Origin of the sequence: Microbacterium sp. Au-Mic1 (assembly GCF_021341785.1) — a bacterium.
Lineage (GTDB): Bacteria > Actinomycetota > Actinomycetes > Actinomycetales > Microbacteriaceae > Microbacterium.
In genome coordinates this window covers 171955-284967 of the sequence record NZ_JAJTTF010000004.1, presented here as the reverse complement: position 1 = coordinate 284967, position 113013 = coordinate 171955, and the positions used below count along the sequence as shown (strand labels likewise).

Here is a 113013-nt window from a genome sequence, read left to right as displayed (position 1 = left end):
GACCAGCTGGCAGGACCTCAAGGCGCTCGGCGAGGCTGCGAAGGCGAAGGGCAAGTACCTGTTCGTCTGGGGCAAGGAGGCGGCGACGTACTACCAGACGCTCGTCGTGGACTCGGCGGTCATCCAGGGCGGCGACGACGTGCGCCTCCCGCTGGAGAACCTCAAGGCCGACGCCTGGTCGAACCCGATCATCCAGAACATCCTGACGATCTTCTACGACCTCATCCAGGCCGGCTACATGAAGCCGGGCGGCGCGGGCACGCAGTTCACCCAGGCGCAGTCGCAGTGGAGCCTCGACGAGGCCGCTCTGCTCTACCCCTCGGGCTCGTGGATCGAGAACGAGATGAAGAAGCAGACGGCGGACGGCTTCACCATGAAGGGCATCGGCGAGCTCCCGCTCGACGACAAGCAGACCACCCCCAAGGGCACGCTGCGCGCCGAGGCCGGCGAGCCGTTCATCGTCCCGTCGAAGGCGAAGAACCCCGCGGGCGGCAAGGAGCTGCTGCGCACGATGCTGTCGAAGGAATCCGCCACCGCGTTCGCCAAGAACAAGCTGGCGCCGACCATCGTCAAGGGCATCGTCCCCGACGACGGCTTCGGCTCCACCGCTCTGGTGTCGCAGAAGGAGCTCCTCGACAAGGCGGGCGACAACGTCTTCACGATCAAGGCGTTCGGCCTGTACGGCATGAACTCCGACCAGCTGCCGATCTGGAACTCGTTCCTCGACGGCAAGATGACGGTCGCCGAGATCACCAAGGCGCTGCAGGACCTCACCGACAAGATCCGCAACGACAGCTCCATCACCAAGATCGAGATCAAGTAATGACCATCAGCAGTCCGGATCTCGACGGTGGACTCGACACCGCCGCCGTGACTGCTGCTCGCGCGGGGGGCCGCAAGGCCCCCCGCCTCGGGCAGCGCCGGCTGACCTTCGACTACGTGTCGTTCCTGCTGGTCTTCCTCGTGCTGCCGGTGGCACTGTTCCTCGTGTTCGTGATCTCGCCGTTCATCCAGGCGCTCTACTACGCGATGACCAACTGGACCGGCTTCTCGCCGAACATGAGCTTCATCGGACTGAACAACTTCGTGAAGCTGTTCCAGGATCCGACGTTCCTGCAGGCCATGGCGAACAACGCCCTCCTTGCTATCGTCGTGCCGCTGATCACGATCACCGTCGCCCTCGTCTTCGCGAGCATGGTGACCGTCGGCGGGCCCTCCAGCGGTCAGGTGCGCGGACTCAGGGGATCCAGCTTCTACCGCGTGGTGTCGTTCTTCCCGTACGTCATCCCCGCGATCGTCATCGCGATCCTGTGGAGCATGATCTACCAGCCGTCCAACGGTCTTCTGAACGGCATCCTGCGCGGCCTCGGCATGACCGACATGATCTCGTGGCTCGGCGACGAGCGCACGGCCATGGGCTCGACCATCTTCGTGATCGTGTGGAGCATGGTCGGCTTCTACATGGTGCTGTTCATCGCCGCGATCAAGGGGATCCCCGCGGAGACCCTGGAAGCCGCGCGCATCGACGGCGCAGGCCGGTTCCGCACGGTGGTCTCGATCCTGCTGCCGCAGATGCGCGACAACGTGCAGACCGCCTACATCTACCTGGGGATCATGGCTCTGGACGCCTTCGTCTACATGGCCGGCCTGAACGCCTCCGGCGGCCCGAACAACAGCACCTTGGTGATGAGCCAGTATCTGTTCCGCACCGCGTTCGAGAAGGGCCAGTTCGGTCTGGCCACCGCCATGGGCGTCGTGCTCGCTGCGGTCACACTGATCTTCGCCGGTCTCGTGATCGGCGTGTTCCGTCTCATCGGCGGCAAGGATGAAGGGGGACGCGCATGAGCCTCGACACACGTGCGGCGGTGACCGTCGACAAGAAGGCGGCCAAGGCCATCCGGGGTCCCAAGTCGACCACGAGCGACAAGGTGGTGGGCGGCATCTCGCACGTGGTGCTCACGATCTGGGCGATCATCGTGGTCCTGCCGATGCTGTGGACGCTGCTCGGCTCGTTCAAGACGACGAAGGAGATCTTCAAGTCCCCCTTCGGACTCCCGGCGAACTGGAACTTCGACAACTACGTCAACGCGTGGGTGAAGAACAACTTCGGGCCGATGTTCCTGAACACGGTCATCGTGGTGGGCTGCGCGCTGATCCTGGTGATGCTGCTCGGCGCGATGTGCGCCTACGTCCTCGCCCGGTTCTCCATCCCGGGCAGCCGGGTGATCTACTACCTGATGCTGGCCGGACTCACCTTCCCGGTGTTCCTCGCCATCGTCCCCCTGTTCTTCATCCTGCAGGGCATGGGTCTGCTGAACACGCTGCCGGGTCTGATCATCACGTACGTCGCGTTCGCGCTGCCGTTCACGGTGTTCTTCCTGTTCTCGTTCTTCAAGTCGCTGCCCTATGAGATCCAGGAGGCCGCTTACGTGGACGGGGCGAGCGAATGGCGCACGTTCTTCCAGGTCATGCTGCCGATGGCGAAGCCGGGTCTGGCCGCGGTGGCGATCATGAACTTCCTCGGGCTGTGGAACCAGTTCCTGCTGCCGATCTCGCTGAACACGAACCGCGACAACTACGTGCTGTCGCAGGGTATGGCCGCGTTCGCGTCGTCGGCCGGCTATCAGGTCGACTTCGGCGCCCTGTTCGCCGCGGTGATCATCACGATCGTCCCGGTGCTGTTCGTGTACATCCTCTTCCAGCGCCAGCTGCAGGGATCCGTGTCGCAGGGCACCTCGAAGTAAGCACGTCCACGGGGCGGATGGGTCCTCAGGATCCATCCGCCCTCTCACGGCCCGGCGGCCAGGAGGACGCGTTCACCCGCGTCGCGCCGTTCCGGGCACACCTTCTGGAGCGCGATGTCGATCTCCGCGGAAACCTCTGCGCATCACCCGACTCCCCTGCAGCTGCGCTGGCAGCGGAGCGGCGTCGGGGTCTTCCTGCATTTCGGCCTTAACACGTTCGCCGGCGTCGAATGGAGTGACGGCACACTGCCCGCTGCGAGCTTCGATCCGCGCCTCCTCGATGCGCGGCATTGGGTGGCCGCAGCGAAGACCGCGGGCGCCGGGTACGTCGTGCTGACGGCCAAGCATCATGACGGCTTCTGCCTGTGGCCCACATCCACCACCGACTACTCCGTCGCTTCCAGCCCCTGGCGGGACGGCACCGGCGACGTCGTCCGCGAGCTCGCCGATGCCTGCACCGAAGCGGGAATGGGCCTCGGGATCTACCTCTCGCCCTGGGACCGTCACGAGCCGCGCTACTCGGATCCCGCCGCCTATGACGACTTCTACTGCGCTCAGCTCACCGAGCTGTGCACGCAGTACGGCGACCTGGTCGAAGTCTGGTTCGACGGTGCAGGATCGGCCGGCCGGAGTTACGACTGGGAGCGGATCGTCGAGATCGTCCGCACTCATCAGCCCGAAGCGGTGATCTTCAACATGGGCGACCCCGACATCCGCTGGATCGGCAACGAGGACGGCCTCGCCGCGGATCCCGTCGAATACGTCGTCGACGTGACGCGCAACGACGTGCACACGGACGAGGAGCTCGGCTTCGGTGATCGCTATCTGCCTCCCGAGTGCGACGTCTCGCTGCGACACGGCTGGTTCTGGCATCCCGACGACGCCCCGAAGAGCCTGGAGCACCTGCTGGCGATCCACTACCGCTCCGTCGGGCTGGGCGCCAACCTCCTGCTGAACGTCCCCCCGAATCGTGACGGCCTGATCGACGATGCCGACCTGGCCCGGCTGCGGGAGTACGCCGACGAGCGCCAACGCCGCTTCGGAGCGCCGCTGCCCGCTGCCCTCACGCCGCTGGCACCCGGTCGCTGGCGAGCCGATTTCGGCGCCGACGTCCGCATCGATCACCTCGAGCTCGTCGAAGAGCTCGAGAACGGTCAGCGCGTCGCCGCGCACCGCGTCGTGGCCTCCGGGGTGGAGGTCTGCGCAGGCCGGACCGTCGGCGCCGGCCGGCTGCACGCCTTCCCCGCTCGCACCCTCCGCACGGTCGAGATCGAGACGACCGGCCCCGATCCGGTGCTCTCGTCCGTGCGCGGATTTCGGACCGGGACCGAGAGCATCCCGGTCCCGCCTCCCGTCGAGGAGTATCGCGCGGCCGACGGCGACATGATCCTCATGTGACCGCCGACGCGCGCGGACTCGCATCCGGGGTCAGGGTCTCGACGGCTGATGGTCGGTGAAGTACTGCCGCACCTCGTCTGCGACGACCGGGATCTGCTGCGGCCGGGATCCGGATCGGATGGAGAGGGCGCCGGCGATCCCGGCCGCGACGGCGTCGCGGGCGGCGAGCGGGTTCGTGTCGGTCGGGGTGCCGTTGCGCACGAACTCGACGAACTCCCCCACGGTGAGCGGATCCGCCCCGCCGTGCCCGCCATCGCCCCCGTCCTCGATCGGGTAGCGGACATGCCCCTTCTCGAGATAGTCACTGCGCGCGTTCCACACCCGGATCTCGCCGCCGGTGCCGTCGTCGAAGTTCTCGATCCGCCCCTCCGTGCCGATCACCGTGTAGTTGCGCCAGTAGTCCGGGGTGAAGTGGCACTGCTGGTAGCTCATCAGCACCCCGGAGTCAGTGCGCATCATGATCATCGAGATGTCCTCGACATCGATCACCGGATTCAGATCCTGCTGCGCCAGCGGCGGCCAGTTCTCCGTCGAGAACCAGTCCCCCATCCTCCGGTCCGAGTTGTCCCGACGCGATTCCACCTGCCCGTACACGGCCAGGTCCCCGACGCCCACCACGGTGCGCGACGACGTGCCGGCGAGCCAGTGCATCACATCGATGTCGTGCGCGCCCTTCTGCAGCAGCAGGCTCATCGCCTTGTCGCGCTCGGCGTGCCAGTCCTTGAAGTAGTAGTCACCGCCGTGCCCGACGAAGTGCCGGCACCAGATCGCCTTGACCTCGCCGATCTCGCCCCGGTCGATGACGTCCTTCATCATCCGCACGACCCGCATGTGCCGCATGTTGTGCCCCACGTAGAGCTTCGACCCGGTGCGGTAGGCGGTCTCCAGGATCCGGTCCGCATCCTCGATCGAGATCGCGAGCGGCTTCTCCAGGTAGACGGGGACGCCGCCCTCGAGAAGCTCGACCGAGATGTCGGCATGGGTGAAGTCGGGCGTCGTGACGAAGGCGCCGTCGAGGGCGATGTCCGAGGCGAGCAGCTGCGCCACGGAGGCGAACACCGGGATGTCGCCGAACAGCCGGGCCGCGCGCGCATGGGTCTGCGGGGCCGGATCCACGGCGGCGACCACGCGACCGCCGGTCGCCTCGACGTGACGTGCGACGGATGCCCTGGCTCCGACGCCGATCACCGCGGCACGGAAACCACTGGTCTGCTGCGGGTTCTGGTCCTGCTGGTTCATGCTGTCCTTCCGAGATGGATCGTGACGAGGCCGGGCCGAGAGGATTCCCCCGGCCCGGCCGATGGGGCGCTATCGCACCGTGAGGGTGACGTACTGCGAGGCGTCGCCCGGTGCCTGCTGTTCGATCCGCATCCGGTCGTCCACGTACTGCAGGGCCAGACCGCTGTTGCGGTTGACGAGGCGGTACGTCGTGGAGCCGTCCAGCGAGGTGCCGCTCGTGGCGACGCGCTGCAGGTACCACTGGTCGCTGCCGCCCGGCGTTCCGAGGCTCGTCGGGCTCAGCGGTGCGGCGTCGGCCTCCTGCGCCGCGACCGTGACGACGGCGTCGACGGCGCGCTTCTCCGCGGGAGTGCTGCCGGACACCTGCAGCGTGTTGCCGGTGGACGGATCGACGAGGCGGTAGAAGCCGCTGTTGTCGCCGTCGGTCGAACGCGGGTCCTTCACCGGGACGAGTTTCCACGTCGAGGCGCTGGTCGCCTTGCCGCTGCCGCCGTCCAGGCCGGGGCCGTGGTTCGCGGTGACCGCTTTGCCGCCCACGCGCAGGACATAGGACGAATCCTGGCTGACCGCCGCGCCCGAGGTGTCCTGCGGGGTGTACTCGGCGCTGACCAGGGCCTCGCCGCTGCCCGGCTGCTGCGCGATGTCGACCACCTTTCCGTTCAGGTCGGAGATCGTCAGGAACGACCGGCCGGTGACGTTCTGGTTCGTCAGACTGCCGTTGTCGAGCGACGTCAGATACCCGCCGTTCGAGCCCGCAGGCATGAGTCCGACGACCCTCCACGAGTTCGGGTCGCCCAGATCGGCGGTCTCGTAGACGTTGCCGTCGTAGCCGACGATCCGGTACAGGCCGGAGAACGCGTTGTACGAGATGGCCGACTCGTTGTTCGCCGCCGGCTGGTAGATGAACTTCGAGATCGGGTCCTGGTAGAACGCGCTGTTCGTGATCAGGTCGACAGTCGCGGCGACGCCCGTCTTCGGATCCGTCTGGGTCACGTAGATGCCGCCGGTGACGACCTTGACGCCGTTCTCGTACTTGTCGTCGACGGCCTTGATGTCCACATTCATGCCGGTCGCGGGGTCGGTGTACGCGATCGCACGGTCGGGCGCGCTCTTGCCCGTCGCGTCATCGACGATCGTGTGCGCGAGGGTGTTGGCCGTGAACGTGGCGCCGGTGCCGTCGGCGAGGGCGATCAGGTGATCGGACTTGACGGTGTTGCCCTGGTAGGAGGCCGAGGCGTTCGCGCCGGATCCGTTCCAGGCGATCCGATCGGTGGCCGGGTCGTACGAGACGTTCAGTCCGCCGACGGAGTTGACGTTGCCGTCGATTCCGCCGACGCCCGGCTGCGACCAGGAGCCGTCGTACCACTTCTGCCACGTGCCGCTGGCCATCCCGTCGCTGATCGGCGAGCGGGCCATCTCGGTCCAGCTGGCGAGGGTCGACGAACCGGGCTTCTTGTAGATCTTCACGTTGTACGTGATGTAGAAGTAGCCGGTCGAGTAGTCGATGAACAGTCGACACCCGGAGTTCCCGAACGGGTAGGACTGACCGGGCGAGGCGGCGCTGTCGATGACCTGATCGTCATCCCACGCCGAAGTGAGCGCCGGCCCCTTGTACTGCCATGTGGAGCCCTTGTCCTCGGACGTCGCGATCAGGATCCGGTTGTTGTGGTGTGCGCTCGTGATCTTCTCCGCGACGGTCGCATTCGCCCCCTTGGTCTGCCACGGATCGAACTGGAACTCGTCGTTGAGCAGGGCGTGCCACACTCCCTGCGGATCCACCCAGACGCCGATGACGTCGCAATGGTCGTCCTGCTGCGGCGACGGGATCGGGAAGGCCGCATCCTTGTCGAGCTGATAGCAGATCGTGTTCGGATCCGCATAGTAGGCGGGCGCCTGGTTCAGCTGCGTCGACGATCCGATGCCGGCGGTGACGGCACCCATGTCGGTGTTCGTGAACGTGCGCGCCCAGTGGTGCGCCGGGTTCGAGTCGTAGGGGGCGTCGGCGTTCGTCCAGTGGAACTGGCCGTCCTTGTCGACGAACGCGGATCCGGCGATGTCGCTCAGCAGCGATCCGCTGATCTTCCCCGTCCCGGCCGCGGTGTACTGCGGCGGCGCGATCGCGGTGTCGGCCTGCGCGACGGCCGGCGCAGCGAGGGCCGCGACGGCCCCCATCGCGAGCGCGGGCGCCAGCCGTCGCCAACGCACTTTGCTTTGCGCGGTGCGGTGTTGTTTCATGGTCATGCCCTTTCCTATTCCTCTTCGAAGCGGAGGGTGTGGGTGTGTCCTTCCCGTTCCCGACGTCGCAAGCGCGGAACGGGGAGGCGCCCGCTCATGAATCACACGAGCGCGACGTCAGGGTTGGGCTCGCGCAGGCCGCTCTCCCGGTCTGCGGGCGCGGTCTCGAGGGCGAGCACGGTCGGCATCCCCGCGGCGGCGGGGGCCGGGATCTGGACGGTGTGCGGGTCCAACGGGGTGAACGGCAGGGCGCTGCCGTCTGCGAGCGCGCGCACGGCGCGCAGCGCGACGCCGGAGGGCAGCGCGACCGTGAGGATGCCGGAGACAGGTATGCGCGTGACGATGGCGTGCACGACACCGGCAGAGCCTTCCGGTGTCGTCGCCGTCAGCGGGGTCGTGTAGAAGCCCCAGCCGGGGTAGTCCCACTCCTCGGCGGGGCCGCTGTCGTGCAGTGCCTCCCCGTTCACCGCCATCCAGGCGCCGACCTCGTCGGCGAGAGCGACCTCGACGGGTGCGAGCGACCCGTCACCACGCGGCCCGAAGTTCAGCAGGAGGTTGCCGCCCAGGCTGACGGTCTGAGCGAGCTGCTCGACGATCTGCGCCGCGGTCTTGCGCCCCCGCTCGGCCCAGGCCGAGTCGTGGAAGCCCCAGCTCGCCTGGGTCAGAGTGGCGCAGGCCTCCCAGTCGTGCACGCTGACGGAACGGTCCCAGGGCGCGGGCAGCCGGCGCTCGTAGCCGCTCTCGTAGTCGCCCATGAGCGCGCCGTTGGAGTCGAAGTGCCGCGCGCCCCGATCGTCGGCGCGCAGGCGGCTGTTCACGATCGCACCGGGAATCCGCTCCTTGAGGAGTCGCTCGATGTCGTGCGTCCAGCGGCCGTTCGCCTTCACGGACTCGTCCCACGTGCCGTCGAACCAGAACCCGCGCACCTGGGGGTATCGCTCCGCCAGCTCGAGCAGCTGGTTCGTCGCGAAGTCCAGATAGCGGTCGAACGCCACGCGGTCGTCGTCGGACTCGATGGCGTACCGCCAGTCGGGGTGATGCCAGTCCAGCACCGAGTAGTAGAGATGCGTGGCGAGTCCCTCGGCCCGGTACGCGTCCAGGATCTCGCCGAGCACGTCGCGCCCCGACGGAGTGGCGGCGACGGTGAAGTCGGAGTACGCACTCGGCCACAGGCAGAAGCCGTCGTGGTGCTTGGTCGTGACCGTGACGTAGCGCGCCCCCATGCGCTTGGCCGTGCGGGCCCATGCCGCCGGGTCGAAGCCCTCGAGCGTGAAGTCCCCGGCGAGCGCGGCCCAGTCCTCCCGGCTCACGTTCGCCGACTGCATGAGGAACTCGGCGGCGAACTCGATCGTGCGCCCCTGCCATGTGCCGGCGGGGATCGCGTACAGCCCCCAGTGCACGAACTGCCCGAACCGGTCGGCGCGGAACGCCCGCATCGCCGGATCCTGCCGCCGTCCCGCCGGTCCCGCACCGTAGCGCAGCGCGATCATCGGGCCTCTCCCCTCGGTCCGGTGAGGCCGGGGTGTTCGTCCCACGGGACGAACGTGGCCAGGTCGAACTCCGAGGTCGTGCCGGACGCCCAGTCCAGGCGCACGCGTGTGCCGTCGACGTCGACCCGCACCCGGTCTCGCCAGCCCTGCGGGTCCACGGTGCCGCCGCGTTCGAGCACGTGCAGCGTGACGACGACCGTGCGGCCCGAGCCGGTGCGGCCCAGGAGCGCCGGGGTCGCGGAGTGGGCTCCCATCGCGTTCGCCTCGGAATAGCTGAACACGCGAGCGCGCGACAGGCCGGCGGCGACGTCCACGCCTCCGTCGGCATCGGCCGGTTCCTCCCAGCCGAGGAGCCCGACGACCGCGGCGAGCAGGCCGTCGCCGCCGCGCACCCAGGCGCCGTCCTCGACGACGCCGTACTCGAGCTCGGCGTCGTCCGCGATCGCCCAGCCGCCCTCGCGCATCGCCCATGGCCGGTCGGTCTGCACGAGGTGCGCACGCACTTCCGCCGTGCCGTCGCCCGCAGTCACCGTCGTCACCGCGGTACCGGGAAGCGCGCGCCGGTGCAGCTGGGGCACGTGCACGGATCCGGCCAGATCTCCCTCGACGCGAGTGGCGCGCAGGGAGCTGCGCCTGCTGCCGGCGCCCTCGTCGTCGAGCAGCGCGAGGTGCGAGTCGATCCCATCGACCCAGGCCGGCCCCGTGCCCGGCGCGGTGTGGGTCGAGTACGCGAACTTCGCATAGTGCGGGTCGTCCCGGTCCTCGTCCTCACCGACCGGAAGCGTCGCGTGGTCCGACCCGTGGTTCGCCATCCGCACGATCCCGTCCGAGGCTCCGCGGAGCACCCACCCCACCGGCTCGATCGGGCGGGTGAACGGCCCGTGATCGGAGGGCTGGGCCTCTTCGACAGCGGTCCAGACGGGCGCCGTCGCGGGCTGTGCGAGCCCGAGGAATCCGATTCCCGCCAGGTACGGGGAGCCGAACCCGCTGTAGTCCTGGCACATCGGCTCGAACTCTCCGTACCACCCGAGGGTGAGCGGGCCCTCGGCGCCGACGCCCTTCGCGGTGAAGCGCGAGAGCACTCCCGATGCGATGCGGCGGGTCTGGCCGGGGCTGAGCGCACTGGCCCCCGATGCGTCCGCGCACCACAGCGCCGCCAGTGCGGCCGTGCGGTAGGTCAGCGAGCGCCCCTGATGCAGGAGCGAGCCGTCCGCGGCGACCATGTGCGCCTGCGACGCGGTGAAGTCGTGGAGGCGCTCGAGATACCGCTGGCCTTCGGGCGTGTGCTCGGCGCCGGTCATGCGGTACCAGCCCCAGAGGTAGGGATGGATCGCCCACGCGTTGTAGTAGTCGATCGCGTGCTCGGGCCCGTCGGTGTACCAGCCGTCGCCGAGATACCAGCTCTCCACCCGCGCCACGTTGCGCGCCGCGTGCAGCCCGCGCACGTCCTCGTCGACGGCGCGCAGGAAGCCCTCCGCCATCGCGGGGAACAGCTGCCAGTTGTTCTGCCACACCTCGCAGCGGGCATGGTGGCGCAGCCAGTCCGCGATCTGGAGCTGCTCCGGCCGGGTCAGGCCCGACCAGAGCCGGTCACGGCTGATGTGCAGCGAGAACGCGATGTTCGCGGCCTCCACGATCGAGTTCGTGATCCCGGTCAGCGGCAGCCGGCAGCTGACGCCGCGGGGCCACTCCTCCTCGCCGCCCGGCCGTGTGCCGGCGAGCAGCGCGCGCGAGTAGTACTCGAGGTGTTCCTGGACCGCCGCTTCCCCGGCGTCCGCGGCTCCCGCGATCCTCGGCGCGGCGAGCAGGAACGACCGGCCCACGGCCTCCATCCCTTCGCGCCGGACGCCGTCACCGGTGATCCGTCCTGGCAGGCGCGGCAGGGCGCCCTCCGGGCTGGCGTGGCGGCGCACCTGGCCCAGCCAGTCGTCCGCCACCGCCTCCCACTGCGCCCTGCCCCAGCCCGTGAACGGGGAGAGGACCGGATCCATCGCGATTCTCGTCGAGATGTCTTCCCTCACGGTTCCCTCTCCCCCGCTGCCCTCTCCCGCGTCCACGGATCCGCTGCGACTCAGGCGCTCGGGGACGGGCTGGCCGTCGCGCCGCTCAGCGCCTTCTGGAACTCGGCGCGGATGGCGTCTCCGCCCGCGCTCTTCCACGTCGAGATCGCGCCCTTCACATCGTCCAGCGAACCACGCCCTGCGATGAAGTTGGTCACCGCATCCGAGACGGGCTTGGCGATCGTGAGCCCCTGCTTCGCGTTGGTCGGGCTGAACAGGCCCATCGTCGGATCCGCGACCCCGATGGGGACGAGCTTCGCGTACGCGTCGTGCAGCACCTTGATGGCGTCGGGGAACTGCGGCGAGTACAGCGTGTTGGGGCCCGCGGCCAGGTACTTCCACGGCACGGCCGTGTTCAGGGCCGCCGCCGGGGTCGGGATCGGGTTGCCCTTGCCGTCGCGGGCGTAGTCGGTGCCCTCGGCACCGTAGTTCATGAGGAGGTACTCCTCGCTGCCGAACGGCGCGGCGAGGAAGTTCGCGACCTGCAGCACCTGCTTGATGTGGTCCGCGCTGCCCTTCTTCACCATGGTCCAGGCGAAGTCGATGTTGTCCAGCCACACCGTGGCCTTCCCGCCCGTGGCGCTGAACGGGATGAACGGGGCGACCTTGTTGGCAGGGTTCGCGGCAGGGACGGTCTGCTGGTAGCCGCCCGGCTTGCCGAACGCCGGCAGTCCGTCGTAGATCTGCGCGACCTGGCCCGAGATGAACGCGTTCGACATCTGCGATTTGGTCCAGCCCTCGCTGCCGGGCGCGAAGCAACCTGCGGCGTAGAGCTTCTGCACGAAGCTGACCATCTCCAGGTACTCCGGCGTCTCGATGTCCTTCACGAGCTTGCCGCTCTTCATCGTCCAGTTGTACGGCACGTGGAAGATGTGCTCGAACGGGATCAGGCCGAATTTGGTGCTGCCCAGCGCCCATCGGTTCGCTCCGGTGAGCTGCTTGGCGAGCGCGAGATAGTCGTCGGCGTTCTTGATCGTCGAGGTGTCCGTGACACCGGCGGCCTCGAAGAACGTCTGGTTGATGAACCCGGATCCGCCGGTCATGCCGCGCGGGATCGGGATGCCGTAGAGCTTGCCGTTCTGCACGGTCGGCTTCCAGAACGCCTGCGGGATGTTCGCCAGGTTCGGGTAGTCCTTGGACTTGTCGCCCGCGAGGAACGGGGTGAGGTCCTGGCAGGCGGACTCCAGGAAGCCGATGATGTCGGCGATGGCCGCACCGTCGTTGAGCATCAGGTCGGGCATGTCACCGCCGGCGATCACGGTGTTGAGCTTGGTGTCGTAGTCGTCGCTCGAGACGGCGGTGATGTCCACTGTGCCGCCGAGGCGCTTGTTGATCTCCTGCCAGGCCGGGTTCGAGGCGGTCGGCGTGGGCGGCGGGCCGAAGATGTTCGTGATCGCGGTGATCTTCTGCCCCTTGAGGAACGGCGCCGGCACCGAGCGGAACGGCTTGGCCGGATAGTTGAAGAAGGCCGCGGGGACGCCCTCCGCGGTTCCCGCGAGATCCGGCGTGGCGCCGTTCAGGGGGATGTACTTCGGCAGCACCGAGGCCGAGGCGGCGGAGGCATTGAGCGCGCCCTTCGTGCCGCATCCGGCGAGCGAGCCCGCGGTGACGACGCCGAGGACGCTGAGGGCGGCGAAGGACAGGAAGGTCCGCCGGTTCGTTTCGAGAGCCACGATGGGCTCCTTTCTGTGCAGGGTGGATCGATCGGGTGGAGCGGGCTTCAGCCCTTGACGGCGCCGGTGAGGACGCCCTTGGTGAAGTACTTCTGCAGGAACGGGTAGACGAGCAGGATCGGGATGACACTGATCACGACGACGGCCATCTGGATCGCCTGGGACGGCGCGGAGATCTCGCCGACCGAGGCCGTGTCGAGCGGCGACCCCAGCAGCACGTACTGGCGCAGGATCATCGACAACGGCCACATGTCGCTGTTCAGGTAGAGCATCGCGTTGAAGAACGCGTTCCAGTAGGCCACCGCGTAGAACAGGCCGACTACGGCCAGCACGCCCTTGGACAGCGGCAGCACGATCTTGACGAGGATCCGGAAGTCGCCGGCGCCGTCGATCCGCGCCGCCTCGAAGAGCTCCTGCGGCAGCCCCATGAAGAACGAGCGGACGACCACGAGGTTGAACGCGGAGATCAGGGTGGGCAGCACCAGCGCCGCGTAGCTGCCGAGCAGACCGAGCTGCTTGACCATGAGGAAGCTCGGGATGATGCCGGGGGTGAACAGCATGGTGAACAGGGCCGTCAGCAGGATGAACTTGCCGAATGCGAGATCGCGACGGGAGAGCCCGTAGGCCATGCCGACGGTCGCGGCGAGCGAGCACAGCGTGCCGATCACGGTGATGAGCATGCTGCGCACGAGCGCGGAGGTCACGATGCCGCCGGAGAAGATCGTCTCGTAGGCGGCGAACGTCGGGTGCAGCGGGAAGAGCACCAGGCCGTTGGCGTTCGCGATGTCGGTGCTGTCCGAGAGGCTGGTCGAGATCACCGTGAGGAACGGATAGATCGTCGCCGCGCAGATCAGCGTGACCACCACGACCTTGCCCGTGATGCCGAGACGGCTGGGCTTCTCCATCCAGGCCGGCCGCGCCGAGTCCGCGCTGCGGCTCCTGCGTCGGGTACGGGGCATGACGACCGCCCTGGTCGTCAGCTGCACGTCACTTGCCACTGGAGTACACCCCTTCCTGGCCGAACAGATGAGCGACCTTGTTGGCGCCGAGCACGAGCGCGAGGCCCACGACGCCCTTCACGAGACCCACGGCCGCGGCCGGACCCCATTGCCCGTTCTGGATGCCGTGGTAGTAGACCCAGGTGTCGAGCACCTCACCGGCACCCGCGCCGACGTTGTCGCGCTGCAGCACGATCTGCTCGAAGCCGACCGAGAGGATGCTGCCCAGATTCAGGATCAGGAGCAGGATGATCACCGGCATGATCCCGGGGATGGTGATCGTCTTCATGCGCTGCCAGGGGCCGGCGCCGTCCACGGCCGCGGCCTCGTACAGCTCCTGGTCGATGTTCATGAGGGCCGCGAGGAAGATGATCGTTCCCCAGCCGGCGTCCTTCCATGCGGACTGGATGGAGACCAGGAATGGGAAGAACCACGGCGTGGTCATCGCCTCGAAGGGCTGCAGCCCCAGCGCCTGCATGAGATGCGGCACCACGCCGGTGGCGCCGAGCACCTGACCGAAGATCGACACGATGATCACCCAGCCGAGGAAGTGCGGCAGGTAGACGACGCTCTGCACGAACTTGCGGATCCGGTTGGACATGATGCTGTTCAGCAGCAGGGCCAGCACAATCGGGATCGGGAAGAACAGCACGAGCTGCAGGCCGGTGATCACCAGCGTGTTGCGCAATGCCTGCCAGAACGTCGGATCCGCGAAGATCTTCACGAAGTTGTCGAAGCCGACCCAGGCGCTGTCGATGAAGCCGAGGTACGGCTGGTAGTCCTCGAAGGCGACGATGTTGCCCGGCAGCGGCAGCCAGTGGAACACCACGAAGTACAGGAAGCCCGGCGCGATCAGCAGGAGCATCACCTTGTCGCGCTTGATGCGCTCCCAGAGACTGCGCTTGCGGTGCACCGGGACGCCGACGGCGGCGGCACGGCGACGCGCCTTCGAGGCCGACCTCGGGGACTGCCGGTCCGCTGCGCCATCGACCGGAGTCGTCGTGCTCTGCACGAGCGGCTCGCTGTAACTGCTCATCTTCGACCTCGACCTGCGACGGGGAAACTTCATCGGTTCTCCGCAAGAGCTAGAAAGCGCTTGCTGTGCTGCGAACGTACCCGACGGATCTACGAGTGTCAACGCTGCACCTCGATTTCACTGAAACATTGAATTTGAAGGGATTCACACGCTCCGGTTTCACATCAGGCTGGACGGAACGCATAGTATGCGCTTACTATCTGGATGCAGAACGAAAGGATCACCGTGGATCACAAGCCCTCGACCGCCCGCCCCGCCGCCGTGGTCGTCATGGCGGAGGACTCCTTCTTGGAGGTGTTCACCGCCGAGGCCCTGACCCGGTTGCGGGACACGGTGCAGATCGTGGGACCGCTTCCGATCACGGACTTCACCGCCCCCGCGGCCCTGGATGCACTGCAAGGGGCCCGCGTCATGCTGACGGGCTGGGGCGCGCCGCGTATCGATGCACGCGTGCTCGATCTCGCCCCCCGGCTCGAAGCGGTGGTGCACACCGCCGGCACCGTGAAGACGTTCCTCGACGCCGAGGCGTTCGCGCGGGGCATCCGGGTGAGCACGGCGGCGGCGGCCAATGCCACACCGGTGGCGGAGTTCACGCTCGCGGCGATCGTGTTCGGACTCAAGCGCGCGAGCCGCTTCGCACATCAGCTGCGCACCACTCGCCGGCATCGCACCGTCGACGGCATCCCCCCGATCGGGACGAACGGCGTCACGATCGGAATCCTCGGCGCGTCCAGGGTCGGGCGCGAGGTCATCGCACTGCTGTCCCGGCTGGATGCGCGGATCCTCGTCTGCGATCCCTATCTGTCCACCGAGGAGGCCGCGCGACTCGGCGTGGAAGCCGTCTCCCTCGCCGAGATGTGCCGCCGCAGCGACGTGCTCACGCTGCACGCCCCGAGCACGCCGGACACACGCAGGATCATCGGCGCGCAGGAGCTCTCGCTGCTGCACGACGGCGCCCTCATCGTGAACACGGCCCGTGGTGCCCTCATCGACACGGACGCGCTGTCCGCGGAGCTCGTGAGCGGACGCCTCGACGCGTATCTCGACGTGACGGATCCGGAGCCGCTGCCGGCGGATTCGCCGCTGTATGCCCTGCCGAACGTGGTGGTCACGCCGCACATCGCGGGCGCGCTGGGCAATGAGATCCACCGGCTGGGCGACTCGGCCGTGCGCGAGGTCGAGCAGTACGTTGGTCGAGGGATCCTCGCGCATGAGCTCCGCGCCGACGAGCTGGCGTACACCGCCTGATCCGAGAAGGACACGACGTGAGGAAGCGGGCCGCCGGCCCACGAACGGAGGATGGGATGACGACACAGGACGACCGCGCCACGGTGGGCACCGCGCACACCGTGACCATGTCCGATGTCGCCGAGCGGGCGGGTGTCTCCTCGGCCACCGTCTCCCGTGTGCTCAACGGCAACTACCCGGTCGCGCAGGCCACGCGGGACACCGTGAACCGGGCCATCGAAGACCTCGGCTACACGGCGAACGCGCACGCCAGGGCGTTGGCGAGCTCGGCGACGCACAGCGTCGGCATCATCGTGAACGACCTGGTCGACCCCTTCTTCTCTTACATCGTGCGCGGCGTCGAGCAGGAGGCCTCCATCACCGGCCGGCTCTGCATCGTCGCCGCCTCGCAGGGCGACGTCGACCGTGAGATCGAGCTCATCGATCGCATGATCAGTCAGCGCACGGACGCCGTGATCGTCGTCGGCGGGGGCTACGACGACCCCCGCGCTCGACGCCGGATGGCGGAGCGCGCGCGGACGCTGGCCGGCATCGGGTCGACGCTCGTGCTGTGCGGCCGCCCCTCGGTGGGAGAGCAGGCCCCCACCAAGATCGTCGGCTATGACAACGAGGGCGGGGCCTTCGCGGTGACCCAGCATCTGATCGCCCAGGGCCATCGCCGGATCCTCTACCTCGGCGGCCCGATCGGGCTCTCCACGAGCGTCGCACGGCTGGCGGGCTTCCGCCGGGCCATGCAGTCGCACGGCTACGACGTGCCCCCCGAGCTCGTGCACCAGGGGGCGTTCGGACGTCGATTCGGGCACGCGACCATGGGAGACATCCTCGATGCGAACCCGGGGATCACTGCGGTGTTCGCAGCGAACGACCTCGTCGCGGCCGGCGCGCTGGACGCGATGACCGCGCGCGGCGTGCGCGTGCCCGAGGACATCTCCCTCGTCGGCTACGACGACATCCCGCAGTCCAGCGAGCTCACCCCCAAGCTCACCACCGTGCACGTGCCGCTCGAGGACATGGGCCGCGAGAGCGTCCGCCTCGCCCTGAGCCGCACCGACGACGCCTTCGGCCGTCACGCCGACGGCGAGATCATCGTGGGAACGCGCCTCGTCGAGCGCGAGTCCGTCGCCCCGCCCCGCGCGACACCGTAGGCGCCCGGGCGCTGACGCCGGCGCACCCGATCGCATCGGCATCGCGACACGACGAAGGGCCACCCAGTCGGGCGGCCCTTCGTCGGAATACGTGCCCCCGACAGGAATCGAACCTGCGACCTACGGTACCGGAAACCGGCGCTCTATCCGCTGAGCTACGGAGGCGTACCGAACGAGCCTAGCACCGGATCCGCCTCCTCTCCGACCGCGCCGGATCCCGGTAGTGTCGCGAGAAACCGACCGATCGATGAGGACCAGATGAGCGCTTCCGTTCCCCCGTCCCCTTGGCCGCCCGTGGCCGTGGAACAGCCTCGCGTCCCCCGCGGAACGCCGGTCTACACCGCATGGGGATGGGTGAGCGCCTGGACCACGGTCGCGGCGGTCGCCGTCTCGGCCGTCACGATGTGGCTGATGACGGGGCCGATGCTCACCTATGTACGACACGTCGTCGAGCTGAGCAGCGTGGCCGCCACCGGGACGAGAGTGCCGCCGGGAGCGGTCTTCGGCATCATGTTCGACATGATGCCCGGGATCCTGACGGCGTCGATGGTCGGCACGATTCTGGGCTGGGCGCTCTACGCACTCGCCATCGTCGCCGGGTACCGCGACTATGTGCAGCTCGGCCGCCTGGGCTACCCGAAGCGCTTCCACTGGGCGTGGAGCTTCCTCTCGCCGGTGTATCCGATCGGCCGCGCGGTCGTGGTGCGCCGCCAGGCCGGATCGGGCTCGGCGACGATGTGGATCGCCCTCGGGGCGACCGCCGCGAGCCTCCTGCTCAGCTTCGGCTGGTCGTTCTGGCTGATGTTCGCGATGTTCGACGCCATGCGCGCCGGGCTGGGCACGATCGCCTGAGCGCGCTCAGATCAGCGCGACGACCAGCAGCACGACCGCGACCAGCGGGAACAGGCCCTGCACGGTCGCCGCGCGCGCCTTGGAGGAATCGGACAGGATCAGCACGAGTGCCGCGGCGAGCATCGACCCGGTGCCGGCGAGCATGAGGGCGATCCCGGCACCTGCGGATCCTGCGAGCGCGACGACGATGCCGGCCACCGCGATCACCGCGAGGAACAGGTTGTAGAAGCCCTGATTGAACGCGAGCGGCTTGGTGACCTGGGCGTCCTCGGCCGAGGTGCCGAAGATCCGTCGGGTCGAGGGATGCGTCCAGCGCACCGACTCGAGCACGAAGATGTAGACGTGGACGAGCGCGGCGAGTGCGGCGAACACGGATCCGAGGATGAGGAGCATGCGCCGATTCTGCCCCGCGTCGCACGCCGATGCGAGAGGCGCGCGCTACCGAAGACGTCCGTGCACCGGTGAGGCGGTCGCAGGAGGTTCTCCGACCTCGTCGACGGCATGCCCGGCGCACGGCGTCGTCGTCACGCTGGCCCGCTCGATGCGCGACACGGCGAACCATCGCATCGCGTCGCGCAGTCGGCACCACCCGACCAGGTACCACTGGCCGTTGGTCGACGCGAACAGGACGGGCTCGACGTCCCTTGCGGTCGTCGTCCCGTCGCCCGCCGTGTAGCGGAGGCGGACCACGCGCTGATCGGCCATCGCCTCCTCCAGCGCCGACCTGATCGCACGTGACGGCGCGGGCAGCGCATCCACCCAGACTCGATCGGCCAGCGCGTCGGCCCGTGCGCGGGTTCGAGGGTCGAGGACATCCATGATCTTCCGGATCCCGGCGGCCGCCAGATCCGCGAAAGGGGCGTCGGATGCCGCCGACACGGCCGCCATGAGCGCGACTGCCTGCGCGGGAGTCAGACTGACCGGCGGCAGGGATGCGCCGATGGCCATTCCATAGCCGCCGCCGGGCCCCGGACGCGACCAGATCGGAGCGCCGCTGCTCTCGAGCGCAGCGAGATCCCGTTTGACGGTCCGCACGGACACGCCGAACTCTCGGGCCAGCCGCTCGGCGGAGCAGCCGCGGGATCCGCTGCGGCGCAGCATCTCGGACAGGGCTTGGAGCCGCTCTGCGCGCTTCACAGCACCACTCCCGGAAATTTCATGACATAAATAGTGACACACTGATGCCCACAGCGCGGGTGAGGCTGGTGGCATGACACAGACGACGGTCCAACCCACCATCCTTCTCATCCCCGGCCACTGGCTGGGCGCCTGGGCCTGGGACGACGTGCGCGCGTCGCTGGAATCCGCCGGCGCGCGTGCCGTCGCGATGACGCTGCCCGGCCTCGACCCCGACGATCCGCAGCGAGCCGCGAGGACTCTCGACGACCAGGTCGTGGCGATCCTCGACGCCCTCGCCCGAAACGGCGTCTCGGCAGGCGAGCCCGCGATCGTCGTGGCGCACAGCGGAGCGAATCTCCCGGTCACCCTCGTCCTGGACCGGCATCCCGAGCTGGTTCGTCGCATGGTCTGGGTCGATTCCGGTCCGGTGGCCGCCGGGAGCGCATTCGCGCCCGACCTTCCCCAGGACGTGCGCGACCTTCCGCTCCCCCCGTTCGACGTCCTCGCGCAGCAGGCGAGCCTCGAGGGGCTGAGCTCGGAGGCACTCGACCGCTTCCGCGCGCGGGCCGTTCCCGAGCCGGGCCCCGTGCTCCGCCAGACCGTCGAACTCGGGGACGACGCCCGCACCAGGATCCCGACCTCCCTGGTGTGCTGCTCGATCCCGAGCGCGCAGGTTCTGGACCTGGCGCGAGAGGGCCATCCCATGTTCGCCGAGGTCGCGAACCTCGAGCATCTCGACGTCGTCGACCTGCCGACCGGCCACTGGCCGATGTGGAGCCGTGCCCGTGAGCTCGCCGAGGTCATCCGCTCCGCGGCGTCCCGCATGAGATGACCGGACGCACACCTTCCGAAGGGCCGCGCCCTCGCGGCGGGCCGGTCAGCCCCGCAGCACCCGCCGATAGGTCAGATCGCGGATGTCGCGGCCCTTCGCGATGCCCTTGCGCTCGAACGCGGTCATCACGCGTCCGTCGAAGCGCTCCGCCCACTCCCCCTCGAAGGCACGCTCGAACTCGGGCGCCTCGTCGAGGACCTCGCGCATCTGCAGGGCGTAGTCCTCCCAGTCCGTGGCGAGGCGCAGCAGCCCGCCGTCGCGCAGCGCCGCACCCGCCGTGGCGCCGAAGCCGGGTCGCACGAGGCGGCGCTTGGTGTGCCGCTTCTTGTGCCAGGGGTCGGGGAAGAAGATCCATGCCTCGTCGGCCGAGCCCGCGGGAAGGTAGGTGGCGAGAACCTCGGGCGCGTTCGCCTCGATCAGCCGCAGATTGCGCACGCCCTCGCGCTCGGCGTCGAGCATCGTGCGGGCCAGCCCCGCCCGGAACACCTCGACCGCGAGGAAGTCCCGCTCGGGGTGCGCCGCGGCAGCGGACACGATGGCGTGCCCCTGTCCCGAGCCGATCTCCACCGTGACTGGAGCCTGCCGTCCGTAAGCCGCGGCGGGGTCGAGCCGCGCCTCGGGGTGCACGGAGGTCCAGGCGACGTCACGGGGCACGTCGAGCACGTAGAATCCGGCGAGCTCGGCGAACGCCCGCTCCTGCGCCTCGGACATGCGGCCGCTGCGGCGGACGAACGAGACCGGCTCGTCACGGAAGGTGCGGGGTTCGGGCATCCCTCCAGGGTATCCGCCGTCCGGCGTCACGCCCGCCCGTCCTGCCCCGCGGGCAGAGCGCCCGCTCATCGTCCACCGCCCGAGGCCGGCCCCGTGACCGGCTCCGTCACGAAGTCGATGAGCTCCTCGACCCGGCCGAGCAGCGACGGCTCCAGATCCCGGTAGCTGCTCACGCGAGAAAGGATGCGCTTCCAGGCGTGCGCGATGTCGGCCTGCGAATCGGCCGGCCAGCCGAAGGCGCGGCAGATCCCGGCCTTCCATTCCGTGCCGCGCGGGATCCGAGGCCAGGCTCGGATGCCCATCGCGGTGGGCGTCACGCACTGCCAGACATCGATGTAGGGGTGCCCGACGATGCGCAGGTGCGCGCCGTGCGGGCCGCGCATGATCTGCTCCACGATGCGGGTCTCCTTCGAGCCGGGCACGAGGTGATCCACGAGCACGCCGTAGCGACGGTCGCGCCGCGGCGGTGCGGCGGCCAGCAGCTCCTCCAGCAGGTCGACTCCCTGCAGGTACTCCACGACGACGCCCTCGGCGCGCAGATCATCGCCCCAGACCTTCTCCACGAGCTCGGCGTCGTGCCGGCCCTCCACGAGGATCCGGCTCGGCAGCGCGGTGCGCGCACGGGGATCGTCGACCGCGAAGGATCCCGAAGCGGTGCGCTTCGCCGCGCCCCGCGCCGTCCCCGCCCGAGCAGGGTGCACGAGCCGCACGGGCTCGCCGTCGATCATGAAGCCCGCGCCCATCGGGAACAGCCTGCGACGCCCCCGGTAGTCCTCGAGCTCGACCTGGCCGCCCTCGATCCTGGTGACGGCACCGCAGAACCCGTCCACCGCGACCTCGACCACGAGATCCTTCTCCGCCGGGACGTCCACGGCGACCTTCGCGCCGCGTTCCCGCCAGCCCTGGGCGAGCACATCGGATCCGTACCTGTCATCCATCGCCCCCAGCCTACCGACGCGTCCGCTCTCCTCTCGGGCGGACGCACACGCGAGGGGAGAGCGTTCGAGCAGGAGAAACAAAAGGAGACACGCCCTAGACTCGCTCGTGGGGCCTGCCGGACCCTGGGAGGAGCGAAGATGCGCGCGCGCTGGGCTGTCGTCGTCGGTGTGGTCCTGGGCGTGCTCGGCATGTCGCTCGGATCCGCGCCGGCACTCGCGAGCACCGACACGACGGTGTCCGCCCCGGCCACGGCACCGGTGACGCTCGGTTCGGAGTTCATCACCGATGAGGTGGGCGCGCTGGGATCCTCCGAGACCAAGGCACTGAACGGCCGGCTCGAGGAGCTCAGCAAGTCGCAGAACATCCAGCTGTTCGTGGTGTTCGTCGACACCTTCTCCAACCCGGACAACAGCCAGGAGTGGACCAATCAGGTCGCCGTGGACAACGGTCTCGGCCAGCAGCAGTACCTCCTCGCGATCGCCACGCAGTCACGGCAGTACTACCTGTCCGCCGACAAGGCAGGGCCGATCCCGCTCTCCCGCGTGGACCAGATCTCCCGGTCGCTCGTGAACGATCTGCGCACGGAGGACTGGGCCGCCGCCGTCGGCACCGCGATCGACGGCTTCCAGGGATCCGGATCCTCGGGAGCCGATCTCGGCGGGATCCTGCTGATCGTCCTCTGCGTCCTCGCGATCGTCGCCGCGATCATCGTGCTCGTGGTGATGCGTCGCCGCGCTGCCGCCAGGGTGAAGTCGGCATCGACCGATCCGGTCGGCGACCCCCTCGACGCCATCAGCGACGAGGAGCTGGCCAAGCGCGCCGGACTCGCCCTCGTGCACACCGACGACGCGATCACGTCTTCCACCGAGGATCTCGGGTTCGCGACCGCGCAGTTCGGCGACACCGCGACGAGCGCGTTCACCGAGGTGGTCGCGAAGGCGAAGGCCAGGCTCGATGAGGCATTCTCCCTCAAGCAGCAGCTCGACGACGAGATTCCCGACTCCGACCAGCAGCGTCGCGACTGGCACCTGCAGATCATCCGGCTGTGCGAGTCGGCCGACAACGCCCTGGACGCGAATGTGGCGGCGTTCGATGAGCTCCGCAAGCTGGAGCAGAACGCGGAGCAGGCCCTCGCCCAGTTGAAGAGCCATCGCGAAGCGGCGGCCGCTGTCGTCGCCGCCGCCCCCGCTGCCCTGCAGACGCTCGCAGCGGTTTACGACCCACTGGCACTGCAGACGGTCTCCGGCAATCCGGCGGAGGCCGCGAGCCGCCTCGAACTCGCCGATGCGAACATCGCCCAGGCGGGCGAGCTCATCGCGCAGGGGAAGCGCGGTGAGGCCGCGTTCGCGATCCGCACCGGCGAGGAGGGTGTGCTGCAGGCCTCGCAGCTGGCAGCAGCGATCACGACGCTGCAGACCGACCTCGCCGCGACCGAATCGCAGTCGCAGGCGCTCATCGCGAATCTCGAGCAGGACCTTGCGGGTGCGGCAGCGCTTCCCGCGTCCCCGGAGCTGAACGCCGCCGTCGCGGCCACTCGCACCGCGCTGGATCAGGCCCGCACCGACGCCACCGGCACCGGACGACGCCCGCAGGCGGTACTGGAGTCGCTGACGGCGGCCAACACCCGCATCGACAGCACCGTGGACGCGATCCGCAACGCCCAGCAGCAGGCCGAGCGCGCCCAGCAGGTGCTGGAGCAGACGCTCACGCAGGCCCGCGCGGAGATCTCGACGGCGAACAGCTACATCACCACGCACCGCGGGGCGATCGGCCCCGATGCGCGCACCAGGGCGGCGCAGGCCTCCGCGGAGTACGACCAGGCCGAGGCCGCGCGCGTCGCGGATCCGAACGCCGCACTGCAGCACGCGCAGCGGGCGATCGCCCTCGCCCGCGAAGCCACCCAGCTGGCCGCGGGCTCCATCGACTCGTGGAGCGACGGCGGAGGCGGCTGGGGCGGCGGAGGCGGCGGAGGCCGCAGCGGTATGGGCGACGCAATCCTCGGCGGCATCATCGGCGGCATCCTGTCCGGTGGCGGAAGCGGCCGGAGCAGCGGAGGCTGGGGCGGCGGAGGCGGCGGCGGCTGGCGCTCCAGCGGCGGCGGAGGCGGCGGATTCAGCCCCTCCAGCTTCGGCGGCGGCAGCCGCGGCGGATCGGGCGGCCGCTTCTGACATGCCCGGACACTCGACTTCTCCTGACGTGTACGACCCCATCGACCGGAAATCTGGAAAGGACATCCCATGACCAAGCAGTCCATCTTCGGCCGCATCTCCACCCTGGTGAAGGCCAACGTCAACGCCCTCATCGATTCCGCGGAGGACCCGCAGAAGATGATCGACCAGCTCGTCCGCGACTACACCAACAACGTCGCGGACGCCGAGTCGGCCATCGCCGAGACCATCGGCAACCTGCGCCTGCTCGAGCGCGACCACCAGGAGGACGTGCAGTCCGCCGCGGAGTGGGGCAACAAGGCCCTCGCTGCCAGCCGCAAGGCCGACGAACTGCGCGGATCCGGCAACACCGCTGACGCTGACAAGTTCGACAACCTCGCCAAGGTCGCCCTGCAGCGTCAGATCAGCTCCGAGCAGGAGGCGAAGACGGCCGAGCCGCAGATCGCTGCCCAGACCGAGATCGTCGACAAGCTCAAGACCGGCCTGAACGGCATGAAGGACAAGCTCGTCGAGCTGAAGAACAAGCGCAGCGAGCTGCTCGCCCGCGCCAAGGTCGCCGAGGCGCAGACCAAGGTGCAGGACGCCGTCTCGTCGATCAACGTGCTCGACCCCACCAGCGAGCTGGGTCGGTTCGAGGACAAGGTCCGCCGCCAGGAGGCACTGGCCCAGGGCAAGGCGGAGCTCGCCGCGTCCAGCCTGGACGCCCAGTTCGAGAGCCTCGAGGACATCGGCCAGCTGACCGAGGTCGAGGCCCGTCTCGCGGAGCTGAAGGCCGGATCGACCAAGCCCCAGGAAGCGCTCGAGGGCTGAGATGACCCGCTTCCTCGTCGTCCCGCAGTGGCAGGGCTCCCCTGCCCCGCGGGCGATGCTGCTCACCGAGGGGGCGTCGGCGATCGCCGGCGACCTCCCCAGCGCACGCACGACGGTGCTGGAGATCCCGCTCGAGGCCGGAGACGCCGAGGGCACGGGCGTGCACAGACTCAGCAGCCTGCGCCGCACGAGGGAGCTCATCGAGGAAGCGATCACGGCGCATGCCGAGCCCACGCTCGTGGTGGGCGGTGACTGCGGCGTCAGCGTGGCCGCGGTCGCCGCCCTCCCGGGCGCACTGCACGACGTCGCGATCGTCTGGTTCGACGCGCACCCCGATCTGCACACCCCGGAGTCCTCGGTCTCCGGCGCCTACGCCGGCATGGCCCTGCGCGCACTGCTCGGCCACGAGTCGTTCCCGATCGACGGCCCCGCGGGCCTCACCCCTGAGCGCACCGTGCTCGTGGGCGCGCGGTCGGAGGACGACGCCGAAAGCGAGTACCTCGCAGGATCCGGGATCGTCCGCCTCGACGAGGTCGAGGACGCCCAGGCGCTCGCGGAGGCCGTGGCTGCCACAGGGGCGTCGCGCGTGTACGTGCACATCGACGTCGACGTGCTGGATCCGTCCGAGCTCGCCGGGGTCTCCTCCGCGGTGCCGTTCGGCCTGCGCACCACCGATGTCGTCAGCGCCGTGAAGGCGCTGCGCGAGCGGCTGCCGCTGGCGGGGGCGACCATCGCCGGCTTCGCCCCGCGCTCCCCCGGTGACGCCGTGCAGGACCTGGGCGCGATCCTGCGCCTGATCGGCGCCCTCGCGTGACGGCGGGCGACAGCGCCCGCATCGCCGCGATCAAGGCCGAGGCCACCGAGATCCTGGAGCGCTCCCGACGACGCGACCTGCGTCTGCCGTCCGTGCTGCTGCGCTCCCCGATCAGCCGCCTCGGCTATGCCTGGGGCATGGCCGTCGGCTGGATCTGGGGCGGACTGTGGAGCACGGGCGAGGTCGAGCGCCGCGAAGGGCTGTGGATCTTCCGAGGCATGCCGGAGTGGACCTTCGCACGCGGCGGCGTCTGCGTCGCGGGCTGTTACCTCACCGGCGACGCGGTGCCCGACGACCGCGTCCTCCGGCATGAAGCCGTGCACAAGCAGCAGTGGCTGCGTTACGGCCTTCTGATGCCGTTCCTGTACCTGTTCGCGGGACGGGATCCGCTGCGCAACCGCTTCGAGATCGAAGCCGGGCTCGAGGACGGGCACTACCTGCCGCGGGGGTGATCCGGGAGCGGCGTTTCGTCTCAGAGCAGCCCGAAGCGCTCCGGTGCCGTGATCCGCTCGGGATCCATGCCCAGCCGCTCCGTGAGGTGCTCCGCGATGTCCGCCGTGCCGAGGAAGCCGCCGAGCAGCGTCACCGTGGTGTGCTCCTCCGCGCCGTCGCACAGCATCTCGTCGGACCAGGCGATCGCGGCGCGCGCCGCGGCGGTGCCGTGCGCGCAGCGCCGGCCCGAGCCGGGAGCGCCCGACCGCGAGGCGCGCGGCAGCCAGGTGACGGTCATCCGCGGCGGGACCGTGACCGTGGAGATCGACTCCGCGTCGGGGACCTCGACGAACACGCGACCGGTCGCGCACAGCGGCAGCGTCGCCAGCGTCGCCTCCAGCTCGGCCAGGGACCCCTCGTCGGCGACGATCAGGTGCTGAGCCTTCGCGGAGCGGCGCGTGGCACGGCGCTCGGCGCGCGCGGTGGTGCGGATCGCAGTGGTCATGATGCCTCTACGATATCACCGGATGAAGGGTTGCCTAACCTACCTCCGGTTTCTCCACCGAGCACCGTTGCTCGTCAGCCGACCAGAGCGGCCCCCAGAGCGTCCAGCTCGGCCCGGCGCAGTCCTGCCCCGAGCAGGTAGTCCGCCGCCGAGCCGTGTCGCTCGTCGATGCTCTTCAGGAGGTCGCGCATCACCGGCGCCGGCGACTGGGTGGCCACCGCGATCGCATCGTGGGCGATCGGCAGTCGCTCCTCGAGCCACTTCGCGATCGCCCTGTTACGTGATTCCGGAAGCTGCGAGGCGGTCAGCGCATAGTCGTCCACGATCGCCTCGCGATCCGCGCCGACGGCGGCGAGCGCGAGCGCGACGCTGACGCCGGTGCGATCCTTGCCGAGGGTGCAGTGCACCAGCGTCGGCTCCCCCTCGGACAGGATCCGGATCACCTGGACGATGCGATCCGCGCCGTCCTCGACGATGTGCCGGTACAGACCGGTGAGGCTGACGTCTCCCATCAGGAACGAGGCGACGGAACCGGCGAAGAGCGGGACGCGGTCGATGCGCAGTCCGGGCAGCGCACACGGCTCGGCACTCGCCTCGCTGTCGTCGCGGAGATCGACGACGCGCGCGACCTGCTCGGTGAGGAACGAGTGCGCCTCGGGGCCGACGTGGGCGAGGTTCCCGGAGCGGAACAGCACCCCCTCGCGAATGCGGGAAGCGCCGGCCGGCATGCCGCCGACGTCGCGCAGATTCGTGATGCCCGGCACGTCGAGCAGGATCATGTGCGCCTCCTCACCGTTCGCGGTCACCGTCTCCTCCAGCCTAGGGTGTGTCCGCGGTGCCGGGTCCCGGAGCGCACGGCTCCGACACAGGCCGCGGAGCAGGTGGGGAGCGCGAGCGTCCGTAGGATGGAGCGATGCGTGACAGGCGGCGAAGGGGCTGACGATGAGCGGGGAGACCGGGCGGCGCGGCGTCCTCGACGACGTCCGCGTGGCGGACTTCTCCCGGGTGCTCGCGGGACCGTACGCGACCATGGCCCTCGCGGACTTCGGCGCCGACGTGCTGAAGATCGAATCGCCGAGCGGCGACGACACGCGGCACTGGCATCCGCCCATCGACGCCGATGGCACGGCCACCTACTTCGGCAGCGTCAATCGCAACAAGCGTTCCGTCGCGCTCGATCTGACCCGTGACTCCGATCGCGACCAGGCCCTGCGTCTCGCCGGCACCGCCGATGTCCTGATCGAGAACTTCCGTCCCGGCGTGATGGAGCGCTTCGGGCTCGGCTTCCACGCCGTCCGCGCCGTCAATCCCGGCATCGTGTACTGCTCCATCACGGGGTTCGGCACCGGCGCGGGCGCCTCGCTCGCGGGTTACGACCTGCTCGTGCAGGCCGTCGGCGGGCTGATGTCGATCACCGGGGATCCGGAGGGGTCCGCAGCGAAAGCCGGGGTCGCGCTCGTCGATGTCCTGTGCGGGCAGAACGCGGTGGCCGGCATCCTGCTGGCCCTGCGCGAACGCGACCGCACCGGCCTCGGACAGCGCGTCGAGATCAACCTGCTGCAGAGTCTGCTCTCGGCGCTGACGAACCAGGCGGCCTCGACGCTGGCCACCGGGATCCCGCCCCGACGCCTGGGCAACGAGCATCCGTCGATCGCCCCCTATGCCCTGTTCCGCGCCGCGGACCGGGAACTGGTGATCGCCGTCGGCAACGACAAGCAGTTCCGCGCACTGGCCGAGGCGCTGGGACAGAGCCCGCTCGCGACCGATCCGTGCTTCCTCCGCAACACCGACCGGGTCGCCCATCGCGACGAGCTCACCGCTCTGCTCGAGCACGAGCTCGCGCGCGCCGATGCGGCGGACTGGGTCGAGCGGTTCCGCGCAGCGGGGATCCCCGCCGGCCTCGTGCACGACGTGGCGGAGGCGATCGCGTTCGCCGACGGCCTGGGGCTCGACCCTGTGGTCGACCTCGGCGCCTCCCGCACGATCGCGAACCCGATCCGGCTCGGCGACGCCCCCGCCGCCTATCGCACTCCCCCGCCCGCCCTGAACGACTCCGCCTCCGCCGCCTGGCACACCGAAAGGCCCTGAGATGACGACCGCCCCCCGCATCGACGCCGTGTTCGACCTCGACGCCCTGCTCACACCGGTGGAGCGCGACTGGCAGCAGCGCGCGCGGGCGTTCGCCCAGGAACGGATCCTGCCGATCATCGAGGAGGATTTCGAGAACGCGCACTTCCGCCGCGAGCTCATCGCCGAGCTCGGCGCGGAGGGATTCCTCGGCATGCATCTGACCGGCTACGGTTGCGCGGGCGCGGGCGCCGTCTCCTACGGCCTGGCCTGCCTCGAACTCGAGGCGGCGGACAGCGGCTGGCGCACCTTCGTCTCGGTGCAGGGATCGCTGGCGATGAGCGCGATCGCGAAGTACGGCTCCGAGGAGCAGAAGCAGGCCTGGCTGCCGCGCATGGCCGCAGGCGAGGCCGTCGGCTGCTTCGCCCTCACCGAACCGCAGGGCGGCAGCGACCCCGCCGCCATGACGACCACGGCACGCCGCGAGGGCGACGGCTGGGTGATCGACGGGGCAAAGCGCTGGATCGGGCTCGCCTCGCTCGCCGACGTCGCCGTGGTCTGGGCGCGCGTGGACGATCCGGCGTTCGGCGAAGGCGGACGGGCGGTGCGGGGCTTCCTCGTGCCGACCACGACGTCGGGCTTCACGGCGACGCCGATCACGGGCAAGCTGTCGATGCGAGCGTCCGTGCAGTGCGACGTCGCGCTCGAAGCGGTCCGACTCCCCGCCGATGCGATCCTTCCCGGCGCCGAGGGACTCTCCGGCCCCTTCGGGTGCCTGAACGAGGCGCGCTACGGCATCATCTGGGGCGCGATGGGCGCGGCACGCAGCTGCCTCGAGGCAGCGCTGGAGCGCTCCACGAGCCGCGAGGTGTTCGGCAAGCCGATCGGCGCCAACCAGCTCACGCAGGCCAAGCTCGCCGACATGCTCGTCGAGGTCGAGAAGGGCGTGCTGCTCGCCCTGCACCTCGGGCGTCTCAAGGAGCGCGGCGCCCTCACTGCTGCGCAGATCTCCGTCGGCAAGCTGAACAGCGTGCGCGAGGCGCTCGAGATCGCGCATCAGGCGCGGACGATCCTGGCAGGCGACGGCATCACGAACGCCTATCCCGTGATGAGGCACGCCGCCAACCTGGAGTCGGTGCGCACCTACGAGGGAACCGACGAGATCCACCAGCTGGTGATCGGCCGGGCTCTCACGGGACTGAACGCGTTCTGAGGGGACGCGGAGGCCTTCTGCCGGTTCCGGACACCGGGTGCAGATCGATCTGCTACCCCTGACAAGGAGATGGCACTGACTATGCCAAGTCATCTTGCCATTCGAGTTCACACAACGATCTCTCATTTCGCACTGAGGCCCGCGCAGGAGCACAATGAGGGCGTGTCCCACCTCGCACCTGAAGAGACCACCGAGTTCTCCTTCCTCGCCGGGCAGGCACGCGCCCTCGGCACCTCCGTCCCGCTCGTCGAGCGCGTGAACCTGTCCCTCGACGACGGACGCACGCTGAGCGCGCTCCGCTACGGCGACGAACCGGTCGAGGTCACGCTGCTGCATGGCGCGGGTCTGAACGCGCACACGTGGGACACCACTGTGCTCACGCTGGGCCGGCCGGCCCTGGCGATCGATCTCGCGGGCCACGGCGACTCCTCGTGGCGCGACGATGCCGACTACACCGGCCGCACCCTCGCCGATGATGTGATCGCAGCGCTGCGCGCGTGGACGGATCGCCCGCAGGTGCTCGTCGGCCAGTCCCTGGGCGGACTCACCGCGGCGGCGGTCGCCGCCGGCGCCCCTGAACTCGTGCGCGAGCTCATCGTGGTCGACATCACCCCGGGCGTCGACCAGAGCGTCGGACCCGCCGCTCTGCGCGAGTTCTACCGCGTGGTCGACGCCGCCAGCCGCGACGAACTGGTGGACCGTGCGCAGCAGTTCGGGTTCGGCGGATCGCGCGAGGACACCGCTCGCGGCGTCTTCCTGAACACGCGCGTCCGCCCCGATGGCCGGGTGGAGTGGAAGCACCACTTCGCGCACATCGCGGCTCGGCTGCTGGACGCGTCGCCCGCCGGACCGGCTTCCGCCGGGCCCGCCGCGTCGGCACGAACGATCCTCGGCGAGCACGGCTGGGCGGATCTCGACGCCGTCGAGGCTCCGCTCACTCTTGTCCGCGCCACGCACGGGTTCGTCTCGGAGGACGCCGAACAGGAATTCGGCGCACGTGTCCCCGGCGCCCGCGTCCTTCGCCTCGACGGAAGCCACAACCTGCAGGAGACGGCTCCCGCGGCCCTCGCCGAGATCATCCGCACCGCCGTCGACACCCCGGACGGGACCGGATCCCCCGGAATGTGACGTCGCGTCTCACCGGCCACACCGCGCGGTGAGGCCCGCCCCTAGGCTCGACCGCACACCGCACGACCCGCACAGCACCCACAGCATCGCCCGAGAGGATCCCCCGCATGCACCGCACCCGCGCTGCCCTCGCCTCGCGCCGACACCGCGCACCGCGCCGCGCCGCCGTCGCCCTGCTCACCGGCCTGACGGCCGCCGCACTCATGCTGTCCGCCTGCAGCGGCTCCCCCGCACCCGCGGGCAGCAGCACGGCGGGAGCCGTCGACGCGAACGCGACCCTCACCGTGGGCCTCGTGCTCGAACCGTCGAGCCTCGACATCCGCCACACCAGCGGCGCCGCACTCGAGCAGGTACTCGTCGACAACATCTACGAGGGCCTGGTCAGCCGCACGCAGGACAACAAGATCATCGACCGGCTCGCGAAGAGCCACGACGTCTCGTCCGACGGCCTGACCTACACCTTCGTGCTGAACGACGGCATCACGTTCCACAACGGTGCGAAGCTCACCTCGGCCGACGTCGCCTGGTCGCTGCAGACCGCCAAGGACGACAAGACCGTCCAGGGCCACGCCGACCTCGCCGGCGTCGCGTCGATCGAGGCGAAGGACGACAAGACCGTCGTCATCACACTCACGCAGCCCAGTCAGAACTTCCTGTTCAGCCTCACCGGCTCCGCCGGGCTGGTGTTCCAGAAGGGCGACGCGACGGATCTGCAGGCCGCCGAGAACGGCACAGGGCCGTTCACGCTCACGCAGTGGAAGAAGGGCGACTCGCTCTCCTTCGCGCGCAACGACACCTACTGGGGCACGAAGGCGGGCGTGAAGAGCGTCGTCTTCGACTACATCCCCGATTTCACCGCCGGTGTGAACGCCGCGCAGAGCGGCACGCTGGACGTGCTCACGGCGGTCGACGCCAACCTCGCGCCGCAGCTGGACGGCAGGTTCGCCATCACCAAGGGCCGGACCACCGACAAGGGCACCCTCGCGTTCAACAACGCCAAGGCGCCGCTGAACGACCAGCGCGTCCGCGAGGCGCTGCGGCTGGCGATCGACCACAAGGCGCTCATCGAGGCGCGCGGCGTCGGAACGACCCTGTACGGTCCCATCCCCCAGCTCGACCCCGGCTACCAGGATCTGTCCAGCACGGCGCCCTACGACCCGGAGAAGGCCAAGGCCCTGCTCAAGGAAGCGGGGCAGGAGAACCTCGCGCTCACCCTCACGATCCCCTCCTTCTACGGCAGCACGGTTCCCCAGCTGCTCACGAGCGACTTCAAGAAGGTGGGCGTAACCCTGAAGGTGAACTCCGTCGAGTTCCCGGCATGGCTGGACACCGTCTTCACGAAGCACGACTACGACCTCAGCTTCGTGCTGCACGTCGAGCCTCGGGACTTCGGCAACTTCGCCAACCCGGACTACTACTTCGGGTACAACAACCCCGAGGTGCAGAAGCTCTACGCCCAGTCGCAGACCGAGCTGGACGCGAAGAAGTCCGCCGACCTGCTCTCCCAGGCCGCCGAGATCGTCGCCAAGGACGCCGCCGCTGACTGGCTGTACGAGGATCAGACGCTGACCGCGGTGCGTCCCGGGGTGAACGGCTTCCCGAAGGACTCGATCAACTCGCGGCTGGACCTGCGCGGCGTCACCGTCGCCAAGTAGCCTCAGCCCTGTGCTCAGATACGCGCTCACCCGGGGGGCCCTGCTCATCGCGGGGCTCCTCGTCGCGAGCGCGTTGATCTTCCTCGCCCTGCGGGTCTTCCCCGGTGACGTTGCACAGCTGCTCGCCGGGGACAAGGCGACGCCGGCGCAGGTCGACGCGATCCGCACCGCCCTGGGACTCGATCAGCCGCTCGTGCTGCAGTACCTCGGCTGGATCGGGGGCGTGCTGCACGGCGACCTCGGCACGTCGCAGCTGAACGGCGCCTCCGTCGCGGCCGAGCTCACTCAGAAAGCCCAGGTGACCGTGCCGCTCGCGACGCTGTCGCTGCTGGTCGCCCTCATCATCGCCGTGCCCCTCGGCATCGGATCGGCCCTGCTGCGCGGGCGGGCCGCCGGTACGGCGCTGAACACGGCCGCGCAGGCGGTGGCCGCCGTCCCCGTCGTCTGGGCGGGGATGATGCTCGTCGTGGTCTTCGCCGTGTGGCTGCGCTGGCTGCCGGCGCAGGGCTTCCCCCGCGGCGGCTGGGCGGATCCGGGCGCGGCGCTGCAGGCGCTCATCCTTCCCGCGCTCACGATCGGCGCCATCGAAGGGGCCCTGCTGCTGCGCTTCGTGCGCAGCGCGACCCTTCAGGCGGCGTCGCAGGACTTCGTGCGCACCGCCGCGGCGAAGGGCCTCACCCGCAATCGCGCACTGCTCCAGCACGGACTGCCCGCGGTCGGACTGTCCATCATCACCGTGCTCGGCATCCAGGTGGCGGGCATCATCGTCGGATCCGTCGTGGTCGAGCAGCTGTTCACGCTGCCGGGGATCGGCCGCATGCTCGTCGCCGACGTGGGCACACGCGACCTCGTGAAGGTGCAGGGCGAGCTGCTCGTGCTCACCGGGATGGTGCTCATCATCGGCTTCGTGGTCGACCTCGTGCACCGTGCGCTCGACCCCCGACAACGGGAGGCCGACGAATGATCGCCCTGCGCCGGCTCCGCTCCTCCGCTGCGGGCCTGTTCGGTCTCATCGTCGTCGGCGCGATCCTCGTCACCGCCGGTGTCTCGCTGCTCTGGACGCCGTTCGACCCGCGCGCCACCGATGTCGCCTCCCGCTGGCTGGCCCCGAGCTGGCCGCATCTGCTCGGCACGGATCTCACCGGCCGCGACATCCTGAGCCTGATCATGGCCGGATCCCGCACGACCGTGCTGGTGGCGATCGGCGCCGGGCTGATCGCCACCCTGATCGGTCTCGCGCTGGGTGCGCTCGGCGCGCTCACCGCGCGCTGGCTCCGCGAGACCGTGGCCGTGCTCGTCGATGTGCTCATCGCATTCCCCGTGCTGATCATTGCGATGCTGATCTCCACGGTGCACGGCGGATCGCTCTGGGTCGTGGTCTGGGCCGTCGGGATCGGTTTCGGCGTCAACGTCGCCCGGGTCACCCGCCCGGAGCTGCGACGCGTGCAGCACAGCGACTTCGTGGTGGCCGGTCGCGCCTCCGGTCTGACCCCGTTGCAGAACCTCGTGCAGCATCTGCTGCCCAACATCGCCCCCGTCTTCATCGTGCAGCTGAGTTGGGCCATGGCAACGGCGGTGCTCGCCGAGGCGGGATTGTCGTACCTCGGCTTCGGAGCCTCCGTGGTCGACCCGTCCTGGGGCGTCTTGCTGGCCGACCTGCAGCGCTACATCCAGATCCACCCGCTGACCGTGGTGTGGCCCGGACTCGCGATCACGATCACCGTGCTCGCGTTCAACCTGCTCGGCGACGCGCTGCGCGACGCGACGGACCCCACGCTGCGGACCGGCCGGCGCCCGTCGAATCGGGCCCGCGCCGGCCGACCGCGCCTGCCGGAGGTGACCGCATGAGCCTCGTGGTGACCGATCTCGTCGTCGAGATCGACGGCCGCAGGGTCGTGGACGGCGTGTCGTTCGCCGTGCCGGACGGCGGGCGCCTGGGGCTCATCGGCGAATCCGGATCCGGCAAGTCCCTCACGGCGCTCGCCATCATGGGTCTGCTGCCCGACGGCGCCGCCGCGTCCGGCAGCGTGCTCTGGAACGGCCGGGAGATCCTGAACCTGCCCGACCGCGAGCTCGCCGGGATCCGCGGGGACGAGATCGGCATGGTCTTCCAGGAGCCGCGCACGGCCCTCAACCCGATCCGCTCGATCGGCCGTCAGATCGCCGAGACGATCCGCATCCACGAGCGCATCGACCGGCGCACAGCCAGGATCCGCGCGATCGCAGAGGCAGCCCGCGTCGCGCTGCCGGATCCTGAGCGCATCGTGGACCGCTACCCGCATCAGCTGAGCGGCGGCCAGCGCCAGCGCGCGGCGATCGCGATCGCCCTCGCCGCTCGCCCGCGCCTGCTCATCGCGGACGAGCCGACGACCGCCCTGGACGTCACCATCCAGGCCGGTGTGCTGGCGCTGCTGCTGTCGCTCGTGGAGTCGGACGGGATGTCGCTCGTGTTCATCACGCACGACCTCGCCGTGCTCGCGCAGGTCGCCACGCACGCGGTCGTGCTGGCCGACGGCCGGGTCGTCGAGTCCGGACCGCTCGAGACCCTGCTGACCGCGCCGGCGTCGCCGATCACGCAGGGGCTGCTGCGCGACGCGACGGCGACGCTGTGGCGCGGAGAGGAGGACGGATGAGCGACGCGATCTCCGCGCCGGACGATGTGCCGGGCTCTCGACACGATGAGCCGCTGATCCGCGCACGCGGACTGCGACGCGAATACCTCGCCGCGCGGAAGGAGCCGTTCGTCCGCCGCGCGCGCAGCGTCGCCCTGGACGATGTGGACCTCGATGTCGCCCCGGGCAGCGCACTCGGCATCATCGGCGAATCCGGATCCGGCAAGTCCACGCTGATCCGGCTGCTGCTGGGGCTCGATCGCCCGACCTCCGGCACTGTGCACGTCGACGGACGGCCGGTGGACGCGTCGGCTTCGGCGCGAGCGCTGCACTGGCTGCGGCGCGAGACGGGACTGGTGTTCCAGGATCCGTACGCCTCGCTGGATCCGCGCCAGTCGGTCGGGCGGATCGTCTCGGAGCCGCTGCGCGCGCTCGACATCGACGGCGATCACCGTGCCATGGTCGCCGAGGTGCTCGACCGCGTCGGACTGGCTCCTGAGACGGCGGCGCGCCACCCGCACGAGTTCTCCGGGGGCCAGCGTCAGCGCGTGGCCCTGGCCCGGGCCATCGTGCACCGACCGCGGATCCTCATCGGCGATGAGCCGCTGTCGGCGCTGGACGTCACCGTGCGCGCGCAGATCCTCGATCTGCTCCGCGAGCTCAGCAGCGACGGCATGACCCTCGTGCTCGTCTCGCACGACATCGGCGTGGTGCAGAACCTGTGCGACGACGTCGCCGTGATGAAGAACGGCCGCATCGTCGAGCACGGCCGCACCACACACGTGCTGCACCACCCCGAACAGGACTACACCAGGCGGCTGCTCGCCGCGATCCCGGTCATCCCCGGGCGCTGAGCGTCAGAGCGACTTCTGCAGGAACAGCACGTCCAGGGTGCGGCCGAACTTCACACCGACGCCCTTCAGGTGTCCGGCGTCCACGAAGCCGTAGCGGCGGTGCAGGGCGATCGAGGCCCCCGCCGCCGTGGGCTCGATGACCGCGATGAGTTCGTGCAGTCCCGCCCGTGCCGACGCGTCCAGCAGGGCCTCCAGCAACGCCTTGCCGAGCCCGCGACCCGCGGCGTCGGGACTCAGGTAGATCGTGTTCTCGGCGCTGAACCGATAGGCCGACTTCGCGCGCCAGTGCTGGGCGTAGGCGAAGCCGAGCACTGTGCCGGCGACGTCCACCGCCACGAGGAAGGGCAGGCCCGTCTCCGCGAGGAGCGTGAGCTTGTGCTCCCAGACCGCCAGCTCCGTCTCCTCCTCGTCGAACGTCACGGTGCTCGTGCGCACGTAGTGATTGTAGATGTCGCGGATCGCGGCGAGGTCCTCCGCCTCGGTCGGGCGGATCCTCGCCCCGTGCCCGGGCAGGGCCGCCGCATCGGACCGCGGGACGGGCGGGGTGTCGCTCATGCGATCCTCCAGTCGACGGGGACGGCGCCCTGCTCCTCGAGCAGCGCGTTGACCCGGGAGAACGGCCGGGAGCCGAAGAACCCGCGGCTCGCCGACAGTGGCGACGGATGCGCGGAGGCGACGATCGGGGTCGTGCCGAGCATGGGCCGCAGTCCCTCGGCGTCCCGGCCCCAGAGCACCGCGACAAGGGGAAGGTCGCGGCCGACGAGGGCGCGGATGGCGAGCTCGGTGACCTTCTCCCAACCCCAGCCGCGATGCGAGGCGGGCGTTCCGGGGCGCACGGTGAGCACCCTGTTCAGCAACATGACGCCCTGATCGCTCCACGCCGAGAGATCGCCGTGTGCGGCGGGCGCGATGCCGAGGTCCGTCTCCAGCTCGCGGTAGATGTTGCCGAGGCTGCGGGGCAGCGGACGCACCTCGCGATCCACGGCGAACGACAGGCCGATCGGATGCCCCGGGGTGGGATACGGATCCTGGCCCACGATGAGGACCTTGACATCGGCCAGCGGGCGGGTGAAGGCGCGCAGCACGTTCTGCCCGGCCGGGAGATAGCCGCGGCCGGCGGCCGTCTCGGCACGCAGCCGATCGCCGAGCTCGGCGACGAGCGGCGCGACGGGTGCCAGCGCCTCGGCCCAGCCCGCATCGAGCCGGCCGCTCGCTGCGAGCTCGGCGAGCGTCTTCGGCATCAGAGCGCCGCCCGATCGCTGGAGACGGTCACGCCGTCGGATCCGGGGAACACCCGCCAGACGCTGCCGGCCCCCGCGATCCGCAGGCCCTCGGCGTCGGCGATGAGCACGGTGCTCTCGTCGATCCCGAGCCCGCCCTCGATGGCGCCCGCCTCGGTGGCGGCGATCAGGCGGCTGAGTGTGCCCCACTGCGCCACGTGCACGTCGATCGATACGTCGACCAGGCCGATTCCGGGGACGACGGTGATCTCGTCGAGGTCCTCCGCGGTCTCCTCCGGGGCGATCGCGACCTCACCGATCCGCCAGCCGCCGAGGATCGCGCGCTCGGCGGCGATCATCGCGCCGGCCGAGAAGCCGAGATACGGCGTGCCGCCCTGCACCGCGGTGCGGATGACGTCGTAGCCCGCTTCGAGGGCCGCGTGATAGGCCGGGGTCAGCCCGCCGCCGATGACGATCGCGTCGACGCCGTCGAAGACGCCCGGATCCACGAGGTCCGCCAGCCCGACGGTGACGACCGTCGCATCGATGGGCTTCGCCCCGTCGGCGGTGAGCGCGTCGAGAAGATCGCCCGCATGCTTCGTCGATGCGTCTTCCCGTACGGTCACGACTACGACGGATGGCCGCTCACGTCCCGCCGCGACGGCCATCGCCGTCGCCTCGGCGGTGAACGGTGCGAAAGCGGCACGACCGAAGCCGCCGCCGACCAGATGCACGCCCATGGTCAGTCCTCTCCGCGCGGGCGCAGCGGCCCGCGCGCGAGCAGGTGCGCGGCGGCCTGAGCCACCGGGCGGATCACCACGAGGTCGAGGTTCACGTGCCCTGGCGCGTTCAGGGCGTAGGCGATCAGGTCGGCCACGTCCGCCGCGACCAGCGGCGCCTCGACGCCCGAGTAGACGGCTTCCGCGGCGACCTCATCGCCGCCGAGACGCCGCAGGGCGAACTCCTCGGTGTGCACGAGACCCGGCGCGATCTCGGTGACCCGGATCGGCTCGCCGTTGAGTTCCTGGCGCAGCACCTGCGGGATCATCGACTCCGCCGCCTTCGCCGCGTTGTACCCGGAGCCGCCCGGATACGACTGGCGGGCCGCGGTCGAGGTGAGGAACAGCAGGTCGGCGTGTCCGCCGCCTGCGGCAGCGGCGCGGAGCTGCGGCAGCAGGGCCGCGGTGAGCTGCTGCACGGCGAGCACGTTCGCCTCGAACATCCAGCGCCACTTCTCCGCGGATCCGTCCTCGACCCGCTCCGTGCCGCGAGCGCCGCCCGCGACGTGCACGACCGCATGCAGCGGGCCCGTCTGGGACAGGTGCTCCGCGAGGCCCGCGATCTGGTCCGCATCCGTGAGGTCGGCCGCATACGCCGTGGATCCGGTCTCCGCGGCGAGCGCCTGCAGGCGGTCCTCGCGTCGTGCGACGCCGACGACATCCCAGCCGCTCGCCCGCAGCGCCCGTACCGTCGCCTCGCCGATCCCGGTGCTCGCCCCTGTCACCACCGCGCGTCTGCTGCTGTGGAGACCGTCGTTCATCGCGCTGTTCGCCATGCGTCAACGCTACGGGATCCCCGGACGCGCTTCGACGATCGTCCATGGTCGACGTCGCGCCCGGATCCGCGGGATCACGCGGCCCATCCCTGTTACGTCACATTTCCGCGGTCTTGTTGACAGGGGCGGCGGGTTCGTACTCTCGATGCAACGCCACCGGTCCTCGCACCCGTCGAGAGGCCGCGGCCACTGCCCTGCGACGCGGTTCGGTGTCGCTCATCCTGAAGGAGACACTCATGACCGCTGCGGAGAACTGGCGCTTCGAGACCAAGCAGATCCACTCCGGTGCCGCCCCGGATCCCGTCACCAAGGCGCGCGCCACGCCGATCTACCAGACCACCTCGTACGTGTTCGACAACGCCGACCACGCGGCGAACCTGTTCGCTCTGGCCGAGTTCGGCAACATCTACACCCGCATCCAGAACCCGACCCAGGATGTGCTCGAGCAGCGTCTCGCCGCTCTCGAGGGCGGCACCGGCGCGCTCGTGCTCTCCTCGGGCCAGGCCGCGTCCACCTTCGCGATTCTCAACATCGCCCAGGCCGGCGACCACTTCGTCTCGAGCTCCTCGATCTACGGCGGCACCTACAACCTCTTCAAGTACACGCTCGCCAAGCTCGGCATCGACGTCACCTTCGTCGAGAACCAGGACGACATCGAGGAGTGGCGCCGCGCGGTCCGCCCGAACACCAAGCTGTTCTTCGCGGAGACCATCGGCAACCCGCAGATCAACGTCCTCGACATCAAGGGCGTCGCCGACGCCGCGCACGAGGCGGGCGTGCCGCTCATCGTGGACAACACGATCGCGACCCCCTACCTGATCCGCCCGTTCGAGCACGGCGCCGACATCGTCATCCACTCGGTCACCAAGTTCCTCGGCGGCCATGGCACCACCATCGGCGGCGCGATCATCGACGGCGGCAAGTTCGCGTGGTCGCAGAACGTGGACAAGTTCCCCGGTCTCACCGAGCCCGACCCCTCCTACCACGGCGCCAGCTACACCGCGGCGGTCGGCGACGGCCTGGCCTACATCATCAAGGCCCGCGTGCAGCTGCTGCGCGACCTCGGATCCGCAATCGCACCGCAGAGCGCCTGGAACCTCATCCAGGGCATCGAGACGCTGTCGCTGCGCATCGAGCGCCACGTGCAGAACGCGCAGGAGATCGCGGAGTGGCTGGACGGCCGCGACGACGTCGCCAGCGTGAACTACTCGGGCCTGCCGACCTCGCCGTGGTACGCCGCCGCGAACACCTACGCCCCCAAGGGCGTCGGCGCGGTGCTCTCGTTCGAGCTGAAGGGCGGCGTGGACGCCGGCCGCGAGTTCGTGAACAGCCTCACCCTGTTCAGCCACCTCGCGAACATCGGCGACGTCCGCTCGCTGGTGATCCACCCGGCCTCCACCACGCACGCGCAGCTCACGCCCGAGCAGCAGCTCACCGCGGGTGTCACCCCGGGCCTGGTCCGCCTGTCCGTGGGCCTCGAGAACATCGAGGACCTCAAGGCCGACCTCGATGCGGCCCTCGCTGCCGCGCGCAAGGTCTCCGAGGCCGCCCGCGCCTGACGCCGGGCCCTGCTCCTATCGAAGGGCTCAAGAGACGAAACCGCCCCCGGATCACGCGATCCGGGGGCGGTTCCGTTCATCCGGGCACGTCCTCCTCGCTCCCCTCCGCCCATCTCCGCCGAAACCCCCATCTGCCGCCGATACCCCACGGGACGATGTATTCCCGGGGGGTCTGGATGGTGCGTGGGGGTATCGGCGTGGGAACGGGGCGCAGCGGTCCGGGTCCGCACAGGCATGTGACTCGCGAGAAAAGTGCACCGATCACGGCGGAGCGCCGCACGATGACAGCGATGCGGGCACGCTGGCGGGATGACATTCGACGTGCTCGGCGCTCGCGCGGCGCATCCGCTGCTGGGATCCGTGGATCGGCTCACGCCGGCCCGCGCGCGGGCACTGCTGCTCTCGCGCCACGAACTGATCGCGACCGGGCACACAGAACGCGACCTCCGCGCGCTCGAGGCCGCCAAGCGCCTGATCCGGGTGCGCCGCGGCCGCTATGTCCATGCTGACGACTGGGCTGTGCTGTGGAACGAGGAGCGGCATCTGCTCGACGTGATCGCCGCGCACCGGAACGCACCTTTGCCGGGGCTGGTGTTCTGGGGACCGTCGGCAGCGGTGTTGCATGGGCTGCCGTTGTACCGTTGGCGTCCCGAGCAGGTGCATGCCATCGTCCTCGGCGCACGGCACACGCGCGCTCGGGCGCGACTCATGCTGCACGATGTGGCGGTCGATCGGGCGGAGATCACGAACGTCGACGGCATCGGGTGCACGACGGTCGACCGCACCGTCCTTGATCTGCTCTGCGGCGCCTCGGCCGAAGTCGGGCTGTCCGCCGCTGACGCCGCCCTGCGCAGTGAGGCTGTGCAGCGGCACGAGCAGGATCCGGAACTCGCGGCCGCATGGCGAGCGCGAATGGGCGAACGCACCGGTCGGATCCATGTCCGCGGAATCCGCAAGGCGCGGGAGCTCATCCGGTTCGCCGATGGTCGTGCGCAGCTGCCCGGGGAGAGCGTCAGCAGACTTCATCTGCTTCGGCTCGGCTTCCGACGTGTGCCCCTGCAGACACCGGTGCGCGGCCCGGAGGGCGAGGAGTTCTGGCTCGACTTCGCTTTCCCCCGCTGTCACGCGTTCGGCGAGTTCGATGGCCAGGGCAAGTACCGGGATCCGCGGCTGCGAGGCGGTCGGGAGATCGAGGAGATCGTGCTCGCCGAGAAGGACAGGGAGGACATCGTCCGCGGCGTCACGGGATGGCGCACGGTGCGATGGGGTTCCCCGCACATCCGCACCTCCGACACTCTCGGCGCTCGGCTGCATACCTTCGGGGTCCACCCACCGACCTGACGCTCACGCCGCCCTGCACAGTGCAGGTGTCCACGCAGCACGGCCCCTTCAGTGTCGGCACGCCGGCAGCCTCGCCGCACGCACCTGCACCGAGACCCCCACGTAGCGTCGATACCCCCACGGGATGACACATCCTGGTGGGGGTCTCGGCGGCATGTGGGGGTCTCGGCGACAGGAGAGCGGCAACCCGCAACGGGCCCGCCGCCGCGCCCCGATCCGTAACCTTCGGCGCCCACCCGCCCGCACCCGGGAGAATGGACCCATGGACTGGCAGACGACCTCGGAGGACACGGTGCCCTCGGCGCGCGTGTCGGAGGCGGACGCCCGCCTGCTGCGCGCCCGCCCGCCGTCCACGGGCGCCTGGCGGGACGGGGATCCGGCCGGCGATCGCCGGTTCGAGGCGTTCGGGCCGTTCCGCACCGAGGGCGGTGGCGAGCTGCCGCTGATCCGGCTCGCGTACGAGTCCTGGGGGACGCTGAACGAGGCGCGCGACAACGCGATCCTCATCCTGCACGCGCTCACCGGAGACAGCCACGTCGTCGGCGAGGCGGGCCGCGGACACGCGACCAGCGGCTGGTGGGGCGAGATCGTCGGCCCGGGCTGCGCGATCGACACCGAGAAGTGGTTCGTGATCGCCCCGAACATGCTGGGTGGGTGCCAGGGATCCACCGGTCCCGCGAGCATCGCGCCGGACGGCTACGAGTGGGCCTCGCGCTTCCCGTACCTCACCATCCGCGACCAGGTCGCCGCCCAGGTGCTGCTCGCGGATGTGCTCGGCATCGCACGCTGGGGTGCGGTGATCGGCGGATCCATGGGCGGCATGCACGCCCTGGAATGGGCTGTCGGACACCCCGAGCGCGTCGAGCGGCTCGCGATCCTGTCCTCTCCCCCGGTGACCACCGCCGACCAGCTCGCGCTGAACTTCGTGCAGCTGGAGACGGTCCGGATGGATCCGCGCTTCGCGGGCGGCGAGTACTACGACGCACCCGTCGGTGAGGGTCCGCACCGCGGCCTCGCCCTCGCGCGGCGGATGGCTCTGCTGAACTACCGCAGCCCGATCGAGCTGAACCAGCGGTTCCAGCGCTCCTGGCAGTCCGACGTGTCTCCGCTCGGCCAGGGCGGTCGCTACGCGGTGGAGAGCTACCTCGACTTCCACGGCAACAAGTTCACCCGCCGCTTCGACGCGAACAGCTACCTGACGCTCGTGGAGGCGATGAACTCGCACGACATCGGCCGCGACCGCGGCGGCGTCGAGGACGCCCTGAAGCGGGTGACCGCCACCGCGCTCGTGCTCGGCATCGACACCGACCGGCTGTTCCCCGTGGACGGCCAGCACCGCATCGCCCGGGGCATCCCGCACACGCTGGATGGCAACGAGGCTGTCGTGCTCGCCAGCGACTTCGGCCACGACGGGTTCCTCATCGAGACCGACGATGTTGGCATGCATCTGGAGCGGCTGCTCCGCGCCTGAGCGACGAACGACGGCCCCTGCGGAATCAGCCCCGCTCGTACCGCCACACCGGCTTCTCGGCGACGAGCCGGTCGCGCGCGCCGGGCGCTCCCCCGGCGAGCTCGTCGCCGTCCCAGTAGAAGATCGTGCCGGTCTCGGTGGGCTCCATCCGCGTCCGGAACACCGCGGGATCGGGCAGGCGGGTGAGGGCGAACGCGTCTTCCACCGTGGTCGCGCCACGCAGCGCGTGCAGCGTGCGCCAGGTCGGCGGCATGAGCGCGATCTCCCCGGCGTCCCTCGCGGCGAGCGCGGCCTCCGGTGCGAACCAGCGCATGTCGGCCACTTCGTCCTGCGCGGCGATCTCCCCTGTTCCCGGATCCGCCGCGAGGAAGAACCAGGTCCGTACGCGCTTCGGGATCCCCGCCGGCGGCACCCAGCACGAGAGCAGCACGAGACGGTCGAGCACCAGACCGACCTCCTCGACGGTCTCGCGCAGCGCGGCGCGTCCGGCGTCCTCGCTCTCCTCCGCACCCGCGACGCGGTCGCCGGGCTCGAGCATGCCTCCGGGGAACACCCAGGCTCCTGCGAACGAGCCGCGGTCGGGTCGACGCATGAGCAGCACCTCGATCCCGTGCGTCGCGTCGCGCAGGATCACCGCGGTGCCCGCGACGGGCAGGTCGTCGTCCTCGGCCGAGCTCATCCGCCCATGCTAGGACGCACCGGGGCGCCTCACCCGCGGCGGCGCCGCGATCGAGGGCGAATCGGACTCAGACCAGGTCGTGCACCCGCACGGATCCGGTCTCGGTGTGGAAGCGGCGCTGCACGGCGTAGGAGACGATCGCGATCCCGAGACCGAGCACGGCGAGGCCGGCGCCTACCCAGGATGGCGCGGCGAACCCCCAGCCCCACGCGATCACGAGACCGCCCAGGAAGGCGCCGAGGCTGTTGCCGATGTTCAGCGCGGAGTGGTTCAGCGCCGCGGCGATGGACTGGTTGTCGCCCGCGACCTCCATGAGCCGGGTCTGGATCGCGGGGCTCAGGATCGACGAGAGCAGCGCCATCACGAACGAGAGCGGCACGAGCAGCCAGATCGAGAACGACAGGATCGCGAGCAGGACGAGAACCACGGCCATCGCGCCGAGGCCGACCAGCAGCGTGAGTCTGAGGTTGCAGTCGCCGAACACGCCGCCGAGCAGGTTGCCGATCGTCATGCCGAGTCCGAACACGACGAGCGTGATCGGCACCATCCATTCCGGGGCACCCGCCCGCTCGGTGACCACCGGGGCGATGTAGCTGTACACCGCGAAGAACCCGCCGAAGCCGATGGCGCCGGTCGCGAGTGCGAACCAGACCTGGGGGCGGCGGAACACGCGCAGCTCCGCGCGGAAAGTGCGCCCGGGATCGCCCTCGTGCTCCGGCACGAAGAACGCGATGCAGACCGTGGCGAGCGCGAACACGATCGTGACGACGAGGAAGGCGCTGCGCCAGCCGACGTGCTGGCCGAGGTAGGTCCCCGCAGGGACGCCGACCACGTTCGCGATGGTGAGACCGGTCAGGATGAAGGCCACGCCCTTGGCGCGCTTGCCCGGGCCGAGGACGTCGGAGGCGACGAGGGCGCCGATCCCGAAGTAGGCGCCGTGCGGCAGCCCCGCGATGAAGCGGGCGAGTCCCACGGTCTCGAAGGTGGGGAGCACCACGGCCAGCCCGTTGCCGAGGGTGAGCGCGATGGCGAGGCCGACCATGACCCGGTGGCGCGGGAAGCGCGCGACGAGTCCCGCGATCGTGGGTGCGCCGAGCACGACGCCCAGCGCATAGAGCGACACCAGGAGCCCGGCGCGGCCGATGGCCTCGTCGGGGTTCTGCGCCCACAGCTCGGGCAGCAGGTCCTGCGCGATGTTGGGGAGCAGACCCATCGCGACGAACTCGGTCATGCCGATGCCGAAGCTGCCGATGGCGAGGGAGAGGAGCGCCCGCATCGCCGCACCCCTCGAGAGGCTCGAGGGTTTCATCCGTCCAGCTTAGAGGCTGTCGGTGTCCTCGATGGCGCGCTCGAGGCGCTCGATCTTGCCGTCGATCTCGCCGGTGTAGCCGGGGCGGATGTCGGCCTTGAGCACGAGGGACACGCGGGATCCGAACGGCATGACCGCCTCGGTCGCGCGCTTGACGACGTCCATCACGGTGTCCCAGTCGGGACCCTCGATCTCGGTGAACATGCTCGTGGTGCGGTGCGCGAGCCCGGAGGCGCGGACCACCGCCACCGCGGCGGCGACCGCGTCGTGGACCGAGGCGCCGGCGCTCTCGGTGCGGTCGGGGGCGGATCCGCTGGGAGCGACGGAGAAGGCGACGAGCATCAGGACCTCCGGGTTTCGGGGAGTTCGGTGGCGAGGGATGGGGTGCGGTGCACCGGGGTGCGCACGATCGCGCGGATCGAGATCACGCAGATGACGACGACGAGGATGTTGCGGGCGCTCAGCAGCGCGATCGGAAGGGGCTGCGCCGCCAGCAGCTGGTCGTAGACGACAGGGTAGACCGCCTGGGTCAGGGCGTAGTCCAGGAGCACCAGGATCGCAGGGATCCGCACACGCGGCCCGTCGCACAGGCACCACAGCACGAGCGGCGCGAGCATCCACACCTGGAACTGCGGCGAACCCACCTTGTTGCACGCGATCAGCACCGCCACCAGTGCCAGCATGGTCGCCGGCAGCAGACGCCGCGCCGAGGCGCCGGCGCGCAGCTTCCACAGGGCGAGCCCCGCCACGGCGAGCACGCCCACCACCATCAGCGGGGTGAGCAGCGCGGCCACGACATCGACGCCGGGCCCGGTGAGCTGGAACGTGAGGATCTCGCGGCTGTATTCGATCCGCGTCACGCCGATCTGGGTGAGCCACAGCAGCGGAGTCGCCCCGACAGCCTCGATCTGCAGCCCGCGGCCGCTCATCTGGCTGAGGAAGCCGAGGAGATTGGCGGACCCGCCCAGCAGTACGAGCCCGAGCACGACGACGAACGTGACGATCGCGGCCGTGACGAGCATGCGGACCCGGCCGCGCAGCAGCGCGAGCGCCGCGACGAACAGCGCGCCGGGCCAGATCTTGATCCAGGCACCGATGGTGAACAGCGCGCTCGCGACCGCCGGGCGGGAGAACAGCCACAGCCCGCCGATGATCGCGAGCGGCACGGTGATCGCATCGATCCGGAACATCGCGATGGGCCCGAGCACGAGGAGGGCGCCCATCCAGAGCAGGGCGGCGCCACGGCGGATCCGGCTGCGTCGCGCCCTGGTTCCGCGCAGCAGGAACGCGAACCCGACCGCGTCGAGCGCCGTCACCAGGATCGACCAGGCGACGACGTAGCTCGCGGATCCGACGGCGTACGTCCCGGGGAGAAGCGGATGGATGAGCTGGGACAGACCCTGCGCGATCAGCATGGGCACGAGCGCGAGCTGCGGGTAGACCCAGCTCTCGGTGATGCCCACGATCGCGCCGCCCCCGAGCGCGTTGCGCGCCCACGGCTCGTACACGAAGACGGTGTCGCCCATCGGCAGGGCGGGCATGACCCACCCGATCGTCGCGACGTAGAGGTGCGCGACGACGAACGCCAGCCACAGCACCGTGAGCGGTACTCCGGCACGACGCACCGCGGACGCCCTCAGCGCGTCGCCGCGTCGGCTCGTTTCGGCGCGGATCGCGCCCGTCGGCTCGGCACCGGTCACGCGCGGTCCTCCTGGGTCTCTTCGTCGTGGTCGTCGTGGTCGTCGTCGGAGGGCGCCCCGGCGTAGCCGTTGCGCACGAGAGCGAAAGCGGCCGGCAGCGCGTCCGCCACCTCGAGCGCGACGATCGGGCGTCCCGATCCGCCTGCCGAGGTGCCGGATGCGATCCGCCCGGCGAGGCCGTGCAGCCATGCCGCCGCGGCGGCCAGCTCGGCGAGCGCGGTTCTCCCGTCCGCGGCACGGTCGGCCGCGACGAGAGCGCCGATCACGCCTGCCAGCACATCGCCGGTCCCGGCGGTGGCGAGCCAGGGCGAACCGGCCTCGACGGAGATGACGCCCGTGCCGTCCGCGACGAGCGTGGTGGCACCCTTGAGCAGCACCGCACCGCCGAGCGCCTCGGCGGTCTCGTGCACCGCCTCGGCGCGTGCGGCCGGATCCCGCAGGGCATCGGCGACCAGCCCCCCGAGCCCGAGCGACGCGCGCAGCCGGGCGAACTCTCCGGCGTGCGGCGTGGCGATCACCGGCGCGCCCGCCCCGGGAAGCAGATCCAGCGCACCCGCGTCGACGACGACAGGATCCGCGCCGGCCAGCAGCGCACGCAGCGCCGCCGTCTCCGGTGCCGTGCGGGCGGCGGCGTCGGTGCCGGATCCGATGACCCAGGCCTGAGCGCGCACGGCCTCGGAGCCGGGTTCGGTCGTGACGGTCTCGGGGCGTCGCGCGAGCACGAGGTCCGCGGCACGCCGCGGGCCGACGTAGCGCACGTAGCCGCAGCCGGCGCGCCAGGCGCCCTCCACGCCGAGCACCGCGGCGCCCGGGTACGCGTCGGATCCGGTGCGCAGCGCCACGACGCCGCGACTGCGCTTGTCGGACTCGGCGCTCGGCGCGCGCAGAAGTGCGCGGGTGCGGCCGTGCGACCAGGGGCGCACCGCTCCGGCGAAGAAAGGCATGCGTCAACGGTACTGGGCCGTGGCTGTGCGCACCGCCGGGCCGTCCCGGATCGGCGGATCCCCGGATGCGGCCCCGACCCGCCCGGCGACGGGTAGCGTCGGACCGTGAGCCTCCTGTTCTCCCCGCTGACCATCCGATCCGTCACCCTGCGCAATCGCCTGTGGGTGTCCCCCATGTGCATGTACAGCGCGATCGAGGGTGTGCCGCAGGAGTGGCACCACACGCATCTCGCCCAGTTCGCCTCCGGTGGCGCCGGCCTGATCGTGGCCGAGGCCACCGCCGTGGTGCCGGAGGGCAGGATCAGCCCGCGCGACACCGGCCTGTGGAACGACGCCCAGCGCGACGCCTGGACGCCGATCGTCGACGCCGTGCATGCGCGCGGTGCGCGGATCGGGGTGCAGCTCGCGCACGCCGGCCGCAAGGCGTCGACGTGGTGGCCGTGGGCCGAGGAGCGCGGATCCGTTCCTGCAGCCCGAGGCGGCTGGGGCACGGTCGCGCCCTCGGCGATCGCGTTCGAGGGTTTCGACGCACCCGAGGCGCTCGACGAAGCAGGCATCGCCGAGGTCGTCGAGGCGTTCGCGTCGGCCACCCGCCGAGCCCTGGACGCCGGCTTCGACGTGCTGGAGATCCACGGCGCGCACGGGTACCTGCTGCACGAGTTCCTCTCACCGCTCAGCAACCACCGCGACGACGAGTACGGCGGATCCCTGGAGAACCGCGCCCGCCTGCTGCTCGAGGTCACCGAAGCGGTGCGCCGGGTCGCGGGCGACGGGGTTCCGGTGTTCGTGCGGATCTCCGCCACCGACCACGCCCCGGGTGGCTTCACGCCGGACGAGGCCGCCGTGGTGGCGGAGTGGGCGGTCGCGCACGGCGCGGACCTCATCGACGTCTCCAGCGGCGGGCTCGTCGCCCACCAGCACATCGAGGTGCACCCCGGCTATCAGGTGCCGCTCGCCGATGCGGTGCGCCAGGGCGGCCGCATCCCCTCCTCCGCGGTGGGGCTGCTCACCGACGGCGCTCAGGCCGAGGCCGTGCTCGCCGAGGGCGCGGCGGACGCGATCTTCGCCGGACGGGAGTGGCTGCGCGACCCGCATTTCGGGCTGCGGGCCGCGCACGAGCTCGGCGACGAGGTCGCCTGGCCCGACCAGTACCTGCGCGCCCGCTGGCGCTGACGCCGCGCGGTCGCCAGCAGGGCTCGTCGGGGCCGTCAGCGGCCGAAGCCGCGACGGGTGATGTCGCGCACCTCGCCGACGAGCTCCTCGATGATGTCCTCCAGGAACAGGATCGCCGTCGTCTCGCCCGCGGCGTCGCGCACCTGCGCGAGGTGACGTCCGGCGCGCCGCATGATCGCGAGCGCGTCCTCGAGGTCGGTGTCCTCCTGCATCGGAACCATCTGGTGGATCCGCTTCGCGGGGATCGGCGCGGTGGCCCTCGCCGCCGCATCCGGCCCCTCAGCCGAACGGATCACGTCCTTGAGGTGCACGTACCCCACGGGCACACCCTGAGGATCGACCATGACGTAGCGCGAGAAGCCGTGCTTGGCGACGGCACGCTCCACATCGTCCGGCGTCGCGCCGAGCGGAAGCGTCACCAGCCCCGCGAGCGGCACCGCGACATCGCGCGCGTCCTTGTCGGTGAACTCCACCACCGCGCTCACGGTGCCCGCGGAGTCGGCGAGGACGCCCTCTCTGCGGGACTGGTCCACGATGGTGGCGACCTCGTCGAGGGTGAACGTCGATGCGGCCTCGTCCTTCGGCTCCACGCGGAACAGCCGCACCACGCCGTTCGCCGTCGCGTTCAGCGCGCGGATCACCGGGTAGAACACCTTCGAGATCCACACCAGCGGCGACGCGAGGATCAGCACGGCCCGGTCCGGCACCGAGAACGCCAGGTTCTTCGGCACCATCTCTCCGAAGACCACGTGCAGGAACGACACGATCACCAGCGTGATGATGAACGCGATCGCATCCACCGCCGCCTCGGCAAGTCCGAGCGCGCCCAGGGGCGCGGCGAGCAGGTGGTGCATCGCCGGCTCGGAGACGTTCAGGATCAGCAGCGAGCACACCGTGATGCCCAGCTGCGAGGTCGCCAGCATGAGCGTGGCGTGCTCCATCGCATACAGGGCGGTGCGTGCGGAACGGGATCCGCGCTCGGCGAGCGGCTCGATCTGCGAACGACGTGCGGAGATCACCGCGAACTCGGCCGCGACGAAGAACGCGTTGAAGACGAGCAGCACGAACAGCCATGCGATACCGGCCCAGTCGCTCATCGCTCGCCCCCTTCCTCGGTCGTCGTCTCAGGCGTGAAGCGGATCCGGTCCACCCGACGCCCCTGCATGCGCACGACGTGCAGAGCACCTCCCGGCACGGGCACTTCGTCCCCGGCCTTGGGCAGCCGCTCCAGCACGCTCATCACGTAGCCGCCGACCGTGTCGTACACGTCGCCCTCCGGCACCTCGATGCCGGTGCTCGCGCGCAGCTCGTCCGGACGCAGCTCCGCGGGGAACGTGATCCCGTCGCGGCCCTTCACGACGCCGGCCCGGCTGCGGTCGTGCTCGTCGGACACCTCGCCGACGATCTCCTCAACGAGGTCCTCGAGGGTCACGATCCCGGCGGTGCCGCCGTATTCGTCGACCACGATCGCGAGCTGGTAGCCCCCGCCGCGCAGCTCGGCCACGAGCGCATCCAGGTGCACGGTCTCCGGCACCCGCAGCGGCTCGGAGGCGAGCGCGCCCACCGGCACCTCCGTGCGCCTGTCGCGCGGCACCGACACGGCCGCCTTGAGGTGCACGACGCCGGTGATGTCGTCGAGGTCCTCGTCGAACACCGGGAAGCGGCTGTGTCCCGTGCGCCTGGCCAGGCCGATCACGTCGTCGGCGGAGTCCGCCGCGGCGATCGCGTGCATGCTGGGGCGCGGCGTCATCACGTCGCCCGCCGTGAGCCGCGCGAAGCCGAGGCTGCGATCCAGCAGCGTCGCCGTGTCCTCCTCGAGCACGCCGGCGCTCGCCGAGCGGCGCACGAGTGAGCTGAGCTCCTCGGCCGAACGCGCGCCGCTGAGTTCCTCCTTCGGCTCGATGCCCATCGCCCGCAGTACGGCGTTGGCACTGCCGTTGAGCAGCACGACGATCGGCCGGAACACCATCGTGAACACGGTCTGGAACGGGATGACGACCTTGGCGGTCGCGACCGGCAGCGCCATCGCGAAGTTCTTCGGAACCAGCTCGCCGAGGATCATCGACAGCATCGTGGCGACCGTCATCGCGACGATCACGGCGATCGTGACGGTGACGGGCTCGGGGATCCCCCACGCGGTCAGCACGGGACGGAGCAGGTTCGACAGCGCCGGCTCCATCGTGAAACCGGTCAGCAGCGTGGTCAGCGTGATGCCCAGCTGCGCCGACGAAAGATGCGTCGAGGTGATCCTGAGCGCCGCGATGGTCATGCCGAGGCGGCTCTCGCCGCGATCCTGTCGCGCCTCCAGATCCGCGCGATCGAGGTTGACGAGTGCGAACTCGCTGGCGACGAACAGGCCCGTCCCCACGATGAGCAGCAGCCCCACGCCCAACCAGATGTAATCCATCACGGTGTCACCTCCGTCGAAGCGGAGAGCGGGCAGTGGGGCGATGTACTACACGAGGGAGGGTCGTCCATGGTGCGCACGATTCTACTGTGACGTGCGGGGGGCGAAGCTGAACGGATGCCTGATCGCCGAAGCGCTCACCAGCTGACCGGCAGCGCCTTGCCCTCCTCGTAGCCGGCCGCGGACTGCAGGCCGACCAGCGCGCGCTCGTGGAACTCGGGTACCGAGGACGCCCCCGCATAGGTGAACGACGAGCGCACGCCCGAGGTGATCATGTCGAGCAGATCCTCGACACCGGGACGGAGCGGATCCAGGTAGATCTTCGACGAGGAGATGCCCTCGGCGAACAGCTCCTTGCGAGCGCGCTCGTAGGCGTCGAGACGGCCGAAGCGCGCCTGTACCGCCTTCGTCGAGGCCATGCCCCAGGACTCCTTGTAGATGCGCCCTCCGGCGTCGCTCTGCAGTTCGCCCGGCGCCTCGATGGTGCCGGCGAACCAGGATCCGACCATCACCGACGCGGCCCCGGCGGCGAGGGCGAGCGCGACGTCGCGCGGGTAGCGCACTCCTCCGTCCGCCCAGACGTGCGCGCCGAGCTCGGCGGCAGCCTGCGCCGTCTCCAGCACGGCGGAGAACTGCGGACGCCCGACCGCCGTCATCATGCGGGTGGTGCACATCGCGCCCGGCCCGACGCCGACCTTCAGGATCGACGCGCCGGCCTCCACGAGGTCGCGCACACCATCGGCCGTGACGATGTTGCCTGCCACGATCGGAATGCCGAGCTCGAGCGCCGCGACCGTGCGCAGCGCCCTCAGCATGCCGTCCTGGTGACCGTGCGCGGTGTCGACCACCAGAACATCCACGCCGGCGGCGGCGAGGGCCGTGGCCTTGGCGGCGACGTCGCCGTTGATCCCGACCGCGGCGGCCACGGCCAGGCGACCCGAGGCGTCGACCGCGGGGCGGTACAGCGTCGAGCGCAGCGCACCGCGCGCGGTCTGCGTGCCGACGAGGTGGCCGTGCTGCAGCACGCAGACCATCTCGGCCTCCACAGCGGTGATCGCATCGAACGCCGCGCGCGGGTCGGCGACGTCGTCGGCGTCGAGGGACGGGGAGTCCGCGCGGACCAGGTCGCCGAGCTGGGCGTCCCGCAGCGCGGTCGCGAGCCGGACCGCGGGCAGTATCCCGTGGATCGCGTCGACGTGCAGGCCGTCGGGACCGCCCGGCGCATCGGCGACCACGATGCCGTGACCGTCGGTGGCGGGCAGCAGCCGGAGCGCGTCCTCCACCGTCGCCCGCGGCGAGAGCACGAGCGGCGTGTCCCAGGACACCGGCTGGCGCTTGACCCAGCGGATCGCCTCGTCGAGCTCCTGCAGCGGCATGTCCTGCGGCAGCACGCCGATCCCGCCGCGGCGGGCGAGGGTCGCGGCGAGCCGCGGACCCGTCACCGAGTTCATGTTCGAGGACACCAGCGGGATGGTCGCGGGGGTGCCGTCCTGCGGCGCGAGATCGACCTGGAGTCTGCTCGTGACATCCGAGCGACGCGGCACCAGGAACACGTCGGAGTAGGTGAGGTCGACCATGGGGAGTTCGCCGGAGAACTGCATGCTCTCAGGGTAGCCGTCCCCGCGGGGAACGCCTCGGCTCCGCGTCGTTCGGAACAGGCGGCACCGGTCGACGGCGTCCCGCGTCCGGACGGTCCCGCCCCGCACCGCGTTCCAGACCCGCACAGGGGCTCCGACACGTTAGGCTTGACACCCGGATGAGTGGCCATACCCGGAGACCACCGGGGACGGATCCCACCAGATTCAGCGATGAAAGAGGGCGATCGAGCGTGTCGAGCCAGGTGACCGGCGTCGGGACTTCTGGAGATGGAGAGTTCGGGGCCAATTCCTGGCTCGTCGATGAGCTGTACGAGCAGTTCAAGATCGACCGCAACTCCGTCGACAAGGAGTGGTGGCCGGTCCTCGAGAACTACCACCCCTCTGAGCCTGCGGCGGCTCCCGCTGCACCCGCGACCACGCCGGCGGCGGCTCCGGACGCCCACCCCGTGACCGCACCGGTCCCGGTGATCGGCCAGCAGCCCGTCGCGCGCACGACGACCAAGCCCGCGCGCCAGGCTCCGATCCCCGCCCAGGCACAGGATCGCGCCACCGGGGAACCCGGCGCCGAGCAGCACGAGGACGTCGTCACCCCCCTGCGCGGCATGCCGAAGACCCTCGCCGCGAACATGGACGAGTCTCTCACCGTCCCCACCGCGACGAGTGTGCGCACCGTTCCGGCGAAGCTGATGATCGACAACCGCATCGTCATCAACAACCACATGTCCCGCACCCGCGGCGGCAAGGTGTCCTTCACGCACCTCATCGGCTGGGCGCTGATCCAGGCGATCAAGGAGTTCCCGAGCCAGAACGTGTTCTACGCCGAGGTCGACGGCAAGCCCAGCGTCGTCGCCCCCGCGCACGTGAACCTCGGCATCGCGATCGACATCCCCAAGCCCGACGGCACCCGCGCGCTGCTCGTGCCGAGCATCAAGCGCGCCGAATCCCTCACGTTCAGCGAGTACCTCTCCGCCTACGAGGATCTCATCGGCCGCGCGCGCGGGAACAAGCTGACCGCCGCGGACTTCCAGGGCACCACGCTGTCCCTGACGAACCCTGGCGGCATCGGCACCGTGCACTCCGTGCCGCGTCTGATGAAGGGCCAGGGCTGCATCATCGGCGCCGGCGCCCTCGAGTACCCGGCGGAGTTCCAGGGCTCCAGCCAGAAGACGCTCGACGTGCTCGGCATCGGCAAGACGATCACGCTCACCTCGACCTACGACCACCGGGTCATCCAGGGCGCGGGTTCGGGCGAGTTCCTGAAGAAGGTGCACGAGCTGCTGATCGGCGAGCGCGGCTTCTACGAGGGCATCTTCCGTGCACTGCGGATCCCGTACGCCCCGATCCACTGGAACAAGGACATCGCGGTCGACCTCGCCGAGCGCATCGACAAGACGGCGCGCGTGCAGGAGCTCATCAACTCCTACCGTGTGCGCGGCCACCTCATGGCCGACATCGACCCCCTCGAGTACGTGCAGCGCACGCACCCCGATCTCGAGATCGAGACCCACGGACTGACGTTCTGGGATCTGGATCGCGAGTTCGTCACGAACGGCTTCGGCGGTCATCGTCAGCTGAAGCTGCGCGAGATCCTCGGAGTTCTCCGCGACTCCTACTGCCGCACGATCGGCATCGAGTACATGCACATCCAGGATCCCGAGCAGCGCCGCTGGTTCCAGGACAAGGTCGAGGTCAAGTACGTCAAGCCCGGCCACGACGAGCAGCTGCGCGTGCTCAGCAAGCTCAACGAGGCCGAGGCCTTCGAGACCTTCCTGCAGACCAAGTACGTCGGCCAGAAGCGCTTCTCGCTCGAAGGCGCCGAGTCTCTCGTTCCCCTGCTGGACGAGATCCTGCAGGGCGCGGCCGGTGCGGGACTCGACGGCGCCGCGATCGGCATGGCGCACCGCGGACGCCTGAACGTCCTCGCGAACATCGCCGGCAAGACCTACGGCCAGGTGTTCCGCGAGTTCGAGGGATCCACCCTGCCGGGCAACCAGCGCGGATCCGGTGACGTCAAGTACCACCTGGGCAAGGAGGGCACGTTCGTCGCCGACGACGGCGCCGAGCTGCCGATCCTCCTCGCCGCGAACCCCTCGCACCTGGAGACGGTGGATGGCGTGCTCGAGGGCATCGCGCGCGCCAAGCAGGACCGCAAGCCCATCGGCACGTTCACCTGGCTGCCGATCCTGGTGCACGGCGACGCCGCCTTCGCGGGTCAGGGCGTCGTGGTGGAGACGCTGCAGATGTCGCAGCTGCGGGGCTACCGCACCGGCGGCACCGTGCACGTGGTCGTGAACAACCAGGTCGGCTTCACCACGCTGCCCAACGACTCGCGCACGTCGGTGTACGCGACCGACGTCGCGAAGACCATCCAGGCCCCGGTCCTGCACGTGAACGGCGACGACCCCGAGGCCGTGGTGCACGTGGCACAGCTCGCCTTCGAATACCGCGAGCGGTTCCACCGTGACATCGTGATCGACCTGGTCTGCTACCGCCGTCGCGGCCACAACGAGGGCGATGACCCGTCGATGACGCAGCCGCTGATGACCGACCTGATCCAGGCGAAGCGCTCGGTGCGGAGCCTGTACACCGACGCGCTCGTCGGTCGCGGCGACATCACCCAGGAGGAGTACGACCAGGCCAAAGCCGACTTCCAGAACCGCCTGGAGATCGCCTTCGCGGAGACGCACGCGGCGGAGACCGGCGCCACGCCGATCGCCCCCGATCTCCCGCCCGTCGACGAGCAGATCGGCACCCCCGAGGTCACCGGCGTCCCGCTCGAGGTCGTGCACCTCATCGGTGACGCGCACGCGAACAAGCCCGAGGGCTTCACCGTGCACCCGAAGCTGCAGCAGGCCATGGACAAGCGCGTCGACATGAGCCGCAACGGCGGGATCGACTGGGGCTTCGGAGAACTCCTCGCCTTCGGTTCGCTGCTGGTCGAGGGCACCCCCGTGCGCCTGGCCGGACAGGACTCGCGTCGCGGCACTTTCGTGCAGCGTCATGCGGCTCTGCACGACCGCGCGAACGGCCAGGAGTGGCTGCCGCTGGCCAACCTCTCCGACAACCAGGCGCGCTTCTTCGTCTACGACTCGCTGCTCAGCGAGTACGCCGCGCTCGGCTTCGAGTACGGCTATTCGGTGGAACGCCCCGAGGCGCTGGTGCTGTGGGAGGCGCAGTTCGGCGACTTCGTGAACGGCGCGCAGTCGGTCATCGACGAGTACATCTCGGCCGCCGAGCAGAAGTGGGGCCAGCAGTCGAGCGTCGTGCTGCTGCTCCCGCACGGCTACGAGGGTCAGGGACCGGATCACTCGTCCGCGCGCATGGAGCGCTTCCTGCAGCTGTGCGCGCAGGACAACATGACCGTGGCGCGCCCGTCCACCCCGGCGAGCTACTTCCACCTGCTGCGCCGCCAGGCGTACGCGAAGCCGCGCCGGCCGCTCATCGTCTTCACCCCGAAGGCGATGCTGCGCCTGCGTGGCGCGACCAGCCCGGTCGAGGACTTCACGCGCGGCAAGTTCGAGGCCGTGATCGACGACACCCGTGCGCTCGACCGGACCGCGGTCAAGCGCGTGATCTTCCACTCCGGCAAGGTGCACTGGGACCTGGTCGCCGAGCTCGAGAAGAACCCGAACCCGGAGATCGCGCTGGTGCGTGTCGAGCAGCTCTACCCCGTGCCGCTGCGCACGCTGAAGACCGTCGCCGACACCTACCCCAACGCCGAGATCGTCTGGATGCAGGAGGAGCCGGAGAACCAGGGCGCCTGGCCGTTCCTCGCCCTGCACTTCCAGACCGTGCCCGGTCCGCGCGTCGTGCGCCCGATCACCCGGCCCGCGTCGGCGGCGCCGTCGACCGGATCCTCGAAGGTGCACGCCGCGGAGCAGGCCGACCTGCTCTCGCGGGCGCTGACGCTCTGAGCGGTCCGCTCAGCCGATCGACGCGGTGTCCCGGTTCTCCGGGGCACCGCGTCGTCGTTCCCGCACGCTCCGCACCGCGGTCACGGCGAGTGCGATGACGGCGACGGCGGCCGGGACCACGAGCGCGACCCCGGCGAGCAGCAGCAGACCCACCGTGCAGACCGAGGCGATCACTGCCATCCACCAGCCGGGCGTGCGCCGTGGCAGGATCCGGATCGCGGCGATCATGCCGACCGTGTACACCGCGACCATGCTGGCGGTGTGGATGAGGATGAACGGCTGCAGGTCGAAGCCCGTCGCCCACGACACCGCGAAGTAGGCCAGCACGAGGGCCATCGACAGCAGCAGCGCACGCCGCGGCACGGCGCCGGACTCGGCTCCCTTCGCGAACCAGCCCGGCAGATCGCCGTTGGCCGCCAGAGATGCCCCGAGCTTGCCGAACGCGGCGAGGTAGACGTTGAGCACGCCGAGGGCGACCACGGCCGACACCAGGCCGATGAGCGTGGGCGCCGCGCGCACACCGCCCGCCTCGGCGAGATCGAGCAGGACGACGTCGCCGTGCCCCGCCCGCTCCCCCAGAGCGCCGACCGTCACGACCTGCAGTGCGAGATAGCAGCCGCCGGCCAGCACCAGAGTGATCGCGGTCGCCAGCGGGATCGTGCGTCGCGGACGCGCGAACTCGCCGGAGATGTGGGTGCCGACCTCCCAGCCGGCGAACGCCCACACGAACATCACGATCGCGGTGCCCACGCCGCCCCATCCGTGCGGAAGGAACGGCGTGAAGCTCTCCGGGTGCACGGCGGGCGCGGCGACCGCGACCACCACGACCACGATCGCGAGCAGCAGGCCGGTCAGCACCAGTTGCAGCCAGCCGGTGAGCCGCACCCCGAACAGGTTGGCGATGAACGGCACCACGAGGAAGCCCAGAGCGAGCCACGGGATGCCCGCGCTGTCGATCCCGACGGCGGTCGCGATGTAGCGGGCGCCGAGCACCGACACCACGGGACCACCGGCCGCGACCCCGAACAGGAACCAGTATCCGGTCGCGCGCGCGGCGGTCGGCCCGAGGGCGCGACGCGCATAGCTGGCGACCCCGCCCGGATCCGGATGACGCGCGGCGAGCGCGGCGAACGCGCCCGCGAGGGGCACGGCCAGGAGCGTGATCACCCCCACCGCGATGAGGCTGGCCGGACCGGCGGTCTTCGCCGCGAGCCCGGGGAGCACCAGCAGTCCCGTACCGAGCACGGAGGCGAGATACAGCGCGATGCCCTGCGCCAGCCCGAGCCCGGACGGCGCGACGGTGACGACGGCGGCGCCATCGGATCCCTCGGCGGGACGGAGTGCGGTCATGCCCTCACGGTAGCGAGGGCCTCGGACATTCAGTACCAGATCGTGAGCGCCGGCGCCTCGGCCGTCGCGAACGCGTTCTGCACAGCGGCCGCGGTCTCCGCCGAGGCCGAGATCCTCCCTGCCGCGCGCAGCGTGGTCGCGCTCACGCCGCCCAGGTAGAGCGATGACAGCGCATCGACGCCGAGCTCGAGGTCCGGCGTGTCAGAGGTGGCGTCCACCTCGGCCTTGCCGGCATCGTCGACCCGCAGACGCCAGGATCCGTCGGCGAGTCCGAGCGGGTCCGACACCCGCAGTACGACGTCGAGGGGTCCGCGGTAGGTGCGGGCCGTCAGAACGGCCCTGACGTCCAGGATCCGCAGCCAGCCGTGGTCGTGGACGGTGGTCTGCACCGCGCGCTGGTTGGCGACGAGCCACGGCAGCGGATCGTCGACGGGACGGAGATCCGCGTGCACGGTGCGGATCAGGTCGTGGTTCACCGCGAAGGCCCAGAGCGCGCGCAGTGCCTCCGGAGTCTCGGCATCGAGATGACGGATCGCGAAGTCGGCGCCGAACTCGTCGGGAAGCTCATCGAGCGTGTAGGCCAGCACACCCCGGGTGGAGCCTTCGGCGTCGACGGCCCTGACTCCTCGGACGGCGCGGGACCTCTCGTCGCCGGGCGTGAGCCCCGCCATCCGCCGCCAGCGCAGCGGCCACCCCGGAATGTCGCCCGGCCGGTGCAGACGGGCGCGCTCGTGCACCTCGCCGAGCGCCCCCAGCAGCGCTTCGGGCTCCAGGTACTCGACCGTCGTCGCGCCGTCCGCGGCCGGCAGCGCGACGCCGCCGGCACGGCGTGCGTCCACGCGCACGCGCGAAACGGGGACCGCGGGGCCGAAGCCGTAGCGTCCGTAGATCGTCGCCTCCGTGGCGGTCAGCCCCGCGATCGGGACGCCCGCGGAGGCCGCGGCGCGGAGCTCGCCCTCCAGGAGGTTGCGCGCGATCCCGCGCCGACGATGGGTCGCGGCGACGGTGACGATGCTGATCGCCCACATGTCGACGTGCGCTCCGTCGTCGCCGGGTACGGTCATCGGCGTCACCCAGGAGTCGACGGTCGCGACGGGGATCTCGATGCCCGGCGCGTACACGCCGATGTTCCGCCGCCCGGACATCATCTCGCCCATGACGCGGATCGTCTCGTCGTCGGGTTCCTTGTCCAGGAAGCCGCGTGCGTCGGCGCGGGCGAAACCGCGCAGCCGCGCCGGATCCGACAGGTCGACGATGCGGTACTCGAGACCAGAAGCGCTCAGGCGCTCCTGCGAGGTCGGATCGACGGGGACGTCACGGGCGTCGAGGTCTGCCATGCCCTCAGCCTAACCACGACCGCCGACAGTGCAGCGGCCGTGAGTCACGCGCGACGCGTCAGTGGACGGATGCCTGCACGGCGCGCAGCCGCGCCAGCACCTGGTCGCGCAGCTCCTCGGGCGCCGTCTCCTTGCACGCGCGTGAGACGACCTCGGTCAGCGTGGTCGCGACGAGGGCCTCCTCTGCGCAGGACGGGCAGTTCTCGAGATGCTCGCGGATGTCGGAGTGCTCCGTCTTGCACATCTCGTTGCGGAGGTATTCCTCCAGATCCTGCTGCGCCTTGGCGCATCCGCAGTCCGTCATTTCGTGCTCCTCGTGCCGGCCGTGGCGATCCCTCGCTCTGCGGCGTAGTCCGCCAGCAGCTCCCGCAGCATGCGACGCCCGCGGTGCAGGCGGCTCATGACGGTGCCGATGGGGGTCTTCATGATGTCGGCGATCTCCTGGTAGGCGAAGCCCTCGACGTCGGCGAGGTACACCGCCAGCCGGAAGTCCTCCGGGACCGCCTGCAGCGCCTCCTTGACCACCGACGCGGGCATCCGGTCGATCGCCTCGGCCTCGGCCGAGCGGCTGTGCGAGGCCGTGGTCGACTCGGCGCCGCCGAGCTGCCAGTCCTCCAGCTCGTCGATCGTGCCCTGGTAGGGCTCGCGCTGGCGCTTGCGGTAGATGTTGATGTAGGTGTTCGTCAGGATCCGGTACAGCCACGCCTTCAGGTTCGTGCCCTGCGTGAAGCTCGACCATGAGGCGAACGCCTTCACGAACGTCTCCTGGACCAGGTCCGCAGCGTCGGACGGGTTGCGCGTCATGCGCATGGCGGCGGCGTACAGCTGATCCATGAAGGGGATCGCCTGCTCCTCGAATTCCCGGCGCGCGGAGGATTCCGCGTCCGGCTGCGCGTCCAGCGGTGCGTGATCGTTCATCGCAAGCCAGTTTAGGCCGAGAACGTCGGCCTCCACCGGTTCGAGCGTCGCGAGCATGCGCACTGCCTTCCTTCTTCTCGCCCTCCGCTGCCGGAGGCCTTCAGTAGGGTAGGAACCGATGAGCGCCTCCTTGTATTCCCCCGCCCCGCGCGGACGCTGGTCCGCGCCGCTCGCCGCCGGCTCACTGCGTGCGCGACTGCGCGTACCGGGATCCAAGTCGCTCACCAACCGCGAACTCGTGCTCGCAGCGATCGCCGACGCGCCGGGTGTCGTCTCGGCCCCGCTGCATTCGGACGACTCCGCCCGCATGATCGACGCGCTGCGCGCACTCGGCGTCGGCATCGAGGAGCAGCTCGGCACCGGAGGGTTCGGCCCCGATCTGCGGATCACCCCCGCCCCGCTCACCGGCGGCACCACCGTCGACTGCGGCCAGGCCGGCACGGTGATGCGCTTCATCGCGCCGCTCGCGGGTCTCGCTCGCGGCGACGTGCTGCTCACCGCGCACGAGACGGCGCTGCACCGCCCGATGGGCGCCATGATCCACGCACTGCGCGACCTCGGCGTCGACATCGAGGACAACGGCAGCTGGTCTCTGCCGTTCACGATCCGCGGGCGCGGGCACATCCGCGGCGGCCGTGTGGAGATCGACGCGTCCGCATCGAGTCAGTTCGTCTCGGGGCTGCTCCTGGCGGCGCCACGCTTCGACGTGGGTCTGCATCTGGTGCACACCGGCGAGCGGCTGCCCAGCATGCCGCACATCGACATGACGGTGGAGGCGCTGACCCGCCGCGGGATCAAGGTCACCCGCCCTGGTCCCGGCGAATGGATGGTGGAGGGCGGTGTGCCCCGCTCCCGCGAGATCGCGATCGAGCCGGATCTGTCCAACGCCGCCCCGTTCCTCGCGGCGGCGCTCGTCGCCGGCGGCGAGGTCGCGATCGAGGGCTGGCCGACGCGCTCCACCCAGCCCGGCGCCCTGCTGCCCGACCTGCTGGAACGGATCGGCGCCGACGTGCACCGCGCGGACGGCGTGCTCACGGTGCGCGGCACCGGTCGCATCCGCGGCGGCGAGTTCGATCTGTCGGCCGCCGGCGAACTCGCGCCGACGTTCGTGGGTCTCGCCGCTCTGGCGGACGCACCGACCACGATCACCGGAATCGGCCACATCCGGCTGCACGAGACCGACCGGATCGCGGCACTCGCCGGCAACCTCCGTGCCCTCGGCGGCGAGGCCCTGGAGCTCGAGGACGGCATCCGCATCGCTCCTGCGGAACTGCGGGCCGGCACCTGGCCCGCCCACCACGACCACCGCATGGCGACCACGGGCGCCCTCATCGGCCTGCGCGTGCCGGGCGTCGAGGTCGACGAGATCGGGACCACGGCGAAGACCCTGCCCGAGTTCACACAGCTGTGGGAGCGCATGCTCTCCGTCGACGCCTCTGGGAGCACCCCCGCGTGAGCTGGCTGGACGACGACGGCGACGACGAGCTCGACGACTTCGACGAGTCCCAGATCCGGTCGCGCCCGAATCCCAAGGCCAACCGTCCGCGCACCAAACGCCGCCCCGCGCACACCGATGCCGAGATCGGGCGGGTGCTGGGCGTGGATCGCGGTCGGTACGCCGTGCTGATCGGCGAGGGCGGCGACGACGAGCACACGATCACCGCCGCGCGCGCCCGGGAGCTGCGCCGCACGCCCATCGTCACCGGCGACGCAGCCCGCGTCGTCGGCGACGTCACGGGCGAGGAGGGCACTCTGGGCCGGATCGTCGGCATCCTCGAGCGTTCGTCCCTGCTGCGCCGCAGTGCCGATGACACGGACCAGGTGGAGCGCGTCATCGTCGCCAACGCCGACCAGATGCTCATCGTGGTCGCTGCGGCCGACCCCGAACCCCGCGAGCGCCTGGTCGACCGCTATCTGGTGGCCGCGCTCGACGCCGGGATCCGCCCGCTGCTGGTGGTCACCAAGACGGATCTGGCGGATCCGTCCGCGTTCCTGAAGCACGTCGAGGGTCTGGATCTGACCGTCTTCACGAGCGCCCAGGGCGAGATGCCGGTCGACGAGATCGGCCGAGCGCTCATCGGGCACTCCACGGTGTTCGTCGGGCACTCCGGTGTCGGCAAGTCCACGCTCGTGAACGCCCTCGTGCCGGGGGCGGGCCGGGCCACCGGGCATGTGAACGAGGTCACCGGACGAGGCCGGCACACCTCTTCGTCGACGGTGTCGCTGCGCTACCTCGCCCCTGCTCTCGCCCCCGGATCGGACGGCGGCTCCGGCTGGGTCATCGACACCCCGGGCGTGCGCTCCTTCGGCCTGGGGCACGTGGATCCGCAGAACATCCTCGCCGCCTTCACCGAGCTCGCCGCGATCGCGGAGAACTGCCCCCGCGGCTGCACGCACCGCGTCGACGCGGAGGACTGCGCGCTCAACGAGGCCGCCGCGGACGGAGCCCTCGGCGAGGCCGGGCTGGCGCGGCTGGAATCGCTGCAGCGATTGCTGGCGACCTTCGCGGACAAGCTCTGAGCGGATCCGCTCCCGTGCGTGCGGGTAGCCTGGAGAGGTGACCGCACAGCGCCTCGAACCAGGATCCCCCGCCCCCGACTTCACCCTGCAGGACCAGGACGGCGCGTCCGTCTCGCTGCACGACCTGCGCGGCCGCAACGTCATCCTGTACTTCTACCCGGCGGCGATGACCCCGGGCTGCACGACCGAGGCGTGCGACTTCCGCGACAGCCTCGCCTCTCTGCAGGGCGCCGGATACACGGTGCTGGGGGTCTCGCGCGACGATGTGGCCAAGCTCAAGCAGTTCGCGGAGCGCGACGGGCTCTCCTTCCCGCTGCTGAGCGACGCCGACCTCGCCGTGCATCACGCGTACGGGGTGTGGGGCGAGAAGAAGAACTACGGCAAGGTCATCCAGGGCGTGATCCGCTCGACCTTCGTCATCGACGAGGACGGCGTGATCGCGCACGCGCTCTACAACGTCAAGGCCACCGGCCACGTCGCCCGCATCCGCAAGCTCGTGGGCCTCGCCGCGTAGGGCCTCAGTCGTCCTGCTGTTCGGCGTCGGCGCGGCGTGCGTCCAGCCCCGCGCGCCGCGTCAGCAGGAACAGCAGCACCGCGCCGATCGCGCCGGGGATCGTCAGCGCCAGCACGAAGACCACGGGGAACGGGCGCACGGTGAGCGCACTCAGTGCGACCGCGATGGCGAGGATCTGCACCACCATGCCGCCGCTGCGCCCGAACGACCGACCGCGGAGCACGGCGAAGGCCAGTGCCGCGAGCCCGACGGCTCCCACCGCGCTGAGCCCGATCAGTCCGAGAGCGGAGGGCAGGGACGTCGCAGCCCCCGAGCTCAGGCCGAACACCTCCATGAGCGTGACGACGAGCAGCGCCACCGCCTCCAGGGCGAGCACGGCCGCCGCCGCGATGGTGAGTCTCGACGTGCGCATGCGGGCTCCTGAGGGGGTGTCTGGGCGATGGCGTTCGCTCGCGGTTCGCCTCGCGTTCACACGGAGTGCAGAAAATCCTTGATCGTTCGCCTTTCATGTAAGAGAATAGATCACAGCCATGTGCTCCCACAGCGGCGTGGGGCGAGCATCCGCTCGCATCACCGATGGGCGTCGACCCCCCGAACGCCGCCTACGAATTCCGGGCACGCGAGACTCGCGCGCCCATGACATTTCCACACCGAGGAGCCCCCATGGATTGGCGCGACAAGGCCGCCTGCCTCACCGTCGACCCCGAACTGTTCTTCCCCGTCGGGAACACCGGTCCGGCCGTCGATCAGATCGAGAAGGCGAAGGCCGTGTGCGCCCGGTGCACCGTCACCGAGGTCTGCCTGCAGTACGCCCTCGAGTCCAGCCAGGACTCGGGCGTGTGGGGTGGACTCAGCGAGGACGAGCGCCGCGCTCTCAAGCGCCGCGCCGCTCGCGCCCGCCGCGCCGGCTGACCCGCGCCCAGCGGATCCGGCTCAGCCGTTCAGCCTGCAGGTCGAGCCGACTCGCGAGAGGCTGAGTCGGCTCAGCCGTTCACCCAGCGCATCGGAAGGTCGATCGTGACCACGGTGCCCTCGCCGTCCGAACCCTCCCAGACGATCGTGCCGCCGAGTTCGCCCTGGATGAGGGTTCGGATGATCTGCGTGCCCAGGCCCTGACCGATCCGCCCCTCGGGCAGGCCGTGTCCGGTGTCGCTGACGATCACCCGCAGGTTCTCATCGGTGCGCTGCGCCTCGATGGTGACGAGGCCCTCCTGGCCGGCGAGGCCGTGCTCCACGGCGTTGGTGACGACCTCGGTGAGCGCGAGCGCGAGCGGCGTCGCGTACTCGCTCGGCAGCACACCGAACCGTCCCGTCGACTGCGTGCGCGCCCGCGTGTTGGGCGCCGAAGCGACCTCTGCCACGAGCTTCAGCACCCGCGCGAAGACCTCGTCGAAGTCCACCTTCTGCGCGAGACCGCCGGCGAGCGTGTCGTGCACCACGGCGATCGACTCGACACGGCGCATCGCCTGCGTCAGAGCGTCGCGCGCCTCCTCGGAATGCGTGCGACGGGCCTGGATCCGCAGCAGGGACGCGACCGTCTGCAGGTTGTTCTTCACCCGGTGGTGGATCTCGCGGATCGTCGCATCCTTGGTGATGAGCTCCTGCTCCTGGTGACGCAGCTCCGACACGTCGCGGCACAGCACGATCGCGCCGATCCGGGTGCCGTGGTCCTTGAGCGGGATGGCCCGCAGGGAGACGGTGACGCCCCTGGCCTCCACGTCCGTGCGCCACGGGGCGCGCCCGGTGACCACGACCGGCAGCGACTCGTCGACCTGCCGAGAGGGCGGCACGATCCGCGTCGTCACCTCGACCAGCGACTCCCCCTCGAGCTCCTCGTCGAAGCCCATCCGATTGAAGGCGCTCAGTGCGTTCGGGCTGGCGAACGTGACGACGCCGTCGACGTCGATGCGGATGAGGCCGTCCGAGGCGCGCGGGGCCCCGCGACGCGGCGAGGTGGGCGCGGAGAGGTCGGGGAACTCTCCGCCCGAGATCATGCCGAACAGGTCGTCCGCCGCCTCGTTGAACGTGATCTGCTGCCGGGAGGGCGTTCGCGCCTCACCGAGGTTCGTGTGCCGGGTGAGCACGCCGATCGGCCGGGGGCGCTCGCCGTCGGCGGCGCTCTTGCGGCTGCGCACGATCGGCACGGCCCTGACCCTGGTCGGCGTCTCCTCGAACCAGTCGGGGTTCGCCGAGTCGACGATCTCCGCCGTGTCGAAGGCGCCCTGCACCTGGGTGCGCCACTGCGGCCGCACCCGCTCCCCCACGATGTCGCGGTAGAACAGGGTCGCCGCGCCACTCGGGCGGGTGTGCGCGACCGCGATGAAGGATCCGTCGGCCGTCGCGATCCAGATCACGATGTCCGCGGAGGCCAGATCCGCGAGCAACTGCCCGTCGCCGGCGAGACGATGCAGCCATTCGATGTCCTCGTCGGCGAGGCAGCCCTGGGCCTGAGCGAGATCACTGAGTGTCGACACCCTGACAGCCTAGGGCGTATCCCCTCCTCCCACGCGCGGGCGGAGGGCGGTCGAGCCGACCTCAGAGCACGGCCAGCGAGGTCGCCCTCCAGCGTCGGTCCAGCCCCTCCATCCGCACCGCCACGGCCCTGGTCCGCCCGGGGGTCTGCACGATCAGCGTGGCCTCGACGATGCCGTCCGCCGGCGAGGACACATGCGTGGAGAGGACGCGGAAGACCGGCCTGGCCGGTGCGACGCCGCGCGCGCTGCGGGCCCGCGCGGACAGGTTCGCACGGGCCGTCAGCACGAGGAACGCATCCTCGCTGAGCCAACGCGCGAGCTGGTCCGCCTCGCGCACCCCCGCCAGCACCTCGAGGACGCCCCGCGTGAGGCTCTGCAGCAGCGGAGCCGGATCCGGCAGCTCTGCGGTCGGCGTGGGCTGCGGCGCGAAGTCCTCGAGCGTCATCATCGTTGTTCTCCCCCTCGAGATTCGGATGGCGTGACTGGCATTCGAGCACATCTGCGCGCGCCGTGGGTCGTCTGGGCCGAGGAATGTGGATAACCCGTATATCGCCCCGGCCGCGTCCCGTACCCTCGAGCGCATGGAATGGGATCGGCTGTTCGAGGACCTCGAGGATCAGATCGCCTCGGGCTGGGAGGCGGAGCGCGCCGCCCTGGACGCCGAGACGGAGCGACTGCGCATCGCCCGGCTCGATCTGCGCACGCGGCTGGGCGTGCTCGTCGACGAGGGCGGAGCGGTCGCCGCCGTGCTCACCGATTCGACGAGGGTGCGCGGGCGGCTGCGGGCGGTCGGCGCCGATTGGGCGGCCGTGCAGCCGCAGGACGCTCCGGGCCTCGTGCTGCTGCCCGCCCACGCCGTGGAGCTGTGGGCGCTCGACCACGGCGCGCTGCTGAGCAGCGGCGCCACCGCCGAGCCGCTCTCGCCGTTGCGCGAGCGGATGACGTTCGGCTTCGTGGTGCGCGACCTCGCCCGACGCCGCAGCGGCGTGACGCTGCGCACCCGCTCCGGCACGGTGCTCGCGGGCACGATCGATCGGGCCGGCTCCGACCATCTGGACCTGGCGCTGCATGACGCGGGCTCCCCGCGACGCGCGAGAGCGGTCACCGGGTTCCGCATCGTGCCGTTCGCGTCCGTGCTCTCCATCGGCACGGATGCGCTCGCACCCGGGCTGGGCTGACGCGCGCACGACAATCGGGCCCGGGAGACGGGCTCAGACCCCCGGAGAGCGCCCGGTCACTCGCCGAGACGAACGGGAGGGCCCCAGAGCTCGGGAAAGCTCGCCGCGTTCGCCTGCCGCCACAGCGCTCTGCGCCGCGCATCCTCGGCCTGCTCCGCCAGGTAGTCCGTGATCGAGGCCTCCTCGACCCGCCAGGCCGGCGGAGCGCCGATCCGCGCGCCGCGCAGCCGGCCCTGCATGACGAGCTCGACGACCTCATCGACCTGCACGCCGAGAAGCTCGGCCACCTGGGCCGGGGCGAGATAGCGCACTGCAGGCGTGGATGCGTCGGGCATGCACCCATTGTGCTCTGCGCCGGGGTATCCGCGGTGACAGGCGGAGAGCTGTGGATAACTTTCCCGGCACGGATCCGGATTCTGTGACCATGAGCACATGAGCACCGCACGAGCAGCACGTCGGCCCTGGACCGATCTGCGCTTCTTCATCGGCCTCGCCCTGATCGTCGTCTCCGTCGCCGGAGTCTGGCTGATCGTGGGCGCGGCGAAGCAGACCAGTCCTGCCCTCCAGGCCGTGCGCACGATCGTTCCCGGCGAGCCGCTCACCTCCGCCGACGTGCGCGTCGTCGACGTCGTGCTCGGCACGGTGGGCTCCGGCTACCTCACCCCGGGCACCCTCGAGCCCGGTCTGATCGCGACCCGCACGATCGCGGAGGGCGAGCTCGTGCCCTCGACGGCCGCCGCCGACGCCGACCAGGGCCGCACCACCTCGGTGGTCGTGCGCAGCACGGTGCCGGTCCCCGCCTCGATCGTCACGGGCTCCGTGGTCGAGCTGTGGGCGGCCGAGCCGCTCGCCGACAGCAAGGGCTTCGGCGAACCGCGGGTGCTGCTGTCCGAGGCCACCGTCGCCTCGGTCGGCCGCGATGACGGCCCCCTCTCGGCGAAGGCCACCACGCTCGAGCTCGTCGTGAGCCGGGCGAAGGTCGGAGAGGTGCTCACCGCGCTGACCGACGGTTCCTCCCTGTCCGTGGTGCCCCTCGGAGCACGTTCATGACCGGCGTCGTCCTCGCCCTTCCCCCGGAACGCGCCGAGACGCTCGCCGAGGAGCTGGAGCTCGCCGGCGTCACCGTGATCGCACGCATGACCCCGGAGCAGGCGGCCCGACTGGTCGCTCATGCCGAAGAGCTCCGCGATGCCGAGGCGCTGCTGATCCCGGCCGAACGCGGCTGGCTGAGCGCGGCGCTGCGAGGCGCCTGCGACCGCGCGGGCGTGCGGATCCTGACTCTGGGCGACGGTCCGGCCGCCGCCCGGCTCGCCCAGCGGCACGGACTGGCCTCACCCCTCCCCGCGTCCTCGAGCGGGTGGGATGTCGCGGACGCGCTGCGGGCCGACACCGCCGGCACGAACACGGACGAGACCGGCGCGGACGCACTCGGCACCGGGGCGCCGTCGAATCGGCTGATCTGCGTGTGGGGTCCGCACGGCGCCCCCGGGCGCAGCACCCTGGCGGTGCAGCTCGCGGCGCTCCTCGCAGCCCCGGACCGCGGGGTCGCCCTCGTCGACGCCGACACGCACGCGCCGGCGATCGCCCTCATGCTGGGCCTCACCGATGACGGTCCGGGGATCGCCGCGGCCTGCCGCCGCGCCGAGCTCGGGCTGCTCGACGGGGCCGAGCTGAGCCGCCTGTCCAGCCCCGTGGAATCCTCCGGCGGCACCGTCGACGTGCTGGTGGGGATCAACCGTCCCGCGCGCTGGCCCGAACTGTCCGCGACGCGTCTGCAGGCGGCGCTCGACGCCTGCCACGGCTGGAGCGCGGTCACGCTGGTCGATGTCGCGGCCTCGCTCGAGGCCGACGAGGAGATCATCAGCGACCTGGACGGGCCGCGTCGCAATGCCGCGACGCTCACCGCTCTGCGCAGCGCCGACCGCATCGTGGCGGTCGCCGCGGCCGATCCGCTCGGGATCGCCCGGTTCGTGCGGGGCTATGCCGAGCTGCGGGCCGAGATCGGAGACGTGCCGGTCACCGTCGCCGTGAACAAGGTGCGCCCCGGGCCTCTCGGCATCGATGCGCGCGGGCAGATCCGCCGCGCCCTGGACCGCTTCTCGGGCATCCGCGACGTGCACTTCCTGCCGTACGACCAGCGGGCGCTGGACGCCGCGGCCCTGCACGCACGACCGGTGCCGGATGTGTCGGGGCGCTCCGCGTTCACGGCTGCCGCGCGCACCCTCGCGGCAACGCTGCTGCGCGATCCGCAGATTCCCGCGACGCGGCGAGCCCGGCGGCAGCGGACCCCCGCCGAGGTGTGATCAGCGATCGGCGGGGGTCGCCGCTCACTGCCGGTAGCTCGACAGGAAGTTGCCGAGGCGCTCGATCGCCTCGGTGATCACGCGCGGCTCCGGCAGCGTCACCACGCGCAGGTGATCGGGCGTCGTCCAGTTGAAGCCGGTGCCCTGCACGAGCAGGATCCGCTCCGCGACCAGCAGGTCGTAGATGAGCTTGGCGTCGTCATGGATCTCGTGCACGTTCGGATCCAGCTTCGGGAACGCGTACAGCGCCCCTGTGGGCTTGACGCAGCTCACGCCGGGGATCGCGGAGAGTCCCTCCCAGGCGGCGTCGCGCTGGAGGTGCAGGCGTCCGCTCGGCGCGATCAGCGACTCGATCGACTGCACCCCGCCGAGTGCCGCCTGCACCGCGTGCTGCGCCGGCACGTTCGGGCAGAGCCGGGTCGACGCGAGCAGCGTGATCCCCTCGATGAACCCCTTGGCGTGCTGCTGCGGGCCAGTGATGACGAGCCACCCCGACCGGTACCCGGCGACGCGGTAGGTCTTGGACAGTCCGTTGAAGGTCAGGCAGAGCAGATCGGGCGCGAGGGTCGCGGTCGGGATGTGCTGCGCGTCGTCGAAGAGGATCCGGTCGTAGATCTCGTCCGACAACAGCAGCAGGTCGTTCTCCCTCGCGACCTGCACGATGCCCTGCAGCACCTCGCGCGAGTACACCGCGCCCGTGGGGTTGTTCGGGTTGATGATGACGATGGCCTTGGTGCGCGGGGTGACCTTGGAGCGCAGATCCTCCAGATCCGGGTTCCAGCCGTTCTCCTCGTCGCACAGGTAGTGCACCGGGGTGCCGCCGGCGAGGCTGGTCATCGCCGTCCACAGCGGATAGTCCGGGGCGGGGATGAGCACCTCGTCGCCCTCGTCCAGCAGAGCCTGCATGGTCATCGTGATGAGCTCGGAGACGCCGTTGCCGAGGTAGACGTCCTCAGGGTCAACAAGGGGGAAGCCGTCGACCTGCTCGTAGCGGCTGACCACGGCGCGGCGCGCGGAGACGATGCCCTTGCTCTCGCTGTAGCCGTGCGCGGTGGGCAGCGTCGCGAGCATGTCGCGCACGATCTGCTGCGGCGCCTCGAAGCCGAAGACCGCAGGGTTGCCCGTGTTCAGCTTGAGCACCGAGTGGCCTGCCGCCTCCAGCCGAGCCGCCTCGACGAGCGCGTTGCCGCGGATCTCGTACAGGACATTCTTCAGCTTGGACGACTGGTCGAAGGTTCTCGGTGTCATCGGGCAAGATTACCGCCCGCGCGGGGCGGTTCCGTTCACGCGCGGTGCGACGCCTCCTGCGTGCGGATGGCTCCGGTGCGCTGCGCTTCGACGTGCGCGATGCGCTCGCGCCGACTGCTCTCCAGATGCGTGGCGGCGAGTTCCGCGGCTCGGTCGCCGTCGCGGCGCTGGATCGCCTCGAAGAGCTCGACGTGCTCCCCGCTGATGTACTGCAGGTCGTCGTACTGCGAGAGCGCCCAGCGCAGGCGGCTCCCGATCCCCCGCATCATCTCGCTGAGCAGACGGTTCTCCGCGAGCTCGGTGACGGTCTCGTGGAAATCGGCGGCCGCCCGGCGCGAGACGATCTCGTCGCCGACGCGGGCGCTGGACTCCTCCCGATCGAGGGCCTGACGCAGCCGGGCCAGACCCTCGCGTCGGTGGCGCTCGGCCGCCAGACGGAACGCCAGCGGCTCGAGCACAGCGCGGACCTCATCGAGATCCGCCAGGTCCGCGTCCGTGAACTCGCGCACGACCGCCCAGGTGTGCGGACGCAGCTCGACGAGCCCTTCGGCATCGAGCACCTTGAGCGCATCGCGCACCGGCACACGACTCACTCCGAACTCGGCCGCGAGGTCGCGTTCGATCAGGCGGCTGCCCGGGGCGCGTGCGCCGTCGAGGATCGCGTCGCGCAACCACGACGCGATCTTCGTCGACTCGAGCTGTCGTTCATCCTTGCTGGTCACGGCATCATTCTTCCATCGAGCGGTCCGCAACCTGCGATGGCGGCGCGCCGGTCAGACCTTCGCGGGCTCGACCCAGCGGATGCCCTCCTTGAGCGTCGGCACGATCTCGGTGCCGATCTTGCGCGCGAGCAGATCGTCGAGACGGTCGAGCGGACCGATCAGCGCGCGGCCTCCGGCGCGAGCGACGCGGATCGCGGCGTCGATCTTCGGCTGCATCGAGCCCTCGGCGAAGGCCATCGCGGCGACCGCGTCCGCGGAGGCGGTGTGGATGTCGCGCTGCTCCGGAGTGCCCCAGTTCTCGCTCACGTAGTCGCCGTCGGTGAGCATGATCAGGGTGTCGGCGCCGATGTCCGCGGCGAGCGCGGCGCTGGCGAGGTCCTTGTCGACGACCGCCTGCACACCGATGTGACGCCCCTTCGAGTCCTCACGGACCGGTACTCCGCCACCGCCGACGCAGACCGCGAGGCTGCCGGCCTCGAGCAGACGGCGGATCAGCGGCGCCTGCACGATGGACACCGGAACCGGGGAGGGCACCACACGACGGAACGCGTTGCCGTCCTTCGCGATGGTCCAGCGGTACTCGGCGGCGGCCTCGGCGGCGTCGTGCGCGGAGTACTGCGGGCCGATCAGCTTCGTAGGCCGCACGAACGCCGGGTCACTCTCGTCGACGACGGTCGTGGTGATGACTCCGGCCACCTCGCGCTCGCCGCCCAGGGCGTTGGAGAGCTCCTGCTGCACGACGTAGCCGATCATCCCCTGGGTCTCGGCTCCGAGGATGTCCAGCGGGTAGGCCGCGACGTCCTGGTAGGCGAGGTTCTGCAACGCGAGCAGGCCGACCTGAGGACCATTGCCGTGCGTGATGACGACCTCGTTGTCGCGCGCGAACGAGGCGAGCGCCTCGCACGCGGCCTTGACGTTGGCCCGCAGGTATTCGGCTGTCATCGGCTCGCCCCGGCGGGCGAGGGCGTTGCCCCCGAGTGCGACTACGACACGCATCTGGTTCTCCCTAGTGCTGAGGCCGCGGTCGCGACCGGTGGTGATTCAGGAATGGTACTCCATTTCAATCGATGGTATACATTTCCATGAACACTTGACCATCCTCCGCAGTCGTCGCCCTGGCCCCGCGGAGGTGTCGGAGAGAAGACGATGACCCCCGTCGCCACCCCCGTCGCCGTGCGCGCGATCACCTGGGATGCCGCGCTTGAGGAGACGCTCTCGCGCGCCGCCGACCCCGCGCAGACCCGTTCCGTGCTGGCCCGCGTTCGACCGGCGGCCCCCACCGGTTCCGAATCGCGCCATCATGTGCACTCGGTGCACCGTCGCGCGGTGAACCTTCGCATCGCGGACGAGCTCGTCGCCCTCGTCTCGCCGGACCTCGACGACGCCCCCGCCACCGTCCGCGTCCCCGTCGACGACTGGACCGCGCTCCAGGTGGAGCCGGGAGACGACGTGTCGATCGCCCCCGACGGCTTCCGGATCGAGACGAAGAACGGGCCGATCGCGGTGCTGACCGGCCCCGCCGCCCCCTGGACCCCCTCCGACGTCTGCCTGTGCGCGCTGTCCCCGTCGCAGCTGCTGCACGCCGAGGAGATCATCGCGCGCTCGCCCGCTCCCGCCGCGCAGACCGCGTTCGGTCGCGCGGCCTCCGCCCTACTGGCCCAGCTCGGAGAGGCACTCGAAGCGGCGCTGCTGCAGCGGGATCCGGCCGGGATCGCCGACGCCGCGAGCCGGCTGCTCGGGCTCGGCGAGGGCCTCACCCCCTCCGGTGACGATGTCCTCACGGGGCTCGCGTTCGTGAGCGCGCAGCGCGGCATGCGGCTGCGCAGCGCGCTCCCCTCGCTGACCGCCGCACTCGACGACGACGGCGCCGAGCGGACGACCCTGCTGAGCGCCGTCACCATCCGCCACGCGCTGCGCGCCCGCGCTCCGCAGAGCCTGCATGCGCTCGTCCGTGCCGTGCGCGACCGCGACGACGCACGCATCGAGGCCGCGGCCGTGCGTGTCGCGGCCATCGGGCACACCTCGGGCACGGACATGCTGCACGGCGTCCGCCTCGCCCTGCGCACCGAGGCGGCGCTGCGCACCGCCTCCGCACCCGTCCCCGCGACGCCGATGTCCGGGATCGTCCAGAAGGAGCACGTGTGATGACGAAGACCGCAACGGCGGAGAGCAGCACCTCGGAGTTCGAGCACGAACCCGTCCCGCTGAACCATCGAAAGTCGCTCTTCACCGTCTCCGCGGTGTGGTTCGGCTTCCCGATGATCCTCACGAATGCCGTGCCCGGCGGCCTCGTCGTCGCCATGCTCGGATTCTGGCCGGGTGTCGGCGCGATCCTCACCGCGAACGCGATCATGTTCGTCTACGTGAGCCTGCTCAGCTGGCGCGCTGGTCGCACCGGCAAGAGCTTCTCGCTGCAGGCCACGGAGACCTTCGGCACCGCCGGGTACGCGATCGCCTCGGGCTTCCTCGCCACCGTCGTGGTCGGCTGGTTCGCCTTCAACACGGGCGCCACCGGAGCCAGCCTCGGCACCGCATTCGGCTGGAACGAGACCCTGGTCGCGGGCCTCGCCGGACTGGTGTTCATCGCCATCACCTACCTCGGCATCCGCGCGCTCTCGGTGCTCGGATCGATCGCTGCGCCGCTGTTCATCGCGGCCGTCATCATCGCGATCACCATCGCCGCACAGAACCACGACTTCTCGGCCGTGTTCGGCTACAAGGGCGTCGGCGGCGGGGCGATGTCGTTCGGCGTCGCGGTCACCGCGATCATGGCGACATTCGCCGACTCCGGCACGATGACCGCCGACTTCACCCGCTGGGCCCGCAACGGCAAGGAGGCGGTCATGGCCACGGTCACCGCGTTCCCGGTCGCGAGCCTGGTCGCCCAGCTCAGCGGCGCACTGTTCGTCGCCGCGGGCGCGATCGTCGATCCCGCGACGAACGGCGGCAACTTCGCGCCCATCCTCACCAGCACGCACAATCCGCTGCTCGACGTGTTCCTGCTGGTTTTCGTCGTGATCAACCTCGGCTCGGTCTGCACGCACTGCCTCTACAACGGCGCGCTGGGGTGGTCGCACCTGACCCGCTCGAAGATGCGCGTGCTCACCCTGATCCTCGGCGTCATCGGCACCCTCGTCGCCGTGCTCGGCGCGTGGCACTACTTCGTGAACTGGCTCGTCCTGCTAGGCGTGCTGGTGCCCCCGCTCGGCGCCGTCCTCATCGCCGACCAGATCATCCTCGGCGCGCGCAACGCCGACCGTGCCCCGCAGCGCTTCCGCTGGACCGCCCTCGTCGCCTGGGCGATCGGCGCCGGGGCCGCGCTGCTCTCGCACTTCTTCGCCCCGGTGCTGAGCGACGCCGTCGTCGGTCTCGTCGTGGGGTGCCTCGCCTACCTCATCCTCGAGCGGTCCCCTCGCTCGCGGAACACCCTCGCAAAGGAGACGACCCGATGACCGCTTCGAACGGTGCCGACGAACGCTACCTCGCTGCCGCATCCGCCGGCGATCTGGACGGCGTCCGTGCCGCCCTCGCCGACGGCGCGGACAAGGACGCGCAGGACCGCGAGGAGGCGTCGGCGATCCTGCTGGCCGCCCGCGGCCGTCATCTGGATGTCGTGCGCGCGCTCATCGCGGAAGGCGTGGACCTGGATGCCCAGGACCAGACGCAGTCCAACCCGTTCCTGTTCGCGTGCATCAACGACGACCTCGAGCTGGTGACCGTCATGGTCGAGGCCGGTGCCGACCTCAAGCGGCTCACCCGGATGGGCGGCAACGGCCTCACGCCGTCGGCGGAGAAGGGACACCTGGAGGTCGTCCGCTATCTGCTGGAGAACACCCGCATCAACGTCAACCTCACCAACAACCTGGGCTGGACCGCGCTGATCGAGACGATCATCCTCGGCGACGGCGGGCCGGTGCGCCAGCAGATCGTCGAGCTGCTGCTCGCACACGGCGCCAAGCCCGGCATGCCCGACCCGTGGGGCACGTCCCCCGCCGACCTGGCCCGCGAGCGCGGATACGACGAGATCGTCGCCATCCTCGAGCGCCCCCAGGCCTGAGACTCCCGAAAGGAACACGATGACCAGGCACATCGAAATCAGGAAGAACACCTACCTCGACTCGGTCTCGCTCATGTCCATGAGCACCAAGGCGAACGCCGTCGACGGCGTGACCCAGGCACTGCTCGGCATGGCCACGCCGATGAACAAGGAGGTGCTGCTCAACGTCGGCGTCCAGGATCCGGCGATCGACGAGGCCAAGCCAAGCGATCTCATGATCGTCGTCGATGCCTCGGACGACACCATCGAGGCGGCGATCCAGGCGGTCGACGACATCCTCTCACGCAAGAACAAGGGTGCGGCAGGCGCGACCGAGGTGCGCTACCGCACCCTGGACGGTGCGTTCGCCGAGGTCCCCGACAGCAATCTCGTACTCATCTCGGTGAACGGCGCGTTCGCGGCCCGCGAGGCGCGCAAGGCCCTGAACGCCGGCAAGCACGTGATGATCTTCTCCGACAACGTGTCGGTCGAGGACGAGCTGGCCCTCAAGACGCTGGCGCACGAGAAGGGCCTGCTGGTCATGGGGCCGGACTGCGGCACCGCGATCATCAACGGCACCGGCCTCGCCTTCGCGAACGCGGTCCGCCGCGGCTCCATCGGCATCGTCGGCGCGTCGGGCACCGGCAGCCAGGAGCTGAGCGTGCGGATCCACGACTTCGGCGGCGGCGTCTCGCAGCTGATCGGCACGGGCGGACGCGACCTCAGCACCGAGATCGGCGGCATCTCCATGATCGACGGCATCACGGCCCTCGATGCGGATCCGGAGACAGCAGTGATCGTCGTCGTCTCCAAGCCCCCGGCCGAGGACGTCGCCGACAAGGTGCTCGCCGCGGCCGGCGCCGCGTCCAAGCCCGTCGTGGTCACCTTCCTGGGTTCCACGCGCACCGAGAGCGGCTACGACAACGTCACCCTCGTCGCCGGCACCAAGCCGACCGCGATCGCGGCGGTCGTCGCGAGCGGCATCGACGAGTCCACGCTCGACAAGCACCCGCTGAACCTCCCCCTGATCGAGGAGGTGCGCGCCAAGCTCGCCCCCGAGCAGACCTACGTGCGCGGTCTGTTCTGCGGCGGCACGCTGTGCGACGAGGCGATGTTCGCGGCCCTCGCGACCTACGACAACGTGTACTCCAACATCCAGAAGGATCCGGCGCGCGTCATCGGCGCGATGGACGCGTCCCGCGAGCACACCTTCCTCGACATGGGCGACGACGACTTCACCAACGGCCGTCCGCACCCGATGATCGACCCGACGCTGCGCCTGCAGCGCCTGGTCCAGGAGGCCGACGACCCCACCGTGGGCGTCATCGCGATGGACTTCATCCTCGGATTCGGCTCGCACGAGGACCCGGTGGGCGTGACCGTCCCCGCGATCCAGGAGGCCAAGGCCAAGGCCGCCGCGCGCGGGCAGCACCTCGAGATCCTCGGCTACGTGCTCGGCACCGACCTGGACACCCCGGCCATCGCCGACCAGGTCGCGAAGCTCGAGGCGGCCGGCGTGACCATCGCCTCCTCCTCCACCAACCTCGGGCTGCTGGCCCGCGAATTCGTCGCGAAGGGTGACAACTGATGAGCGTCAACGAACTTTTCGGATCCGCGCTGAAGCCGGTCAACCTCGGCCTCGACATGTTCGCTGAGGACCTCGCGGCGCAGGGCGTGAGTCCCGTGCTGATGGACTGGACCCCGCCCGGCGGCGGCGACCCCGAGGTCATCGCCGCGCTCAGCCGACTCGAGGACCCGACCGTCGCCGCGAAGATCGACGCCGCCAACCAGGAGGCGCTGAGCCGGATCCTGTCGGCCCAGCCGTTCCTGGAGGGCTTCGGCCAGGCGATCGACGTCGTCCCGGGGATGACCGCGAAGACGATCCTGCACGCCGGTCCGCCGATCGAGTTCACGCGTATGTCCGGCCCCATGAAGGGCGCCGTGACCGGTGCGCTGGTGTTCGAGGGACTCGCCGCGGATCTCGACGAGGCGTTCGAACTCGCCGCCTCCGGCGAGATCACGTTCTCGCCCTGCCACGAGCACCAGTCGGTCGGCTCGATGGCGGGCGTCACGAGCGCCAGCATGTGGGTGCACCAGGTGCGCAACCGCACGCACGGCAACCTCGCCTTCACGAACCTCTCGGAGCAGCTGTCCAAGATCCTCCGCTTCGGCGCCAACGACCAGTCGGTCATCGACCGCCTGAACTGGATGCGCGACGTGTTCGGCCCCGTACTCTCGGGCGCGATGAGGCTCAACACCGACGGGATCGACCTGCGCCTCATGCTCTCCCAGGCGCTGCACATGGGCGATGAGGCGCACAACCGCAACGTGGCGGGCACCACGCTGCTGATCCAGGCACTCGCGCCCTACATCCTCGAGACGGACTTCACCACCACCGAGAAGCGCGAGGTCTTCGACTTCGTCGCGTCGTCGGACTACTTCTCCGGTCCGACCTGGATGGTCACCGCGAAGGCGTCGCTGGACGCGGCGAACGGCATCGAGAACTCCACGGTGGTGACCACGATGGCGCGCAACGGCGTCGACTTCGGCATCCGCGTGTCCGGCACCGGCGGCCAGTGGTTCACCGGACCCGCGCAGCAGGTCATCGGCCCGATGTTCGCCGGCTACACCCCGGCCGACTCCGGGCTGGACATGGGCGACTCCGCGATCACCGAGACGTTCGGCATCGGCGGCTTCGCGATGGCTGCCGCCCCCGCGATCGTCGCCCTCGTCGGCGGCACGGTGGACGAGGCCATGGGCTACTCGCGCACGATGAACGCGATCACGACCGGCAATAACCCGAACGTGACGATCCCGGCGCTCGACTTCATGGGCGTGCCCACCGGCATCGATGTGCGCAAGGTCATGGAGACCGGCATCCTGCCGATCATCAACACCGCGATCGCGCACAAGGATCCGGGCATCGGCATGATCGGCGCGGGCATCACGCACCCGCCGGTCGAGGCGTTCCAGCAGGCGCTCGTCGCACTCGCCGACCGCATCGCCTGACCCCCGACAGCCGGTGCGGGCGCCCGATCCGCCCGCACCGGCCACCAACGCCGGCGTCCTCACGCCGGCGACGCTGATCCGCCTCCAGCGCCGCTTCTGCTCCTCCCGCACGGCGCCGCGCACCGTGCCGACAGAAATGGATGACGATGTCCACACCCCCCATCGACCCCACCCTGGTGGATCCCGGCGCCGACCGCATCGCGGAGTACTCGAGGCGCGGCTACGCCGATGACGTGCTGCCGATCCGCCCGCAGGATCGCACGTGGAAGACCGCGCAGTTCATCACCGTGTGGATGGGCCCGATCCACAACATCCTGTCGTACTTCACCGTCGTGGGCTTCTTCGCCCTCGGGCTGTCGGCGTGGCAGGTCGTCGCCGCGATCATGACCTCGGCGGTGATCGTCTCGATCGGCTACATCCTGAACGGCCAGGCGGCGGCGAAGTACGGCGTGCCGTTCGCGATGCAGCTCCGCGAGGCCTTCGGTCACAAGGGCGCGCTGCTGCCCACCTGGATCCGCGGGATCATCGCGGGCGTCGTGTTCTTCGGCCTCACCATGGTCTCGTCCGCGAAGGCCTTCGACGTGGTGTTCACGACGATCTTCCCCGGCTACATGGACATCGGCGGTGGGGCGGACCTCCTCGGCCTGCCCATTCCGACCGCGATCTCGTACCTGGTCACCTGGGCGATCACGGTGGCGCTGTTCCTCGGCGGGCAGAGGTTCCTGGGCCGGTTCAGCACCTGGGCCAACCCCGCGGTGTTCGTCCTCGTCGTCATCGCCGTCGTGCTGGCCGTGGTCAATGCGGGCGGCTTCGGCCAGGTCTTCGCCTTCCAGGCGGTGCACACCGCCGTGACGCCGCTGATCTTCATCAGCTGCGTCTCCGCCCTCGTGTCGAACTGGGCGGGACCGATCGTGAACACGGGCGACTACACCCGCAACGCCACCTCGATGAAGGCGCCGGCCGTCGGATTCCCGATCGGCGTGATCGGCTCGTACATCCTGTTCACGCTGGTGACCGTGTCGTTCATGGCCTCACTGCAGGTCGCGACCCGCGGCGCGTTCGACATCAACAGTCCGGGTGTGTTCGTGCAGGCGATCAACTCGATCGGCAATCCGTTCGTGGTCGTTCTGCTCATCCTCGCGATGAACATCGGCGCGATCGCGTTCTGCGTGTTCGGCAACATGCTGCCCGCGGGCCTGCAGCTCACCGCGCAGATGCCGAAGGTCTTCACGGTCAAGCGCGCCGCCGTGCTCTCCGCGATCCTCGGCACGCTCATCCTGCCGTGGGTGTTCCTGGAGAACACCGACGTGCTCTTCCTGTTCTACTCGTTCATCGGATCCATGTTCGGTCCGATCGCCGGCATCATGCTCGCCTCCTATTTCATCGAGAGCCGCAAGACGCTCGATCTCGACGGCATCTACGCCGATTACAAGGGCGGCCAGAAGGGTTCCCTGCCGGCCTACAACTGGCGCGCGGTGGGCCTGCTGATCGTGAGCTTCGTCATCACGATGTCGGGGACGGTCCTCACGAACGTGGACTTCCTGGTGCAGGTCAAGAACCTCGCGTTCTTCGCCGGCCTGTTCATCGGATTCGTCGGATACGCCGTGCTCACCCTGGCCGCACGCCGACGCGGCTGAACCGCAACGAAGGAGACATCATGACCCCCGCCACTCCCCCGGCCGACGTGCTGGACAGCTACTTCGCCCCTGCGGTCGAGGTCACTCTCGAAGGTCTGCGCGCGGGCGACGGCGGCCCCTTCGGCGCCACGCTCGTGGATCCCTCCGGCGAGATCGTCGTCGCGGTCGGAAACACCGTGCTGCGCGAGACGGACATCTCCGGGCACGCCGAGATGGTCGCCGTGCGCGAGGCGTGCCGGAAGCTGGACACCCTGGATCTGTCGGGCCACGTGATGTACGCGACGTGCGAGCCCTGCCCGATGTGCGTCGCCGTGATGATGTGGGCGGGGATCACGACCTGCTTCTACGCGTCGACCCACGAGGACGCCGGAGACAACGGCTTCAGCGATGTGCACCTGAGGCGCTACCTCGACGGGAGCGACACCTCGACGCTCGACATGATCCACCTCGACAGCGGCCGTGAGGACTGCGCTTCGATCTGGACCGAGTTCCAGCGGCGGAACGTCTGACCGTCACCGACGAAGGAGGCCGGCACCCCCTACGGGTGCCGGCCTCCTTCGTGTGCGCCGGTGTTCGGCGGGACTACTTCTTCTTGCCCTGGGCGCGACGCTCGGCGCGGTTCACCGGAGCCGCCTGAGCGCCCTCGACGCGCTGCCCGAAGGCGCCGCGTGCGGCGGGCTCGGCGGGTTCCTCGTTCTCGGACTGGGCGCGCGCGGCCGCCTGGCGCAGGCGATCAGTGGCCGCCTGCTGCACCTGACCGCGGTCGTTGCGGACCTCGACGTCGCCCGCATCATTGGGCGCGGAGTACTCCAGGCGCTGGTCGCCCGCCGACTCGGCGAGCCCCTTGGCCTCGACCTCGGTGATGCCCTCCTCGCCGGCCTGGCGCACCTCGACCTCGAGGTTGTAGAGGTAGCCGACCGACTCCTCCTTGATCTGGCCCATCATGGCCTGGAACATCGAGTAGCCCTCGCGCTGGTACTCGACCAGCGGATCGCGCTGCGCCATCGCGCGCAGGCCGATGCCGTCCTTCAGGTAGTCCATCTCGTAGAGGTGGTCACGCCAGCGGCGGTCCAGCACCTGCAGCACCACGCGACGCTCCAGCTCGCGGGTCGCCGCATCTCCGAGCGACGTCTCGCGCGTCTCGTACGCGACCATGGCGTCCGAGACGAGCTCGCGCTTGAGCCCGTCCGCCGTGATCCCGCCCTTGCGCCCGCCGGCCTCGGCGACGACCTCGTCGATCGTGACGTCGACCGGGTACAGCGTCTTCAGCTCGGTCCACAGGCTGTCGAAGTCCCAGCTCTCGGTGTGCCCCACGCCGGTGTGGTCGTCGACGATCGCGCCGATCGCGTCCTCCACGAAGTGCTTCACCCGGTCGGCGATGTCGTCGCCCTCGAGGATGTGCCGGCGGTCGGTGTAGATCGCCTCGCGCTGACGGTTGAGGACGTCGTCGTACTTGAGGACGTTCTTGCGCATCTCGGCGTTGCGCGCCTCGACCTGGCTCTGCGCGCTGCGGATCGCGCGGGTCACCAGGCCCGACTCGATCGGCATGTCCTCGGGGAAGTTGGTGCGGGCGAGGATCGCCTCGGCGGCGCCCTGCTGGAACAGCCGCATGAGGTCGTCGGTGAGGCTGAGGTAGAACCGGCTCTCGCCGGGGTCGCCCTGGCGACCGGAACGGCCGCGCAGCTGGTTGTCGATACGGCGCGACTCATGCCGCTCGGTCCCCAGCACGTACAGGCCGCCCGCGTCGACGACCTTCGAGCCCTCGACCTCGACCTTGGCCTTCATGGCCTCGTAGGTCTCGTCCCAGGCCTGCTCGTACTCCTCCGGCGTCTCGACCGGATCCAGACCGCGGGACTTCAGTTCCTGCACCGCGAGGAACTCCGCGTTGCCGCCGAGCATGATGTCGGTGCCACGGCCCGCCATGTTGGTGGCGACGGTGACGGCGCCGAGCCGGCCGGCGCGGGCGACGATCTCGGCCTCGCGGGCGTGGTTCTTCGCGTTCAGGACCTCGTGCTTGATGCCCTTCTTGCTGAGCAGCCGGGAGAGGTACTCGCTCTTCTCGACGCTGACGGTGCCGACCAGCACCGGCTGTCCGTTCTCGTGCCGCACCGCGATGTCCTCGACGACCTGCGCGAACTTGGCCGTCTCGTTCTTGTAGACGAGGTCGGCCTTGTCCTGGCGGATCATCGGCCGGTTGGTGGGGATCGGCACGACGCCGAGCTTGTACGTGGACATGAACTCGGCGGCCTCGGTGTCGGCCGTTCCGGTCATGCCCGCGAGCTTGTCGTACAGGCGGAAGTAGTTCTGCAGCGTGACGGTGGCGAGGGTCTGGTTCTCGGCCTTGACCGGAACCGCTTCCTTGGCCTCGATGGCCTGGTGGATGCCCTCGTTGTAGCGGCGTCCGACCAGGATGCGCCCGGTGTGCTCGTCGACGATCATGACCTCGTCGTTCATCACGACGTAGTCGGTGTCGCGCTTGAACAGCGCGAGCGCCTTGATCGAGTTGTTCAGGAACGAGATCAGCGGAGTGTTGGCCGACTCGTAGAGGTTGTCGATGCCGAGGTAGTCCTCGACCTTCTCGATACCGGGCTCGAGCACGCCCACGGTGCGCTTCTTCTCGTCGACCTCGTAGTCCTCACCAGGCTCGAGCGTGCGCGCGATCTTCGCGAACTCCGCGAACCAGCGGTTGGCCTCGCCCGACGACGGGCCGGAGATGATCAGCGGCGTGCGCGCCTCATCGATGAGGATCGAGTCGACCTCGTCGACGATGGCGAAGAAGTGGCCGCGCTGGACGAGGTCCTCCTTGCGCCAGGCCATGTTGTCGCGCAGGTAGTCGAAGCCGAACTCGTTGTTCGTGCCGTAGGTGATGTCGGCGTTGTACTGCTCGCGGCGCACCTCGGGGGTCTGCCCCGAGACGATCACGCCGGTGGTCATGCCGAGCGCGCGGTAGACGCGCCCCATGAGCTCGGACTGATACGACGCGAGGAAGTCGTTCACGGTGATGACGTGCACGCCCTGGCCGGCGATGGCGTTCAGGTAGGACGGGAAGGTCGCCACCAGCGTCTTGCCCTCACCGGTCTTCATCTCGGCGATGTTGCCCTCGTGCAGCGCGGCGCCGCCCATGATCTGGACGTCATAGGCGCGCATGCCGAGCGTGCGCTTGGCCGCCTCGCGGACAGCGGCGAAGGCCTCGGGCATGAGCTGGTCGAGCGTCTCGCCCTTCTCGAACCGCGCGCGCAGCTCCGCGGTCTCATTGCGGAGGTCCTCGTCGCTGAGCTTCGCGAAGTCGTCCTCGAGCGCGTTCACGGCCTTGACGACGCCGTTCAGGCGGCGCAGGATCCGTCCCTCGCCCGCGCGCAGCAGCTTCTCAAGAGGATTCGCCACGGATTCCATCTCCCTAGGGGTCTGTGCCCGATCTTCTCGGGCACCGCGCGCGTCGCGCGCACGGCATACGCACCCATGTTACCGGGCCGTGACTTGTCGATCCCCTGGGCGGGACCGGGACTCGTCGAAGCGGTTGCCGGACGCCCGCGCCGACCCCGGATCCGGCTGTCCGGCTGCCCGGCAGAAGGACGACGGGAACGACCGGGTCGGGATTCCGGACTCAGCGGATCCGATTCCCGCGCGGGATCGGAGCGGCGGGGTGGCCGATGCGATGCCCGCGCGAGGGCGGCGACGGTCCGGATCTGTCCGGTGGGTCAGAAGGGCGGGTCGGCGGCGGGTGGTGGATCCGGTTCGTCGATGGTGAAGGTCACGGGCGAGGGCGGCCGGTCGATGTAGGTCGCTCCGGCCGGGCTGGTCCACTCGAGGACCCCGGCGCCGCGTTGCTTCACCTTCCACGCCGTTTGATGCTTCAACACGTGGTGCCTTCGGCAGAGCCCGCCGAGGTTGCCTTCCTCAGTCGGGCCTCCGCATGCGGCGTCCACGGTGTGGTCGAGGTCGTGGGCTGTGGGCGGGAGCCCGCAGGTCGGGAACCGACACCGGGAATCTCTCGCATGCAGCAGCCGCCGCAGGTCGGTGTTGGGCCGGTAATGATCCACGGCGAGGACTGCCCCCGTGACCGGGTGGGTGAGCACCCGTTCCCAGGCGGTAGCTCCGCCGGCGAGGATCCGGGCCGTGTCGGTGTCGATGGGCTGCCCTCCGGCGAGTTCCCCGGGCTGCTCGGCACGGATGCCGAACCCGGGGCTGCCGGTGCTGGTCGCGGTGCTGGTGCGCGAGCCGTTTACGCCGTCGGCCGTGCCGGCGAATTCGCCTGGCTGCTCGGTGCCGATGCCGAACGCGGGGCTGTCGCCTGCCGGTGAACCGCTCGCGCCCGTCAGTGATCCGGTCGCGCCCGCCGCCGTTCCGGTCGCGTCGCCGTCAGTCTTCATCAGGGTGAGTACAGGAACCGTGATCTCGACCCGCGCCTGGATCGCCGACAGCAGTCCGTCCGCCGTGTCGTGCCCGGATGGGGTTCCGGTGAGCAGGGTGTCGGCGCACAGGTCCGCACGCAACTGATCGATCAGGCGGTCGTCGGCCGGATCGCCGAGCGCGTCCGCCTCGATGCCGCATCCCGCGTCATCTTTCCCCGCCTGAGTGTTGGCGACCTGCACCATCCGGGCCTGCTGGGTGAGCCGGTCGAAGATCCCGTCGATCACCGCGGTCGCGTGGATCAACCCGAGCATCTTCTGCCCGTCCTCGAGCTCCTCCCGCCACACCCGACGGTCTTCTTGCGCGTCCCGGTGCCGATCCGTCAACGACCGCGGAGAGAGCCGCTCGGCGACCCGTTCCACGACCCGCTTCGCCCGATGCGCAGTCTCCCCGACAGAGGCGGCGACCGCGACCTGCTCGAACTCCACCCTGGCCTCATCGTCGAGACGTGCCCCGGCGTCCTGGATCTGCCGCACATGCGCCGGGCCGATCCGCGCCTCCGTGAACGCCTGCATCGTCACCGGGAACCGGGCGACGAGTTCTGCGGCGCGGGCCATCCGGGCCTGCACGACCCGGTCCGACATGTGCAGCACCCCCGCCAACTCCGCCGCGACGGACCGGGATGCAAGCTCCACCGACTCGCCCCGTACACCCGACCCTGACTCTGACGCGAGGTGCTCGGCGAGGCGCTGCGCGACCGCGAGGTGTGTTTCCTTCAGCGCCTGCAACCGGATGATCGTCGCCTCTGTCGTCTCCAACCCGTCCACGAGCGCGGCGAGCAGGACGACCGGATCCACCGGGTCCACCCCGGGATCGGTCGCTGTGCCGGTCGAGCTCGTCATACCCCCATTCAACCCGGGACCACCGACATTCCAGACCCTGAAAGAACCAGATCAGGATCGGAAAAGTCACGAACAGATCACGAAATCCAGACCACGATCCAACACCCGCTTCTCGTGGATCGAAGAAGGCATCGACCACCCGACACGCCCGCATCATCGAACACCGATCAGCTTTCCCGGTATGCATATACTCGGAAACAGATTCCGGGAAAGGAAATACTCATGTCGGTGCGCCAGAGCCTCCTCGCCATTCTCGATCAGGGCCCGTGTTACGGGTATCAGTTGCGTGCCGAATTCGATCGGCGCACCGGCTCGACCTGGCCCCTCAACGTCGGTCAGATCTACAACACGCTCGAACGTCTGGAACGCGACGGGCTCGTCGAGCGCGGCGACGCCGACGACCAGGGGCATGTGTACTGGGCGATCACGGACGCCGGATCCGCGGAGGTCGCGGGCTGGCTCTCCTCCCCCGTCGAGCGCGCCACCGGCACCCGCGACGAACTCGCGATCAAACTCGCCGTCGCTGCGACGCTGCCCGGCATCGATGTCGCCGCCGTCTTCCGCGCGCAGCGAGCGGCCTCGCTCGCACGGCTGCAGGAGCTGCAGCGCTCGGCGCCGACCGCCGCGACATCAGACGGACCCGAACAGCTCGCCCGAGCGCTCGTGATCGACGCACTGATCTCCACGGCTGAGGCCGAGTTGCGCTGGCTCGACCAGGCCGAACAGCGCATCGCCGCGTATCCGCAGCACACCCTCGCGCTGGAGCTGTCGACAGAGCACCCCAAGCGCGGCCGCCCTGCGCGCGTCGTCGTCTGAGCACCCGAGGCGGCGGGCCGACGACGGCCTGATCGCCGAGGGCGTAGCGGATCCACAGCCCGCGCACGGTCCGGGACCATAGGATCGGCGCATGGCCGGTTTCTGGGGCAGACGCAAACGTGAACAGGAAGAACTGCAGGCGCAGGACGCGGATCTCGCGCGCCGCGCCGAGCAGGCGATCGTCGCCGCCGACGAGCGGATCCGCACGTCCTCCGACGAGCTGGCCTTCGCCACCGCCGAGCTCGGCGACGAGATGACGGCCGACTTCAACCAGGCTCTCGAAGCGGTGCGCACTCACATGGGCGAGGCGTTCCAGCTGCACCAGCTGAACCACGACGAGATCCCGGACACCGCGGAGGAGCTGCGCACCCGCAACGCCCGCATCGTGCAGCTGTGCCAGTGGGCCGAGGACCTGATCGACGAGAAGTCCGCCGCGATCGCCGACGCGGTCGCGCGCGTGCGCAACGCCCCGCAGGTGGTCGCCAAGGTACGGGCGGACGCGGCGGCGCTGGAAGGCCGCGTGCCTCAGGCGCAGGCGTCCGTGGAACGGCTGGCCACGCGATACTCCGATGCCGCCATGCAGCGCATCGCCAAGAGCGCCGAGGAGGCGGCTCAGCTCGTGGTCTTCGCGAACCACGGGGCCGACGTGTTCGAGCGGCGCCGCGACGCCGGCCGCAACCAGGAGGCCGTGCTCGCGCTCGAGACGGCGACCGAGGCCACACGTCGCGCCGCGGCTCTGCTGGACGCCGTGGACGACTTCGAGATCGAGGCGCTGCGGGCCGAGTCCACGCTCGCCGAGGTCGTCGCCGACTCCCGAGGCGATCTGGCCGCTCTGCCGATGGCTCCCGATGCACCGACCGTGGCCGCGGCGGCGACCGAGCTGCAGCGCGCGCTGAACTCGCTCGCCCCTGCGGGCAGCCGGACCGACCCGTTCGGCGAGCTCACCCGCCTGCGCGCGGCGAACACCGCGCTGGATGCGGCCATCGCGGCCGCCCGCTACCGCGCGGAGCACCCGCTGCCCACGATCGCCACGGTGCAGCATGCGCTCGATGACGCGGACCGGCAGCTCGGAGTCGCGCGCGGCCTGATCGAAGGTCACCGCGGCTGGATCGGCGCGGATGCCCGCACGCGCCTCGCCGAAGCCGAGCGACTGCGCGTGGATGCGCCGTCGCTGCTGCCCGCCGAGGAGACCCGCGAGGAGGCTCTCAGCACCGCACGACGTGTCGCGCAGCTCGCCGCGGAGGCGCTGCAGCTCGCCCAGCACGACATCGACCGGTCCCGCCCCGACCAGGGCTGGGGTGGAGGCGGCGGCTGGGGCGGAGGCGGCGGCAACGGCTGGGGCGGCGGACGCGGATCGGGCGGCGGAGACGTCGTGACCGGCGTGCTCGGCGGCCTCGTCATCGGCGGGCTCCTCGGCGACATCTTCGACTGACGGCGTCGGCTCATCGGGCCGCGCCGCAGCGGATCCGGCACGATCGCACCTCGCACACAGTGATGCACCCCGGCCTCGAAGGCCGGGGTGCATCGTCGTCTGACCGAGGGCCGTCAGCTCACGAGAGCCTCGACGGGAGCCGCCTGGGTGGTGAGCGAGATCACGCCGTAGTCCCAGCCCTTGCGGCGGTACACGACGCTCGGGTGGTCGCTGCGTGCGTCCACGAACAGGAAGAAGTCGTGCCCGACCAGCTCCATGCGGTCGACGGCCTCCTCGACGGTCATCCACTCCGCATCGAAGTTCTTCGTGCGGATGACGACCGGGGAGTACTCCTCCTCGACCTCGATGGTCGGGATCGCTCCCGTCGAGACCGCGTGCAGGGTGTCTGCGGAGACGGGGCTGACGTCGATGCCCGCGAGCTCGCCGGTGCCCTTCTCGAAGCGCGCGCCGCGCGGATGGTGACGGCCGTCGATGCGGCGCTCCTTGGCCCGCCGGACCTGCTCGATGAGCTTGTCCACGGCCAGATCCAGCGCCACGAACTTGTCCGCGTCGCGCGCCTCCGCGCGCACCAGCGGCCCCTTTCCGATGAGAGTGAGTTCGACGGTCTCGTCCTCCACATGACCGCCGCGATAGGAACGATGAGTGACCTTCACGTCGAGGCTCTGCGCCTTCGTCGCGATAGTCGCGATCCGTGCGGTCTTCTCTTCGACCACCGCTCGGAATCGATCGCTGATGCCGACTCCGACACCGACGATGTTCGTTTCCATCCTGACCTCCTTGTTCCGGTCCGCCCGGCCAAGGGCGGACCGTGGTCGCCTTTGTGAGTCCCCACCGTAGTCGTCGGATCCCGTGATGTCATCCACAATTCATCTGCGTGTCGTGAGGATCCGCATCACGGTCCGCCATGATGCGCATCCGCGCCGTTCGCGCACCGTTCGCGGCGGTGCGTGAACGGCAGCCGGGACGTCATCCCCGTCGCCGGGTGGCCGCGACCGCCACCGCGCCCACGACCAGGAACCCCGCCGAGCGGAGCGCTCTGGCGGCCTCCTCACAGGTCGCCCCAGTGGTGATCACGTCGTCGACGATCAGGGCGGCCCGACCGCCGCCCGCCCTCGTGGCGACGAGACCACCGGCGAGGTTGCTCCGGCGCTCCTGCACGCCGAGTCCGCGCTGATCCCGCACCCGGCGCGTGTAGGACAGCGCCCGCAGGATCGGGATACCCGTGCCGCGGGCCAGCAGCTCCGGCAGCCGGAATCCCCGCCGCCGGAACGCCGCCCGCGTCGTCGGCACGGGCACGACGACGTCGATGCGATGCGGCGGAGAAGGTCCGCCGCACAAGTCGTCCACGGCCGCATCGAGCGCCGGCCGCAGCGACCGGATCAGCGAGGTCTGGCCGTCCTCCTTGACCGCGCGCAGCACGGCCGCCGCGGCGCTGTCGAACACGAGCCCTGCGCGCAGCGCGACGACCTCGGAACGGGGCCGCACCACGCTCGGCGCGAGACCAACCGCACACGAGCCGCACAAGGCCGTGCCGGCCGCGCCGCAGCCGGCACAGACGGAGGCGAAGGCGAAGTCGGCGACCTCCCGCAGGAGCCGGCGCACGACCCCGTCGGCGGGCAGCAGGGCGGATGACATCTCGCGGGGCATGCACCCAAGAGTGCCCGCCCGGCATCATCACCCGAGGTCCGCGACCGCGATCGGTGCGGAACGGGCGCGATCCGGCGCCTGTGCAGGATGGTCGATACCGTCCGTCGACCCGATCTCCGCTCGGAGCCGGACCATCGAGGACCGCGGGCCTCAGCCGCCCAGCTGCACGGCGAGCACCTTGACGTTCGTGCTCACCTGCGTCGGAGTCGGTCCGCTGCGCACCCACAGCACGCCGTTGCCGAACAGCTGCACGCTCGTGGTCGGCGATGCCGGCGCGATCGACTGGGTCGCATCAGGCACGTCGACGGTCTTCGCAGGTCCGCCGACCTGCTGCGCGCGCAGAACCATGCTGGACCCGTCGGTCGTCAGCACGCCCACGGTCGCGTCATCCAGCCAGGCGATGTCCGTCGCCCCCGCCGGCCAGGCGATCACGTTCGGGTTCGCCACGCCGATCGCCGTGGGCGCACCGCGGTCGTCCCGGGTGATCGCGGCGACCTCGATGCGGACCTGGCCGTTCGCGCTCACCGCCATCGCGAGCCGGGCGCCGTCCCTGCTCACCGCCATCGCCGTGATCTGACCGGCATCCGCGGGTCCGGCGAGGGCCGGCTGGGACTTCCCCAGGCTGGACCAGGCCAGGATCGACGAGGGCGACGTCTGCGGCACGGTCCAGATGTAGCCGAACGGATCCAGCGTCGGCGGGATGAGCCCGGGGCGCGTGTCGATCTCGTCGGTCCTGCCGTCTGTGACGGCGTACACGATGCCGCTCGCACCCTGCACAGCCACGCGCTGGGCGCCGGTGGCCGCACGGATCGCGGTGATCGGCTCGGGGAAGCCCTCCAGCGGCGCCGAGACGCCGGCGATCGGCACGAGCTCGCCGCCCGCCAGATAGCCGAACCCCTTGTCGGTCAGCACGAGTGGGCGCGGGTCGACCGACGTCGACGACGCCGGGGCGGATCCCGCGCTCAGATCACGGCCCGCCACCGTGAGCTTCACCTGCAGCACGCCCAGCCCGCTCAGGCTGCGCTCGAGCTGGGTGCGCATACGCGCCAGCGTGACCGGATCCGCGTCCGCGGCCGCATTGGTGAGGGCGACCTCGGCGACCTGCGAATCCAGGGTGACGGTGTTGCGGCCCAGCGCGATGTCGCCGGTGAACGCCGTGCGCACCGCGCCGGTCAGCCAGGAGCTGGGCTTGCCGCTGACCAGCGACTGCACGATCCTGCTCGCGGTGTTCTCCCGCTTCGGGAACCACCGCACATCGGGAACCAGGTAGGTCCAGGTCGGATCGAAGTACTGCAGCTCGTAGGGGGCGAACACGTCCGCGGCCGCGAAGGAGTCCGCGTCCAGCACGATGCCGTCCGGCGCCGCCGAGATCCGCCACTGCCCGTCCTTGTTCTTCACCAGCTCGAACGGAAGGTCGGCCGCGCGGTTCACGGGCGTCCCGGAGTAGGCGCCCGTCTCGTCCACGATTCCTGTCTGCTGCAGGCCCAGGCGCACGGACGCCGAGGTGGCGTCCTTCGGCAGGTCGGGCAGGTCGAAGCGGCGCCCGGCCGATCCGGTGTCGATCGTGACCCCGGCATCCGGCTTCCATTTCTGGGCCTCGCCGGAGGTGAGGAACTGCCGCGCGATGCCCCAGCTCTCCTTCGGGCTGGAGGCCGCGTCGATGAACCCGCGCACGATCTCCTTGGGATCCATCCCGTCCGATGGCCCCTGCGGCACGAACGCGAGATCCGACCCGCCATCGTTCTGATCGGCGGCGAGCCCCGGCCGCACGTCACCGGTCACAGGCAGCGACGCGCAGGCGGTGAGCCCGAGGAGAGCAAGCGCGACCGCCGCCCCACGCAGGATCCGTCCGATTCTCATGACTCCTCCTGCCCTCCGGCGGTCGGCGTCATGCGCGCCTGATCGCCGAGCTGGACGATCGGCGCGGTGTTCACACCGATCTCCGCGATCGCTTCGACCGGCTCCAGAGGCACCGGCGACGCGCCGTCCAGCGGTTGCGCGCCGCGCGGCAGCGTCAACACGAAGTTGGTGCCCTCTCCGGGCTGCGACCAGACGGCGAGGGTGCCCCGATGCAGCCGCGCGTCGCCCAGAGCGATCGACAGTCCCAGTCCGGTGCCGCCGATGGTGCGCGTGCGCGAGGGGTCCGCCCGCCAGAACCGGTCGAACACGCGCTCCGCGTCCTCGGCGGTCATGCCCATGCCGCGATCGCGCACGCCGACCGCCACCGCATCCTGGCCGCTGTCCACTGTGATGACGATGGGCCGTCCCTCGCCGTGCTCGATCGCATTGCCGATGAGGTTGCGCAGGATGCGGCGCACGCGGCGCGGGTCGAGATCCACCGGGGTGTGCCCGCCGGGGGCGACGAAACGCAGCTCCGTGTCGTGCGTCGCGGCCAGCGGACGCATGTCGTCCACCATGTCCTCGGCAAGGTGCGCGAGGCTGATCGCCTCGGTCTCCAGCTGCACGGAGCCCGCGTCGTAGCGGCTGATCTCCAGCAGATCCGCGAGCAGCGTGTCGAATCGGTGCACCTGCGTCTGCAGCAGCTCCGCGGTGCGCGCGGTCGTCGGGTCGAACTCGTCCCGGCGATCGTTGAGCATCTCGGCCGCCAGCCGGATCGTGGTCAACGGCGTGCGCAGCTCATGCGACACGTCCGAGACGAATCGCTGCTGCACGAGCGACAGTTCGCCGAGCTCCTTGATCTGCGCCTCGATGCTGTCGGCCATCGCGTTGAACGAGCGCCCGAGCGTCGCGAGCTCGTCCTGACCGCGCACGGGCAGGCGGACGTCGAAGTCGCCGCCGGCAAAGCGCGCGCTCGTGTCGGCGGCCTCCGTGATCGGATGCACGACCGTGCGCAGCGCGAACCAGGCGATCAGCCCGATCAACGCGACGAGCACGATGCCCGCCACCCACAGGCTCCCCTGTACGAGCACGAGAGTCTGCTCGGTGTCGGTCAGGTCGTAGGCGATGTAGAGGGCATACGAGCCCAATCCCGAGGCTGTGAGCTGCTGCCCCACCAGGATGCCCGCGTGCGTGGAGCCGTCGGCGTCTCTGAGCGCGACCGGCTGCCACCACTGCTTGGCACTGTCCTTCGCGACGCGCTGCTGCAACTGATCGGTGACGAGCTCGTCCCGACTGAAGCCGCCGAGCGTGAATCCCGCCGACGACGGCCGGGAATCGAGCGGGAAGACGCCGAGCACCCTCGACGACGAGACGGTCTGGACCGTGTCGCTGACGTCGCGCATCAGCCCGAACACGGCCGTCTGCGTCCCCTGTGTGTTCGCGGAGGTCAGAACCGCCTGCGCCGACCTGGCCGCGCGGGACGCGTCGTTGAGCGCCTGGTCCTTGCGCGACTCCCAGAGGTTGTTCTGCACGGCGAGCGCCATCGCCACGCACGTCACCAGCACCGCGACGCTGGTGAGCGCGAGGGCGATCACCAGGGTGCGGAACCGCAGCGACTGCCGCCACAGCTGCGCGGCGCGATGCCTGCCGCGGCGCACACCCCGCACGGCCGCGCCGGCCAGCGCCACGGTGTTCGTCATCGGCGGACTTTCAGCATCGGCGGGGACCGCTTCTTCTCGGCCGGGGCGTCGGCATGACCCGGGTGCGGGTCAGACCACGCTCCCCGCGCGATATCCGACGCCGCGCACGGTGGTGACGATGCGCGGGTTGTCGGGATCGAGCTCGACCTTGGCGCGCAGGCGCTGCACGTGCACGTTCACGAGGCGGGTGTCGGCCTTGTAGTGGTAGCCCCACACCTGCTCCAGCAGCATCTCGCGGGAGAACACCTGCTGGGGCTTGGAGGCGAGCGCGACGAGCAGCTGGAACTCCAGCGGCGTCAGCGCGATCGGCGCACTGCCGCGGCGGACCTCGTGCGCGTCGACATCGATGGTGAGGTCTCCGATGCGCAGCACCTCACTGGTGGACTGCGGGGTGGGACGCAGACGGGTGCGGATGCGCGCGACGAGCTCCTTCGGATTGAAGGGCTTGACCATGTAGTCGTCGGCGCCGACCTCGAGGCCTCGTACGACGTCCGCCGTGTCGCTGCGGGCCGTGAGCATGATCACCGGCACCCCGGACTCGGCGCGGATGCGGGTGCAGATCTCGATGCCGTCCATGCCGGGCAGCATGAGATCCAGCAGCACGAGATCGGGACGCTGCGCGCGCCACTCGTCCACGGCCTTCGCGCCGTCCGCGCAGAACACGGGCTCGAAGCCCTCCGTGCGCAGCACGATGCCGATCATCTCGGCCAGGGCCGTGTCGTCATCGACCACGAGGATGCGTGAGGTCATGGGCGGGCAGTCGTCTTTCGGATCTCGCGTTGTTCGGATCTCTTGCGGGACGTGGGCGCGGGCGAGCGCCCCCACGTCGGTCCAGCGTACTTCACGACCCGCGGAAGTCGCCCGAAGGGTGCCCCGCGGGCGCGGTCGCGTCGCCGGACCCGGTGTCACGGCGGTGTGACACGATGGACCCACACGCGAACCGGAGGACTCGTGAGCCAGCAGAGTGTGAACGCGCAGGGCTGGACGCCCGCACCCAAGCCCGGCCTGATCCCGCTGCGCCCGCTCGGGTTCGGCACGATCCTCGGGAAGTCCTTCGCGGCGCTGCGGCACAACCCCAAGGTGCTGTTCGGCTTCGCCGTCGTGGTGCAGCTGGTCGTGATGATCGTGGTCCTGGCGGTCATCGGCGCAGTCTCGTTCGCGACCCTGAGCCGGCTGAGCACCGTGCAGCCGGGAAGCCAGGAGTGGATCACGCTCTACGTCGGCTCGATCGCGTTCATCGGACTCGCCGGCCTGCTGATGGGGCTGTTCTCCGTCGCGTTCAGCGCGATCGTTCAGGGCATCGTCGCCGCCGATGTGCGGGCGGCGGTGCTGCGTGAGACCGCGACGCTCGGCGCCCTGTGGAACCGAGTGCGCCCCGCCGCCTGGCGGCTCATCGGCTACACGCTGCTCTACGGCGTGGCGGGCATGGTGGCGGCCGTCCTCATCATCGGCGTTCCGTTCGTCGCCATCGCGGTGCCGACCGGTTTCGACGGCGCCGGCATCGCCTTCGCGATCATCGCCGTGCTGGCCGGGATCGCCGGAATCGTGGTGCTGTCGATCTGGGTCGGCACCAAGCTGATGCTGGTGCCGTCGCTGCTGGTGCTCGAGGGCGCCGGCGTGCGCGCCGCGATCGCGCGCTCCTGGCGGCTGACCCGCGGGCGGTTCTGGTTCGCCTTCGGGATCGTGTTCCTCATCGGTGCGATCGCGTACGTCGGCACGCAGGCGATCAGCACGGTCGGCAGCCTGGTCACCTCGCTGTTCGGCCCCGTGCTCAATCCCACGGGTGGCACCGACTTCTCCCTCACGGTGAGCACGATCGTCGGCCTCGTCATCACCGAGATCGTCGTCGTCGTGCTGCAGTCCATCAGCTCCGTCGTCCAGTCCACCGCGGGTGCGCTCGTCTACATCGACTGCCGGATGCGCTACGAAGGTCTGGATCAGGATCTGATGGCGACCGTGGAGCGCCGCGCGGCCGGTCTCGACGACGGCACGGATCCGTTCCGGGTGGATCAGGCCAGGGCCGTGCGAGCGGGCTTCCGGCCGGCTCCGGCCGCGATCCCGTATCCACTGCCGCCCGGGCCAGTTCCGGGATACCCGGCTCCTCAGGGATACGCCGGGGCACCGTTCCCCCAGGGCTACGCGGGACCACCCGCGCCACAGGGCTACCCGGCCGTGCCGCCCTACGCCGCTCCGGCCGTCCCGCCGTCCGCGCCCCAGGGCCAGCCCGCCGTACCGCCCTCCGCGGCTCCGGCCGCTCCCCCGGCACCCCCCGCGCCGCCCGCACCCCCGGCCCCGATCCCACCCGCGCAGCAGAGCCCGTGGGCCGCCCCGGATCCGGGCGAGGGATGGACCGCGCCCGGATCCGATCGGCCATGACGGGTCGCGCCCTCCGTGCCGTCCTGATCGCCCTCCCCACGGCGCTCGGCGCGAAGCTTGCCGCGATCCCCCTCATCCCCGACGGCGACGGCGCGCGCGAACTGGCGGAGAAGGAGCTGGCGAAGCCCGAGTACCAGGCCGCGAAGCCCACGCTCATCGACCAATGGGCGCGCGCCGTGATCGACTGGCTGGCCGACCTGTTCACGCCGCAGCACGCCGTCGACCTCGGCCCATGGGCCGCGATCGTGATCGGCGCCGTGCTCGTCGCCGCACTCATCGCGGTGCTGCTGATCTGGGGACGTCCGCGGCGCTCCCGATCCCGTTCTGCCGGATCCGTGCTCCTCGGATCCGCCGACGATCGCACCGCCGCCCAGCTGCGCGCCGACGCCGAGCGCGCGGCGCGAGACGAGGACTGGGCCGAGGCGATCGTGCTGCGCTACCGCGCCGTCGCGCGATCCCTCATCGAACGCGACCTCATCGCCCCCGCCCCCGGAGCGACCGCGCAGACGATCGCCCGCGAGGCCGTGGTGCCGTTCCCCGGCGAGGGCGAGGCGCTGCACACCGCCGCGGTGGCCTTCGACGACGTGCGCTACCTCGGCCATCCCGGCACCTCCGCCCAGTACCGTGCGCTCGCGGAGATCGACGATCGACTGCGCGCGCTGCGCCCGCAGGCGCTGCCCGAGGCGGTGTCCGCATGAGCAGCACCGCTCCCCCGCGCTCACCCGCGCCCACCCGCACCGACGGCCGATCCGGCACCCCGTCCTCCGCGGACGACGCCCGTCCCGCCAGCACGCTCGTGCGTGCTCCGCGCCGAGTGCGGCGGATCCTGGGCTGGGTCCTGGTTGTCGCGCTCGTCCTCGTCGTCGCCGCCGCGGGCCTGCTGCTGACGTCGTCCTCGCCCGCGCAGCGGGACGCGCTCGACCCGGAGCGACCGGGCCCGGGCGGCATGCAGGCACTCGCGCAGATCCTCCGCCAGCAGGGCGTCACGGTCGAGGTCGTGCGCTCGCACGCCGACGCCGCGGCCCGGCTGGACGACAAGACAACTCTCGTGATGAGCGACCCGAGTCCGCTGACCGACGCGGCCGTCTCGCAGCTCGTGGATGCCGCGCACGACGTGGTGCTGATCTCCCCGAGCTCGCGGATGCTGCGGATGCTGGATCTCGGCGCCTACGCCTTCACGTCCTCGCCGGCCCGCGTCCGCGCGGGCTGCGACGTCCCCGCCTTCGCACACGTCGGGACCATCGCCCCGGGCCAGCTGTTCCTTCCTGACCCCGGCGTCACGGCCTGCTTCGGCGACGCGGCCGAGGGCGCCGCGGTGCTGATCGCGGAGGGCGACGACGGCCGTCACGCGATCGTCGACGGTGCCGCGCTGTTCACGAACGAGCATCTGGCCGAGAACGGCAACGCCGCGCTCGGTCTCGCGCTGCTCGGCACACGGCCGCACGTCGTCTGGTACGTGCCCTCCTACGACGACTCCGATCGCACGGACATCGACGTGCCCAAGAGCCTGGCCGACCTCACTCCGGGGTGGGTGACGCCCGTGATCGTCCTGGGGATGATCACCGCCCTGCTCGCCGCCGTCTGGCGCGGACGCCGGTTCGGACCGCTCGTCTCCGAGACCCTGCCGGTCACGGTACGGGCCTCCGAGACGATGCTGGGCCGCGCCCGGCTCACCGCGAAGGCCGCCGACGCCGCGCACGCCGCTGATGCGCTTCGCGCCGGCACGCTCTCCCGCCTCGCCGCGCACCTGGGCCTGGCCGCCCGGGCGGATCCCTCAGCCGTGGCGGACGCCGCCGCAGACCGGATCCGCGTGGACCGGGCCGACTGCCGCGCCCTGCTCACCGGCCCGCTGCCCGGCAGCGACGCCGAACTCGTCCCCTACGCCCGCCGCCTCGCCGAGCTGGAGACCGCCGTCGAGAACGCCGTCCGCATCGAAAGGAGCACCCCGTGACCGATCGTCCCGGCACCGAATCCGCAGGATCCGCCTCGCCCGGATATCCGCCCGCGCCGCCCGCACCTCCCGCGGCACCGACCCAGACCTCGTCCGGCACAGCCCCGTACGGAGCGGCGCCCGTGCAGGCATCCCCGATGCTGTCCGGACAAGGAGCCCCGACCACCGGATCCGATGACGTCGCACTCCGCCAGGCGATGCAGCGCGTCCGCGCCGAGGTGGACAAGGCCGTGGTCGGCCAGGCCGGCACCGTCACCGGGCTGCTCGTCGCGCTGCTGGCGCGAGGCCATGTGCTGCTCGAGGGCGTGCCGGGGGTCGCGAAGACCCTGGTGGTGCGCGCGTTCTCCCGAGCGCTCGGGCTCGACACCAAGCGCGTGCAGTTCACCCCCGACCTCATGCCCGGCGACGTCACCGGTTCGCTCGTCTACGACGCGCGCACCGGAGAGTTCGAGTTCCGCCGCGGACCGGTGTTCACGAACATCCTGCTCGCGGACGAGATCAACCGCACCCCGCCGAAGACCCAGGCGGCACTGCTGGAGGCGATGGAGGAGCGCCAGGTCTCCTCGGACGGCGCGAGCCTGACGCTGCCGGATCCGTTCCTCGTCGCGGCGACCCAGAACCCGATCGAGCACGAGGGCACCTATTCCCTGCCGGAGGCGCAGCTGGACCGCTTCCTCATGAAGCTCGTGGTCGGCATGCCGGAGCGCGACGCGGAGGTGTCGGTGCTGCGTCGCCACGCCGACGGCTTCTCGCCGCGGGAACTCACGGATCTGCACCCCGTGGTCAGCGCCGACGAGATCCTCGCCGCGCAGCAGGCCGCCGGCCGCGTGCAGGTGACGGACGACGTGCTCGGCTATGTGGTCGACCTCGCCCGCGCGAGCCGGCAATCGCCGTCCGTGCAGCTGGGAGCCTCACCCCGCGCGTCGACGGCGCTGCTCGCCGCCGCGAAGGCCTGGGCCTGGCTGAACGGTTCGAGCGCCGTCACCCCCGACCATGTGCAGACCATGCTGATCCCGGTCTGGCGGCACCGTCTGCAACTGCGCCCCGACGCCGAGATGGAGGGCGTATCTGCCGACGCCGTGCTCAGCAGCGTGGTGCAGCAGACCCGCGTCCCGATCTGAGCCGCGGAGACCTCCCCCGTCATGTTCCTCACCGGTCGTCTCGTGATCGTCGCCGCCCTGGGCGTCGTCCCGCTGGTGCTGCTCGATGCCCTCGGAGTGCCGCCGTGGTTCGTCCTGCTCGGATGGCTCGCGCTGTGCGCGGTGCTGGTCGGCGTCGACCTGCTGGCCGCGGCCCCGCTCGGCGCACTCCGCGTCGCACGCGAGGTGCCGAACCGCGTGCGGCAGCACGAGCAGGTCACCGCCACCCTGATCGTGCAGAACCTCGGCGAGCGCCGGCTGCGCGGGCAGCTGCGAGACGCCTGGCAGCCGACCGCGGGCGCCGCGAACCGGGCCAGGGCGTCGCTGGATCTGCCCGCCGGCGAGCGCCGGCGCGTACCGATCACGCTGCTGCCGCGCCGCCGGGGCGAGCTCGCGAGCGAGTTCGTCGCCGTCCGCTCCGCAGGGCCTCTGGGACTCGCGGGACGCCAGGGGCGACACCGTGTCCGCGGCGCGATCCGCGTGCTGCCGCCGTTCACCTCCCGCCGGCACCTGCCCTCGCGGCTGGCACGGCTGCGCGAACTCGACGGCAACACCAGCGTGCAGGTGCGCGGACAGGGCACCGAGTTCGATTCGCTGCGCGAGTACGTGCGCGGCGACGACGTGCGCTCCATCGACTGGCGCGCCACCGCCCGCGCCGGCACCACGATGCTGCGCACCTGGCGTCCGGAGCGCGATCGGCACGTGGTGATCCTCATCGACACCGGGCGCACCGCGGCTGCGCGCGTCGGCGACGGCACGCGCCTGGACGCGGCCTACGAATCCGCACTGCTGCTGTCGGCGCTCGCCCAGCGCGCGGGGGACCACGTGCACCTGCTGCTCTTCGACCGTGCCGTGCGCGGCAGGGTGAGCGGTGTCGACGGTCCGGCTCTGCTGCCGGCCCTCTCCGACGCGATGGCCCCCGTGCACGCCCGTCTCGTCGACACCGACTGGGGCGCCGCGTTCGCGGCGATCCGCTCGGTCACCACCCGCCCGTCACTCATCGTCGTACTCACCGCACAGGATGCCGTGGAGAGCGCTCGGTCGTTCCTCGGCGCCTTCCCGAACGCGTCGCGCGCGACGACGATCCTGGTCGGATCCTCCACCGACCTCTCGATCGATGACCTGGCGCGCGCCAGGCACTCCCGTGAGGACGTCTATCTCGCGGCCGCCGCAGAAAGGACGCTCGCCGACGCCGCACGCGTGGCGGACGCGATCCGGCGCGCCGGAGGCGAACCGCTCTCCGCGGATCCGGACGACCTGCCGCCGCGCATCGCGGACCGCTACCTGGAGCTCAAGGCGGCGGGCCGGCTCTGAGCGCGGCGCCCTGGTACGGGCGCCCTGACCACGAGAGGGCAACGGCGTCGCGAAACAGCATGACAATCATGCAGTCTCGGAACGCGGATGCCGTCTCGCGGTCCCCGCCCGGGGCGATCCCGCTCTCTGGCGACGACCGACTGACGGCACCGAGGGTGCGACACGCCCAGACGACCGTAGCTTTTCCTGAATCATTCAGGAAAAGCTACGGTGGAGGAATGGACACCTCCGCGATCCTCCGCGACGCCGGCCTGCGCGTCACCGTGCAGCGCATCGCGGTGCTGCAGGCGCTCGCCCTCGCCCCGCACAGCTCCGCGGATCGCATCCACACCGCTGTCGAGGGCGCGGACATCGCCCTGCCGACCGTGCACGCGATCCTCGGCGACCTCGCCACAGCCGGAATCATCCGGCGGGTGAGCCTGCCCGACGCCGATCGTGCGCTCTTCGAGGTCGAGCCCGGTGACAACCACCACCACATGCAGTGCATCCGCTGCGGCCGTCTCGAGGTCGTCTCCTGCGCCGTCGGCGCCTCGCCGTGCCTGCACCCCGCCGAAGATCACGGCATGCGCCTGCTCGAGGCCTCCGTCACCTACCGCGCGGTGTGCCGCGCCTGCGACGAGGTGTCCCCGGCCGCCTGACCGAGACTCGCGCCGCCCGCCCGGGGATCCCCTCGGAGCGGTGATCGGCGTGCCAGAGACCCCACGAAAGAACAGGAAGGATCAGCCATGACTGAAGAACTCACCTGCCCGATCGACCACACCGGCAGCGCTCCTGCCCCGCGTCCCGCGGGCGGCCGCACCGGTAACACCGACTGGTGGCCGGAGCGCCTGAACCTGCGCCAGCTCGCGAAGAACCCCGCCGTCGGCGACCCGCACGGCGAGGACTTCGACTACCGCGCCGCGTTCGAGGCGCTCGACCTCGACGCCGTCAAGCGCGACATCGCCGCCCTGCTCACCGAGTCGCAGCCCTGGTGGCCGGCGGACTTCGGCAACTACGGTCCGCTCATGATCCGCATGGCCTGGCACTCCGCCGGCACGTACCGCGTGTTCGACGGCCGTGGTGGCGGAGGCAACGGTCAGCAGCGCTTCGCCCCGCTGAACAGCTGGCCCGACAACGTGGGTCTGGACAAGGCGCGCCGTCTGCTCTGGCCCGTGAAGAAGACCTACGGCAAGGCGCTGAGCTGGGGCGACCTGATGATCCTCGCGGGCAACGTCGCGCACGAGCAGATGGGCATGCCCACCTTCGGCTTCGCCGGCGGCCGAGCAGACGTGTGGGAGCCGGACGACGACGTGTACTGGGGCTCCGAGAAGATCTGGCTCGACTCCAGCGCCCGCATCTCCACCGACGAGCAGGGCGAGCGGTCGCTCGCGAAGCCTCTCGCGGCCACCATGATGGGCCTCATCTACGTCAACCCGGAGGGGCCCGAGGGCAACCCGGATCCGCTGCTCGCCGCGAAGGACATCCGCGAGACGTTCGGCCGCATGGCGATGAACGACAAGGAGACGGTCGCCCTGATCGCCGGCGGACACACCTTCGGCAAGACCCACGGCGCCGCCCCTGAGGCGGGCAACGTCGGCGAGTCGCCCGAGGGCGCCCCGATGGAGCAGATGGGCCTCGGCTGGAAGAGCAGCCACGGCGCCGGGCACGGCATCGACACCATCGGATCCGGCCTCGAGGTCACCTGGACCTATCACCCCACCCGCTGGGACAACGAGTTCTTCCACATCCTGTTCGCCTACGACTGGGAGCTCACCACGGGCCCCGGCGGCGGCAAGCACTGGAAGCCGAAGAACGGCGCAGGATCCGACCTGGTCCCCGAGGCGCAGGGCGACGGCCGCCGCGAGCCGCGCATGCTCACCACGGATCTGTCCCTGCGCGAGGACCCGATCTACCGCGAGATCTCGCTGCGCTTCAAGGACGACCAGGAGGCGTTCACCGAGGCGTACAGCCGCGCCTGGTTCAAGCTGACCCACCGCGACCTGGGCCCGAAGTCCCGCTACCTCGGCGCCGAGGTGCCCGCCGAGGATCTGCTCTGGCAGGACCCGGTTCCCTCGCACGCCGGAGCACTCGTCGGCGCCGCGGAGATCGCCGACCTCGAGCAGCGCATCGCCGCGACCGGTCTCAGCGTGTCCGACCTGGTGTCGACCGCGTGGGCCGCGAGCTCCTCGTTCCGCGGCAGCGACAAGCGCGGCGGGGCGAACGGCGGCCGGATCCGCCTCGAGCCGCAGCGCAGCTGGGAGGTCAACCGCCCCGCCGAGCTCGCCCGTGTGATCGCGGCGCTCGAGGGCGTGCAGGAGGCGTTCAACGCCGCCGGCGGCGCCCAGGTGTCGTTCGCGGACCTCGTGGTGCTGGCGGGCAACGTCGGCGTGAAGCAGGCCGCGGCCGCCGCGGGGCGCGCCGTCGAGATCCCGTTCACGCCGGGGCGCACCGACGCCACCCAGGAGCAGACAGACGTCGCGTCGTTCCAGTATCTGAACCCGCAGGCCGACGGCTTCCGCAATTACGTCAGCGACGTGGCGCGCGCGATCCCGGCCGAGCACCTGCTCGTCGACCGTGCCGGCCTGCTCACGCTGTCGGCGCCCGAGATGACCGTGCTCGTGGGAGGCCTGCGCGTGCTCGGCACGAACTGGGACGGATCCTCCTACGGCGTGTTCACCGAGACCCCGGGCGTGCTCACGAACGACTTCTTCGTGAACGTGCTGGACCTGAACACGACGTGGAAGCCGCTCGACCCCGGCTCCCACGCGTTCCAGGCCACTGACGACGCGACCGGCGAGACGACGTGGGTCGGCACCCGCGCCGACCTCGCGTTCGGCTCGAACTCCGAACTGCGGGCGCTGGCCGAGGTGTACGCCAGCGACGACGCGAGCGCGAAGTTCGTCGACGACTTCGTCGCCGCATGGGTCAAGGTCGCCGAACTCGACCGCTACGACCTGCGCTGAGTCCGCAGCGCACGACGGCCCGCCCCGATCCCGGGGCGGGCCGTCGCCGTTGCGATGCCCGCTGCACCATGGCGGGTAGTCTCGCTGACGGACAGCGGCGCCCGCGGTCCGCGCGCCAGAGAGCAAGGAGCCCCATGTCGCCCTCCCCCGTCGACGCGTCGACCGCTCCGGAACGATCCCTCGCCCCGCGCCTGGTCGCAGAGGGACTCGGCACGTTCCTGCTCGTGGCCGCGGCGATGGGCACCGCCCTGTTCGCCTCGAGCCACTTCACCGACCCGGGCGCGCAGGGAGCCGTCTACCTCGCCGTGGCGCTCGCCGTGGGGCTCTCCGTCCTCGTCGGCGTCTACGCCTTCGGCCCGATCTCCGGTGGTCACTTCAACCCGGCCGTCACACTCGGGGCGGCGGCCGCGGGGCGGATCGCGTGGCGGGACGTCGGTCCCTATGTCGTCGCGCAGTGCGTCGGCGGCGTGGTGGCATCGACCGTGCTCACCCTGATCGGCACGTTCGGCCCGGACGGCTGGCTGCCTCGGGCGCAGGATGCCGGCTTCGCCAGCAACGGCTGGGGCGCGCTCTCCCCCGGCGGCTTCGGCGTCTGGGCCGCGATCATCGCCGAAGTCGTGTTCACGGCGCTGTTCCTCTTCGTGATCCTGGGCGTCACCCACCCCGTGCGCGGCACGCCGTTCGCCGGCGTCGTGATCGGCCTGATGCTGACTCTGGGCGTGCTCGCCACCATTCCCATCGACAACGCCTCGCTGAACCCGGCACGGTCGCTCGCCACCGCGATCTACGGCGGCGTCGCCCCGCTCGCGCAGCTGTGGGTGTTCCTGGTCTTCCCGATCCTGGGCGCCCTGATCGCCGGATTCACCTACCGCGCCCTGTTCGACCAGCCGAACCCCGCCGCCCAGAACTGACCGCGAGGCCCAACCTGCGTCCCGAGACCGGCGATCAGAACCTCGGTCTCGGGACGCAGGTTCGGTTTCGCGGTCTGTCGCTCGACGGAGAGGCCGGATCCGGTGCCGGATCCGTCCGGAGGGCTCCCGAACGCGGCGTGCTCAGCCCGACACGAGCGTCGGCGTACCGGCCTCGAACTCGGCGAGATCGCCGCTCTCGCCGAGACGCTGGGCGCGACGGCCCACGATCAGCATGTAGCCGAGGAAGACCGCGAGCGCGAGCGCGCCGATCCCGATCTTCACCGGCCAGGGCAGCCCCCAGCCGGTCACGAAGCCCTCGACCAGACCGGAGAGCCCGAGCGCGAAGACGAGCCCGATCGCGACCGTGCCGAGCGAGCGCCCTGCGGCCGCGAGCGCCTCGCCGCGTGTGCGTTCCCCGGGCACCAGCCAGGCCCAGAAGATGTGCAGGCCCGCCGCCGCCGCGACGAAGATGCAGGTCAGTTCGAGCATGCCGTGTGGCAGCAGGTAGAGCACCACCACGTCGCCGCGCCCGAACGCGAACATGATCCCGACCGCCAGGCCCACGTTCACGGCGTTCTGCATGAGCACCATGATCGGCCAGATGCCGGTGACCCCGAGCAGCACGCACTGCGCGGCGATCCAGGCGTTGTTGGTCCAGACCATGCCGGCGAACTCGGCGGCCGGATTCTCGGTGTAATAGTCCGTGAACGAGTGTTCGGCGTAATACGTGAGATCGGCCTTGGATCCGAGCGCCGCGACGAGAGCCGGATCCGAGGTGATCCAGATCGCGACGCCGACGATGACGACCAGGCTCGCGAGCGCGATGACCAGCGTGGTCCAGCGCAGCCGATAGAGCGCCGCGGGCAGCTGCCGGGTGAAGAAGCGACCGGTCTGGCGCAGCACGTTCTCCCCCTGGCCGGTGAGCCGCAACCGCGCCCTGGCCAGGATCGTGGAGACGTACGCGCTCTGCGGGGAGGACCCGACCGAGCTGCGCAGGTCGGCGAGATCCGCCGAGGCCGCACGATAGCGGGTGATGAGCTCGTCGACGCCGGCGCCGTCGAGCGACTGCCGGCTGAGCTCGTCCAGGCGCGCCCACTCGCGGCTCCTGGCATCGGCGAGTGCGTCGGCGTCCACGTGTTTTACTGTACCCATGTCGGATGCCAGCGCCTCGAACGCCGTGGGCGCCGCGCATTCGAGCATGGCGCTCGACGGCGACGACGAGGTGCTCTCGGGCGAGGCGGTCGCGATCGAGGTGCAGCCGGTCGGCCTGTTCTTCCGTGCGCTGGGCGCCCTGATCGACGCCGCCCTGAGCTGGGCGGTCTTCTTCGGCTACATCGCCGTGCGCTACTGGATGCTCGGCGCGTTCGGCGATCCCGCCCTGGACCGGATCCTCGCCGTGCTGGCCCTAGTCACCGCCTTCGTGATCGTGCCGTGCACGATCGAGACCCTCACCCACGGCCGCAGCCTCGGCAGACTCGCCGTGGGCGGGCGGATCGTTCGCGTCGACGGCGGTGCCGCCGGATTCCGCCACGCCCTCATCCGCGCCCTCATCGGCGTGTTCGAGACCTACCTCACCTTCGGCGCCGTCGCGTTCCTCACCGCCGCCTTCACCGCACGATCGCAGCGCCTGGGAGACCTCGTCGCCGGCACCTACAGCCAGAAGGTGCGCACTCCGCGCCTGGCCGCGCGCGTTCCGGTCATGCCTCCGGGCCTGGAGTCGTGGGCGGCGATTGCGGATGTCGCCCGCATGCCCGATCGACTCGCGCGGCGCATCTCCCAGTTCCTCGACAGCGCGCCGCAGCTGATGCCCGCCGCCCGGGCGCGGATCGCGCACGAGCTGTTGGCGGAGGCGACGCCGTTCATCTCGCCGGTGCCGGCCGCAGCACCGGAAGCCGTGCTCGTGGCCGCGACCGTGCTGCGCAGGGAGCGCGAACGACGGGCGCTGGCACTCGCCGATGCCCGCGTGCAGCGGCTCAGCGGCGTGGACGTCGGCGCCTGATCACAGCCCGCCGGCGCCCTGCGCGAGCGCCGCGAGGCGAAGGGCGGTCCGTGGGAGACGAAGGGTCAGGCCTGCAGCGTCTCGTGCCGGACGACGATCCAGCCCGCCGGCACGGAGAGGCGTTCGGCGTGGATCGCGCACAGGTCGTGGGCGTGCGGGTCGTTCTCGGCGCCGAGCGGCCCGAGAGCGGCCATCTGGTCGCCGTAGTCGTAGGTGAGGGTCGCCGCGGCCTCGCGCGCGCAGCCCACCTTGGAGCAGAGTCGTCCGTACATCCCCCTCAGGCTACGACCGCGCGCCGCTCGCACCGGGATGCCGCGCGCACGCGAGCCCGATCCGCCCGTCCCGCGGCAGAGCGGGCGCGGTGCCACCGAGCCGCCGTCGCCGCCTAGACTGGCCGCATGCGCCGTGCCCGTGGATCATCCCGCCGCGCGGTCCCCCCGCGCCGAGGCGACCGGCACGGCCGGCACGGCCGCCTCGGCCGCAGCTCCGTGGTGCGGCCGCCGCTGCCGCCGCTCGACGGCCGGCTCGACACGTTCGATCTGCACGTCGGCTCCGCGGTCGAACTGCTGCGCTCGATGTGGCCGGATCTGCGCCCCGTGCGCATCGAGATCGCCGCCATGCCCACCCACTCGGATCCGGACGGCCTGCCGCGCTGGCTCGTGGACACCGAGGCACAGCGCATCGTGCTGTTCCGCGTGCCCATCGAGCGACTGCTCGAGCACGGTCACGACGACGGCGCGCATCGTCGCGTCGCCATCGAGGGCGCCGTGTTCCGCGCGGCGGCGCAGTACATCGGACGCGAGCCGTGGGAGATGGATCCCCGCGGCTTCGACACCGACGAGTGAGGCGCCCTCCGGATCAGCGGTGACCGGCCCTGGCGTCTAGCGCTGGTACACCGTGATCGGCGCTGCGGCGGCGTCCGTCGCCCAGACCGGATACCCGGCCAGCCTGCCGATGCCCGAGTAGACCACCGCGGCGCGCACCGCGGTCGGCGATGACAGCGAGTACGTCGTGGACGCGCTGACCGCGACCGTGGCGGCGCCATCGGGCTGCAGGGAGACGCGCTGAGTCGCTCCGCCGTCGATCGGGGTGAGCTCCACCGTGGTCGCCTGAGCCGACGCGTTCTGCAGATGCAGCTGCGGCCCCGGCCCGTCCGCCACGGCGAAGGCCGTGGTCCCGGTGATGGCCGGCGCCGGGGTCATCCAGGCGAAGTCGGATCCCTTGGTGAAGCCCGTGGTCTGCCAGGCCGCGGCCACCACCGGGTTGCTGGCGGTCACGTCGATCGCATACAGGCCGGGCTTCAGCGCCGAGAAGTTGGCTGATCCGACCTGGCCCGCCGTGAGCTTCACCGTCTTCGGCTCGCCGACCTTGCTGCCGTTGGCGGCATTCCGCGGTTGCAGCGTCACCGTGGCGTCGGCGTCGGGAGCCAGCAGGCGCACGGCCGTCGAGGCGTTGTCGTCGTCGTCCGAGCCGACCACGGCCCGCACGCCGAGCAGAGAGAAGTCCTTCTGCGGCTGCGCGATCGCGTCCTGCACATCGATGCCGACGGGATCCAGCGTGCGGATCAGACTCGACTGCAGCGCCGCGCGCACCGGAGCACCGCTGGAGGTCACCTTGACGACGGGGCTGCGTTCCCCCGCCGACCCCGCGACCAGCGGGACGGTGGACTGGGTGCCGGCGGGCACGACGAGCTCCGAGGAGTGCGTGCCGCCGGACGAGCCGTACTCCGTGAAGGTCACCGTCGCCGTGACCGCGCCCGGGTTCGCGATCAGCAGGATGTCGCTCGAACCGGTGGTTCCGGCGCCGCCGACGATCCACGACTCCATGCTGGGCGGTCGGCAGGCGGACGCCGCGAAGCCGGAGAGGTCGTCGGCGGAGACGGTCACGGACTGGGCCGCCGCGGCCAGCGCAGGCTCACGGCCCTGCGGGGAGGCCGTGAACGACGGCGCCGAGCTCGCGCCGACCACATCGGACATGCCGAGCTCTCCTGGCGTCAGGTTCGCGCTCGCGGAGGCCCCGCTGACGAGAGCAGGAGTGCCCGCGACGCTGAGCTGGGACGCCTGCGCGGCGTCGCGCCCGAGCGCCAGGAACGAGCCGGTGCAGCTGAGCAGGGTGTCGCCCGCCACCGGCTTGACGGTCGAGTGCGCCGGCGACTGCGCGATCGTCGGCCAGGCGGCCGGGATCGCGATGATCGCACCGGCGACGCACGCCGCGGACACGACGACGCCCGCGACCAGACGGGCTCCGGTGGCGACGAGACGCACGGAGGTCCTGCTGCTCATTCGTCGGCCTCCTTCGCGGGCGCTGATGCCGTGTCGGCGGGGATGGATCCGGGTTCCTGCGGATCAGGTCCGGGATCGGCTTCCGCATCTGCGGACGGATCCGGGTGCGTCCGATCGTGCTCCGGCACCGGATCGGCCGGGGGCGTCTCGGTCTCGACCGGCGCGAGTCCCGTTCCGTCCTCTGCGGGCTCGGCGACCGGTTCAGCGTCTCCGGGCGCCGGGGTCTCGACCACCGGACCGGCCCCTGCACCATCGATGCTCGCGTCGCCGGTGTCCGCCACCGCGCCGGGGATCACGACGGACCCGGGTGCCCGCTTGCGCTTCTTCGGGGCACGGGCAGGGCGCTCACGCGCCGGCCTGACCGGGCGGGGAGCCCGCTCGGGCAGCACGCCGACCGCTCGCGGAACCGATCGTGCCGCCCGGCGCGAAGCACGGGTCGGGATCGACAGCAGCAGCGCGGCGAGCAGCACGATCAGCTCGACCGTGACCACGAGCTGCGCCGTGGCCCGCTGTGCGGCGCTCGGCTCGGCACGCGCGGCAGGCTCGGCATCCATGCGCCACAGCACGCCCCGGGGCGTCTCCCCCACACGCACGAAGCCCGCGCGCTGGTCGAGAGCCGTCGCGGACTGCAAGCGCAGCGCGCGCTCCGCCGAGGTCTCCTTCTCGGACGCCGCCTGAAGCAGCACGAAGCGCACACCCAGCGCCCCCAGCGCCTTCGGCGCGTCGAACTGCCGTGCGGAGACGAGATCGACCGACAGCTCGGTGTAGTCCTTGCCGGGCACGGAGGTCGCCGTGTTGATGATCGTGGCCTGCGCGCCGAGCGTCGCACTCGCGCCCCAGACGACCGTGGTGGCGAGCGCGCCATCCGGCTGGGCGCTGAGCACCAGCGTGCCGAGCTCGCGATCCGCCCGCGCCTGAGCGTTCACGTATGCGGGCAGCGTGGTCAGGTCGCCGCGCTGGATCGTCGCCGTCCCCGCGACGAACGACACCGCGGTCGGCACCGCGCACACCACCACTCCGGCCACCGCGACGAGCGCAGCGGCTCCGCGCAGGGCCGGACGGGTGATCGCGCAGTCCAGGGTCACCAGGGCGCCGCCCAGCACGCCGATCCACGCGAGACTCAGCCCGGATCCGGGCCAGATCGGCACGGCCTGCGACTGCGCGAAGGCGACGGTGACGCCGACCGCGGCGAACGCGGTGGCGAGCCCGGCGGCCGCGACCAGGAGGGATCCGATCCCGACGCTCCACCGACGCGTGATCGTGGAGAACACCGCGAGCACGGCCAGCGGAGCGGCGAACCAGAGCACCCAGGCCGCGTCCTTCACACCCAGCAGCGCCGGCCAGCCGGCCTGGTCCATCGTCGGCAGCCCGGCGAGCAGCGACAGCCGACCCGCCGCGTCCGCGGTCGCCTGCGGCGCCGCGACGATCGCACCGGGATCCGACAGCAGAGCCCACAGCGATCCGTGCGCGACGTGCCAGATCGCCAGCGGCGCGAAAACGACCACGGCAGGAACAAGGACCCAGACCATGCGCACGGCACCGCGCACCGAGCGTCGTGCCAGCAGCCACACGATCGCGATCAGCCAGAGCAGCACGAACGCCGGCGCGAGCGAGGGCGCACAGGCCAGCGCAGCGGCGGTCATCAGCGACGCCGCCCCGGCAGCACCCCAGGAGCGCTGGGCGACGAGGGCGGTGTGGAACACCCAGGGCAGCAGCAGGTGCAGCAGCACCGCGGCCGGACGCCCCTCCGCCAGCGCGATCAGGAAGGCGGGCGAGAGCGCCCACACCACGCCCGCCAGGATCCGCAGCCCCGGCTTGTCGGTGATCCGGGTGGCGGCGAACCAGCCGCCGAGCACCGCGAGCGGCAGGGCCGCGACCCAGAGCAGCAGCAGGGCGTAGGAGGGGGATCCCGGCCAGAGCGAGCCGAGCAGGGCCAGCACGCCCGAGAACGGATCCGCGGGGCCGACCACATCGACCCCGAAACCGCGCTGGCCGTATGCGGCGTCCCGCCACAGCGCGGCGACGGTCTGCCGCAACGGCAGCAGGGCGCCACCCCCGAGGGCGGGCCAGGCCAGCAACGAGGCGAACAGCGCGACACCCGCGACCAGCGCGGCGAGGACGGCCCAGGCGCCCCCACCGGAGAAGAAGCCGAGTTCCTCGTGCACGCCCGCCTCGGTGCCGTGTCCGTCGTCGAGACGCTGGCGCAACTGGGCCCTGGTGATCCGGAGCGGGGCGATGCTCGCCCAGCTGGCGCTGCGTTCGGATCGGATCGCCCGCCGGGAGCGCGCCACGGCCGATCCCGAGACCATCGCGACGCCGGCCGCCCCCCATTCGGGAAGAACGGCGGCGGGACGCTTGCCGGTGAGATGCGTGATCGAGCGCCACAGTGCGAGCGGAAGCAGCGAGAGCCAGTGCAGCGGCACAGCCACCGCAGGTGCGTAGCTCAGGCGACGGTGCAGCTGCGCGCGTCGGCGGGCGAAGGCGTCGGCCGCCGTGCCCTCGGCCTCGGCGCCGTCGTCGTCGACGGAGATCCTCGCTCCTGCGGCGAGCACCAGGCGGCCGCCGGCGAGGCGCGCGCGGATGCCGAGGTCGAGCCCCTCGTCGCGGCCGCCGAGACCGGCATCGGGGCGCAGCCCGCGACCGGCGCGCACCAGGAGCCCGCGCACATCGGCGCCGAGTGCATCGTCCATGCCGTCGTGCTGACCCTGGTCGAGTTCGCCCCGTGCAGGGTCCACGGCCCGACCGAGACGTGTCATGCTCTGCCCGAAGGACGCGATGCGGTGCTCATCGACGTCGCTCACCAGCTTGGGAGCGGCGATCGCGGCCGCCGGTGAACGCTCCAGCGCCCCCGCGAGCTGCTCGAGCGCAGTGGGAGCCGGCGCGCAGTCCTCCGTGAGGATCCACAGCGCCGCATCCTCGGCGACGCGCGGCAGCGCGAGCGCCACCGCGGCGGCCAATGTCGTGGAGGCTTTGGTCTCGATCACCGCTTCGGCGGCCTCGGCGACGCGGGCGCTGCCACGGAGGGCACTGGACGAGCCGCACGCGACGATCGTCAGCGCATCCGGCCGACGGGTCTGCGCGGCGAGCGCGTCGAGGGCGCGCAGCAGGCGCGCGAGGGAGGTCGCACCCGAACGGGCGACGAGGACGGCGTGAACTCGGGCAGACATGACGGGGTCAGCCTAAGCGGGCTGCCGCCGCAGGACGGGGTGGGACGTGGGCGCGTCCCGGTTTTTCCGGCAGATGCATCGCTCGCGTCCTCCCTCGGAGGCGCGCAGTCACGAGACGCAGGCTCGCGACCAGGGTGTCGCCGAGGGGAATCCGCACCCCGATGACATACCCCGCGGTGGTCGCAGGGTTCCGCCGAAGCGCGTCAGCCGGCGCGGCGCTTGAGCTTGCGGCGTTCGCGCTCCGACAGGCCGCCCCAGATCCCGAAGCGCTCGTCGTTGTTCAGTGCGTACTCGAGGCATTCGCCCCGCACGTCGCAGGTGGTGCAGATGCGCTTGGCGTCGCGTGTCGAGCCGCCCTTCTCCGGGAAGAAGGCCTCGGGGTCGGTCTGCGCGCACAGCGCGTCGCTCTGCCACGCGAGTGCATTGTCATCGCCCTCGGTCGGGCGGCGGACGCCCGGCACCCCCAACTGGACCGGATCGACGAACCAGTCGTCGGGAACGTCTGATCGGTATGCCGTCATGTCGCCCTCTCCCTCGTTTCCCCCCGGGTGCCCCGCGGGCCGCGTTGCATTACTAATTACACCCGTGTCATTCGCCCTGGTCAAGTCGCGGATCGTAAACCCTCAAGCTCGCGTTGAACGTTCTTCGGCCTCCTCGGCGTGTCGCCCCGGCGTGTCGGAGACCGGTGGCGCTCGACGGCGCGCCGAGGTGCGGGCGGTACTCTGAAGCACGATGGCGCAGCACTCCAGACTCTCCACGGCTCCCCCGCCGAGCGCTCCGGCACGCGAATCCACCCGGCATCTGCTGCTGCGCGCGCACATCGTGCTGCTGCTCTTCTCCGTCTTCGCGCACACGGCGGTCTTCAATCTGCTCGGCGTCGACGGCGCGGCCGTGGTGCTGGGCGTGCTGCTGCTCGGCACGCTCGGGCTCGCCATCCCCCGCATCGCACTGGCGCGTCCCGCTCGCTTCCCGTGGCGGCGGATGCCCTGGACGGCGCTCGGCTACACCGCGCTCGCCCTGCTGTCGGCGTTCTGGTCCGGCTGGCCCTGGGCGACGCTGCTCACCTGGACGCTGCAGGCGGCGATCACCGTCGTCGCCCTGTTCATCGCGTTCACGCTGAGCTGGCACGAGATCGTGCGAGCCCTCTCGAGCGCATTGAAGTGGGTCCTGGGTCTCTCGCTGCTGCTCGAGCTGTGGGTCGCCCTGGTGCTGCGGCATCCGCTGCTCCCGTTCTTCTCGAACCTGCCGGCCGGGAAGCCGGATCCGCACTGGTACTGGGTGCGCGGCGACCTGTTCGACGGCGGCCGGGTGCAGGGCATCGTCGGCAACTCGAACACGCTCGGGATCCTCTGTGCTTTCGCTCTGGTCGTCTTCGCGCTGCTGTACGCGCAGGGTGCGCGGCGGCGGCCCGCGCTGCTGATCTGGATCGTGCTCGCCGCGTTCTTCTTCCTCCGGGCCGGATCCGCGACCGCGTACGCGTCGTTCGCGGTCGGCGTGCTGGTGCTGGGCGCCGCCCTGCTCATGCGGCGGGCGCGCACACCAGGCGCCCGCACCCGGATGTACGCGCTGTTCACGGCGGTCGCCGTCGCGGGCGCGGCCGCCGTCTGGTTCGCCCGAGGCGTGGTGTTCGGCGCCCTGGGCAAGTCCTCCGACCTCACCGGACGCCTGGAGATCTGGCGCAAGGTCTGGGAGCGCGCCGTGCACCGCCCGGTCTTCGGCAACGGATTCTCCTCTCCCTGGGTGCCGTGGGATCCGGCGTTCCACGACTGGATCATCGACCATCGCATCACCGTGTTCATGGCGCACAACATGTGGCTCGACGTGTTCCTCCAGCTCGGCGTCGTCGGCGTGCTGCTGATCGCGGTCGCGTTCTTCGCGTTCGCGTGGCGCGCATGGTTCTTCGCGGTCGACCGCCCCCGCTGGGATCTCGTACAGGACCGCCCTTACGCTGCGCTGTCGCTGCTGCCGACCGTGCTGGCCGGGATGCTGCTCGTGCTGGGGCTGGCCGAGTCGACCCCGATCATGCTGTGGGGATGGCTGCTGCTGATCCTGCTGTCGTTCAAGATGAAGATCTCACCCTTCGTGGGCTCCGG

The 113013-nt window shown here is 70.6% G+C and carries 100 protein-coding genes and 1 tRNA gene (2 of these 101 cut by a window edge); 52 read left to right on the top strand and 49 right to left on the bottom strand.

The genetic code is table 11. The annotated features are described in order from the left end of the window. The 4 genes from ngcE to LXM50_RS07465 form a co-directional block, all read left to right on the top strand. Positions 1 to 823, top strand: partial view of an N-acetylglucosamine/diacetylchitobiose ABC transporter substrate-binding protein gene (gene ngcE / locus LXM50_RS07480; protein ID WP_233310676.1) — the 3' portion only. The gene continues 596 nt to the left of window position 1, outside the view; only the last 823 of its 1419 coding nucleotides appear in the window; its start codon lies beyond the left edge, outside the window; the stop codon is at positions 821 to 823. Further along, the gene (locus LXM50_RS07475) at positions 823 to 1845 is read left to right on the top strand and encodes a carbohydrate ABC transporter permease (protein ID WP_233310675.1); all 1023 of its coding nucleotides are present in this window, start codon (positions 823 to 825) and stop codon (positions 1843 to 1845) included. Before ngcE ends, LXM50_RS07475 begins: the two co-directional genes overlap by 1 nt. Beyond that, the gene (locus LXM50_RS07470) at positions 1842 to 2744 is read left to right on the top strand and encodes a carbohydrate ABC transporter permease (protein WP_233310674.1); all 903 of its coding nucleotides are present in this window, start codon (positions 1842 to 1844) and stop codon (positions 2742 to 2744) included. Before LXM50_RS07475 ends, LXM50_RS07470 begins: the two co-directional genes overlap by 4 nt. A 114-nt stretch (positions 2745 to 2858) precedes the next feature. Continuing rightward, the gene (locus LXM50_RS07465; protein ID WP_233310673.1) at positions 2859 to 4142 is read left to right on the top strand and encodes an alpha-L-fucosidase; all 1284 of its coding nucleotides are present in this window, start codon (positions 2859 to 2861) and stop codon (positions 4140 to 4142) included. Positions 4143 to 4172: 30 nt separating this feature from the next. On the opposite strand, the gene LXM50_RS07460 is transcribed toward LXM50_RS07465, so the two are convergent. From LXM50_RS07460 to LXM50_RS07430, 7 genes are all read right to left on the bottom strand, one after another. Beyond that, on the bottom strand, positions 4173 to 5381 hold the full coding sequence (locus tag LXM50_RS07460) for a Gfo/Idh/MocA family protein (RefSeq protein WP_233310672.1): 1209 nt from the start codon (positions 5379 to 5381) through the stop codon (positions 4173 to 4175). Between the two features lie 69 nt (positions 5382 to 5450). Next, on the bottom strand, positions 5451 to 7622 hold the full coding sequence (locus LXM50_RS07455; protein ID WP_233310671.1) for a hypothetical protein: 2172 nt from the start codon (positions 7620 to 7622) through the stop codon (positions 5451 to 5453). A 95-nt stretch (positions 7623 to 7717) separates the two neighbouring features. After that, positions 7718 to 9106 carry an alpha-L-fucosidase gene (locus LXM50_RS07450; protein WP_233310670.1) on the bottom strand — a complete coding sequence of 463 codons (1389 nt, stop codon included), beginning with the start codon at positions 9104 to 9106 and terminating at the stop codon, positions 7718 to 7720. After that, positions 9103 to 11097, bottom strand: coding sequence for a DUF2264 domain-containing protein (locus tag LXM50_RS07445; protein WP_233310669.1), 1995 nt, complete (start codon positions 11095 to 11097; stop codon positions 9103 to 9105). The genes LXM50_RS07450 and LXM50_RS07445 overlap by 4 nt, the downstream gene beginning before the upstream one ends. A gap of 80 nt (positions 11098 to 11177) precedes the next feature. Continuing rightward, on the bottom strand, positions 11178 to 12839 hold the full coding sequence (locus LXM50_RS07440) for an extracellular solute-binding protein (RefSeq protein WP_233310668.1): 1662 nt from the start codon (positions 12837 to 12839) through the stop codon (positions 11178 to 11180). A gap of 47 nt (positions 12840 to 12886) precedes the next feature. Then, on the bottom strand, positions 12887 to 13837 hold the full coding sequence (locus tag LXM50_RS07435; RefSeq protein WP_233310667.1) for a carbohydrate ABC transporter permease: 951 nt from the start codon (positions 13835 to 13837) through the stop codon (positions 12887 to 12889). Then, positions 13827 to 14873 (bottom strand): sugar ABC transporter permease, encoded by a 1047-nt coding sequence (locus tag LXM50_RS07430; protein ID WP_233310666.1) that lies wholly within the window; start codon positions 14871 to 14873, stop codon positions 13827 to 13829. The genes LXM50_RS07435 and LXM50_RS07430 overlap by 11 nt, the downstream gene beginning before the upstream one ends. 225 nt (positions 14874 to 15098) lie before the next feature. Between LXM50_RS07430 and LXM50_RS07425 the strand changes: the two genes are divergently transcribed. After that, positions 15099 to 16121 carry a hydroxyacid dehydrogenase gene (locus LXM50_RS07425; RefSeq protein WP_233310665.1) on the top strand — a complete coding sequence of 341 codons (1023 nt, stop codon included), beginning with the start codon at positions 15099 to 15101 and terminating at the stop codon, positions 16119 to 16121. A gap of 56 nt (positions 16122 to 16177) precedes the next feature. After that, positions 16178 to 17266 carry a LacI family DNA-binding transcriptional regulator gene (locus LXM50_RS07420; protein ID WP_233310664.1) on the top strand — a complete coding sequence of 363 codons (1089 nt, stop codon included), beginning with the start codon at positions 16178 to 16180 and terminating at the stop codon, positions 17264 to 17266. Between the two features lie 92 nt (positions 17267 to 17358). On the opposite strand, the gene LXM50_RS07415 is transcribed toward LXM50_RS07420, so the two are convergent. Next, positions 17359 to 17431: transfer RNA gene (locus LXM50_RS07415), tRNA-Arg, on the bottom strand. 189 nt (positions 17432 to 17620) lie between these two features. Between LXM50_RS07415 and LXM50_RS07410 the strand changes: the two genes are divergently transcribed. Then, positions 17621 to 18118 (top strand): hypothetical protein, encoded by a 498-nt coding sequence (locus LXM50_RS07410; protein ID WP_233310663.1) that lies wholly within the window; start codon positions 17621 to 17623, stop codon positions 18116 to 18118. Positions 18119 to 18124: 6 nt separating this feature from the next. On the opposite strand, the gene LXM50_RS07405 is transcribed toward LXM50_RS07410, so the two are convergent. Both LXM50_RS07405 and LXM50_RS07400 read right to left on the bottom strand, forming a co-directional pair. Then, entirely contained in the window at positions 18125 to 18511 is a 387-nt protein-coding gene (locus LXM50_RS07405) for a DUF1304 domain-containing protein (RefSeq protein WP_233310662.1), read from the bottom strand. A gap of 45 nt (positions 18512 to 18556) precedes the next feature. Continuing rightward, a complete protein-coding gene (locus LXM50_RS07400; protein WP_233310661.1) occupies positions 18557 to 19255 on the bottom strand; it encodes a YafY family protein in 699 nt (232 codons plus the stop codon). Positions 19256 to 19328: 73 nt separating this feature from the next. Between LXM50_RS07400 and LXM50_RS07395 the strand changes: the two genes are divergently transcribed. Next, positions 19329 to 20069 carry an alpha/beta fold hydrolase gene (locus LXM50_RS07395; protein WP_233310660.1) on the top strand — a complete coding sequence of 247 codons (741 nt, stop codon included), beginning with the start codon at positions 19329 to 19331 and terminating at the stop codon, positions 20067 to 20069. 45 nt (positions 20070 to 20114) lie between these two features. On the opposite strand, the gene trmB is transcribed toward LXM50_RS07395, so the two are convergent. Together trmB and LXM50_RS07385 are read right to left on the bottom strand one after the other, a co-directional pair. Next, positions 20115 to 20840 carry a tRNA (guanosine(46)-N7)-methyltransferase TrmB gene (trmB, locus tag LXM50_RS07390; RefSeq protein WP_233310659.1) on the bottom strand — a complete coding sequence of 242 codons (726 nt, stop codon included), beginning with the start codon at positions 20838 to 20840 and terminating at the stop codon, positions 20115 to 20117. Positions 20841 to 20905: 65 nt separating this feature from the next. After that, entirely contained in the window at positions 20906 to 21778 is an 873-nt protein-coding gene (locus LXM50_RS07385) for a DUF3097 domain-containing protein (protein WP_233310658.1), read from the bottom strand. 138 nt (positions 21779 to 21916) lie between these two features. Here LXM50_RS07385 and LXM50_RS07380 point away from each other — a divergent pair, with 138 nt between their 5' ends. From LXM50_RS07380 to LXM50_RS07365, 4 genes are all read left to right on the top strand, one after another. Beyond that, positions 21917 to 23947 (top strand): TPM domain-containing protein, encoded by a 2031-nt coding sequence (locus LXM50_RS07380; RefSeq protein ID WP_233310657.1) that lies wholly within the window; start codon positions 21917 to 21919, stop codon positions 23945 to 23947. Positions 23948 to 24016: 69 nt separating this feature from the next. Continuing rightward, on the top strand, positions 24017 to 24757 hold the full coding sequence (locus LXM50_RS07375) for a PspA/IM30 family protein (protein WP_233310656.1): 741 nt from the start codon (positions 24017 to 24019) through the stop codon (positions 24755 to 24757). Between the two features lies 1 nt (position 24758). Further along, on the top strand, positions 24759 to 25571 hold the full coding sequence (locus LXM50_RS07370) for an arginase family protein (RefSeq protein ID WP_233310655.1): 813 nt from the start codon (positions 24759 to 24761) through the stop codon (positions 25569 to 25571). 29 nt (positions 25572 to 25600) lie between these two features. Further along, on the top strand, positions 25601 to 26023 hold the full coding sequence (locus tag LXM50_RS07365) for a Fe-S oxidoreductase (protein WP_374107816.1): 423 nt from the start codon (positions 25601 to 25603) through the stop codon (positions 26021 to 26023). A gap of 20 nt (positions 26024 to 26043) precedes the next feature. On the opposite strand, the gene LXM50_RS07360 is transcribed toward LXM50_RS07365, so the two are convergent. Then, positions 26044 to 26508 (bottom strand): SIP domain-containing protein, encoded by a 465-nt coding sequence (locus tag LXM50_RS07360; RefSeq protein ID WP_233310654.1) that lies wholly within the window; start codon positions 26506 to 26508, stop codon positions 26044 to 26046. A 74-nt stretch (positions 26509 to 26582) separates the two neighbouring features. Beyond that, positions 26583 to 27314, bottom strand: a complete 732-nt coding sequence (locus LXM50_RS07355) for a tyrosine-protein phosphatase (protein WP_233310653.1) — start codon at positions 27312 to 27314, stop codon at positions 26583 to 26585. 136 nt (positions 27315 to 27450) lie between these two features. On the opposite strand from LXM50_RS07355, the gene LXM50_RS07350 reads away from it, so the two are divergent. The 8 genes from LXM50_RS07350 to LXM50_RS07315 all read left to right on the top strand — a co-directional run bounded on the left by LXM50_RS07350 (position 27451) and on the right by LXM50_RS07315 (position 36037). Next, positions 27451 to 28596, top strand: coding sequence for a CaiB/BaiF CoA-transferase family protein (locus LXM50_RS07350; RefSeq protein WP_233310652.1), 1146 nt, complete (start codon positions 27451 to 27453; stop codon positions 28594 to 28596). Between the two features lies 1 nt (position 28597). Beyond that, positions 28598 to 29788 carry an acyl-CoA dehydrogenase family protein gene (locus tag LXM50_RS07345; RefSeq protein ID WP_233310651.1) on the top strand — a complete coding sequence of 397 codons (1191 nt, stop codon included), beginning with the start codon at positions 28598 to 28600 and terminating at the stop codon, positions 29786 to 29788. Between the two features lie 162 nt (positions 29789 to 29950). Further along, a complete protein-coding gene (locus LXM50_RS07340; RefSeq protein ID WP_233310650.1) occupies positions 29951 to 30916 on the top strand; it encodes an alpha/beta fold hydrolase in 966 nt (321 codons plus the stop codon). 107 nt (positions 30917 to 31023) lie between these two features. Beyond that, a complete protein-coding gene (locus LXM50_RS07335; protein ID WP_233310649.1) occupies positions 31024 to 32571 on the top strand; it encodes an ABC transporter substrate-binding protein in 1548 nt (515 codons plus the stop codon). A 10-nt stretch (positions 32572 to 32581) separates the two neighbouring features. Further along, a complete protein-coding gene (locus LXM50_RS07330; protein WP_233310648.1) occupies positions 32582 to 33535 on the top strand; it encodes an ABC transporter permease in 954 nt (317 codons plus the stop codon). Continuing rightward, positions 33532 to 34419 (top strand): ABC transporter permease, encoded by an 888-nt coding sequence (locus tag LXM50_RS07325; protein WP_233310647.1) that lies wholly within the window; start codon positions 33532 to 33534, stop codon positions 34417 to 34419. Before LXM50_RS07330 ends, LXM50_RS07325 begins: the two co-directional genes overlap by 4 nt. After that, the gene (locus LXM50_RS07320) at positions 34416 to 35204 is read left to right on the top strand and encodes an ABC transporter ATP-binding protein (RefSeq protein ID WP_233310646.1); all 789 of its coding nucleotides are present in this window, start codon (positions 34416 to 34418) and stop codon (positions 35202 to 35204) included. Before LXM50_RS07325 ends, LXM50_RS07320 begins: the two co-directional genes overlap by 4 nt. Beyond that, the gene (locus LXM50_RS07315) at positions 35201 to 36037 is read left to right on the top strand and encodes an ABC transporter ATP-binding protein (protein ID WP_233310645.1); all 837 of its coding nucleotides are present in this window, start codon (positions 35201 to 35203) and stop codon (positions 36035 to 36037) included. The genes LXM50_RS07320 and LXM50_RS07315 overlap by 4 nt, the downstream gene beginning before the upstream one ends. A gap of 3 nt (positions 36038 to 36040) precedes the next feature. Here LXM50_RS07315 and LXM50_RS07310 read toward each other — a convergent pair whose 3' ends face one another. The 4 genes from LXM50_RS07310 to LXM50_RS07295 are packed head-to-tail and all read right to left on the bottom strand — an operon-like array spanning position 36041 to position 38812. Continuing rightward, positions 36041 to 36592 carry a GNAT family N-acetyltransferase gene (locus LXM50_RS07310; protein WP_233310644.1) on the bottom strand — a complete coding sequence of 184 codons (552 nt, stop codon included), beginning with the start codon at positions 36590 to 36592 and terminating at the stop codon, positions 36041 to 36043. Next, the gene (locus LXM50_RS07305) at positions 36589 to 37278 is read right to left on the bottom strand and encodes a uracil-DNA glycosylase (RefSeq protein WP_233310643.1); all 690 of its coding nucleotides are present in this window, start codon (positions 37276 to 37278) and stop codon (positions 36589 to 36591) included. The genes LXM50_RS07310 and LXM50_RS07305 overlap by 4 nt, the downstream gene beginning before the upstream one ends. Continuing rightward, positions 37278 to 37997 carry a Type 1 glutamine amidotransferase-like domain-containing protein gene (locus tag LXM50_RS07300; protein ID WP_233310642.1) on the bottom strand — a complete coding sequence of 240 codons (720 nt, stop codon included), beginning with the start codon at positions 37995 to 37997 and terminating at the stop codon, positions 37278 to 37280. Before LXM50_RS07300 ends, LXM50_RS07305 begins: the two co-directional genes overlap by 1 nt. Positions 37998 to 37999: 2 nt before the next feature. Further along, the gene (locus LXM50_RS07295; protein WP_233310641.1) at positions 38000 to 38812 is read right to left on the bottom strand and encodes an SDR family oxidoreductase; all 813 of its coding nucleotides are present in this window, start codon (positions 38810 to 38812) and stop codon (positions 38000 to 38002) included. Between the two features lie 236 nt (positions 38813 to 39048). Between LXM50_RS07295 and LXM50_RS07290 the strand changes: the two genes are divergently transcribed. The 3 genes from LXM50_RS07290 to LXM50_RS07280 all read left to right on the top strand — a co-directional run bounded on the left by LXM50_RS07290 (position 39049) and on the right by LXM50_RS07280 (position 43183). Beyond that, complete coding sequence (locus LXM50_RS07290; protein WP_233310640.1) at positions 39049 to 40371, top strand: bifunctional o-acetylhomoserine/o-acetylserine sulfhydrylase; 1323 nt, start codon at positions 39049 to 39051, stop codon at positions 40369 to 40371. Between the two features lie 309 nt (positions 40372 to 40680). Further along, entirely contained in the window at positions 40681 to 41712 is a 1032-nt protein-coding gene (locus tag LXM50_RS07285) for a hypothetical protein (protein WP_233310639.1), read from the top strand. Between the two features lie 262 nt (positions 41713 to 41974). After that, entirely contained in the window at positions 41975 to 43183 is a 1209-nt protein-coding gene (locus tag LXM50_RS07280; protein WP_233310638.1) for a homoserine O-acetyltransferase, read from the top strand. A gap of 25 nt (positions 43184 to 43208) precedes the next feature. Here LXM50_RS07280 and LXM50_RS07275 read toward each other — a convergent pair whose 3' ends face one another. The 5 genes from LXM50_RS07275 to LXM50_RS07255 form a co-directional block, all read right to left on the bottom strand. After that, positions 43209 to 43862 (bottom strand): NUDIX hydrolase, encoded by a 654-nt coding sequence (locus LXM50_RS07275; RefSeq protein ID WP_233310637.1) that lies wholly within the window; start codon positions 43860 to 43862, stop codon positions 43209 to 43211. Between the two features lie 67 nt (positions 43863 to 43929). Beyond that, entirely contained in the window at positions 43930 to 45171 is a 1242-nt protein-coding gene (locus tag LXM50_RS07270; RefSeq protein ID WP_233310636.1) for an MFS transporter, read from the bottom strand. A gap of 9 nt (positions 45172 to 45180) precedes the next feature. Then, entirely contained in the window at positions 45181 to 45513 is a 333-nt protein-coding gene (locus tag LXM50_RS07265; protein ID WP_233310635.1) for a thiamine-binding protein, read from the bottom strand. Beyond that, entirely contained in the window at positions 45513 to 46871 is a 1359-nt protein-coding gene (locus tag LXM50_RS07260; protein WP_233310634.1) for a hypothetical protein, read from the bottom strand. The genes LXM50_RS07265 and LXM50_RS07260 overlap by 1 nt, the downstream gene beginning before the upstream one ends. Continuing rightward, entirely contained in the window at positions 46868 to 47815 is a 948-nt protein-coding gene (locus LXM50_RS07255; RefSeq protein ID WP_233310633.1) for an ADP/ATP-dependent (S)-NAD(P)H-hydrate dehydratase, read from the bottom strand. Before LXM50_RS07255 ends, LXM50_RS07260 begins: the two co-directional genes overlap by 4 nt. A 105-nt stretch (positions 47816 to 47920) precedes the next feature. Between LXM50_RS07255 and LXM50_RS07250 the strand changes: the two genes are divergently transcribed. Next, complete coding sequence (locus LXM50_RS07250; protein ID WP_233310632.1) at positions 47921 to 48988, top strand: NADH:flavin oxidoreductase/NADH oxidase; 1068 nt, start codon at positions 47921 to 47923, stop codon at positions 48986 to 48988. A gap of 35 nt (positions 48989 to 49023) precedes the next feature. Here LXM50_RS07250 and LXM50_RS07245 read toward each other — a convergent pair whose 3' ends face one another. The 3 genes from LXM50_RS07245 to LXM50_RS07235 all read right to left on the bottom strand — a co-directional run bounded on the left by LXM50_RS07245 (position 49024) and on the right by LXM50_RS07235 (position 52996). Beyond that, positions 49024 to 50085 carry a hemolysin family protein gene (locus LXM50_RS07245; protein ID WP_233310631.1) on the bottom strand — a complete coding sequence of 354 codons (1062 nt, stop codon included), beginning with the start codon at positions 50083 to 50085 and terminating at the stop codon, positions 49024 to 49026. Beyond that, positions 50082 to 51395, bottom strand: a complete 1314-nt coding sequence (locus LXM50_RS07240) for a hemolysin family protein (protein WP_233310746.1) — start codon at positions 51393 to 51395, stop codon at positions 50082 to 50084. The genes LXM50_RS07245 and LXM50_RS07240 overlap by 4 nt, the downstream gene beginning before the upstream one ends. Positions 51396 to 51532: 137 nt before the next feature. Further along, a complete protein-coding gene (locus LXM50_RS07235) occupies positions 51533 to 52996 on the bottom strand; it encodes a GuaB1 family IMP dehydrogenase-related protein (RefSeq protein WP_233310630.1) in 1464 nt (487 codons plus the stop codon). 227 nt (positions 52997 to 53223) lie between these two features. Here LXM50_RS07235 and LXM50_RS07230 point away from each other — a divergent pair, with 227 nt between their 5' ends. Next, positions 53224 to 56907, top strand: a complete 3684-nt coding sequence (locus LXM50_RS07230) for a multifunctional oxoglutarate decarboxylase/oxoglutarate dehydrogenase thiamine pyrophosphate-binding subunit/dihydrolipoyllysine-residue succinyltransferase subunit (RefSeq protein WP_233310629.1) — start codon at positions 53224 to 53226, stop codon at positions 56905 to 56907. Between the two features lie 9 nt (positions 56908 to 56916). Here the strand turns inward: LXM50_RS07230 and LXM50_RS07225 are convergent, their stop codons facing one another. From LXM50_RS07225 to LXM50_RS07210, 4 genes are read right to left on the bottom strand one after another with little or no spacing between them, the layout of a single operon-like run. Further along, the gene (locus LXM50_RS07225; protein WP_233310628.1) at positions 56917 to 58257 is read right to left on the bottom strand and encodes an APC family permease; all 1341 of its coding nucleotides are present in this window, start codon (positions 58255 to 58257) and stop codon (positions 56917 to 56919) included. 29 nt (positions 58258 to 58286) lie between these two features. Then, positions 58287 to 59594: a GNAT family N-acetyltransferase gene (locus LXM50_RS07220; protein WP_233310627.1), complete on the bottom strand. Its 1308-nt coding sequence runs from the start codon at positions 59592 to 59594 to the stop codon at positions 58287 to 58289. 58 nt (positions 59595 to 59652) lie between these two features. Further along, positions 59653 to 59898 carry a zf-HC2 domain-containing protein gene (locus tag LXM50_RS07215; RefSeq protein ID WP_233310626.1) on the bottom strand — a complete coding sequence of 82 codons (246 nt, stop codon included), beginning with the start codon at positions 59896 to 59898 and terminating at the stop codon, positions 59653 to 59655. Further along, on the bottom strand, positions 59895 to 60512 hold the full coding sequence (locus tag LXM50_RS07210) for a sigma-70 family RNA polymerase sigma factor (RefSeq protein ID WP_233310625.1): 618 nt from the start codon (positions 60510 to 60512) through the stop codon (positions 59895 to 59897). The genes LXM50_RS07215 and LXM50_RS07210 overlap by 4 nt, the downstream gene beginning before the upstream one ends. A 118-nt stretch (positions 60513 to 60630) precedes the next feature. On the opposite strand from LXM50_RS07210, the gene aroA reads away from it, so the two are divergent. The 3 genes from aroA to bcp are packed head-to-tail and all read left to right on the top strand — an operon-like array spanning position 60631 to position 63546. Beyond that, positions 60631 to 61968, top strand: coding sequence for a 3-phosphoshikimate 1-carboxyvinyltransferase (aroA, locus tag LXM50_RS07205; RefSeq protein ID WP_233310624.1), 1338 nt, complete (start codon positions 60631 to 60633; stop codon positions 61966 to 61968). Continuing rightward, positions 61965 to 63032, top strand: coding sequence for a ribosome small subunit-dependent GTPase A (rsgA, locus tag LXM50_RS07200; protein ID WP_233310623.1), 1068 nt, complete (start codon positions 61965 to 61967; stop codon positions 63030 to 63032). The genes aroA and rsgA overlap by 4 nt, the downstream gene beginning before the upstream one ends. Before the next feature lie 37 nt (positions 63033 to 63069). Next, on the top strand, positions 63070 to 63546 hold the full coding sequence (bcp, locus tag LXM50_RS07195; protein WP_233310622.1) for a thioredoxin-dependent thiol peroxidase: 477 nt from the start codon (positions 63070 to 63072) through the stop codon (positions 63544 to 63546). Between the two features lie 4 nt (positions 63547 to 63550). Here bcp and LXM50_RS07190 read toward each other — a convergent pair whose 3' ends face one another. Continuing rightward, entirely contained in the window at positions 63551 to 63958 is a 408-nt protein-coding gene (locus LXM50_RS07190) for a hypothetical protein (RefSeq protein ID WP_233310621.1), read from the bottom strand. A 251-nt stretch (positions 63959 to 64209) separates the two neighbouring features. Between LXM50_RS07190 and LXM50_RS07185 the strand changes: the two genes are divergently transcribed. Further along, positions 64210 to 64458: a WhiB family transcriptional regulator gene (locus LXM50_RS07185; RefSeq protein ID WP_045249333.1), complete on the top strand. Its 249-nt coding sequence runs from the start codon at positions 64210 to 64212 to the stop codon at positions 64456 to 64458. A gap of 71 nt (positions 64459 to 64529) precedes the next feature. Here the strand turns inward: LXM50_RS07185 and LXM50_RS07180 are convergent, their stop codons facing one another. Next, positions 64530 to 66020, bottom strand: coding sequence for a sensor histidine kinase (locus tag LXM50_RS07180; RefSeq protein WP_233310620.1), 1491 nt, complete (start codon positions 66018 to 66020; stop codon positions 64530 to 64532). A 61-nt stretch (positions 66021 to 66081) separates the two neighbouring features. Continuing rightward, positions 66082 to 66465 carry an Rv3235 family protein gene (locus LXM50_RS07175; protein ID WP_374107815.1) on the bottom strand — a complete coding sequence of 128 codons (384 nt, stop codon included), beginning with the start codon at positions 66463 to 66465 and terminating at the stop codon, positions 66082 to 66084. 136 nt (positions 66466 to 66601) lie between these two features. Here LXM50_RS07175 and LXM50_RS07170 point away from each other — a divergent pair, with 136 nt between their 5' ends. Then, positions 66602 to 67198: a hypothetical protein gene (locus tag LXM50_RS07170; protein ID WP_233310618.1), complete on the top strand. Its 597-nt coding sequence runs from the start codon at positions 66602 to 66604 to the stop codon at positions 67196 to 67198. Between the two features lie 56 nt (positions 67199 to 67254). Here the strand turns inward: LXM50_RS07170 and LXM50_RS07165 are convergent, their stop codons facing one another. Beyond that, positions 67255 to 67533 (bottom strand): helix-turn-helix domain-containing protein, encoded by a 279-nt coding sequence (locus LXM50_RS07165; protein ID WP_233310617.1) that lies wholly within the window; start codon positions 67531 to 67533, stop codon positions 67255 to 67257. Positions 67534 to 67630: 97 nt separating this feature from the next. Here LXM50_RS07165 and LXM50_RS07160 point away from each other — a divergent pair, with 97 nt between their 5' ends. Both LXM50_RS07160 and LXM50_RS07155 read left to right on the top strand, forming a co-directional pair. Continuing rightward, on the top strand, positions 67631 to 68248 hold the full coding sequence (locus LXM50_RS07160; RefSeq protein ID WP_233310616.1) for an SAF domain-containing protein: 618 nt from the start codon (positions 67631 to 67633) through the stop codon (positions 68246 to 68248). Continuing rightward, positions 68245 to 69501: a P-loop NTPase gene (locus tag LXM50_RS07155; RefSeq protein ID WP_233310615.1), complete on the top strand. Its 1257-nt coding sequence runs from the start codon at positions 68245 to 68247 to the stop codon at positions 69499 to 69501. Before LXM50_RS07160 ends, LXM50_RS07155 begins: the two co-directional genes overlap by 4 nt. Before the next feature lie 24 nt (positions 69502 to 69525). Here the strand turns inward: LXM50_RS07155 and LXM50_RS07150 are convergent, their stop codons facing one another. From LXM50_RS07150 to LXM50_RS07140, 3 genes are read right to left on the bottom strand one after another with little or no spacing between them, the layout of a single operon-like run. Further along, positions 69526 to 70749, bottom strand: coding sequence for a pyridoxal phosphate-dependent aminotransferase (locus tag LXM50_RS07150; protein WP_233310614.1), 1224 nt, complete (start codon positions 70747 to 70749; stop codon positions 69526 to 69528). 35 nt (positions 70750 to 70784) lie between these two features. Next, positions 70785 to 71471: a GntR family transcriptional regulator gene (locus tag LXM50_RS07145; RefSeq protein ID WP_233310613.1), complete on the bottom strand. Its 687-nt coding sequence runs from the start codon at positions 71469 to 71471 to the stop codon at positions 70785 to 70787. 51 nt (positions 71472 to 71522) lie between these two features. Next, positions 71523 to 72467: a carbamate kinase gene (locus LXM50_RS07140; protein WP_233310612.1), complete on the bottom strand. Its 945-nt coding sequence runs from the start codon at positions 72465 to 72467 to the stop codon at positions 71523 to 71525. Positions 72468 to 72617: 150 nt separating this feature from the next. Between LXM50_RS07140 and LXM50_RS07135 the strand changes: the two genes are divergently transcribed. The 7 genes from LXM50_RS07135 to LXM50_RS07105 all read left to right on the top strand — a co-directional run bounded on the left by LXM50_RS07135 (position 72618) and on the right by LXM50_RS07105 (position 80662). Then, entirely contained in the window at positions 72618 to 73616 is a 999-nt protein-coding gene (locus LXM50_RS07135) for a DUF2877 domain-containing protein (protein WP_233310611.1), read from the top strand. After that, positions 73616 to 74923, top strand: a complete 1308-nt coding sequence (locus tag LXM50_RS07130) for a cytosine permease (RefSeq protein WP_233310610.1) — start codon at positions 73616 to 73618, stop codon at positions 74921 to 74923. Before LXM50_RS07135 ends, LXM50_RS07130 begins: the two co-directional genes overlap by 1 nt. After that, the gene (locus tag LXM50_RS07125; RefSeq protein WP_233310609.1) at positions 74920 to 75528 is read left to right on the top strand and encodes an ankyrin repeat domain-containing protein; all 609 of its coding nucleotides are present in this window, start codon (positions 74920 to 74922) and stop codon (positions 75526 to 75528) included. Before LXM50_RS07130 ends, LXM50_RS07125 begins: the two co-directional genes overlap by 4 nt. Before the next feature lie 19 nt (positions 75529 to 75547). Then, positions 75548 to 77095, top strand: coding sequence for an acyl-CoA synthetase FdrA (gene fdrA, locus LXM50_RS07120; protein ID WP_233310608.1), 1548 nt, complete (start codon positions 75548 to 75550; stop codon positions 77093 to 77095). Beyond that, positions 77095 to 78516, top strand: coding sequence for a DUF1116 domain-containing protein (locus tag LXM50_RS07115; protein WP_233310607.1), 1422 nt, complete (start codon positions 77095 to 77097; stop codon positions 78514 to 78516). The genes fdrA and LXM50_RS07115 overlap by 1 nt, the downstream gene beginning before the upstream one ends. 146 nt (positions 78517 to 78662) lie before the next feature. Beyond that, entirely contained in the window at positions 78663 to 80153 is a 1491-nt protein-coding gene (locus tag LXM50_RS07110; protein ID WP_233310606.1) for a cytosine permease, read from the top strand. A gap of 20 nt (positions 80154 to 80173) precedes the next feature. Then, entirely contained in the window at positions 80174 to 80662 is a 489-nt protein-coding gene (locus tag LXM50_RS07105) for a nucleoside deaminase (protein WP_233310605.1), read from the top strand. A gap of 73 nt (positions 80663 to 80735) precedes the next feature. On the opposite strand, the gene secA is transcribed toward LXM50_RS07105, so the two are convergent. After that, the gene (secA, locus tag LXM50_RS07100; RefSeq protein WP_233310604.1) at positions 80736 to 83537 is read right to left on the bottom strand and encodes a preprotein translocase subunit SecA; all 2802 of its coding nucleotides are present in this window, start codon (positions 83535 to 83537) and stop codon (positions 80736 to 80738) included. 314 nt (positions 83538 to 83851) lie between these two features. Then, on the bottom strand, positions 83852 to 85405 hold the full coding sequence (locus LXM50_RS07095; RefSeq protein ID WP_233310603.1) for an HNH endonuclease signature motif containing protein: 1554 nt from the start codon (positions 85403 to 85405) through the stop codon (positions 83852 to 83854). A 222-nt stretch (positions 85406 to 85627) separates the two neighbouring features. Between LXM50_RS07095 and LXM50_RS07090 the strand changes: the two genes are divergently transcribed. Together LXM50_RS07090 and LXM50_RS07085 are read left to right on the top strand one after the other, a co-directional pair. Continuing rightward, positions 85628 to 86221, top strand: a complete 594-nt coding sequence (locus tag LXM50_RS07090; RefSeq protein WP_233310602.1) for a PadR family transcriptional regulator — start codon at positions 85628 to 85630, stop codon at positions 86219 to 86221. A 91-nt stretch (positions 86222 to 86312) separates the two neighbouring features. Beyond that, complete coding sequence (locus LXM50_RS07085; protein WP_233310601.1) at positions 86313 to 87653, top strand: hypothetical protein; 1341 nt, start codon at positions 86313 to 86315, stop codon at positions 87651 to 87653. Positions 87654 to 87766: 113 nt separating this feature from the next. Here LXM50_RS07085 and hpf read toward each other — a convergent pair whose 3' ends face one another. The 5 genes from hpf to mtrA form a co-directional block, all read right to left on the bottom strand. Then, complete coding sequence (hpf, locus tag LXM50_RS07080) at positions 87767 to 88420, bottom strand: ribosome hibernation-promoting factor, HPF/YfiA family (RefSeq protein WP_233310600.1); 654 nt, start codon at positions 88418 to 88420, stop codon at positions 87767 to 87769. Between the two features lie 199 nt (positions 88421 to 88619). Next, complete coding sequence (locus tag LXM50_RS07075; protein ID WP_233310599.1) at positions 88620 to 89300, bottom strand: ComF family protein; 681 nt, start codon at positions 89298 to 89300, stop codon at positions 88620 to 88622. Between the two features lie 150 nt (positions 89301 to 89450). Beyond that, positions 89451 to 91160: an LpqB family beta-propeller domain-containing protein gene (locus LXM50_RS07070; protein ID WP_233310598.1), complete on the bottom strand. Its 1710-nt coding sequence runs from the start codon at positions 91158 to 91160 to the stop codon at positions 89451 to 89453. Continuing rightward, entirely contained in the window at positions 91157 to 92839 is a 1683-nt protein-coding gene (mtrB, locus tag LXM50_RS07065; protein WP_233310597.1) for an MtrAB system histidine kinase MtrB, read from the bottom strand. The genes LXM50_RS07070 and mtrB overlap by 4 nt, the downstream gene beginning before the upstream one ends. A 69-nt stretch (positions 92840 to 92908) precedes the next feature. Beyond that, on the bottom strand, positions 92909 to 93589 hold the full coding sequence (gene mtrA / locus LXM50_RS07060) for an MtrAB system response regulator MtrA (RefSeq protein WP_045249345.1): 681 nt from the start codon (positions 93587 to 93589) through the stop codon (positions 92909 to 92911). Between the two features lie 201 nt (positions 93590 to 93790). Between mtrA and LXM50_RS07055 the strand changes: the two genes are divergently transcribed. The 8 genes from LXM50_RS07055 to LXM50_RS07020 all read left to right on the top strand — a co-directional run bounded on the left by LXM50_RS07055 (position 93791) and on the right by LXM50_RS07020 (position 103472). After that, positions 93791 to 95215: a glycerophosphoryl diester phosphodiesterase membrane domain-containing protein gene (locus tag LXM50_RS07055; RefSeq protein WP_233310596.1), complete on the top strand. Its 1425-nt coding sequence runs from the start codon at positions 93791 to 93793 to the stop codon at positions 95213 to 95215. Further along, positions 95212 to 95913 (top strand): DUF4129 domain-containing protein, encoded by a 702-nt coding sequence (locus LXM50_RS07050; protein WP_233310595.1) that lies wholly within the window; start codon positions 95212 to 95214, stop codon positions 95911 to 95913. Before LXM50_RS07055 ends, LXM50_RS07050 begins: the two co-directional genes overlap by 4 nt. After that, entirely contained in the window at positions 95910 to 97166 is a 1257-nt protein-coding gene (locus LXM50_RS07045; RefSeq protein ID WP_233310594.1) for a DUF4350 domain-containing protein, read from the top strand. The genes LXM50_RS07050 and LXM50_RS07045 overlap by 4 nt, the downstream gene beginning before the upstream one ends. A gap of 137 nt (positions 97167 to 97303) precedes the next feature. Beyond that, positions 97304 to 98287, top strand: a complete 984-nt coding sequence (locus LXM50_RS07040) for a MoxR family ATPase (RefSeq protein WP_233310745.1) — start codon at positions 97304 to 97306, stop codon at positions 98285 to 98287. A 21-nt stretch (positions 98288 to 98308) separates the two neighbouring features. Beyond that, a complete protein-coding gene (locus LXM50_RS07035) occupies positions 98309 to 99619 on the top strand; it encodes a DUF58 domain-containing protein (RefSeq protein ID WP_233310593.1) in 1311 nt (436 codons plus the stop codon). 218 nt (positions 99620 to 99837) lie between these two features. Further along, complete coding sequence (locus tag LXM50_RS07030; RefSeq protein ID WP_233310592.1) at positions 99838 to 100257, top strand: Fur family transcriptional regulator; 420 nt, start codon at positions 99838 to 99840, stop codon at positions 100255 to 100257. A gap of 87 nt (positions 100258 to 100344) precedes the next feature. Then, on the top strand, positions 100345 to 102561 hold the full coding sequence (katG, locus tag LXM50_RS07025) for a catalase/peroxidase HPI (RefSeq protein WP_233310591.1): 2217 nt from the start codon (positions 100345 to 100347) through the stop codon (positions 102559 to 102561). Positions 102562 to 102695: 134 nt separating this feature from the next. Continuing rightward, positions 102696 to 103472 (top strand): aquaporin, encoded by a 777-nt coding sequence (locus LXM50_RS07020; protein ID WP_233310590.1) that lies wholly within the window; start codon positions 102696 to 102698, stop codon positions 103470 to 103472. A 141-nt stretch (positions 103473 to 103613) separates the two neighbouring features. Here the strand turns inward: LXM50_RS07020 and LXM50_RS07015 are convergent, their stop codons facing one another. Beyond that, positions 103614 to 104606 (bottom strand): stage II sporulation protein M, encoded by a 993-nt coding sequence (locus LXM50_RS07015; RefSeq protein ID WP_233310589.1) that lies wholly within the window; start codon positions 104604 to 104606, stop codon positions 103614 to 103616. Positions 104607 to 104622: 16 nt separating this feature from the next. Here LXM50_RS07015 and LXM50_RS07010 point away from each other — a divergent pair, with 16 nt between their 5' ends. Beyond that, positions 104623 to 105471 carry an RDD family protein gene (locus LXM50_RS07010; RefSeq protein WP_233310588.1) on the top strand — a complete coding sequence of 283 codons (849 nt, stop codon included), beginning with the start codon at positions 104623 to 104625 and terminating at the stop codon, positions 105469 to 105471. A gap of 65 nt (positions 105472 to 105536) precedes the next feature. Here LXM50_RS07010 and LXM50_RS07005 read toward each other — a convergent pair whose 3' ends face one another. Next, entirely contained in the window at positions 105537 to 105743 is a 207-nt protein-coding gene (locus LXM50_RS07005) for a DUF3499 family protein (protein ID WP_233310587.1), read from the bottom strand. Between the two features lie 126 nt (positions 105744 to 105869). Between LXM50_RS07005 and LXM50_RS07000 the strand changes: the two genes are divergently transcribed. Next, positions 105870 to 106316 (top strand): hypothetical protein, encoded by a 447-nt coding sequence (locus tag LXM50_RS07000; RefSeq protein ID WP_233310586.1) that lies wholly within the window; start codon positions 105870 to 105872, stop codon positions 106314 to 106316. Between the two features lie 36 nt (positions 106317 to 106352). Here LXM50_RS07000 and LXM50_RS06995 read toward each other — a convergent pair whose 3' ends face one another. The 3 genes from LXM50_RS06995 to LXM50_RS06985 all read right to left on the bottom strand — a co-directional run bounded on the left by LXM50_RS06995 (position 106353) and on the right by LXM50_RS06985 (position 111441). Beyond that, a complete protein-coding gene (locus LXM50_RS06995; protein ID WP_233310585.1) occupies positions 106353 to 107753 on the bottom strand; it encodes a DUF5719 family protein in 1401 nt (466 codons plus the stop codon). Further along, a complete protein-coding gene (locus tag LXM50_RS06990) occupies positions 107750 to 110920 on the bottom strand; it encodes a glycosyl transferase (protein WP_233310584.1) in 3171 nt (1056 codons plus the stop codon). Before LXM50_RS06990 ends, LXM50_RS06995 begins: the two co-directional genes overlap by 4 nt. Before the next feature lie 203 nt (positions 110921 to 111123). Then, a complete protein-coding gene (locus LXM50_RS06985; RefSeq protein WP_082076464.1) occupies positions 111124 to 111441 on the bottom strand; it encodes a WhiB family transcriptional regulator in 318 nt (105 codons plus the stop codon). A gap of 211 nt (positions 111442 to 111652) precedes the next feature. Here LXM50_RS06985 and LXM50_RS06980 point away from each other — a divergent pair, with 211 nt between their 5' ends. Then, positions 111653 to 113013: the 5' portion of an O-antigen ligase gene (locus LXM50_RS06980; RefSeq protein WP_233310583.1), read on the top strand. 46 nt of this gene lie beyond the right edge of the window; the window shows 1361 of its 1407 coding nt (coding positions 1-1361); its start codon is at positions 111653 to 111655; its stop codon lies off the right edge, out of view.

Excerpts from the sequence above, each read along its gene's own strand:
- LXM50_RS07135 (WP_233310611.1), top strand. The coding sequence starts at position 72,618 with ATGACCCCCGTCGCCACCCCCGTCGCCGTGCGCGCGATCACCTGGGAT.
- LXM50_RS07345 (WP_233310651.1), top strand. The coding sequence starts at position 28,598 with ATGACGACCGCCCCCCGCATCGACGCCGTGTTCGACCTCGACGCCCTG.
- LXM50_RS07455 (WP_233310671.1), bottom strand. The coding sequence starts at position 7,622 with ATGACCATGAAACAACACCGCACCGCGCAAAGCAAAGTGCGTTGGCGA.
- LXM50_RS07170 (WP_233310618.1), top strand. The coding sequence starts at position 66,602 with ATGGAATGGGATCGGCTGTTCGAGGACCTCGAGGATCAGATCGCCTCG.
- LXM50_RS07010 (WP_233310588.1), top strand. The coding sequence starts at position 104,623 with ATGTCGGATGCCAGCGCCTCGAACGCCGTGGGCGCCGCGCATTCGAGC.
- LXM50_RS07285 (WP_233310639.1), top strand. The coding sequence starts at position 40,681 with ATGACATTCGACGTGCTCGGCGCTCGCGCGGCGCATCCGCTGCTGGGA.
- LXM50_RS07190 (WP_233310621.1), bottom strand. The coding sequence starts at position 63,958 with ATGCGCACGTCGAGACTCACCATCGCGGCGGCGGCCGTGCTCGCCCTG.
- LXM50_RS07045 (WP_233310594.1), top strand. The coding sequence starts at position 95,910 with ATGAGCAGCACCGCTCCCCCGCGCTCACCCGCGCCCACCCGCACCGAC.
- LXM50_RS07105 (WP_233310605.1), top strand. The coding sequence starts at position 80,174 with ATGACCCCCGCCACTCCCCCGGCCGACGTGCTGGACAGCTACTTCGCC.
- LXM50_RS07270 (WP_233310636.1), bottom strand. The coding sequence starts at position 45,171 with ATGAAACCCTCGAGCCTCTCGAGGGGTGCGGCGATGCGGGCGCTCCTC.
- LXM50_RS07215 (WP_233310626.1), bottom strand. The coding sequence starts at position 59,898 with ATGACGGACTGCGGATGCGCCAAGGCGCAGCAGGATCTGGAGGAATAC.
- LXM50_RS06985 (WP_082076464.1), bottom strand. The coding sequence starts at position 111,441 with ATGACGGCATACCGATCAGACGTTCCCGACGACTGGTTCGTCGATCCG.
- LXM50_RS07130 (WP_233310610.1), top strand. The coding sequence starts at position 73,616 with ATGACGAAGACCGCAACGGCGGAGAGCAGCACCTCGGAGTTCGAGCAC.
- LXM50_RS06990 (WP_233310584.1), bottom strand. The coding sequence starts at position 110,920 with ATGTCTGCCCGAGTTCACGCCGTCCTCGTCGCCCGTTCGGGTGCGACC.
- LXM50_RS07450 (WP_233310670.1), bottom strand. The coding sequence starts at position 9,106 with ATGATCGCGCTGCGCTACGGTGCGGGACCGGCGGGACGGCGGCAGGAT.
- LXM50_RS07360 (WP_233310654.1), bottom strand. The coding sequence starts at position 26,508 with ATGACCACTGCGATCCGCACCACCGCGCGCGCCGAGCGCCGTGCCACG.
- LXM50_RS07430 (WP_233310666.1), bottom strand. The coding sequence starts at position 14,873 with ATGAGCAGTTACAGCGAGCCGCTCGTGCAGAGCACGACGACTCCGGTC.
- LXM50_RS07125 (WP_233310609.1), top strand. The coding sequence starts at position 74,920 with ATGACCGCTTCGAACGGTGCCGACGAACGCTACCTCGCTGCCGCATCC.
- LXM50_RS07085 (WP_233310601.1), top strand. The coding sequence starts at position 86,313 with ATGGCCGGTTTCTGGGGCAGACGCAAACGTGAACAGGAAGAACTGCAG.
- LXM50_RS07335 (WP_233310649.1), top strand. The coding sequence starts at position 31,024 with ATGCACCGCACCCGCGCTGCCCTCGCCTCGCGCCGACACCGCGCACCG.
- LXM50_RS07175 (WP_374107815.1), bottom strand. The coding sequence starts at position 66,465 with ATGACGCTCGAGGACTTCGCGCCGCAGCCCACGCCGACCGCAGAGCTG.
- LXM50_RS07075 (WP_233310599.1), bottom strand. The coding sequence starts at position 89,300 with ATGCCCCGCGAGATGTCATCCGCCCTGCTGCCCGCCGACGGGGTCGTG.
- LXM50_RS07350 (WP_233310652.1), top strand. The coding sequence starts at position 27,451 with ATGAGCGGGGAGACCGGGCGGCGCGGCGTCCTCGACGACGTCCGCGTG.
- LXM50_RS07165 (WP_233310617.1), bottom strand. The coding sequence starts at position 67,533 with ATGCCCGACGCATCCACGCCTGCAGTGCGCTATCTCGCCCCGGCCCAG.
- LXM50_RS07320 (WP_233310646.1), top strand. The coding sequence starts at position 34,416 with ATGAGCCTCGTGGTGACCGATCTCGTCGTCGAGATCGACGGCCGCAGG.
- mtrB (WP_233310597.1), bottom strand. The coding sequence starts at position 92,839 with ATGACGAACACCGTGGCGCTGGCCGGCGCGGCCGTGCGGGGTGTGCGC.
- LXM50_RS07315 (WP_233310645.1), top strand. The coding sequence starts at position 35,201 with ATGAGCGACGCGATCTCCGCGCCGGACGATGTGCCGGGCTCTCGACAC.
- LXM50_RS07295 (WP_233310641.1), bottom strand. The coding sequence starts at position 38,812 with ATGGCGAACAGCGCGATGAACGACGGTCTCCACAGCAGCAGACGCGCG.
- LXM50_RS07395 (WP_233310660.1), top strand. The coding sequence starts at position 19,329 with ATGACACAGACGACGGTCCAACCCACCATCCTTCTCATCCCCGGCCAC.
- LXM50_RS07070 (WP_233310598.1), bottom strand. The coding sequence starts at position 91,160 with ATGAGAATCGGACGGATCCTGCGTGGGGCGGCGGTCGCGCTTGCTCTC.
- LXM50_RS07000 (WP_233310586.1), top strand. The coding sequence starts at position 105,870 with ATGCGCCGTGCCCGTGGATCATCCCGCCGCGCGGTCCCCCCGCGCCGA.
- LXM50_RS07160 (WP_233310616.1), top strand. The coding sequence starts at position 67,631 with ATGAGCACCGCACGAGCAGCACGTCGGCCCTGGACCGATCTGCGCTTC.
- LXM50_RS07380 (WP_233310657.1), top strand. The coding sequence starts at position 21,917 with ATGCGCGCGCGCTGGGCTGTCGTCGTCGGTGTGGTCCTGGGCGTGCTC.
- LXM50_RS07050 (WP_233310595.1), top strand. The coding sequence starts at position 95,212 with ATGACGGGTCGCGCCCTCCGTGCCGTCCTGATCGCCCTCCCCACGGCG.
- LXM50_RS07475 (WP_233310675.1), top strand. The coding sequence starts at position 823 with ATGACCATCAGCAGTCCGGATCTCGACGGTGGACTCGACACCGCCGCC.
- LXM50_RS07245 (WP_233310631.1), bottom strand. The coding sequence starts at position 50,085 with ATGAGCGACTGGGCCGGTATCGCATGGCTGTTCGTGCTGCTCGTCTTC.
- LXM50_RS07235 (WP_233310630.1), bottom strand. The coding sequence starts at position 52,996 with ATGCAGTTCTCCGGCGAACTCCCCATGGTCGACCTCACCTACTCCGAC.
- LXM50_RS07305 (WP_233310643.1), bottom strand. The coding sequence starts at position 37,278 with ATGCCGAAGACGCTCGCCGAGCTCGCAGCGAGCGGCCGGCTCGATGCG.
- LXM50_RS07095 (WP_233310603.1), bottom strand. The coding sequence starts at position 85,405 with ATGACGAGCTCGACCGGCACAGCGACCGATCCCGGGGTGGACCCGGTG.
- LXM50_RS07140 (WP_233310612.1), bottom strand. The coding sequence starts at position 72,467 with ATGCGTGTCGTAGTCGCACTCGGGGGCAACGCCCTCGCCCGCCGGGGC.
- LXM50_RS07310 (WP_233310644.1), bottom strand. The coding sequence starts at position 36,592 with ATGAGCGACACCCCGCCCGTCCCGCGGTCCGATGCGGCGGCCCTGCCC.
- aroA (WP_233310624.1), top strand. The coding sequence starts at position 60,631 with ATGAGCGCCTCCTTGTATTCCCCCGCCCCGCGCGGACGCTGGTCCGCG.
- LXM50_RS07460 (WP_233310672.1), bottom strand. The coding sequence starts at position 5,381 with ATGAACCAGCAGGACCAGAACCCGCAGCAGACCAGTGGTTTCCGTGCC.
- LXM50_RS07445 (WP_233310669.1), bottom strand. The coding sequence starts at position 11,097 with ATGGATCCGGTCCTCTCCCCGTTCACGGGCTGGGGCAGGGCGCAGTGG.
- LXM50_RS07300 (WP_233310642.1), bottom strand. The coding sequence starts at position 37,997 with ATGGGCGTGCATCTGGTCGGCGGCGGCTTCGGTCGTGCCGCTTTCGCA.
- LXM50_RS07185 (WP_045249333.1), top strand. The coding sequence starts at position 64,210 with ATGGATTGGCGCGACAAGGCCGCCTGCCTCACCGTCGACCCCGAACTG.
- LXM50_RS07420 (WP_233310664.1), top strand. The coding sequence starts at position 16,178 with ATGACGACACAGGACGACCGCGCCACGGTGGGCACCGCGCACACCGTG.
- LXM50_RS07115 (WP_233310607.1), top strand. The coding sequence starts at position 77,095 with ATGAGCGTCAACGAACTTTTCGGATCCGCGCTGAAGCCGGTCAACCTC.
- LXM50_RS07210 (WP_233310625.1), bottom strand. The coding sequence starts at position 60,512 with ATGAACGATCACGCACCGCTGGACGCGCAGCCGGACGCGGAATCCTCC.
- LXM50_RS07110 (WP_233310606.1), top strand. The coding sequence starts at position 78,663 with ATGTCCACACCCCCCATCGACCCCACCCTGGTGGATCCCGGCGCCGAC.
- LXM50_RS07265 (WP_233310635.1), bottom strand. The coding sequence starts at position 45,513 with ATGCTCGTCGCCTTCTCCGTCGCTCCCAGCGGATCCGCCCCCGACCGC.
- LXM50_RS07220 (WP_233310627.1), bottom strand. The coding sequence starts at position 59,594 with ATGGCAGACCTCGACGCCCGTGACGTCCCCGTCGATCCGACCTCGCAG.
- LXM50_RS07325 (WP_233310647.1), top strand. The coding sequence starts at position 33,532 with ATGATCGCCCTGCGCCGGCTCCGCTCCTCCGCTGCGGGCCTGTTCGGT.
- LXM50_RS07370 (WP_233310655.1), top strand. The coding sequence starts at position 24,759 with ATGACCCGCTTCCTCGTCGTCCCGCAGTGGCAGGGCTCCCCTGCCCCG.
- LXM50_RS07255 (WP_233310633.1), bottom strand. The coding sequence starts at position 47,815 with ATGCCTTTCTTCGCCGGAGCGGTGCGCCCCTGGTCGCACGGCCGCACC.
- LXM50_RS07290 (WP_233310640.1), top strand. The coding sequence starts at position 39,049 with ATGACCGCTGCGGAGAACTGGCGCTTCGAGACCAAGCAGATCCACTCC.
- mtrA (WP_045249345.1), bottom strand. The coding sequence starts at position 93,589 with ATGACCTCACGCATCCTCGTGGTCGATGACGACACGGCCCTGGCCGAG.
- LXM50_RS07470 (WP_233310674.1), top strand. The coding sequence starts at position 1,842 with ATGAGCCTCGACACACGTGCGGCGGTGACCGTCGACAAGAAGGCGGCC.
- LXM50_RS07150 (WP_233310614.1), bottom strand. The coding sequence starts at position 70,749 with ATGACACCGAGAACCTTCGACCAGTCGTCCAAGCTGAAGAATGTCCTG.
- LXM50_RS07240 (WP_233310746.1), bottom strand. The coding sequence starts at position 51,395 with ATGGATTACATCTGGTTGGGCGTGGGGCTGCTGCTCATCGTGGGGACG.
- LXM50_RS07405 (WP_233310662.1), bottom strand. The coding sequence starts at position 18,511 with ATGCTCCTCATCCTCGGATCCGTGTTCGCCGCACTCGCCGCGCTCGTC.
- LXM50_RS07385 (WP_233310658.1), bottom strand. The coding sequence starts at position 21,778 with ATGGATGACAGGTACGGATCCGATGTGCTCGCCCAGGGCTGGCGGGAA.
- LXM50_RS07030 (WP_233310592.1), top strand. The coding sequence starts at position 99,838 with ATGGACACCTCCGCGATCCTCCGCGACGCCGGCCTGCGCGTCACCGTG.
- LXM50_RS07020 (WP_233310590.1), top strand. The coding sequence starts at position 102,696 with ATGTCGCCCTCCCCCGTCGACGCGTCGACCGCTCCGGAACGATCCCTC.
- LXM50_RS07005 (WP_233310587.1), bottom strand. The coding sequence starts at position 105,743 with ATGTACGGACGACTCTGCTCCAAGGTGGGCTGCGCGCGCGAGGCCGCG.
- LXM50_RS07465 (WP_233310673.1), top strand. The coding sequence starts at position 2,859 with ATGTCGATCTCCGCGGAAACCTCTGCGCATCACCCGACTCCCCTGCAG.
- LXM50_RS07275 (WP_233310637.1), bottom strand. The coding sequence starts at position 43,862 with ATGAGCTCGGCCGAGGACGACGACCTGCCCGTCGCGGGCACCGCGGTG.
- LXM50_RS07155 (WP_233310615.1), top strand. The coding sequence starts at position 68,245 with ATGACCGGCGTCGTCCTCGCCCTTCCCCCGGAACGCGCCGAGACGCTC.
- trmB (WP_233310659.1), bottom strand. The coding sequence starts at position 20,840 with ATGCCCGAACCCCGCACCTTCCGTGACGAGCCGGTCTCGTTCGTCCGC.
- LXM50_RS07375 (WP_233310656.1), top strand. The coding sequence starts at position 24,017 with ATGACCAAGCAGTCCATCTTCGGCCGCATCTCCACCCTGGTGAAGGCC.
- LXM50_RS07225 (WP_233310628.1), bottom strand. The coding sequence starts at position 58,257 with ATGACCGCACTCCGTCCCGCCGAGGGATCCGATGGCGCCGCCGTCGTC.
- hpf (WP_233310600.1), bottom strand. The coding sequence starts at position 88,420 with ATGGAAACGAACATCGTCGGTGTCGGAGTCGGCATCAGCGATCGATTC.
- LXM50_RS06995 (WP_233310585.1), bottom strand. The coding sequence starts at position 107,753 with ATGAGCAGCAGGACCTCCGTGCGTCTCGTCGCCACCGGAGCCCGTCTG.
- LXM50_RS07090 (WP_233310602.1), top strand. The coding sequence starts at position 85,628 with ATGTCGGTGCGCCAGAGCCTCCTCGCCATTCTCGATCAGGGCCCGTGT.
- fdrA (WP_233310608.1), top strand. The coding sequence starts at position 75,548 with ATGACCAGGCACATCGAAATCAGGAAGAACACCTACCTCGACTCGGTC.
- LXM50_RS07040 (WP_233310745.1), top strand. The coding sequence starts at position 97,304 with ATGCTGTCCGGACAAGGAGCCCCGACCACCGGATCCGATGACGTCGCA.
- katG (WP_233310591.1), top strand. The coding sequence starts at position 100,345 with ATGACTGAAGAACTCACCTGCCCGATCGACCACACCGGCAGCGCTCCT.
- LXM50_RS07035 (WP_233310593.1), top strand. The coding sequence starts at position 98,309 with ATGTTCCTCACCGGTCGTCTCGTGATCGTCGCCGCCCTGGGCGTCGTC.
- LXM50_RS07280 (WP_233310638.1), top strand. The coding sequence starts at position 41,975 with ATGGACTGGCAGACGACCTCGGAGGACACGGTGCCCTCGGCGCGCGTG.